Annotated in this window: 93 protein-coding genes, 3 tRNA genes, 1 other RNA gene and 4 pseudogenes (2 of these 101 cut by a window edge); 48 read left to right on the top strand and 53 right to left on the bottom strand. The window is 48.3% G+C overall.

Going from position 1 to position 115,343, the window contains the following annotated elements:
• Nucleotides 1-502: the 3' end of an anaerobic ribonucleoside-triphosphate reductase gene (nrdD, locus tag KCG54_RS06360; RefSeq protein ID WP_254323705.1), read on the top strand. Its footprint begins 1,280 nt before the window's first position; only the last 502 of its 1,782 coding nucleotides appear in the window; its start codon lies beyond the left edge, outside the window; the stop codon is at nt 500-502.
• A gap of 186 nt (nt 503-688) precedes the next feature.
• Nucleotides 689-1,075, top strand: a complete 387-nt coding sequence (locus KCG54_RS06355) for a DUF5339 family protein (RefSeq protein ID WP_049359726.1) — start codon at nt 689-691, stop codon at nt 1,073-1,075.
• Between the two features lie 311 nt (nt 1,076-1,386).
• Here the strand turns inward: KCG54_RS06355 and KCG54_RS06350 are convergent, their stop codons facing one another.
• The 3 genes and pseudogenes from KCG54_RS06350 to rfbD all read right to left on the bottom strand — a co-directional run bounded on the left by KCG54_RS06350 (nt 1,387) and on the right by rfbD (nt 6,288).
• The gene (locus KCG54_RS06350; RefSeq protein WP_254323704.1) at nt 1,387-2,127 is read right to left on the bottom strand and encodes a hypothetical protein; all 741 of its coding nucleotides are present in this window, start codon (nt 2,125-2,127) and stop codon (nt 1,387-1,389) included.
• Between the two features lie 303 nt (nt 2,128-2,430).
• A pseudogene (gene uvrA, locus KCG54_RS06345) lies at nt 2,431-5,276 on the bottom strand (excinuclease ABC subunit UvrA).
• A gap of 148 nt (nt 5,277-5,424) precedes the next feature.
• Nucleotides 5,425-6,288, bottom strand: coding sequence for a dTDP-4-dehydrorhamnose reductase (gene rfbD, locus KCG54_RS06340; protein WP_254323703.1), 864 nt, complete (start codon nt 6,286-6,288; stop codon nt 5,425-5,427).
• 445 nt (nt 6,289-6,733) lie between these two features.
• On the opposite strand from rfbD, the gene KCG54_RS06335 reads away from it, so the two are divergent.
• From KCG54_RS06335 to dld, 4 genes are all read left to right on the top strand, one after another.
• Complete coding sequence (locus KCG54_RS06335) at nt 6,734-8,155, top strand: calcium-binding protein (RefSeq protein WP_254323702.1); 1,422 nt, start codon at nt 6,734-6,736, stop codon at nt 8,153-8,155.
• Nucleotides 8,156-8,318: 163 nt separating this feature from the next.
• Complete coding sequence (locus KCG54_RS06330) at nt 8,319-9,182, top strand: phosphoribosylaminoimidazolesuccinocarboxamide synthase (protein ID WP_150540454.1); 864 nt, start codon at nt 8,319-8,321, stop codon at nt 9,180-9,182.
• Nucleotides 9,183-9,415: 233 nt separating this feature from the next.
• A complete protein-coding gene (pnp, locus tag KCG54_RS06325; protein ID WP_107697060.1) occupies nt 9,416-11,539 on the top strand; it encodes a polyribonucleotide nucleotidyltransferase in 2,124 nt (707 codons plus the stop codon).
• A 165-nt stretch (nt 11,540-11,704) separates the two neighbouring features.
• A complete protein-coding gene (dld, locus tag KCG54_RS06320; RefSeq protein ID WP_070748781.1) occupies nt 11,705-13,396 on the top strand; it encodes a D-lactate dehydrogenase in 1,692 nt (563 codons plus the stop codon).
• Nucleotides 13,397-13,456: 60 nt separating this feature from the next.
• Here dld and KCG54_RS06315 read toward each other — a convergent pair whose 3' ends face one another.
• The 3 genes from KCG54_RS06315 to KCG54_RS06305 form a co-directional block, all read right to left on the bottom strand.
• Nucleotides 13,457-14,821 (bottom strand): sodium-dependent transporter, encoded by a 1,365-nt coding sequence (locus KCG54_RS06315; protein ID WP_150537416.1) that lies wholly within the window; start codon nt 14,819-14,821, stop codon nt 13,457-13,459.
• 777 nt (nt 14,822-15,598) lie between these two features.
• A complete protein-coding gene (locus KCG54_RS06310; RefSeq protein ID WP_254323701.1) occupies nt 15,599-16,282 on the bottom strand; it encodes a 16S rRNA pseudouridine(516) synthase in 684 nt (227 codons plus the stop codon).
• A 142-nt stretch (nt 16,283-16,424) separates the two neighbouring features.
• A complete protein-coding gene (locus KCG54_RS06305; RefSeq protein ID WP_003683363.1) occupies nt 16,425-16,901 on the bottom strand; it encodes a hypothetical protein in 477 nt (158 codons plus the stop codon).
• A 341-nt stretch (nt 16,902-17,242) separates the two neighbouring features.
• Between KCG54_RS06305 and dnaQ the strand changes: the two genes are divergently transcribed.
• The 5 genes from dnaQ (at nt 17,243) to KCG54_RS06280 (ending at nt 20,707) form a co-directional block, all read left to right on the top strand.
• Nucleotides 17,243-17,980, top strand: a complete 738-nt coding sequence (gene dnaQ, locus KCG54_RS06300) for a DNA polymerase III subunit epsilon (protein ID WP_254323700.1) — start codon at nt 17,243-17,245, stop codon at nt 17,978-17,980.
• Entirely contained in the window at nt 17,977-18,663 is a 687-nt protein-coding gene (gene ispD / locus KCG54_RS06295; protein ID WP_254323699.1) for a 2-C-methyl-D-erythritol 4-phosphate cytidylyltransferase, read from the top strand. The genes dnaQ and ispD overlap by 4 nt, the downstream gene beginning before the upstream one ends.
• 32 nt (nt 18,664-18,695) lie before the next feature.
• Nucleotides 18,696-19,175, top strand: a complete 480-nt coding sequence (ispF, locus tag KCG54_RS06290) for a 2-C-methyl-D-erythritol 2,4-cyclodiphosphate synthase (RefSeq protein WP_254323698.1) — start codon at nt 18,696-18,698, stop codon at nt 19,173-19,175.
• A 43-nt stretch (nt 19,176-19,218) separates the two neighbouring features.
• Nucleotides 19,219-19,890, top strand: a complete 672-nt coding sequence (gene rpiA / locus KCG54_RS06285; RefSeq protein WP_003679072.1) for a ribose-5-phosphate isomerase RpiA — start codon at nt 19,219-19,221, stop codon at nt 19,888-19,890.
• Between the two features lie 73 nt (nt 19,891-19,963).
• Nucleotides 19,964-20,707, top strand: coding sequence for a thermonuclease family protein (locus KCG54_RS06280; protein ID WP_254323697.1), 744 nt, complete (start codon nt 19,964-19,966; stop codon nt 20,705-20,707).
• Between the two features lie 177 nt (nt 20,708-20,884).
• Here the strand turns inward: KCG54_RS06280 and KCG54_RS06275 are convergent.
• The 3 genes from KCG54_RS06275 to KCG54_RS06265 form a co-directional block, all read right to left on the bottom strand.
• Nucleotides 20,885-20,975: transfer RNA gene (locus KCG54_RS06275), tRNA-Ser, on the bottom strand.
• 59 nt (nt 20,976-21,034) lie between these two features.
• Nucleotides 21,035-21,121, bottom strand: a tRNA-Leu gene (locus KCG54_RS06270).
• Nucleotides 21,122-21,159: 38 nt separating this feature from the next.
• Nucleotides 21,160-21,246: transfer RNA gene (locus KCG54_RS06265), tRNA-Leu, on the bottom strand.
• 94 nt (nt 21,247-21,340) lie between these two features.
• Here KCG54_RS06265 and rnr point away from each other — a divergent pair.
• The 4 genes from rnr (at nt 21,341) to recR (ending at nt 26,938) form a co-directional block, all read left to right on the top strand.
• Nucleotides 21,341-23,821 carry a ribonuclease R gene (rnr, locus tag KCG54_RS06260; RefSeq protein WP_254323696.1) on the top strand — a complete coding sequence of 827 codons (2,481 nt, stop codon included), beginning with the start codon at nt 21,341-21,343 and terminating at the stop codon, nt 23,819-23,821.
• Nucleotides 23,822-23,903: 82 nt separating this feature from the next.
• Nucleotides 23,904-24,251 (top strand): ArsC family reductase, encoded by a 348-nt coding sequence (locus tag KCG54_RS06255; RefSeq protein ID WP_250579753.1) that lies wholly within the window; start codon nt 23,904-23,906, stop codon nt 24,249-24,251.
• A 145-nt stretch (nt 24,252-24,396) separates the two neighbouring features.
• The gene (locus KCG54_RS06250; RefSeq protein WP_254323695.1) at nt 24,397-26,250 is read left to right on the top strand and encodes a SurA N-terminal domain-containing protein; all 1,854 of its coding nucleotides are present in this window, start codon (nt 24,397-24,399) and stop codon (nt 26,248-26,250) included.
• Between the two features lie 82 nt (nt 26,251-26,332).
• Nucleotides 26,333-26,938 carry a recombination mediator RecR gene (gene recR, locus KCG54_RS06245; RefSeq protein ID WP_254323694.1) on the top strand — a complete coding sequence of 202 codons (606 nt, stop codon included), beginning with the start codon at nt 26,333-26,335 and terminating at the stop codon, nt 26,936-26,938.
• Nucleotides 26,939-27,000: 62 nt separating this feature from the next.
• On the opposite strand, the gene KCG54_RS06240 is transcribed toward recR, so the two are convergent.
• The gene (locus tag KCG54_RS06240) at nt 27,001-27,288 is read right to left on the bottom strand and encodes a hypothetical protein (protein WP_003683377.1); all 288 of its coding nucleotides are present in this window, start codon (nt 27,286-27,288) and stop codon (nt 27,001-27,003) included.
• A gap of 214 nt (nt 27,289-27,502) precedes the next feature.
• Here KCG54_RS06240 and KCG54_RS06235 point away from each other — a divergent pair, with 214 nt between their 5' ends.
• From KCG54_RS06235 to KCG54_RS06220, 4 genes are all read left to right on the top strand, one after another.
• Nucleotides 27,503-28,753 (top strand): lipoprotein-releasing ABC transporter permease subunit, encoded by a 1,251-nt coding sequence (locus KCG54_RS06235; protein ID WP_254323693.1) that lies wholly within the window; start codon nt 27,503-27,505, stop codon nt 28,751-28,753.
• Entirely contained in the window at nt 28,746-29,429 is a 684-nt protein-coding gene (gene lolD / locus KCG54_RS06230) for a lipoprotein-releasing ABC transporter ATP-binding protein LolD (RefSeq protein WP_003679081.1), read from the top strand. The genes KCG54_RS06235 and lolD overlap by 8 nt, the downstream gene beginning before the upstream one ends.
• A gap of 132 nt (nt 29,430-29,561) precedes the next feature.
• Nucleotides 29,562-31,325 (top strand): exodeoxyribonuclease V subunit alpha, encoded by a 1,764-nt coding sequence (gene recD, locus KCG54_RS06225; RefSeq protein WP_254323692.1) that lies wholly within the window; start codon nt 29,562-29,564, stop codon nt 31,323-31,325.
• A 96-nt stretch (nt 31,326-31,421) separates the two neighbouring features.
• A complete protein-coding gene (locus KCG54_RS06220) occupies nt 31,422-32,621 on the top strand; it encodes a hypothetical protein (protein ID WP_349306428.1) in 1,200 nt (399 codons plus the stop codon).
• Nucleotides 32,622-32,715: 94 nt separating this feature from the next.
• Here KCG54_RS06220 and KCG54_RS06215 read toward each other — a convergent pair whose 3' ends face one another.
• Complete coding sequence (locus KCG54_RS06215) at nt 32,716-33,117, bottom strand: RNA-binding S4 domain-containing protein (RefSeq protein WP_049322760.1); 402 nt, start codon at nt 33,115-33,117, stop codon at nt 32,716-32,718.
• Between the two features lie 203 nt (nt 33,118-33,320).
• Here KCG54_RS06215 and KCG54_RS06210 point away from each other — a divergent pair, with 203 nt between their 5' ends.
• The 6 genes from KCG54_RS06210 to KCG54_RS06185 all read left to right on the top strand — a co-directional run bounded on the left by KCG54_RS06210 (nt 33,321) and on the right by KCG54_RS06185 (nt 38,669).
• Nucleotides 33,321-34,280: an acetyl-CoA carboxylase carboxyltransferase subunit alpha gene (locus KCG54_RS06210; protein WP_254323690.1), complete on the top strand. Its 960-nt coding sequence runs from the start codon at nt 33,321-33,323 to the stop codon at nt 34,278-34,280.
• An 88-nt stretch (nt 34,281-34,368) separates the two neighbouring features.
• Nucleotides 34,369-35,697 (top strand): tRNA lysidine(34) synthetase TilS, encoded by a 1,329-nt coding sequence (gene tilS, locus KCG54_RS06205; RefSeq protein ID WP_049322762.1) that lies wholly within the window; start codon nt 34,369-34,371, stop codon nt 35,695-35,697.
• A gap of 214 nt (nt 35,698-35,911) precedes the next feature.
• Nucleotides 35,912-36,511 (top strand): RNA polymerase sigma factor RpoE, encoded by a 600-nt coding sequence (gene rpoE / locus KCG54_RS06200; protein WP_004519728.1) that lies wholly within the window; start codon nt 35,912-35,914, stop codon nt 36,509-36,511.
• A gap of 5 nt (nt 36,512-36,516) precedes the next feature.
• On the top strand, nt 36,517-37,065 hold the full coding sequence (locus tag KCG54_RS06195) for a sigma-E factor negative regulatory protein (protein ID WP_254323689.1): 549 nt from the start codon (nt 36,517-36,519) through the stop codon (nt 37,063-37,065).
• 118 nt (nt 37,066-37,183) lie between these two features.
• Complete coding sequence (locus KCG54_RS06190) at nt 37,184-37,975, top strand: TrmH family RNA methyltransferase (protein WP_254323688.1); 792 nt, start codon at nt 37,184-37,186, stop codon at nt 37,973-37,975.
• 34 nt (nt 37,976-38,009) lie between these two features.
• Nucleotides 38,010-38,669: a YecA family protein gene (locus tag KCG54_RS06185; protein WP_049333780.1), complete on the top strand. Its 660-nt coding sequence runs from the start codon at nt 38,010-38,012 to the stop codon at nt 38,667-38,669.
• A 60-nt stretch (nt 38,670-38,729) separates the two neighbouring features.
• Here the strand turns inward: KCG54_RS06185 and KCG54_RS06180 are convergent, their stop codons facing one another.
• The 4 genes from KCG54_RS06180 to KCG54_RS06165 all read right to left on the bottom strand — a co-directional run bounded on the left by KCG54_RS06180 (nt 38,730) and on the right by KCG54_RS06165 (nt 43,246).
• On the bottom strand, nt 38,730-39,218 hold the full coding sequence (locus KCG54_RS06180; RefSeq protein WP_049333782.1) for a DUF456 domain-containing protein: 489 nt from the start codon (nt 39,216-39,218) through the stop codon (nt 38,730-38,732).
• A gap of 143 nt (nt 39,219-39,361) precedes the next feature.
• Complete coding sequence (locus KCG54_RS06175) at nt 39,362-40,597, bottom strand: MFS transporter (RefSeq protein WP_254323687.1); 1,236 nt, start codon at nt 40,595-40,597, stop codon at nt 39,362-39,364.
• A gap of 112 nt (nt 40,598-40,709) precedes the next feature.
• The gene (locus KCG54_RS06170) at nt 40,710-41,108 is read right to left on the bottom strand and encodes an extensin (protein WP_254323686.1); all 399 of its coding nucleotides are present in this window, start codon (nt 41,106-41,108) and stop codon (nt 40,710-40,712) included.
• A gap of 95 nt (nt 41,109-41,203) precedes the next feature.
• Nucleotides 41,204-43,246 (bottom strand): TonB-dependent receptor, encoded by a 2,043-nt coding sequence (locus KCG54_RS06165; protein WP_254323685.1) that lies wholly within the window; start codon nt 43,244-43,246, stop codon nt 41,204-41,206.
• 437 nt (nt 43,247-43,683) lie between these two features.
• On the opposite strand from KCG54_RS06165, the gene KCG54_RS06160 reads away from it, so the two are divergent.
• Nucleotides 43,684-44,262, top strand: a complete 579-nt coding sequence (locus KCG54_RS06160; RefSeq protein WP_254324993.1) for a TetR/AcrR family transcriptional regulator — start codon at nt 43,684-43,686, stop codon at nt 44,260-44,262.
• A gap of 90 nt (nt 44,263-44,352) precedes the next feature.
• On the opposite strand, the gene ttcA is transcribed toward KCG54_RS06160, so the two are convergent.
• Both ttcA and KCG54_RS06150 read right to left on the bottom strand, forming a co-directional pair.
• Nucleotides 44,353-45,312, bottom strand: coding sequence for a tRNA 2-thiocytidine(32) synthetase TtcA (ttcA, locus tag KCG54_RS06155; RefSeq protein WP_003746908.1), 960 nt, complete (start codon nt 45,310-45,312; stop codon nt 44,353-44,355).
• A gap of 128 nt (nt 45,313-45,440) precedes the next feature.
• Entirely contained in the window at nt 45,441-45,794 is a 354-nt protein-coding gene (locus tag KCG54_RS06150; RefSeq protein ID WP_254323684.1) for a RidA family protein, read from the bottom strand.
• 100 nt (nt 45,795-45,894) lie between these two features.
• Here KCG54_RS06150 and ybaK point away from each other — a divergent pair, with 100 nt between their 5' ends.
• The 5 genes from ybaK (at nt 45,895) to hemB (ending at nt 49,809) form a co-directional block, all read left to right on the top strand.
• Nucleotides 45,895-46,380 (top strand): Cys-tRNA(Pro) deacylase, encoded by a 486-nt coding sequence (ybaK, locus tag KCG54_RS06145; protein ID WP_004519716.1) that lies wholly within the window; start codon nt 45,895-45,897, stop codon nt 46,378-46,380.
• A 15-nt stretch (nt 46,381-46,395) separates the two neighbouring features.
• Entirely contained in the window at nt 46,396-47,028 is a 633-nt protein-coding gene (locus tag KCG54_RS06140; RefSeq protein ID WP_254323683.1) for a DnaJ domain-containing protein, read from the top strand.
• Between the two features lie 3 nt (nt 47,029-47,031).
• On the top strand, nt 47,032-47,904 hold the full coding sequence (locus KCG54_RS06135; RefSeq protein ID WP_254323682.1) for a DMT family transporter: 873 nt from the start codon (nt 47,032-47,034) through the stop codon (nt 47,902-47,904).
• Nucleotides 47,905-48,064: 160 nt separating this feature from the next.
• On the top strand, nt 48,065-48,775 hold the full coding sequence (locus tag KCG54_RS06130) for a DUF6973 domain-containing protein (protein ID WP_070608363.1): 711 nt from the start codon (nt 48,065-48,067) through the stop codon (nt 48,773-48,775).
• Nucleotides 48,776-48,807: 32 nt separating this feature from the next.
• Nucleotides 48,808-49,809: a porphobilinogen synthase gene (gene hemB, locus KCG54_RS06125; protein WP_049333805.1), complete on the top strand. Its 1,002-nt coding sequence runs from the start codon at nt 48,808-48,810 to the stop codon at nt 49,807-49,809.
• Between the two features lie 190 nt (nt 49,810-49,999).
• On the opposite strand, the gene lipA is transcribed toward hemB, so the two are convergent.
• The 3 genes from lipA to KCG54_RS06110 form a co-directional block, all read right to left on the bottom strand.
• On the bottom strand, nt 50,000-50,983 hold the full coding sequence (gene lipA / locus KCG54_RS06120) for a lipoyl synthase (protein WP_003683323.1): 984 nt from the start codon (nt 50,981-50,983) through the stop codon (nt 50,000-50,002).
• A 126-nt stretch (nt 50,984-51,109) separates the two neighbouring features.
• Entirely contained in the window at nt 51,110-51,712 is a 603-nt protein-coding gene (lipB, locus tag KCG54_RS06115; protein ID WP_254323681.1) for a lipoyl(octanoyl) transferase LipB, read from the bottom strand.
• Nucleotides 51,712-51,987 carry an HP0495 family protein gene (locus KCG54_RS06110; protein WP_254323680.1) on the bottom strand — a complete coding sequence of 92 codons (276 nt, stop codon included), beginning with the start codon at nt 51,985-51,987 and terminating at the stop codon, nt 51,712-51,714. Before KCG54_RS06110 ends, lipB begins: the two co-directional genes overlap by 1 nt.
• Before the next feature lie 212 nt (nt 51,988-52,199).
• Between KCG54_RS06110 and lon the strand changes: the two genes are divergently transcribed.
• From lon to KCG54_RS06080, 6 genes are all read left to right on the top strand, one after another.
• Complete coding sequence (lon, locus tag KCG54_RS06105; RefSeq protein ID WP_254323679.1) at nt 52,200-54,659, top strand: endopeptidase La; 2,460 nt, start codon at nt 52,200-52,202, stop codon at nt 54,657-54,659.
• Nucleotides 54,660-54,845: 186 nt separating this feature from the next.
• Nucleotides 54,846-55,115, top strand: a complete 270-nt coding sequence (locus KCG54_RS06100) for an HU family DNA-binding protein (protein WP_070625332.1) — start codon at nt 54,846-54,848, stop codon at nt 55,113-55,115.
• Nucleotides 55,116-55,466: 351 nt separating this feature from the next.
• Nucleotides 55,467-55,736, top strand: a complete 270-nt coding sequence (locus tag KCG54_RS06095; protein WP_049344802.1) for a FeoA family protein — start codon at nt 55,467-55,469, stop codon at nt 55,734-55,736.
• Between the two features lie 27 nt (nt 55,737-55,763).
• Entirely contained in the window at nt 55,764-57,632 is a 1,869-nt protein-coding gene (gene feoB, locus KCG54_RS06090) for a ferrous iron transporter B (protein ID WP_254324992.1), read from the top strand.
• Nucleotides 57,629-57,757: a FeoB-associated Cys-rich membrane protein gene (locus tag KCG54_RS06085; RefSeq protein WP_003683546.1), complete on the top strand. Its 129-nt coding sequence runs from the start codon at nt 57,629-57,631 to the stop codon at nt 57,755-57,757. Before feoB ends, KCG54_RS06085 begins: the two co-directional genes overlap by 4 nt.
• Nucleotides 57,758-57,875: 118 nt before the next feature.
• Nucleotides 57,876-60,806, top strand: a complete 2,931-nt coding sequence (locus tag KCG54_RS06080) for a class I SAM-dependent DNA methyltransferase (protein ID WP_254323678.1) — start codon at nt 57,876-57,878, stop codon at nt 60,804-60,806.
• Between the two features lie 178 nt (nt 60,807-60,984).
• On the opposite strand, the gene KCG54_RS06075 is transcribed toward KCG54_RS06080, so the two are convergent.
• The 8 genes from KCG54_RS06075 to yhbY all read right to left on the bottom strand — a co-directional run bounded on the left by KCG54_RS06075 (nt 60,985) and on the right by yhbY (nt 72,904).
• The gene (locus KCG54_RS06075) at nt 60,985-61,638 is read right to left on the bottom strand and encodes a DUF1287 domain-containing protein (RefSeq protein WP_254323677.1); all 654 of its coding nucleotides are present in this window, start codon (nt 61,636-61,638) and stop codon (nt 60,985-60,987) included.
• Nucleotides 61,639-61,861: 223 nt separating this feature from the next.
• Entirely contained in the window at nt 61,862-63,238 is a 1,377-nt protein-coding gene (gene mpl, locus KCG54_RS06070; protein ID WP_254323676.1) for a UDP-N-acetylmuramate:L-alanyl-gamma-D-glutamyl-meso-diaminopimelate ligase, read from the bottom strand.
• Nucleotides 63,239-63,644: 406 nt separating this feature from the next.
• Nucleotides 63,645-63,983, bottom strand: a complete 339-nt coding sequence (locus KCG54_RS06065) for a P-II family nitrogen regulator (protein WP_003683576.1) — start codon at nt 63,981-63,983, stop codon at nt 63,645-63,647.
• Nucleotides 63,984-64,072: 89 nt separating this feature from the next.
• Nucleotides 64,073-65,845 carry a dihydrolipoyl dehydrogenase gene (lpdA, locus tag KCG54_RS06060; RefSeq protein ID WP_254323675.1) on the bottom strand — a complete coding sequence of 591 codons (1,773 nt, stop codon included), beginning with the start codon at nt 65,843-65,845 and terminating at the stop codon, nt 64,073-64,075.
• A gap of 77 nt (nt 65,846-65,922) precedes the next feature.
• The gene (aceF, locus tag KCG54_RS06055; RefSeq protein ID WP_254323674.1) at nt 65,923-67,536 is read right to left on the bottom strand and encodes a dihydrolipoyllysine-residue acetyltransferase; all 1,614 of its coding nucleotides are present in this window, start codon (nt 67,534-67,536) and stop codon (nt 65,923-65,925) included.
• 144 nt (nt 67,537-67,680) lie between these two features.
• Complete coding sequence (gene aceE / locus KCG54_RS06050; RefSeq protein ID WP_254323673.1) at nt 67,681-70,344, bottom strand: pyruvate dehydrogenase (acetyl-transferring), homodimeric type; 2,664 nt, start codon at nt 70,342-70,344, stop codon at nt 67,681-67,683.
• Nucleotides 70,345-70,964: 620 nt separating this feature from the next.
• Complete coding sequence (locus KCG54_RS06045; RefSeq protein WP_254323672.1) at nt 70,965-72,392, bottom strand: tetratricopeptide repeat protein; 1,428 nt, start codon at nt 72,390-72,392, stop codon at nt 70,965-70,967.
• A gap of 224 nt (nt 72,393-72,616) precedes the next feature.
• Nucleotides 72,617-72,904: a ribosome assembly RNA-binding protein YhbY gene (gene yhbY, locus KCG54_RS06040; RefSeq protein WP_254323671.1), complete on the bottom strand. Its 288-nt coding sequence runs from the start codon at nt 72,902-72,904 to the stop codon at nt 72,617-72,619.
• Nucleotides 72,905-73,015: 111 nt separating this feature from the next.
• On the opposite strand from yhbY, the gene KCG54_RS06035 reads away from it, so the two are divergent.
• Nucleotides 73,016-73,636: an RlmE family RNA methyltransferase gene (locus KCG54_RS06035; protein ID WP_254323670.1), complete on the top strand. Its 621-nt coding sequence runs from the start codon at nt 73,016-73,018 to the stop codon at nt 73,634-73,636.
• Nucleotides 73,637-73,706: 70 nt separating this feature from the next.
• Complete coding sequence (ftsH, locus tag KCG54_RS06030; protein ID WP_254323669.1) at nt 73,707-75,668, top strand: ATP-dependent zinc metalloprotease FtsH; 1,962 nt, start codon at nt 73,707-73,709, stop codon at nt 75,666-75,668.
• 102 nt (nt 75,669-75,770) lie between these two features.
• Here ftsH and tpx read toward each other — a convergent pair whose 3' ends face one another.
• From tpx to trpS, 3 genes are all read right to left on the bottom strand, one after another.
• Nucleotides 75,771-76,265, bottom strand: coding sequence for a thiol peroxidase (tpx, locus tag KCG54_RS06025; protein ID WP_204788337.1), 495 nt, complete (start codon nt 76,263-76,265; stop codon nt 75,771-75,773).
• A gap of 43 nt (nt 76,266-76,308) precedes the next feature.
• On the bottom strand, nt 76,309-76,848 hold the full coding sequence (locus KCG54_RS06020; RefSeq protein ID WP_049349806.1) for a hypothetical protein: 540 nt from the start codon (nt 76,846-76,848) through the stop codon (nt 76,309-76,311).
• A gap of 81 nt (nt 76,849-76,929) precedes the next feature.
• On the bottom strand, nt 76,930-77,940 hold the full coding sequence (gene trpS, locus KCG54_RS06015; RefSeq protein WP_070608318.1) for a tryptophan--tRNA ligase: 1,011 nt from the start codon (nt 77,938-77,940) through the stop codon (nt 76,930-76,932).
• A 258-nt stretch (nt 77,941-78,198) separates the two neighbouring features.
• Between trpS and clpB the strand changes: the two genes are divergently transcribed.
• Both clpB and KCG54_RS06005 read left to right on the top strand, forming a co-directional pair.
• A complete protein-coding gene (gene clpB, locus KCG54_RS06010; protein WP_254323668.1) occupies nt 78,199-80,772 on the top strand; it encodes an ATP-dependent chaperone ClpB in 2,574 nt (857 codons plus the stop codon).
• A gap of 227 nt (nt 80,773-80,999) precedes the next feature.
• Nucleotides 81,000-82,988, top strand: coding sequence for a site-specific recombinase (locus tag KCG54_RS06005; RefSeq protein WP_254324965.1), 1,989 nt, complete (start codon nt 81,000-81,002; stop codon nt 82,986-82,988).
• A gap of 65 nt (nt 82,989-83,053) precedes the next feature.
• On the opposite strand, the gene clpP is transcribed toward KCG54_RS06005, so the two are convergent.
• From clpP to KCG54_RS05955, 11 genes and pseudogenes are all read right to left on the bottom strand, one after another.
• On the bottom strand, nt 83,054-83,674 hold the full coding sequence (gene clpP / locus KCG54_RS06000) for an ATP-dependent Clp endopeptidase proteolytic subunit ClpP (protein WP_003683589.1): 621 nt from the start codon (nt 83,672-83,674) through the stop codon (nt 83,054-83,056).
• Between the two features lie 89 nt (nt 83,675-83,763).
• Nucleotides 83,764-85,074: a trigger factor gene (gene tig / locus KCG54_RS05995; protein ID WP_254324964.1), complete on the bottom strand. Its 1,311-nt coding sequence runs from the start codon at nt 85,072-85,074 to the stop codon at nt 83,764-83,766.
• A gap of 192 nt (nt 85,075-85,266) precedes the next feature.
• A pseudogene (locus tag KCG54_RS05990) lies at nt 85,267-86,907 on the bottom strand (DNA translocase FtsK); the annotation flags it as partial.
• A gap of 101 nt (nt 86,908-87,008) precedes the next feature.
• Nucleotides 87,009-87,711: pseudogene (locus KCG54_RS12060) on the bottom strand (DNA translocase FtsK 4TM domain-containing protein); the annotation flags it as partial.
• 188 nt (nt 87,712-87,899) lie between these two features.
• Nucleotides 87,900-88,451, bottom strand: a complete 552-nt coding sequence (locus tag KCG54_RS05985) for a hypothetical protein (protein WP_254324962.1) — start codon at nt 88,449-88,451, stop codon at nt 87,900-87,902.
• Nucleotides 88,452-88,487: 36 nt separating this feature from the next.
• On the bottom strand, nt 88,488-88,841 hold the full coding sequence (locus KCG54_RS05980; protein WP_254324961.1) for a nucleolar protein: 354 nt from the start codon (nt 88,839-88,841) through the stop codon (nt 88,488-88,490).
• Nucleotides 88,842-88,888: 47 nt separating this feature from the next.
• Nucleotides 88,889-90,806 (bottom strand): annotated as a pseudogene (locus KCG54_RS05975) (ATP-binding cassette domain-containing protein).
• A gap of 169 nt (nt 90,807-90,975) precedes the next feature.
• On the bottom strand, nt 90,976-91,743 hold the full coding sequence (locus KCG54_RS05970; RefSeq protein WP_254324960.1) for an amino acid ABC transporter ATP-binding protein: 768 nt from the start codon (nt 91,741-91,743) through the stop codon (nt 90,976-90,978).
• Nucleotides 91,744-91,752: 9 nt separating this feature from the next.
• Entirely contained in the window at nt 91,753-92,469 is a 717-nt protein-coding gene (locus KCG54_RS05965; protein WP_254324959.1) for an amino acid ABC transporter permease, read from the bottom strand.
• Entirely contained in the window at nt 92,459-93,283 is an 825-nt protein-coding gene (locus tag KCG54_RS05960; RefSeq protein WP_254324958.1) for an amino acid ABC transporter substrate-binding protein, read from the bottom strand. Before KCG54_RS05960 ends, KCG54_RS05965 begins: the two co-directional genes overlap by 11 nt.
• Before the next feature lie 154 nt (nt 93,284-93,437).
• A complete protein-coding gene (locus KCG54_RS05955; protein WP_070625303.1) occupies nt 93,438-95,348 on the bottom strand; it encodes an alpha-amylase family protein in 1,911 nt (636 codons plus the stop codon).
• Between the two features lie 666 nt (nt 95,349-96,014).
• Between KCG54_RS05955 and KCG54_RS05950 the strand changes: the two genes are divergently transcribed.
• The 3 genes from KCG54_RS05950 to KCG54_RS05940 are packed head-to-tail and all read left to right on the top strand — an operon-like array spanning nt 96,015 to nt 98,943.
• On the top strand, nt 96,015-96,794 hold the full coding sequence (locus tag KCG54_RS05950) for a (Fe-S)-binding protein (protein WP_049323225.1): 780 nt from the start codon (nt 96,015-96,017) through the stop codon (nt 96,792-96,794).
• Complete coding sequence (locus KCG54_RS05945; protein ID WP_254324957.1) at nt 96,791-97,492, top strand: LutC/YkgG family protein; 702 nt, start codon at nt 96,791-96,793, stop codon at nt 97,490-97,492. Before KCG54_RS05950 ends, KCG54_RS05945 begins: the two co-directional genes overlap by 4 nt.
• A complete protein-coding gene (locus tag KCG54_RS05940) occupies nt 97,489-98,943 on the top strand; it encodes a LutB/LldF family L-lactate oxidation iron-sulfur protein (protein ID WP_254324956.1) in 1,455 nt (484 codons plus the stop codon). The genes KCG54_RS05945 and KCG54_RS05940 overlap by 4 nt, the downstream gene beginning before the upstream one ends.
• A gap of 169 nt (nt 98,944-99,112) precedes the next feature.
• Here KCG54_RS05940 and KCG54_RS05935 read toward each other — a convergent pair whose 3' ends face one another.
• Nucleotides 99,113-102,946, bottom strand: coding sequence for a DUF3683 domain-containing protein (locus tag KCG54_RS05935; RefSeq protein ID WP_254324955.1), 3,834 nt, complete (start codon nt 102,944-102,946; stop codon nt 99,113-99,115).
• A gap of 260 nt (nt 102,947-103,206) precedes the next feature.
• On the opposite strand from KCG54_RS05935, the gene ffs reads away from it, so the two are divergent.
• Nucleotides 103,207-103,303, top strand: an RNA gene (gene ffs / locus KCG54_RS05930) — signal recognition particle sRNA small type.
• 120 nt (nt 103,304-103,423) lie between these two features.
• On the opposite strand, the gene KCG54_RS05925 is transcribed toward ffs, so the two are convergent.
• The 4 genes from KCG54_RS05925 to KCG54_RS05910 form a co-directional block, all read right to left on the bottom strand.
• Nucleotides 103,424-104,641, bottom strand: a complete 1,218-nt coding sequence (locus KCG54_RS05925) for a uracil-xanthine permease family protein (protein WP_049323229.1) — start codon at nt 104,639-104,641, stop codon at nt 103,424-103,426.
• A 167-nt stretch (nt 104,642-104,808) separates the two neighbouring features.
• Nucleotides 104,809-105,120 (bottom strand): hypothetical protein, encoded by a 312-nt coding sequence (locus KCG54_RS05920; RefSeq protein WP_049323230.1) that lies wholly within the window; start codon nt 105,118-105,120, stop codon nt 104,809-104,811.
• Nucleotides 105,121-105,183: 63 nt separating this feature from the next.
• On the bottom strand, nt 105,184-105,822 hold the full coding sequence (locus KCG54_RS05915) for a hypothetical protein (RefSeq protein ID WP_254324954.1): 639 nt from the start codon (nt 105,820-105,822) through the stop codon (nt 105,184-105,186).
• Nucleotides 105,822-107,084 (bottom strand): multifunctional CCA addition/repair protein, encoded by a 1,263-nt coding sequence (locus KCG54_RS05910; protein WP_254324953.1) that lies wholly within the window; start codon nt 107,082-107,084, stop codon nt 105,822-105,824. Before KCG54_RS05910 ends, KCG54_RS05915 begins: the two co-directional genes overlap by 1 nt.
• Before the next feature lie 192 nt (nt 107,085-107,276).
• Here KCG54_RS05910 and ung point away from each other — a divergent pair, with 192 nt between their 5' ends.
• The gene (gene ung / locus KCG54_RS05905) at nt 107,277-107,936 is read left to right on the top strand and encodes a uracil-DNA glycosylase (protein WP_254324952.1); all 660 of its coding nucleotides are present in this window, start codon (nt 107,277-107,279) and stop codon (nt 107,934-107,936) included.
• Between the two features lie 54 nt (nt 107,937-107,990).
• Here ung and KCG54_RS05900 read toward each other — a convergent pair whose 3' ends face one another.
• From KCG54_RS05900 to KCG54_RS05880, 5 genes are all read right to left on the bottom strand, one after another.
• Nucleotides 107,991-109,064, bottom strand: a complete 1,074-nt coding sequence (locus tag KCG54_RS05900) for a sulfate/molybdate ABC transporter ATP-binding protein (protein ID WP_254324951.1) — start codon at nt 109,062-109,064, stop codon at nt 107,991-107,993.
• Complete coding sequence (gene cysW / locus KCG54_RS05895; protein ID WP_049328527.1) at nt 109,061-109,921, bottom strand: sulfate ABC transporter permease subunit CysW; 861 nt, start codon at nt 109,919-109,921, stop codon at nt 109,061-109,063. Before cysW ends, KCG54_RS05900 begins: the two co-directional genes overlap by 4 nt.
• Before the next feature lie 84 nt (nt 109,922-110,005).
• A complete protein-coding gene (gene cysT / locus KCG54_RS05890; RefSeq protein ID WP_063069002.1) occupies nt 110,006-110,842 on the bottom strand; it encodes a sulfate ABC transporter permease subunit CysT in 837 nt (278 codons plus the stop codon).
• A 160-nt stretch (nt 110,843-111,002) separates the two neighbouring features.
• Entirely contained in the window at nt 111,003-111,452 is a 450-nt protein-coding gene (locus KCG54_RS05885) for a DUF4124 domain-containing protein (protein WP_254324950.1), read from the bottom strand.
• 12 nt (nt 111,453-111,464) lie between these two features.
• Nucleotides 111,465-111,659 (bottom strand): hypothetical protein, encoded by a 195-nt coding sequence (locus KCG54_RS05880; protein WP_254324949.1) that lies wholly within the window; start codon nt 111,657-111,659, stop codon nt 111,465-111,467.
• Nucleotides 111,660-111,844: 185 nt separating this feature from the next.
• On the opposite strand from KCG54_RS05880, the gene KCG54_RS05875 reads away from it, so the two are divergent.
• A complete protein-coding gene (locus KCG54_RS05875; protein ID WP_254324948.1) occupies nt 111,845-113,473 on the top strand; it encodes an ABC-F family ATPase in 1,629 nt (542 codons plus the stop codon).
• A gap of 223 nt (nt 113,474-113,696) precedes the next feature.
• Here KCG54_RS05875 and KCG54_RS05870 read toward each other — a convergent pair whose 3' ends face one another.
• Entirely contained in the window at nt 113,697-114,914 is a 1,218-nt protein-coding gene (locus KCG54_RS05870) for a D-alanyl-D-alanine carboxypeptidase family protein (RefSeq protein WP_254324947.1), read from the bottom strand.
• A 205-nt stretch (nt 114,915-115,119) separates the two neighbouring features.
• On the opposite strand from KCG54_RS05870, the gene ilvA reads away from it, so the two are divergent.
• A protein-coding gene (ilvA, locus tag KCG54_RS05865) for a threonine ammonia-lyase, biosynthetic (protein WP_254324946.1) crosses the window boundary here: on the top strand, nt 115,120-115,343 show its beginning. The gene runs 1,300 nt beyond the window's last position; 224 of the gene's 1,524 nt are visible here — the first part of the coding sequence; the start codon lies at nt 115,120-115,122; the stop codon falls past the right edge of the window.

Raw genomic sequence — 115,343 nt, 5'->3', positions numbered from 1 at the left:
CAGCAAACACTTCGGCGTGAAGTTCAACACCGAGTTCGTTCCTGCCGAAAACCTCGGCGTGAAAAACGCCAAATGGGACAAAGCCGACGGCTATAAAGTCAGTCGCGAATGCTACAACTCCTATTTCTACGTCGTTGAAGACGAAGAAATTAATGCGCTCGACAAATTCCTGCTGCACGGCAAAGAACTGGTGGACTGGCTCGACGGCGGCTCCGCGCTGCACTTGAACCTTGACGAAGCCCTGCCCGAAACCGGCTACCGCTCGCTCTTGGACATCGCCGCGCAAACCGGCTGCAACTACTTCTGCGTAAACGTGCGCATCACCATCTGCAACGAATGCGGCCATATCGACAAACGCACCCTGCACGCCTGTTCTGCCTGCGGCAGCCACGACATCGACTACGGCACCCGAGTGATCGGTTATCTGAAGCGCGTATCCGCCTTCTCAAGCGGACGACGCAAAGAGCATGCGCTCAGACATTATCACCGTAAAGCGGCGTAATCGTTGAAAAAGATTGCTTCAAACCTAAGGCCGTCTGAAATTTCAGACGGCCTTGATCATGTTGAGATAGACTGGCTCTTTTAATGATATAGTTTTGATTAAATTAAACAAAAACTCTTGACGCCTTCATATAATGAATTAACATATAACTTCCTTTAACCTACATTCAAAAAAAGTGAGAGACACATGAAAACATCAGCTTTATTGGCGGCTTTGTTGGCAGCCCTGTCCCTGTCAGCATGCGGCGGTTCAGGCTCATCTTCTTCTGCCGTTTGTGACGAGTACGAAAAAGCATTTGCCGAAGCAACTAAAGACGTAGATGCCGCAACCAAAGACATGATGCAAAAATCTTTCGAACAAACCAAAGAAGCGTTGAAAAACCTGCCTGCAGACCAACGCGATGCAACTTGTAAAACTTCTTTGGACGCTTTGAAAGGCGTTCCTGCTGCAGAAACTCCTGAAGAAAAAGCCGAAGAAGCTAAAGATGCCGCTGAAGAGGCTAAAGAAGAAGCAAAAGACGCAGCGGAAGATGCCAAAGAAGCTGCTGAAGACGCTAAAGAAGAAGCTAAATAATACGGCTAAGCTTTACAGAAAAACGGATTTCAATGATTTGGAATCCGTTTTTTGTTTTGTGAATTAGGAGAGTTATTTTAGATAAAATATTTTCAATTTTCAGACGGCCATTTTTCATGCCGTCTGAAAGCGTTAGTTTAAACTAAGTTGAAATTTACAACAGCAAATCGTCAATTAAGTAACCGCGTGCGTACTGCACACCCCCTACGCTTTGGTTTTGAAGTTCCGAGTGATTCATCGATAGGGTGTGTGGCGCAGCCACGCACGCAGTCGGTTGGATATGCAGGCTACGGCTTGCTATAACTTGCTTATCAAAATAATAATTCTTTTAGATCTTTGAATACACTTATCAGGCCAATAATACTAATAACAACACCAATAACAGTTAGCCAATTACTTATTTTTTGATTTTGTTTGGCTTCTATCCTTTCTGCTTCTTGACGGAGTTGCTCCTGTTTAGCCTGTTTCTCATCGTCATCAATTTTTAAAATATAATGAATCATATTAATTTGTTCAGTTAATTCATAATTTATCTCATTTATATTTAAGGCTTTTTCTATTCTTTTCCAAGCCATTGTTAAACTTGTGCTTGATCGTTTTACTGGCTGACTAAACATATAGCGAGCATTAAATTTTGCAATTTGAAGGTAAATGTTACGTAATTCCTGTATGCTTTTTTCATTCTCGGTAGTAAGTGATATAGCTTGTGATAATTTGTTATTGATACTTTCAATCGCTCCAAGATATGCATGAGCAAGAGCCAACAAAATAATGTGTCTTTGAAAATGTACTTCCTGCTTTTCCATATGAGTAAGAAACATTAACCCTCTACCATCAATATGCCCATAATGTGTAGAAGCCTCCCATAAATCATCTATCTGTATAGATTTAGAATCTCTTACTGATGCACAGGTAACTTTTACTTCTTCATTACTTGGCTTTTCTGTTTTAGTAATCATTAAAGCTAATCGACATAAATCATCATACTCTGTCCACGATAACTTTTTATTCTCATTAAATTTATACCAGTCTTGAGAATACCAACTTTGCAATGCTTCTAATGTAGTATTATCATTATTATAAAAATTAACATGAATATGTTGACAAAAATCCTCGCTATCAGTAAAAAAGACAAATACCAGTTATTTTCATCTAACTCTTTAAATTGAGAAGTTTCTAGTAAAATATCTCGTAAAAATTTAATTTCTTTTTTATCAATTGACAACAACTTGCCTTGAGATGATTTTGAATTAATAGTTTTATGCGATTTAACATAATAAATTCGTGCAATTTTCTTTAAAGAAGACATCTTAATTCCTTATTTAATTTAAATAATTTTATATCAAATATTTAATTTACAATATACTCTTCAAATAGTTCCCAGTATAACTCCCCTTAACCTTCGCTACTTCCTTGGGGCTACCACAAGCAATAATCCTCCCACCACCATCTCCCCCTTCCGGCCCTAAATCCACAATCCAATCGGCAGTTTTAATCACGTCCAGATTATGCTCGATAATCACAATCGAGTTGCCTTTGCCTTTCAGACGACCTATCACTTCCAGCAGCAGGGCGATGTCGGCGAAGTGCAGGCCGGTGGTGGGTTCGTCTAGAATGTAGAGTGTCCTGCCGGTGTCGCGTTTGGAGAGTTCCAAGGCAAGTTTGACGCGTTGGGCTTCGCCGCCGGAGAGGGTAGTGGCGGATTGACCGAGACGGATGTAGCCTAGGCCTACGTCCATCAGGGTTTGCAGTTTGCGAGATACAGTGGGGACAGCGTCGAAAAATTCGCGGGCTTCTTCGACGGTCATGTCGAGGACTTGGCTGATATTTTTGCCTTTGTATTGGATTTCGAGGGTTTCGCGGTTGTAGCGTTTGCCGTGGCAGACTTCGCAGGGGACGTACACGTCGGGCAGGAAGTGCATTTCGACTTTAATTACGCCGTCGCCTTGGCAGGCTTCGCAGCGGCCGCCTTTGACGTTGAAGGAGAATCTGCCGACGTTGTAGCCGCGTTCGCGCGAGAGAGGTACGCCGGCGAAGAGTTCGCGGATGGGGGTGAACAGACCGGTGTAGGTGGCGGGGTTGGAGCGCGGGGTGCGGCCGATGGGGATTGGTCGACGTTGATGACTTTATCGAGGTGTTCGAGGCCGCGGATGTCGTCGTATGGGGCGGGTTCTTCTTGGGCGCGGTTGAGTTCGCGGGCGGTGATTTTGGCGAGAGTGTCGTTAATCAGGGTGGATTTGCCGCTGCCGGATACGCCGGTGATGCAGGTAATCAACCCGAGCGGCAGTTCGAGGGTAACGTTTTTAAGGTTGTTACCGTGCGCGCCTTTGAGGACGAGCATTCGGTCGGGATTGACGGGCGTGCGTTCAGACGGCACGGCAATGGATTTTTTACCGCTGAGGTATTGTCCGGTAATGGATTGCTCGCATTTGGCGACGTTTTCGGGCGTGTCGGCAATCAGTACGTTGCCGCCGTGTTCGCCTGCGCCGGGGCCCATATCGACGACGAAATCGGCTTCGCGGATGGCGTCTTCGTCGTGTTCGACCACAATCACGCTGTTGCCCAAATCGCGCAGGCGTTTGAGGGTGGCGAGCAGGCGGTCGTTGTCGCGCTGGTGCAGACCGATAGAGGGTTCGTCCAATACGTACATCACGCCGGTCAGGCCGCTGCCGATTTGGCTGGCGAGGCGGATGCGCTGGGCTTCGCCGCCGGAAAGGGTTTCGGCGGAGCGGCTCAAGTTCAGGTAATCCAGCCCGACGTTAATCAGGAAGCCAAGGCGTTCGGTGATTTCTTTGAGGATTTTTTCGGCGATTTGTTTTTTGTTGCCGTCCAAATCCAGCGTTTCAAAAAATTGGTGGGTTTTGGTCAGCGGCCAGGCGGAGACTTCGTGCAATGGTTCGCCGCTGACGTAAACGTAGCGCGCTTCTTTGCGCAAACGTGCGCCGCCGCAGCTTGGGCAGGCGCGGTGGTTTTGGTATTCGCGTAGTTTTTCGCGCACGGTTTCGCTGTCGGTTTCTCGGTAGCGGCGTTCGAGATTGGGGATGATGCCTTCGAAGGCGTGGCTGCGGTTGAAGGTGGTGCCGCGTTCGGACAGGTAAGTAAAATCAATGACTTCTTTGCCCGAGCCGTGCAAGACAACTTTTCTGACTTTTTCAGGCAGTGTTTCCCAAGCAGCCTGCACATCGAAACCATAATGCCGCGCCAGCGACTGAATCATTTGGAAATAGAACTGGTTGCGCTTGTCCCAGCCGTCAATCGCGCCTGCGGCTAAGGATAATTCGGGATGAGCGACCACTTTTTCAGGATCAAAGAAGTTGGTATTGCCCAAGCCGTCGCAAGTTGGGCAGGAGCCCATCGGGTTGTTGAAGGAAAACAGGCGCGGCTCTAATTCGGGCAGACTGTACGAACATACGGGGCAGGCAAAACGCGCGGAGAACCAATGCTCTTCGCCGCTGTCCATTTCCATCGCCAACGCGCGCTCGTTGCCGTGGCGTAGCGCGGTTTCAAAACTTTCTGCCAGCCGCTGCTTGATGTCCGCCTTCACTTTCACGCGGTCGATGACCACGTCGATGTTGTGTTTAATGTTTTTTTCCAGCTTCGGTACTTCGTCAAGCTGATAGACCTCGCCGTCCACGCGTACACGCGCAAAGCCTTGTGCCTGCAAGTCGGCAAAGAAATCGACAAACTCGCCCTTACGCTCACGCACCGCCGGCGCCAGAATCATCACGCGCGTGTCTTCCGGCAGCTTCAAGACGGCATCGACCATCTGAGATACGGTTTGGCTCGACAGCGGCAGCTTGTGTTCGGGGCAGTAGGGTGTGCCGACGCGTGCGTACAAAAGGCGCAAATAGTCGTGAATTTCCGTTACCGTGCCGACGGTGGAACGCGGGTTGTGGCTGGTGGATTTCTGCTCGATGGAAATTGCAGGCGACAAGCCTTCAATCAAATCGACATCGGGTTTGTCCATCATCTGTAAGAACTGACGGGCATAGGCGGAAAGGCTCTCAACATAACGGCGTTGGCCTTCGGCATATAAAGTATCAAACGCCAGCGACGATTTGCCGCTGCCTGACAATCCTGTTACCACCACGAGTTTGTGGCGCGGAATGTCCAAATCGACATTTTTTAAATTATGTGTACGCGCGCCGCGGATGCGGATGGTGTCATTATCGTGTGAATATTTGGGATGATGGTTGCACATATTGTCAGGCCGTCTGAAAAATAAAATAAACGGCTATTGTAGCACTTTTCAAATGACAGACTGGATAGATAAAGCATTTGATATAAAAGAAACAAAGAGGCCGTCTGAAAATATGTTTTCAGACGGCCTTGATAGATGGATCAGCTTATCAGTTGATTTTGCGGAGAATTTCGCGCAGGGCTTTTTGCCAGTCGGACGGTTTGATACCGAATTCGGTTTCGAGGCGTGAGCAATCCATAATGCTGTATGCCGGACGCGGAGCGGGCAGGGGGTATTGATCGGTGGTGATTGCGTTTAGTTCCGGAATGCGGAAGCTGTCGTCTAATTGGTGGGCCGTCTGAAAGATGGCTTTGGTAAATTCGTACCATGTTGCCGATTTATTGCCGCAGTAATGGAAGATGCCGCGTGGGGAAGTGGGCTGTTGCAATAAACTGATGATGGCGTGAGCCAAGTCGCCTGCATAAGTCGGGCAACCGGTTTGGTCGTGAACAATGGAGAGGGAATCGCGTTCTTTGGCAAGGCGCAACATGGTTTTAACGAAATTGCTGCCGTATTCGCTAAACAACCATGAAGTACGGACGATTGTACTTTCTGGATGGGCGGCTAAAGCCAAAAGCTCGCCCGCTACTTTGGATTGACCGTAAGTGCTGCGCGGATTGGTATAGTCGGTTTCGCGGTAAGGGCGTTTGCCTTCGCCGTCGAATACATAATCAGTGGAAATATGAATAAAGCGGGCGTGTGCGGCGCGGGCAGCTGCAGCCAGGTTGTGAACAGCACTTGCGTTGACGGCAAAAGCAGCCTCTGCGTTTTCTTCTGCTTTATCGACGGCAGTGTAAGCTGCGGCATTAACGATGGCATCTGGTTGGAAATTTTTGATCATGTGATGCACGGCTTCAGTATCGGTAATGTCCAGCGAAGTAGAGTCGGTAGCAATCAGTTCCCAATCTTCGGGCAGGCGGTCGCGCAGACAACGGGCAAGCTGGCCTTTGGCTCCGGTCAATAAAGTACGCATGGTTGAGTATCTCCTCTGATAGCTGTTAAATAGGTATTCGTGTCATTATAGTGTAAATACGACAAATTCACATTATTGGCGTAGAACAAAATGCAGAGGCGGCTGTATTTGGGTAAATTGTCGATATTATCTATCCAGAATAATAACCACTTATTGGTATTATGTTTGTTTACTATAACTAGAGTTAAAATTCAGCTTTTAACAAGATAGATAAAGGATCTATGCTGTTTGAGAGAGTGTGAATCAATGTTAATGTTTTTATTGTTGCTAGGATAATGGGATTTAAAAATAGGTGAAACTCCGTCCTTTTGTCGGCAAATTCTACCGTTTGATATTTTTGAGTAAATATTTTGAAAAATATTACTAAAATAATAATTGAGCAAGGGCGGAATTTGCTCGTTCCGTTAGCTCAATATCTTTATTAACTATTTTGGGAGTAATTATTATGGCATACTGTTACGGGGGGTATTATGCTAGACCCCTGGTTAGTTCTTACTGCGCTCCTGCGCCTAAGGCTTCCTTCTCATCTTACTACTGCGCTCCTGCAGCGAAAACTTCTGTTTCTATCAGCAGTATCGCTAGCATTGCCAGCGTCGGCGTGTCAGTAGTTAATGCGGTAACTGGTTTGGTTTCTGCTATTGCGGCTTTCTGCCCACCAGCAAAAACCACCGTTTACAAATGTGTTCCGGTTTGCCCACCTTACAACTGTGATCCAATCAAACCGATACCACCAAAACCACAACCAAAACCACGACCTCAGCCTAAACCTCAACCAAAACCTGAGCCTAAACCTGAGCCACAACCAGAACCGCAACCAGAACCAAAACCTCAACCAAAACCTGAGCCTAAGCCAGAACCAAAACCTGAGCCTAAACCAGAACCTAAGCCAGAGCCAAAACCTGAGCCAGACTGCAAAGACTGTGTTGACGACCATAACCAAAACAACTCATACGGTCAGGAAGACAAAAACCCAGGTAATGTCATTCGAGCTGAAGACTGCAAAGACGGTAACGTTATCCGCGGTACTGATGCTAAAGATACCATTTATGGTACTGCTTGCGAAGACATCATCTACGGTGGCAACGGCACAGACGTAATCTACGCCGGTGCTGGTAACGACACCATTTACGGTGATGCTGACGGTGACTCTCTGTACGGTGAAGAGGGTAAAGACTACCTGCAAGGTGGTGCTGGCAATGACTACCTGAACGGTGGTTCCGGTGCTGACATCATGCGCGGTGGCGACGGTAACGACGTTTACTTCGTTGACAATGCCAACGACCAAGTTATCGAGTACGGCAATGCACAAGCCGGTATCGATACTGTTCGTACCGTTATTGACTACACCTTGACCGATCACGTTGAAAACCTGTTCTTGCAAGGTATGCAAAACCTGAACGGTACCGGTAACTCTTTGAACAACAACATCGAAGGTAACGGCGGCAACAACCATCTGTACGGTTTGGCCGGTGACGACTGCCTGGTTGGCAAAGATGGTAACGACTACCTCGACGGCGGTGTCGGCAACGACATCCTGATCGGCGGTACCGGTAACGACACTTACTTCTTCGACAAAGGTTACGGTCACGACACTATCCGTGAGGAAAGCGGTAATGACACCCTGTTGTTCGGTAAAGGCGTTGCAGCTTCTGACGTATTGCTAAGCAAATCAGGTGCCAACCTGACTGTTTCTGTCGGTACTAACGACAGCATCACCATCGACGACTGGTTCACCGGTAACAATCACAAAGTTGAAAACTTCAAGTTTGCTGACGGTAGTACTTACCAAGTAACCGGCCACGGCGACTACTACTCTCTGTCTGCTGTGAACCAAATCCAAGATCAGACTCAGGCTCCTGCCATCTGATAGGATGATGGTTTTTAGGGTTTGTCCCTAAAATCAAAGTCTAAGGCCGTCTGAAACCGAGCTATAAGGTTTCAGACGGCCTTTATTTTGTAAACAATCTGACGAAAGATGCTAAATTGGGCTAAAATATCATATTCTTCTGTCTACCAAAGAGATACCCGAAATGTCTGAAATCAGCTTGAAAAAAATCTACTCCGGCAAAGTCCGCGATTTGTACGAAATTGACGATAAACGAATGTTGATGGTTGCTTCCGACCGCCTGTCTGCATTCGATGTGATTTTGGATGACCCGATTCCGGGTAAAGGGGAGATTCTGACGCAGATTTCCAATTTTTGGTTTAAAAAACTGGCTCATATCATGCCTAACCATTTTACCGGTCAGACGGTTTACGATGTTTTGCCTGAAAACGAAGCTAAAGTTTTGGAGAAACGCGCCGTCGTGGCTAAAAAACTCACTCCGGTGAAAGTAGAGGCTATTGTGCGCGGTTATCTGGCAGGCAGCGGTTGGAAAGATTATCAAAAAACAGGCTCTGTTTGCGGTATTCAACTGCCTGAAGGTATGCAGGAAGCGCAACAGTTGCCCGAAGTGATTTTTACGCCATCGACCAAAGCCGCAGTGGGCGATCATGATGAAAACATCAGCTTTGAAGAGTGTGAACGCATTATCGGAAAAGAATTGGCGGCGGAAGTGCGCGCCAAAGCGATTCAGCTTTATACAGAAGCGGCAGAATATGCGAAATCTCGCGGTATTATCATTTGTGATACCAAGTTTGAATTTGGTTTGGATGAAGAAGGTACGCTGACTTTGATGGATGAAGTATTGACGCCAGACTCCAGCCGTTTTTGGCCTGCAGACCAATACAAAGTCGGCACCAATCCACCGTCTTTTGACAAACAATTTGTCCGCGACTGGCTGGAGCAAAGCGGTTGGAATAAAAAAGCGCCTGCGCCTAAAGTGCCTGCCGATGTGATTCAAAAAACAGTCGAAAAATATCAGGAAGCATTGACTTTGCTGACTCAGGATTAATTTTTAAGTTTGAAGGCCGTCTGAAAAGGATATGTTTCAGACGGCCTTTTTATTGTATAAATACTGGATTTTAAGGATAGTTGCCTTTATAATCGAGAGTTGTTTTCAGCGACTGAAAGGCCGTCTGAAAGCTTGTTTATAACCTGCCGCACGGTCTGAAACCCTAACTATGCACATTCGGATTTTAGTGTGCATTATTAGTGTTTTAGCAGTGCGGTATTTTGAAAGGAACAATGATGTTCAATAAACACGTTAAGACTTTCCAATACGGTAATCAAACCGTTACTTTGGAAACCGGCGAAATCGCTCGCCAAGCCGCTGCTGCCGTTAAAGTATCTATGGGCGATACTGTTGTTTTGGTTGCCGTTACTACCAACAAAGAAGTGAAAGAAGGCCAAGACTTCTTCCCTCTGACTGTCGATTACCTCGAGCGTACTTACGCAGCAGGTAAAATCCCCGGCGGTTTCTTCAAACGCGAAGGCAAACAAAGCGAAAAAGAAATCCTGACCAGCCGTCTGATCGACCGTCCGATCCGCCCTCTGTTCCCTGAAGGTTTCTACCACGACATCCAAATCGTAGCGATGGTCGTGTCTGTTGACCCTGAAATTGATTCTGACATTCCTGCAATGCTGGGTGCATCTGCCGCGCTGGTGTTGAGCGGCGTACCGTTTGCCGGTCCGATTGGTGCTGCGCGAGTAGGTTATGTAAACGGCGTGTACGTTTTGAACCCGACTAAAGCCGAATTGGCTAAATCACAATTGGACTTGGTTGTTGCCGGTACTTCTAAAGCCGTGTTGATGGTGGAATCCGAAGCCGACATCTTGTCTGAAGAAGTGATGTTGGGCGCAGTTGTTTACGGTCACGATCAAATGCAAGTGGCCATTAATGCCATCAATGAGTTTGCCGACGAAGTCAACCCAGAAGTTTGGGATTGGAAAGCACCTGAAACCAATGAAGAATTGGTTGCAAAAGTACGCGAAATTGCCGGTGAAACCATTAAAGAAGCATTCAAAATCCGTCAAAAACAAGCGCGTTCTGCCAAATTGGACGAAGCTTGGAATGCTGTAAAAGAAGCGTTGATTACCGAAGAAACCGACACTTTGGCAGCCAACGAAATCAAAGGCATTTTCAAACACTTGGAAGCCGATGTTGTCCGCAGCCAAATTTTGGACGGCCAACCGCGTATTGACGGTCGCGACACCCGCACCGTCCGTCCGTTGAACATTCAAACCGGAGTATTGCCACGCACTCACGGTTCTGCACTGTTTACCCGTGGCGAAACCCAAGCTTTGGCGGTTGCAACTTTGGGTACTTCACGCGACGAGCAAATCATTGATGCACTGTCCGGCGAATACACCGACCGCTTTATGCTGCACTACAACTTCCCTCCATACTCTACCGGTGAAGTGGGTCGCGTAGGTGCGCCAAAACGTCGTGAAATCGGTCACGGCCGCTTGGCTAAACGTGCATTGTTGGCCGTATTGCCAGAACCTGAAGATTTCAGCTACACCATGCGCGTGGTTTCTGAAATTACCGAATCCAACGGCTCTTCCTCTATGGCTTCCGTCTGCGGCGGCTGCTTGAGCCTGCTGTCTGCCGGTGTGCCTTTGAAAGCACACGTTGCCGGTATCGCCATGGGCCTGATTTTGGACAACAACAAATTTGCCGTCCTGACTGACATCTTGGGCGACGAAGACCACTTGGGCGATATGGACTTTAAAGTAGCCGGTACAACAGAAGGTGTGACCGCGCTGCAAATGGACATCAAAATCCAAGGTATTACCAAAGAAATCATGCAAATCGCTTTGGCTCAAGCCAAAGAAGCACGTTTGCACATCTTGGATCAGATGAAAGCCGCCGTTGCAGGCCCGCAAGAACTGTCTGCACACGCGCCACGTTTGTTCACCATGAAAATCAACCAAGACAAAATCCGTGATGTGATTGGTAAAGGCGGTGAAACTATTCGTTCGATTACTGCTGAAACCGGTACTGAAATCAACATCGCTGAAGACGGTACCATCACTATCGCTGCGACTACTCAAGAAGCAGGCGATGCAGCGAAAAAACGTATCGAAGAAATCACTGCCGAAGTGGAAGTGGGCAAAGTGTACGAAGGTACTGTGGTTAAAATCCTCGACAACAACGTTGGTGCGATTGTCAGCGTGATGCCGGGCAAAGACGGTTTGGTACACATAAGCCAAATCGCCCACGAGCGCGTACGCAATGTCAGCGACTATCTGCAAGTAGGTCAGGTTGTAAATGTAAAAGCATTGGAAGTAGACGACCGCGGCCGCGTACGTCTGTCTATCAAAGCTTTGCTGGAAGCTCCTGCTCGCGAAGAGAAAGCAGCCGAATAATCTGATTATTCAAGCTTGAAACAAAAGGCCGTCTGAAAATTTCAGACGGCCTTTTGTTTATTTAAAAGATGAGTATAAAAAACAGGTTTCGCCTTTACTTTGATAAAAGGGATTACTACAATGATTGCAATTTAATAAATATATTTATCTCTCAAGGAGTATGCAATGAATGCTACGCAATTAATCAGCCGGCTGACGCAAACCGTCGGTGAAAAATACATCATCACAGACCCGGCAAAAACTGAACAATACCGTCAAGGCTATCGTTTTGGCGAAGGCAAGGCGTTGGCGGTTGTCCGTCCGGGTACGGTGTTGGAAATGTGGCAAATCTTGCAGGCGTGTGTTGAGGCTGATGTTATCGTGATTACGCAGGCCGCCAATACTGGCCTGACCGGTGGCTCGACTCCTGACGGTAATGATTACGACCGCGATATCGTGATTGTGAATACCATGCGTTTGAACATCATTCAGCCGATTAACAATAACGAACAGGTTGTCTGCCTGCCCGGTTCTACCCTGAATCAATTGGAGCTGTTGCTGAAACCTTTAGGTCGTGAGCCGCACTCTGTAATCGGTTCGTCCTGTATCGGCGCATCTGTATTGGGTGGCGTATGTAATAACTCCGGCGGCGCACTGGTACAGCGTGGCCCGGCGTATACGGAAATGGCGCTGTTTGCGCAAATCAACGAAGAGGGCAAGCTAGAGCTGGTCAACCATCTGGGCATTGATTTGGGTGAAACCCCTGAAGAAATTCTGACCAATCTGCAAGGTTTCCATTATCAGCGAAAAGACATTACGCAAGATGCCGGCAAAGGGCATGACCATGCATACTGCGATCATGTCCGCCAAGTGAATGAACCGACTGCCGCCCGTTTTAATGCCGACCCTGCGCGTCACTACGAAGCTTCAGGCTGCGCGGGAAAGCTGATGGTGTTTGCCGTACGCTTGGATACGTTCCCACAAGAAAAACAGACTGCCGTTTTCTATATCGGTACAAATGATATTAATGAGCTGACCGATATTCGTCGTGCTGCTTTGAGTGAGTTTAAAAACCTGCCTATTTCTGGTGAGTATATCCATCGTCATGCTTTTGATATTGCTGCCGTTTATGGTAAAGATACTTTTTATATCATTAAGACGTTCGGTACCCACCAACTTCCGAAACTGTTTGATCTGAAAGCCCGTGTGGATAGATTCAGCAAAAAGATAAGTTTCTTACCAAAACACTTCTCTGATAAATTCATGCAACTGATCAGTAAAATTTTGCCTGATCACTTGCCGAAATCTATGCGCAACTATCGGGATAAATATGAACATCACCTGATTTTAAAAATGGGTGGCGAGGGCGTAGAAGAAGCGCGTGCTTTCTTGAAGGAATATTTTGCAACTCATGGCGGCGCATTCTTCGAATGTAATGCCGAAGAAACGCAGGCGGCTATGCTGCATCGCTTTGCTGTGGCTTCTGCCGCGATCCGTTACCGTTCTGTACATGATGATGAAGTAGAAGATTTGGTTGCGCTCGATATTGCCTTGCGCCGTGATGATCGTGATTGGTTTGAAACACTGCCGCCGGAAATCGACAATAAAATCATCCATAAATTGTATTACGGACATTTTATGTGTCATGTGTTCCATCAGGACTACATCATTAAAAAAGGCAACGACTGCATGGCTTTGGAACATGAAATGCTCCATCTGCTTGACCAACGCGGTGCGCAATATCCTGCCGAGCATAATGTCGGTCATCTGTATGAAGCCAAGCCCGAGCTGAAACAGTTCTATAAAAAACTCGACCCAACCAACAGCTTCAACCCCGGTATCGGTAAAACCAGTAAGAAGAAAAACTGGGCTGAATAAAGCATAGTCAAAACAAAGGCCGTCTGAATTTTTCAGACGGCCTTTTTATATGCTTGCTTATCAGAACAGGTTGCTGATGAAAATCAGCAGAATCACCAACGGCACGAGGTATTTCACATAAGCAAACCAGATATTGACGGTAGTATGGTTTCCTTTGTAGAGCAATTCGTCCTTCGCTTCATCTTTCATCACGAAGCCGACAAACAAGGCAGAGCCAAGCGCGGTCAGCATAAACAGGATGTTGCCGCTGATATAGTCAAAGGCATCAAAAATGTTTTTACCAAACACGGAAATATCTTTCCATGGGCCGTAGCTCAAGATGGAAGGGATATTGCCGAAGATAAAAATACCTGCCAGTACGATGGTAATCGCGGCTGCTCGGCGGATTTTGGTTTTTTCCTGAATGGTCGTAATCAACACTTCATAAATGGTCAGAGAAGTGGTCAGCGCGGCAATCAGAAGCAGGGAGAAGAAAATCACTGCAAACACTGGGCCTGCCCACATATTGGAAAACACGATCGGCAGGCTTTGGAACACCAGCGTCGGGCCGGAGTTAGGGGCAACGCCAAAACTGAAGAGGGAAGGGAAAATCATAAATCCGGCCAACACGGCAATCAATGTGTTGGTAATCGCGGTAATCACGGCTGTTTGAACCAGATTTTCGTTTTTATCCAGATAGCTGGATAACGTAATCATCACGCCGAAACCCAAGCTCAAGGCGAAGAATACTTGTCCTAAAACGAAGACGAACAGTTCGGCAGTAATTTTGCTGAAGTCAGGTTTCAGATAGAAGGTAATGCCTTCCATTGCGCCCGGCAGGGTAACGTTGCGCACAACCATGGCAATCAGAAATAAAAACAGCAAAGGCATCAGGTATTTTGCCGCTTTTTCAATACCGCCGATCACGCCTTTGACCAAGATCCATTGGTTCACAACCACAAATAGGAAGGTGTAGAAAGCAATTTCCCAAGGGCTGTTCTCAATGTGTTCGGTAAAGAAACTTTTGGTGACTTCGCCGGAAACCGGACTGGAAATGTCCAAATTACCGCCGATGATATTGACGATGTAGCTGATAACCCAGCCGCCAAGCACCATGTAATAGGCCATGATGCCGAATGCGCCGAGCAAGCCCATCCAACCGACCAATTTCCAAACTTTGGCAACGGGTTTGCCATTCATTGTGCCACCAAATGCATCCAGCGCGTTCACACCTTTACGGCGGCCGATAACGTTTTCCACCAAAATCATCGGAATGCCGATGACCAGCATGGCGATACAGAACAGAAACACATACGCGCCGCCGCCGTTTTCACCAACCAAATACGGGAAACGCCATGTTGCGCCAAAGCCGACAGTCGCACCGGCAACGGTAAGGATGTAAGTCAAACGGTTGGACCAGGTTTGACGGGGTTGATTGGAAGACATAAATACTCAGATGCATAAAAATAAAGACAACATTTTACCGCAAAGATTTAACGAATCTTGACTAAAGTCGAAAAAGAAAATTAGTTAAAAAAACCATGTAATGAAGAATTTTTAGTGATTTTCTCTGGTTTACTTGTTATTGAAACCTGAAAACAGAGAATTTGGCTGAAGCGATATGAATGATTGAAAGAGCCGTAACGATAAAGGCCGTCTGAAAAGTGGGATATGGGAAAAGGTTGTTGTGAGGATATTAGATAGCACCAAGGTGTGCTTTCAAGTATATCGGCAACAAAGATGGTATTTATCTAAGGCTGTTTAAATAACATCTTGTAACCCTAGCTTGGATAGTCGCAGATAGATTTTTTTATAAAACGATTTGTCTGAAATGGGAACGGCACAGATTGATACGGAAGAGACGAGAAAGAGAAAAGGGATAATGGCAAGTTAATGAGTAGAGATGGGGTTTAGGAATGATGGCTTCTTTAGATGAGAAAGGCCGTCTGAAAGTACACCCGTTTGGTTGCCAAATTTTAGATAAAAAAACCATCTATACTAAGGGGAAAGTATAGATGGCCAAACACATTACGGGGAAAACGTCTTACTCACTTACTCACTTCTTTCGAAGCAAGTGTTACTCAGACAGGCGAATTATACAATAGTTCAGTCTTTGTAGTGTTAAATTCTGTTAAATAAAAATAGTAAGGTTTAGATGTTTGATTTTAAATAAATAAAAAATCCATATTGTTTAAAAAAATATCGAAAAAATTTGGAATTTTTTTAGATCTGGATAAATTTCCATTCTCCGGCAGCCAAATCATCAACATTCCAGTTGCCGAATTTCTCACGGTGGAGCTGCTCGACACGGTTGCCTGCGGCTGCAACCATGCGTTTGACCTGATGGTATTTACCCTCGGTAATGGTCATCATCAATGTGGTTGGGTCGGCCAATACTGCTTCGGCTGCAGCGACGGTTTCATTATCGTCATGCAGGAGGACGCCGTTTTTGAGTGTGGTGCAAAGGGTATCGTCGGCAGGATGTTTCAAAGTGACGCGGTAGAGCTTCGGAACTTTGTGTTTGGGTGAGGTAACGCGGTGGTTAAATTGCCCGTCGTTGGTAATCAGAATGATACCGGTCGTGTCTGCATCCAAGCGGCCGACTGCCTGCATATCGATATTGCGCATGTGGTCGGGGAACAGGCTGAAGATGCTTGGATATTGCTGAGGTTTGTGCGAAGTCTCGTAATCTGCAGGTTTATGAAGCAGAATGTAGAAATAGGGCATGGGGACGGCGGCAATTTCTTCGCCATCAACAGACAGGGTGTGCACTTGAGACGGGTCGATATCGTCTTTGGCACGATTATGAATTTCGCCGTTGATGGCAATGCAGTCATTGTCTATCAGCCATTGGCATTGCTTGCGGCTGCCGAGGCCTTGCGATTGGATGTATTTGAGCAGTTGCATGGTTGAAAAGTAGGAAATGTTCAGACGGCCTTTATTGTACTGGAAAACCGGTGTTTAGGCCGTCTGAAAAGTAGGGGCAAAAAAATCGCCCCTTTAAAATGTTAAGGGGCGCAAAAGGAACACAAACCACTACCAAAAACTGTTACAGGGCAAATTCTCCTATTTGATGCGTTGCCGGATAAAGTGCTTTCATCAGATCATGTGGTGAAAGCGAGAAATCTTTGCTGTTTGTCGTCAGACGGCCTTGCTGAGGCGTCAGCTCAAGCAATCGGGCGTTTGCCGACTGGATAAACTTGTTTTTCGTGCGCTGCATTTTTCTTTGCAGGGCGGAAACAACGCGGTTGTACAGACTGTCTTTTTGTTTGACTTCGCGTGTACCGGCAACCCAGCTCAAGCGTGTATTGCCGTCTTCATCTTCAATCAGCAGGATGCCGGTTTCTGATTGGGGCGATTTGCCCATACAAGGGAGCCAAACATAATATCGGCCATCTAAAGTAATGAATACTGCGTCATGTACTTCGCATTCGTCGCAACACTTGGTGGCGATTAAAGAGCGGATGGCTTGTTGGTGCAGTCTCAGAATGTCAAGGGAGACTTGCTTAAAAATACTTTCGGGCATTTTTTTCTCCTTTCATTCTGTTGTGCGGTTGTTTTGTCTCGATGGGTTGTATTATACGGCGATTTTTTAAATTTGCAAATGATAATTGTTCTTATTATTTAATTTATAAGTAAGGTGTTAATTATTAAAGGAATTTAATTTAAAAAATTTTTTAGAAATTGGGTTTTATACTCAAAAATGTTGTAATAGATGGCCATTAAATGAGAAAAGAATAAAGGCCGTCCGAAAAAATCCAGCTATAAAAGGGTATTTCAAAAGCAGCTAAAGTTTTGCTGACTATACATTTCAGACGGCCTTCAGTATGATTTAAGGCGTTTTGATAATTGCAGAAACCACCAACCATGAGCCAACGTCAGATCATCCTCGATACGGAGACCACGGGTCTTTATCCTGAAAACGGCGACCGTCTGGTCGAATTTGCCGGCTTGGAAATGATCAACCGCCAAATGACCGACTCCAACCTTCATTTATATGTCCACCCCGAGCGCGATATGCCGGAGGAAGCGGCGAAGGTGCATGGTTTGACGATTGAAGTATTGGAGGCGAAGAATGCGCCGCCGTTTGCTCAAGTGGGTAAACAGATTGCCGACTTTATCCGTGGCGCAGAGCTGATTATCCATAATGCCAAGTTTGACGTCGGCTTCCTGAATATGGAATTCCGCCGCATGGGTTTGCCTTCTATTGAGGAGCTCGGTTGCAAAGTCACCGATACGCTGGCCATGGCGCGTGAAATGTTCCCGGGGCAAAAGGCAAGCTTGGATGCCTTGTGTAACCGCTTTTCCGTTGACCGCAGCAAACGTGTTTTGCACGGCGCGTTAATCGACTGCGAGCTTTTGGGTGAAGTCTATCTTGCCATGACGCGTCAGCAGTTCGACCTGATGGGCGGCGAGGCGGAAGAAGAGGGCGAAGTCAAACAAATCGTTATTGCCGAAACTAAACGTACGTCGCAGTTGAAAGTCATCAAAGCCAATGCGGACGAGCTGGCGGCACATGAAAAATATTTGGACGATTTAGGCGAAGCGTGTGTATGGCGAAAGGCCGAAACTTCTGATGAGGCCAATGCCGGAGCGTCAGCATGAGGCGACGCAATATTGCTTTGATTCCTGCTGCCGGTGTGGGAGCGCGATTTGGTGCAGGAAAACCCAAACAATATGTTGAAATCAATGGTAAAACCGTATTGCAACATACCATAGAAATCTTTGAGCAACACTCCCGTATAGATTTAATTGCCGTTATTCTTTCGCCGGAAGATTCAGTTTTTCAGACGGCCCTGTCTGAGAAAGTACGCGTCTTTCGAGTAGGCGGCGCAAGTCGTGCCGAAACGGTACGCAATGGTGTGTCCGCTTTATTAGAGCAAGGATTGGCCGAGGCGCAAGACAATATCTTGGTGCATGATGCAGCCCGTTGTTGCCTGCCTGCTGAAGCGTTAACGCGTTTGCTTGATGAGGCGGGTGAGAATGATGAGGGCGGTATTTTGGCCATACCGGTGGCCGATACGCTCAAGCGCTCAGACAGCAATCATCATATTGATGAAACCGTTGCGCGCTCAGGATTATGGCAGGCGCAAACGCCGCAGCTTTTTCAGACGGCTTTGTTACACCGTGCTTTATCGGTTGATAATTTAAGTGAGATTACGGATGAAGCATCAGCGGTTGAAAAACTGGGTATCCGGCCACGCTTGGTGCAGGGCGATACGCGCAATTTGAAATTGACACTGCCGCAAGACGAATACATTGTCAGATTGTTGCTCAAGGCCGTCTGAACAATCAAAACCCATTATTTAAGGAAACAAACATGAATATCCGTGTCGGACAGGGCTACGATGTCCATCAGTTGGTCGAAGGCCGAGATTTGATACTCGGCGGTATCAACATTCCGTTTGAAAAAGGATTGCTGGGTCATTCAGATGCCGATGCGCTTTTGCATGCGATTACCGATGCCCTGTTGGGTGCGGCCGGTTTGGGCGATATCGGCAGTCATTTTCCTGATACTGCCGCCGAATTCAAAGATGCTGACAGTCGTGTGCTGTTGCGCGAGGCTTATCAAAGCGTGCAGGAGTTGGGTTGGAAGGTGGTTAATGTCGATACGACCGTGATTGCGCAAAAGCCAAAACTTGCGCCGCATATTCCGGCAATGCGCGCCAATATCGCCGCAGATTTAGGTTTGCCTGAAAACTGCGTGAACATCAAGGGTAAAACCAACGAAAAACTTGGCTATCTGGGACGTATGGAAGCCATTGAAGCGCAAGCGGCAGTATTGCTGATTAAAGCCTAAGAGCTTAAAATTACCTTATTATTCAAACTGAAAGACTGACAACATGGCAACTCAAGACGAACTCAAACGTATTGCCGCCGAAAAAGCGGTGGAATTTGTTCCTGAAAACGAATACATCGGTATCGGTACCGGCTCTACCATCAACTTCTTTATCGAAGCTTTGGGGAAAAGCGGTAAGAAAATCAAGGGTGCCGTGTCTACTTCTAAAAAATCCAGCGAGCTTTTGGCAAAATACGAGATTCCAGAAGTTTCACTGAATGAAGTGATGGGTTTGGCGGTTTATGTTGACGGCGCAGACGAAGTCAACCACGCGCTGCAAATGATCAAAGGCGGCGGCGGTGCGCATTTGAACGAAAAAATCGTGGCCAGCGCATCCGATAAATTTGTCTGTATCGCCGATGAAAGCAAATATGTTTCCCGTTTGGGCAAATTTCCATTGCCGGTAGAAGTGGTTGAAAATGCCCGTTCGCTGGTGTCGCGCAAACTGCTTGCCATGGGCGGACAGCCTGAGTTGCGTGTCGGCTATACGACTTTCTATGGCAACCAAATCGTTGATGTTCACGGCCTCAATATCGACCAAGCCCTGAAAATGGAAGACGAAATCAATAAAATCACCGGCGTACTCGAAAACGGTATTTTTGCCCGCGATGCCGCCGATGTGTTGGTTTTGGGTACGGCAGAAGGCGCAAAAGTCATCCTGCCTTGTCAGGATTAATAAAGATTAATCAATCTTAAAGGCCGTCTGAAAGTGTATCAGGTCTTTCAGACGGCCTTCAATTTGGCAAAATATGCAAATCAGTAAAATTATAAAATGGTTGCCCGTTGTTTTATCCGTTTTGGGCGCACTTGGTTACAGCTCACGCGATACCGAGTTGATTCGTACCGGGGTAAGCGTTGCTGCAACATTGGCACAAGGCGACAATATCGGTTTGGAAAAGGTTAATGAATGGCTGGGTGAAAATGTCGTCAAAGCCACATCTGACACCAAAGCCGAAGCTAAACCCAAACCGGAACAAAAACAAAAACAAAAGTCATCGGGACAATCCTACACATACAACGGAAAAATCATCAAAATCCATGATGGCGATACTATACACATTATCGATAGCGACGGCCGAAAACACAAAATCCGCATGGCCTATATCGATGCGCCGGAAATCAATCAGGCCTATGGTACGCAATCACGAGACAATTTGATTGATGCCGCATTGCATAAAAAAGCCAAAGTCCGCGTGTTTGAAGCCGACCGTTACCAGCGCGAAGTTGCCCAAGTATCAGTCGGCACGATTGACTTGAATTTGATGCAGATACGGGATGGCGCCGCATGGCATTATGAAAGTTATGCCAAAAAACAACAAAGTAAAACTGCTTACACCGACTATTCGGCCGCACAAAAACAAGCCAAGGAAAAGCGTAAAGGCTTGTGGAAAAAAGACAATCCGCAAGCACCTTGGCAATTTCGTCGTCAAAACCACGAGCAGCAGAACGGCAATAAAAAGCAGTCTGATAAACAATGGTTTGGGATTTGGTAGGTTTTAAGAAAGAGGCAGTCTGAAAACTTTCAGGCGGCCTTTAATCATTACAATATAGTATAAGATAAGAATGAGTGGCAGGTTTCTGATTAGAAGGTAAGAGAAATAAAAGTGTAATGTAATATTTGATGTAATCAGATATGAAAAAAGACACCGTTAGCTGGTGTCTTTAGTATCTGGCAGAGAGGAAGGGATTCGAACCCTCGATACGCTATTCACGTATACACGCTTTCCAGGCGTGCGACTTAAACCACTCATCCACCTCTCTGTGGACTATTATCCTGACTTGTTATTCAGAATAATGTGAAAACTTGACTGATCTATCAGTGGTGCCCAGGAGAAGACTCGAACTTCCACACCCGTGAGGATACTAGCACCTGAAGCTAGCGCGTCTACCAATTCCGCCACCTGGGCAATTTAAATTTTCTTAAGCAAAGAAGCACCAAAATACTTGGTGCCCAGGAGAAGACTCGAACTTCCACGCCCGTGAGGACACTAGCACCTGAAGCTAGCGCGTCTACCAATTCCGCCACCTGGGCTTTGCTTTATTCTTCAATTTAAGGTAGAGTTGACTACCTGAACTGCGAAGAAGCAGCTATTATATATTTTAAAAAAAGAATGTCAACTATCAAAATGAACAAAAATACTAAATCTTTAAATTTACGAGAAAAAGACCCGCACTTGGAGCGGGAGAAACAACGTTACGCTCATCCGCTGCCCAGCCGTGAATGGGTTATTGAATTATTGGAACAAAAAGGCGTGCCGACAAAAATCGAAGCGTTGGCACATGAATTATCAATTACAGAAGATGAATATGAATTCTTCGAGCGCCGTCTGAAAGCGATGGCGCGCGATGGTCAGGTGTTGATCAACCGACGTGGAGCGGTGTGTGCAGCAGAAAAATTGGCACTGGTTAAATGCCGTGTCGAAGCGCATAAAGACGGATTTGGTTTTGCCGTGCCGCTAACGCCGACAGGCGAGGGCGATTTTGTTTTGTATGAGCGTCAGATGCGCGGCGTGATGCACGGGGATATTGTTACCGTTCGTCCTGCCGGTATCGACCGCAGAGGCCGTCGTGAAGGTACGGTTTTGGATGTGGTGGAGCGTGCGCAGTCTAAAGTGGTCGGCCGTTTTTATATGGATCGCGGCGTGGCTATTTTGGAAGCCGAAGACAAGCGTTTGAGCCAAAGTATCGTGTTAGAGCCTGAAAGCGTGGCGCACTTTAAACCGCAATCCGGCCAAGTGATTGTGGCTGAAATTGAGACGTATCCTGAAGCGCATCGTCCTGCTGTGGCTAAGCTGATTGAAGTGTTGGGCGATTATGCCGACAGCGGTATGGAAATCGAAATCGCTGTACGCAAGCACCATTTGCCTCATCAATTTAGCGAAGCATGTGTCAAAGCCGCGAAGAAAATTCCCGATCATGTGCGTAAAACCGACTTGAAAGGACGCGTGGACTTACGCGATTTGCCTCTGGTAACCATTGATGGCGAAACTGCACGGGACTTTGATGATGCGGTTTTTGCTGAAAAAGTCGGTCGCAATTACCGTTTGGTGGTGGCGATTGCCGATGTCAGCCATTATGTCCGTCCTGATGACGGAATCGATGTGGATGCTCAAGAACGCAGTACCAGCGTGTATTTCCCACGCCGTGTGATTCCAATGTTGCCGGAGAAGTTGTCCAACGGCATCTGCTCGCTCAATCCTGATGTCGAACGCCTGTGTATGGTGTGCGATATGGTGATTACCTATGCCGGCAATATCAAGGAATACCGTTTTTATCCGGCAGTAATGCGTTCTCATGCGCGACTGACTTACAATCAAGTTTGGGATTGGATTTCAGACGGCCAGGATCATCCGTTTAAGCAGCAAATCGATACTCTGTATCAGTTATTTAAAATCTTGCAGAAAAAACGTTTTGAGCGTGGCGCGGTTGAGTTTGAGAGCGTTGAGACTCAGATGATTTTCGACGACAACGGTAAAATCGACAAGATCGTTCCTGTTGTTCGCAATGATGCGCATAAATTGATTGAAGAATGTATGTTGGCAGCGAATGTTTGCGCGGCAGAATTTTTGCTGAAAAACAAACATACGGCTTTATTCCGCAATCACTTGGGCCCGACTCCCGAAAAACTGGCCACTTTACGCGAGCAGCTTGGTTTGTTGGGGCTGAGTTTGGGTGGCGGCGATAATCCGACGCCGAAAGACTATGCTGCGCTTGCTGAGCAATTTAAAAACCGTCCGGACGCGGAGCTGTTGCAAGTGATGATGTTGCGTTCTATGCAGCAGGCGGTTTATGAGCCGCATTGCGACGGTCACTTTGGTCTGGCTTATAGCGCATATGCACACTTTACTTCGCCTATCCGCCGTTATCCCGATTTGACGGTACATCGTGCCATTAAGGCGGTGTTGAACGGACAAACTTACCAACCCAATAAAACCTGGGAGGCCTTGGGCGTGCATACCTCTTTCTGCGAACGCCGAGCCGATGATGCCAGCCGCGATGTGGAAAACTGGCTGAAAACTTATTATATGCGTGACAAAGTCGGCGAAGTCTTCAGTGGCAAGATTTCGGGCATGACCAGCTTCGGTATTTTTGTAACGTTGGACGACATTCATATCGATGGCTTGGTACATATCAGTGATTTGGGAGAGGATTATTTCAACTTCCGTCCTGAAATTATGGCGATTGAGGGTGAACGCAGCGGTGTCCGTTTCAACATGGGCGATACGGTCACTGTGAAAGTCGCGCGTGCTGATTTGGATACCAGCAAGATTGATTTGACCTTAGTCAGCGGCGGTTCAGTCGGTAAGAAACGTGGCAGTAGAAAAGCAAAACCTGTAAGCAAGCCGATAGCTGCTGACAAGTCTGTCGAAAAGCGTAAGCGTAAACTTTCGGCTAAAGAAATTTATGAAGCGTTGGCTGCTCCCGTGAAGGCAAAGAAGAGTAAGGTGAAAAGTAAACCTGCTTCTAAGCCTGCAAAGCCAAGCAAACCTAAAGCTGCAAGCAAGAAAAAAGCGCAGGCGAAAACAGCTTCCGTCAAAGCCGGAGGTAAAAATAACGCTCAAGGCAAAAGCGTGAAGATTAAAGTGAAGAAAGCTGCTAAGAAATAAGCTGCATTCAATTCAGGCCGTCTGAAAAGTTTCAGACGGCCTGAATTTGTGATTTTTATGAATAAAACTAAGGATGAATAAAATGATAAAACTGTACGGTATTCCCAATTGCGATACGGTTAAAAAAGCGCGTAGTTGGTTAGCGGAAAACGGCATCGAGTTTGAGTTTGTAGATTTTAAGAAAAACGCCCCGACTGCCGAATTGATTGATGGCTGGCTGGAGCAGGCAGCTTTGGAAATTTTGCTCAATAAAAGAGGCACGACTTGGCGCAAGTTGGATAAAGATGCGCAAGAATCTGCCGCCACAAAAGAAGGTGCCATTGCTTTGATGATGGAAAATCCCAGCATCATCAAGCGGCCTGTATTGGTCAAAGAAGGACAGGTTCATGTCGGATTTTCAGTAGAAGCGTATCAGGAAATTTTCGGATAAGGCATTTTTAGGTTTTTAGGCCGTCTGAAAAAGCAAGCCTCGAAAAAATACGTTACAATACGCGCTTTGAGCCTGTTTTCAGGATTTTAAGATTTTTGCGGCAGCATTTTCCGGCTGCCGCGCCAAACTTTTCTTTCGGATAAATATGTTCCATATTGTTGAAAAATATAAAACACCCGCCCAGATTGTTTTAGGTATCATCGGTCTAACCTTTATCGGATTCGGTGCCAATAATTTGTCTTCGCCGGGTTCTGATTACATTGTCAAAGTCGGGGATGAGAAGGTCAGCGAGCATGCTTTACAGATTGCGATACAAAATGAGCAAGCTGCCGGCAATAATGCGCCTTCGCGTGATGCTATATTCCAATCTTTATTGCAACGTGCTTACCTGAAGCAGGGTGCCAAGCTGATGGGCATCGCTGTGTCTCAGGAACAAATCAAGCAAGTTATCGTGGATGATCCGAATTTCCATGATGCTTCCGGCAAATTCAGTCAGGATTTGCTCAAGAAGTATTTGGATCAGCGCAAAATGACAGAGGATCAGTTTGTCGAAGATATCCGCGAACAGTTCCAATTGCAAAATCTGTTGAATTTGGTGCAAAACGGTGCGTTGGTCAGCGATGCGCAAGCGCGTCAGTTGATTAACCTGACTCAAGCCACCCGTACCATCCGTTCATTTACGTTCAGCCCTGAAGCATTTGCGGCACAAGTAAAAGTAGATGATGCGGCTTTGCAAAAGTATTATGAAGCGCATAAGAAAGATTACTTGATTCCTCAAGCCGTTAAGCTGGAATATGTGGCTTTGAATATCAAGGATTTGGCTGACAAGCAAACCGTCAGTGCGGAAGAAGTACAAAAAGCTTATGACAGCAAAAGCGTAGATTTGTCGCCAAGAGCCGAAATTGCGCATATTTTCATTCCGGTTATGCCTAACGGAGATGAAGCAAGCAATGCGGAAATTAAAGCCGAAGTGGACAAAATGGCTGCAGAACTCAAAGCGCACCCAGATGCTTTTGCTGAGCTGGCGGCCAAGTACTCCAAAGATTTGTCCAGCAGCAACAAAGGCGGCAATTTGGGCTACCTGAGCAAAAGCGGCGGCAGCGGCTTTGGACCTGAATTCGATAAAGCGGCATTTGCATTGGGCAAAGGCGAAGTCAGCGATACCGTTAAATCGTCTTTGGGTTATCACATCATCAAAGTTTTGAATGTCGAAGCTGAGCCGACTTTGGAACAAGCCAAAGCGCGGATCGAAGCAGCCTTGAAACTGAAAAAAGCAGCTTCTGCCTTTAACGCGGCCAAAGAAAAATTGGGTGAAGATACCTTCAATGATCCATCTTCTTTGGCAAAAGCAGCCGCCAATTCAGGCTTGAAAGTGGAAAACTTGGATGAATGGGTGACCAAAGCGGGCGCGAAAGAAGCCGGTTTGCCTGAAACGTTGATTAATGCTGCGTTTAGCGACGATGTACTGAAGAAAAAACACAATTCTGAAGTCATTGCCATCAACAACGAAACCGTTTGGGTCATTCGTGCGAAAGAAGTGCGCGAAGAGAAAATTGCACCATTTGCAGAAGTCAAAGACACTGTCCGCGCAGCATATATGCGCTCTGAAGCCGCCAAACTGGCAGAGAAGAAAGCCCAAGAAACTTTGGCAGCGTTGAAAGCTGGTAAAGCTGCCGACGTTCAATGGTCGCCTGTTTCGCAATTGAGCGCGCAAGATGCGCGTAGAACCATGTCTCCGGAGGCTTATGCGGCTTTGCTGAAAGCGCGCCCTGTCGGCGGTAAACCTGCGTACGCATTGTTGGAAGGTATGCCTGCACCGGTGATTATGGAAGTTCAGAGCGTTTCTGCTCCTGAAAATGCCGATTCACAGATTCCGGCTGCCAAACAGGCTTTGGTTCAGCAGCTTTCTGCCAATGTGTTTGATAATTTACTCCAGTATTTGGGTAAGCAAATCGATCGTAAGCAAGGCGCACAGCAAGTTAATAATGCTGCCGAATAAGCAGAGTATTTGAGTAGGGCAGCCGGATAAATTCCGGCTGTTTTCTTATTTTTAGCTATCTTTTAAAAGGCCGTCTGAAATCATGAGTAAAAATCCTGATGCCTTTGTCCGTTTGATTAATGCATTAAAAATCCTGCCCAATGTCGGCCCGAAATCCGCACAACGCATGGCTTACCAGCTTTTACAGTACAAACGCGAAGAAGCGCAGGAGTTGGTGGATGCTTTGCAATTTGCCTTGAAACAGGTGCAGCATTGTCGGATGTGCAACACATTTTGCGAAGGCGATTTGTGTGAAATTTGTGCGGACGAAAAACGTGAGAAAAGCCGCTTGATGATTGTACATATGCCAGCGGACGTTTCCAGTATGGAGGCGGCTAATTGTCATGATGGCCTGTATTTCGTTCTGATGGGGCAAGTCAGTCCGGCGCAGGGCATGGATATTTCGGCAGTAGCGTTAGATAAGCTGGTTGCCCGTTTGCAGGTGAGCGATATTGAGGAAATTATCATTGCAACCAACTTCACAGCCGAAGGCGATGCGACAGCATATGTATTGGCAGAATTGTTTAAAAACCTTCCTTATAAAGTCAGCCGATTGGCAAGGGGAATCCCTTTAGGCGGCGAGATGGAATATGTGGATGCCGGTACTTTGGCTCAAGCTGTTTACGATAGAAGGAATATCCAATCTTAAATGGCAATATAAAAAGGCCGTCTGAAAGTCTTTCAGACGGCCTTTTCATTGATTAAATCAGATTATTTGCAGCTGACGCCTTGAATTTGAGGCGTATCGCCGTTGCCGACTTTGAATGCGCATTTGGTTGCGCTGCTGCCGGATACGGTAACAACACCGTTTCCACTGTTGAGGCTGACAGGTTCTTTTACGCCCATGCCGACAGCAGTGGCTGCCAGTTTTTGAACATCGGCGTCGGAGTAAGCGGTATTGTTTGAACTGATTTTGATTTCTTTGGCAGCATATGCATTGAAGCTGAATGACAAACCTACAGCTACGGATACGAGGGCCAAGAATTTTTTGCTGTTCATTAGTGTATTTCCTTTTTGATGGTGACAAAGTGTGTCACAGCTTCAGAATAAGGGCGATTGGCCGGTTGTGCAAGTTTTTCGGTGGAATTTACGGGAAGATACATGGTTTTACATACACTTTATCCCTGAATGCTACATCAGTCGGGCAATCGGACGACCTGTCGGTTTTACGGTACAATAAGCCTTTTTTGACAAACGAATGAGGCATTTTTGAATGGCTTCTTTAGAAACTTGGATAGGCCTGCGCTATCTGCGTGCGAAAAAACGCAACGGTTTTATGTCATTTATTACCATGATTTCAATCGCCGGTATCGCTTTGGGCGTAACGGCGCTGATTGTGGTTTTATCCGTGATGAACGGATTTCAGAAAGAGATACGCGGTCAATTGTTGAACGTCGCACCTCATGCGGAAATCGGCTATTACGATGTCGGTAGCGCGCCGGGTTGGCAGAATTTGCGCGAATTTGTAAAAGGCAAAAAGGAAGTATTGGCCAGCGCACCTTATGTTTCCGATCAGGCTTTACTTGCCAATGCCGGGGAAGTACGCGGTGTGCAGATACGCGGTATTTTGCCGTCTGAAGAAAAAAATGTCGTGGATTACGGCAAGGATATGCCGGCTGGCAGTTTTGATGATTTGAAGCCGGGCGAATTTGATATTATTTTGGGTCAAGGGCTTGCTGAGGCATTGGGCACGGAGATTGGCGGCAAGGTTACAGTGATTACGCCAGAGGGTAACGTTACCCCTGCCGGCGTGGTACCGCGCTTGAAGCAGTTTAATGTGGTCGGTGTGGTAAAAACAGGTGTTTATGAAGTCGATAACACATTGGCCATGACGCATATCAAGGATGCACAAGTCTTGTATCGGCTGGGAGAAAATGTCGGTGGGCTGCGTTTGCGACTGGCTGATCCTCAGAATGCACCGTCTTTCATTGCCAAGTTGATTCCAGATGCTAAAAAAGATGAAGTATGGGTACGCGACTGGACGTTTAACAACCGCAGCTATTTTGAAGCTGTTGAGTTGGAAAAACGCATGATGTTCATCATTTTGACACTGATTATCGCGGTTGCTGCGTTTAACCTCGTCTCTTCCTTGGTAATGGCAGTAACGGAAAAACAAGCCGATATTGCGATTTTACGCACTTTGGGTTTGTCTCCGGGCGGCGTCATGAAGATTTTCTTGGTGCAGGGCGCATTTGCGGGGTTCTTCGGTACGCTTGTAGGCGTGGTATGCGGTGTATTGCTGGGTTGGAATGTCGGCAAGATTGTCGCGTTTTTTGAAGACCTGTTTGGCGTGCATTTGATTAACTCACAGGTTTATTTCATCGATTACCTGCCTAGTGATGTGAATTTGAAGGATGTTGCCGTTATTGCCTGCATTTCGCTTGGCTTGGCATTTATCGCCACACTGTATCCGAGCTGGCGTGCTGCAAAAACCCAACCTGCGGAGGCTTTGCGTTATGAGTAAGACAATTTTGAAATGTATCGGCGTTGGCAAAAGCTATAATGACGGCGCATTGAATGTGCAAGTGTTGAATCATTTAGATTTTGAAGTTGCCGAAGCGGAAAGCGTGAGTATCATCGGTTCGTCAGGCAGCGGTAAATCCACATTGCTGCACCTTCTTGGTGGTTTGGATATGCCGTCTGAAGGCAAGGTAATACTGATGGATCAGGATTTGGGTGGTTTGAGCCAAAAACAATTGGGCGAATTGCGCAACCGTTATTTGGGCTTTGTGTATCAGTTCCACCATCTATTGCCTGAGTTTTCTGCTTTGGAAAATGTCATGATGCCGCTTTTAATCGGCAAAATGCCCAAAGCGATGGCTGAGGAGAAGGCTGTTAAGATGCTGAAAAAGGTTGGCTTGGATAAGCGTATGCTGCACCGTCCGAGCGAACTTTCCGGCGGTGAGCGTCAGCGTGCGGCCATTGCCCGTGCTTTGGTTAATGAGCCGAAATGCCTGTTGGCAGATGAGCCGACGGGAAACCTTGACCGTAAAAATGCGCAAAATGTACTGGACATGATGCTGGATTTGAAACGCGAATTGAACACCAGCCTGATTGTGGTAACCCATGATGACGAGCTGGCTGAGCGTTTCGACCGGGTAATGACCATGAAAGACGGCAGCCTGCAAGTGCTGCAATAAGGTTATTATTTCAGGCAAATATTTTATGCTTTGAACGGTATAATAGAGGCCGTCTGAAAAATAGGTTTTCATTTATGGAAACGCTGCTTTTCAGACGGCCTTTCTTTTTTCCGTATCAATCAATCCTGAGCTATGAATCCGACCGACTCTATCCTTTCCTCTGCCGCAGATGCGGCCATAGCGTTTTTCCGCCGCCACGAAGTACAGGGTGCATCCGTTATTGAGCCTTATGTGGTTCGACTGTTTGCAGCCTTGCAAAACGGGCATTCGTTTATTTACTTGGATAAAGCGGATGTTGATGCCTTAAGCAACTTGCCGAATTTGGTCGGCAATGCGGATAAACCACTTATCCTGCAAGACCGGAAATTGTTTTTAGGGCGGATGTGGCAGTTGGAGCATGATTTGGCTGTTGAAATCAAACGGCTGGCAAGTGCCGAGGCGGAAGAAGTGAATTTCATGGCGGCTTCAAAAAGCCTGAGCGACTGGTTTGATACTAAAGATAGCAAAGAGCAACGGGATGCTGCGGCTTTGGCCTTGCTGCAAAACTTTATGCTGATTACCGGCGGGCCGGGTACAGGTAAGACGACAACCGTCGCAAAGCTTTTGGGCCTGATTTGTAATAACAGTACGAAGTTGCCCCGTATCGCGTTGGCGGCACCGACGGGCAAAGCGGCTGCGCATATGGCACGGGCTTTGCAACGTGCTTTGGACGGTTTTGATTTGTCTCCGAGCGTCAAAGCGCATCTGGAAAACTTGGAAGGGCAGACTGTCCATCGTTTGTTGAAACTGCGTCCGCCGCAAATGCGCCCTGCGTTCAATCATGAATATCCGCTTGCATTGGATGTTTTGGTGGTGGATGAGGCTTCGATGTTGGATTTGCCGCTGGTATTGGATTTATTGCGCGCCGTGCCGACCGGTTGTCGTTTGGTGTTGCTTGGCGATGAAAACCAGTTGCCGTCGGTTGGGTTAGGAGCCGTATTGGCGGCATTGTCGCGTCCAACGGCTTTGGATAAAGAAACCGCTGAAAAGCTGGAAGTGTACCTGCCCAATCATGGCTTTGAGATAAAAGGGCAGCCACAGGCTTTATCACAAAACAATGCCAAATTGACGTTCAGTCACCGTTTTGGTGCAGACAGCGGTATCGGCTGTTTGGCAAGGGCGGTGGTGTCCGGGGAAAAGCAAACTGCGGTCGAACAGTTTGACAAGTTCCCCAAAGAATTGGAAATGAAACCAGGCCGTCTGAAAGAGCAGGTTGCTTTACTGTATCAAAAGCAACAGGATTATTGGCAGGCCGTGGCAGAGAATAATGTTGCACTTGCCTATGGTCATGCTGCCGATGTAGTGGTATTGGCAGCTTGGCGGCAGGATGCGGATGATTTGAATCAGGCTTATCAAGAATACCTGCAACGACAAGGAAAAGTTTTGGGCGAAATGCCTTGGTTTGCCGGACAAATCATCATGATTACGCACAATGATTACATGCTGGAAGTGTTTAACGGCGACATCGGGCTGATTATGAAAGATGAAGAATCGTTGAATGGCTTGTCTGCCTATTTTCCTGAGAAAGATGGATTCAAAAAAATTGCCATCAGCCGTTTGCCGGATTTTGAATCGGCTTTTGCTATGACTGTGCACAAGAGCCAAGGTTCGGAATATCGGGAAGTATGGCTGTTACCTCCGTCAGTGCCTGCAACGACGGAGAGTGAAGAAGAGGCTCGAGGTTTAGATAAGGCTTTGCTTTACACAGCCATTACCCGCGCGCGTGAACGTTTTGTGTTTTGGGGAAATGCGGAGGAATTGTGTCAGGCTGTGGGATGCCATCAAAAACGCAGGACGGCATTGGCCGATGCCTTGAAATGGCAGTTTGAAGAGCCTGATGAGCAGGCTTCCGTTTGACCTGAATCAAGAGGCCGTCTGAAAGAGGATAAAGCGTTTAAATCTGCTTGACTGATTACACTAATTTACATACGATAAAAATAATTAGTAAATAAAATGAATAATTTATACAAAATTCATAATTTTGTACGCTTTATCGAATACTTCACTTTCAATATCTTCTTTTGGAGAGTCGGCATGAAATTTCAAACCAAACTGATTGCAACCTGTATTTTATTGGCTTCATCATCTTATTCATTGGCAGAGAATGCTGATGGCGGGCGTGATGCGGCGGCTTTGGCCACCACCAACGATTATGTCAATTCCGGCAGCATCATTCGCAAAGATGACGATAAAATCAGCATTTTCAATGATTTGTTAACTGTGAACGGTGGTTTGCGCGTACGTGCGGATACCAAAGACATCAATGCCAACAACAGCAGCGTTAATCCGACGCCTGAAGACACCAATGCCAACTTCAACGCGGAATTTTGGTTACGCGCAAAACTGTACAAAGATTGGAAATTGGTAGCGCAAATCGAGCCGAATATCGATTTGGAAACCGGTAAATTCAACGGCGATCATGATGTGCCGGTCAATAAACTGTATGCCGAAGGGACTGTGTACAACAACATCAAAGCGCGTGTTGGTAAATTTGGCGCGTTCTCTTCATACGGCCGCGTGTGGGATACCGAAGTTACCGGCGGTGAAATCTTCTTTGACAATAAAACCCTGCCGACCAAAATCTATGCGGGCCGCCGTACAGGCAATCTGAACGACAACGCATGGGGCATCGGCGGCCGCCGCAGACATTTTGCCGCGGTTCAAAGCGTGTTGCCTGTGAATGAGAATATCAACGTCGGCGCAACCGTCAGCTACATGAAAGACATCGATGTACGCGGCGCGAAGAAAAACGCGGTCTTCGGAGAAATCGGTACGGACATTAAATTTAATGACGATTGGCGTTGGATGGCCGCGGTCAGCAAGTCCAATATCAAAGCTTATAATGATGCCGGACAAAAAATCAAAAATGACGGCGTGTTCACTGAAGTGCGCTATAAATCGGCCGACTGGAACGTCCGTAATTCTTACGACGTATTCTTGAACTACCGCCGTGTCGGTTCGTTGTCCGGTGTCTCTTCTGTTGAGGATTACAGCAAAAACGTCCAAGGCGTGCAAATCGGTGCAACCTATATTCCTTGGAAAAACTGGAAACTCAAAGGCTTCTATTTGGCCGGCAAACAGGTTACGCCTACCGTTGGCACGGATAAGCAGGACGTGAACGTTATTCGCGGTCAGTTAGAATATAAATTTTAATTACCACAAATAAAAAACAGGCAGGATGTCCTGCCTGTTTTTGGTTTTCAGACGGCATGGATATAGGGCCGTCTGAAACAATGGATGAAACGCTTTACCAGCTATCGCGCTTCATGCGGTCAAGCTGGCGGCGGTCGCGTTTGGTCGGGCGTCCGTCCGGATAAGCGGCACTGATGCGGCTGGCCTGGTCGAGTTGTTTTTGAGCTTCGCGTTCGGCAGCCGTTTTCATGTCTTCTTCGTACAATAAACGCGCTTCCGGTGCCGGGCGGCGTTGATGATTGAGCGCGGCGACTTTGAATTTGTAGGGGAGGGAGTTCAAAGTCATGTCGATGGTGTCGCCGGTGGAAATATTTTTGCTGTTTTTCACCTTCGAGCCGTTTACCAAAACCCTGCCTAGCTCAATGTGTTTTTGTGCCAGCGCACGGGTCTTGAAAAAGCGCGCGGCCCACAGCCATTTGTCCAAGCGCATGGACGAATTGTCATGATCGTTTTTCATAGCCTGTTTGAAATGATTGAACTGAATTGAAGTTTATCATAAGATACGGCACTCCATGAGTTTAGTGCAGATATACTATTTCTTTGTTAAAGGCCGTCTGAAAGTTTTTTATTGCAAAAGATGGCAGTTTCCCTTTGAGAAATGCTGTCAAATACGTCTGATTAGCGTATCATGTCAGCAACCATTACCGAGAGCTTCGTTTTATGAAACCCGTTTTTTTGGACTTTGAACAACCCATCGCCGAATTAACCAATAAAATCGACGAGTTGCGATTCGTACAAGATGAATCGGCCGTCGACATTTCCGACGAGATTGCCAGACTGCAAAAGAAAAGCAACGAGTTGACCAAGTCGATTTTCAGCAAGCTGACTCCGGCTCAAATTTCACAAGTGTCCCGCCATCCGCAACGTCCTTATACTTTGGACTATATCAACGGTATTTTTACCGATTTTGAAGAGTTGCACGGCGATCGTCATTATTCTGACGATCATGCCATTATCGGCGGTTTGGCACGTTTCAACGGTCAAAGCGTGATGGTCATTGGCCATCAGAAAGGCCGCGATACCAAAGAAAAAATCCGCCGCAATTTCGGTATGCCGCGTCCCGAAGGTTACCGTAAAGCGTTGCGCTTGATGCAGACTGCCGAGAAATTCAATATTCCGGTCATGACCTTTGTCGATACTCCGGGCGCGTATCCGGGCATTGGCGCGGAAGAACGCGGCCAGTCTGAAGCCATCGGCCGTAATTTGTACGAACTGACCCGCCTGCATGTACCGGTATTGTGCACCATCATTGGCGAAGGCGGTTCGGGCGGTGCGTTGGCAGTAGCTGTCGGTGACTACATCAATATGCTGCAATACTCGACCTATTCGGTGATTTCTCCCGAAGGTTGCGCCTCTATTCTTTGGAAAACTGCCGAAAAAGCAGCAGACGCCGCGCAAGCATTGGGGATTACCGCCAAACGCCTGCAAGAATTGGATGTCATCGATAAAGTAATTGATGAGCCTTTAGGCGGCGCACACCGTGATTTTGAAACCACGATGAAAAACGTTAAAACCGTTTTGGAACAGCAATTAAGCGAAGCGCAAAGCATGACCATGCCTGATTTGCTTTCCCGCCGTTTCGACCGCATCATGGCTTACGGTAAATTTACCGATAAATAAGTTTGGCTGCTGAAAAAGCAAGCAGATGTCGCTGCTTGCTTTTTTTGTATTCTATTTTTGAGTCATTCATAATTTCAGGCCGTCTGAAATGTCGCAACTATCCCCTGATTCCCTATTTAAAAGTTTTCAAGCAGCTTTTCTTGATTTGCCGAGCCATACTGTTTTTGAAGTTGGTTTGAGCGGCGGATTGGATTCCGTTGTCCTGTTGCATCTTTTGCACCGGATGCGTGAATTTCGCCGTTTTGATTTGCGTGCCGTCCATGTTCATCATGGTTTAAGCACCAATGCCGACAGTTGGGCAAAATTTTGTCAGGATTATTGTCGGCGTTTGGATGTTGCCTTGAGGGTGTGCCGTGTCAATGTGGAAAAACAAGGAAAAGGTTTGGAAGCGGCGGCCAGGGCTGCCCGATATCAGGCATTTTCAGACGGCCTGAAGAAAATTATTGTTTTGGCCCACCATCGCAATGATCAAATTGAAACATTTATGCTGTCGGCCGTACGCGGCGGCGGATTGCGCGGTATGGCGGCCATGCCGGTATGGCGTGATTTAAATGAAGAGATCCAAATCTGGCGGCCGCTTTTGGCATTTTCCCGTCAGGAATTGGCAGGGTATGCGCAACAATGGGGGCTGTCTTTTGTCGAAGACGAAAGTAACGAAGACTCCGGCTATTTACGCAATTGGATGAGAAATCAGACCTTGCCGCAATGGCAGCAGCGGATTCCGAATTTTGAGCGGCAAATTTGTGCCAATATCCGATTATTGCAGGAAGATTTGCAGCTTTTAGATGAATTGGTTGAGTCTGAATATCAGCGCATCAGTCCGGACGGAATATTCAGTATCAGTCTGTGGCGGCAATGTACGCAACTCTTGCGCCGTCGGTTGCTTTGGTATTTTTTGCGAAAGCAAGCGGAATCATTGCCTTCTTATCACAGTATTGTCGATTTTACCCGAGTATTGGAAACCGCAGAACAGGCGCAGTTGAGTTTGCCAAACGGCGAATTGGTCGCCTATCAGGATCAGTTGTTTATTTGGCAAGAAAGTGAATTTCAACAGCTGCCTTGGTGTAATGGTTGGGAAGTTCGAGGCCGTCTGAAAGATATTTTGCTGGAAAACGGTTTTGTTTTATTACCGTTTAAAGGCGGTTTGCCGGAAGAGGAGTTGGAAAAGCCGGCTGTGCTTAGAACTGTATCCGAGGGCGACGTGATTCAGTCCGGTCAGAAGGAAAAATCAGTCGAAAAACTATTGCAGGAGTGTCATATCATGCCACTCGTGCGTAAATATTGGCCGATTATCATAAGTATGGGCAACAAGTGCCTTGCTGTTGCTAACCTTAGGGTTGGAAGCGATGTTCAAATAGAGCAAGGCTATCTGCCAGTTCATAGAAAGTTGGTCGAATATATGGCAAAAGTAAAGTAAATAACTCTAAATTTAGTAAGTATCAGTAATTTAACTACTTGTGCTAAGTGTAGGTATATTAAGCAATACAGCTTATATTAGAGTACCTACACGAATAAACTTTTGCCATTAAATGTAATCTTATGGAACTATTTCAAAGCAGTGTTGTCTTTATTGTGCACAGCACGCTTTACTATTTTTTGGTTTAAAGCAGTAAAACGATTAAAGGGTGAGTATGAACGATCGCCAAATAGATCAAGTTTTGGTGGAGCGCGCGCAGAAAGGTGACCATAAGGCATTCGAGATGCTGATGTCCAAATATCAGCGTCGGCTAAACAGACTGATTTCCCGTTTTATTCAGGATGAGCATGAAGTGCACGATGTAACCCAAGAGGCAATGATTAGGGCTTATCGTGCGCTGGTTAATTTTCGAGGTGAGAGTGCATTTTATACATGGCTGTACCGTATCGGTATCAATACGGCAAAGAATTTTCTAACCACTTCGGGTCGTCAGTTTTTTGTCAGTTCGGAAGCAGCCAATGAGGAGGGAGATGTTCTTGATTTAACTGATCAGATTGCGGATTACCATACGCCGGAAGCTGAGATGATGAATCGGGAAATCTTGCAGACCGTCGAAGCAAGCATTGCGCAACTGCCAGACGATATGCGTCAAGCCATTACGCTTAGGGAAATGGACGGCTTGTCTTACGAAGAAATAGCTCGGGTAGTGGATTGTCCGATAGGTACAGTACGTTCGCGTATTTTCAGAGCGCGTGAACTGATTGCAAAAGATTTGCGGCCGCTGTTGGATACTTCTGAAGATCAAAGGTGGTAATAAAAATGAACGACAAAACAAATAAAGCATTGGAGTATGTGTCTGCATTGATGGACGGTGAAGCATTGACTGATGAGATGCTGGATGCCGTATTGGCAGATGAGGAAGCCTTGCGCGCTTGGCATGAGTACCACATTATCGGCGACTGTATCCGTCAGGGTGCAGCGGCAAGTATTACCGGTGAAACCATGCAAAGCAAAGCATTTACAGTGCCTCAAGCCGAAGCTGAAGGCAAACAGGAAAAATATGCTCAGCGTGAAGCGGCTAATAGCGGCTTCTTCAAATTCTTCGCGGCCGCTGCCAGCGTGTGTGCGATTGCTGTTGCAGTATGGCAATTTACACCGCAATCTTCTCGTGACGCCATGCCGGTTGCAGAGAAGTCTAATACTCAGCCTGCCCAAAATATTATTCCGGTAAGCGGTACGCCTGTTGATAAAGCGGCTTCCGAGCCTGGCGAGACTGTTGTGCCGAATGCGGCAAAAGACGGAAAAATTGAAAATCGTCCGACTGTCCGCACCGAGCAAAAAAATGAGCAGCAGACTGTTGTGCAGTAAAAAATGAAATCATGCAAAACCCTTGCTTCATTGCAAGGGTTTTTTATTTCCGAAGTAAAACCGTCAGGCCGTCTGAAAGCATAGCTTCAACGAAGTCAAAACAGTTATAATGCGTTCCATGAAACTGATTACCTCTGCTCAAAACGAACAGCTCAAATATTTATTCCGTCTGCTGACGCAGGCCAAAGCAAGGCGTGAAAGCGGTGAAACCGTATTGGAAGGCGTACATCTGCTGCAAACTTATTTGCAAAGCGGCGGTACGCCCAAACAGGTTTATCTGCCTGAAAAGAAACAGCAACATCCTGAAATTCAAGACATGACGGCGCAGTTGGATGAGGGATTGATTACTTGGGTTGGTAACGAAGCACTGTCTAAAATCACCAGCCTGACCGATGCCGATGATGTGATGACTTGGATTGATATTCCGCAGCAGGCAGGTTTACCTTCAGACGGCGATTGCGTGGTATTGGAGCGGGTACAAGACCCAGGCAATGCAGGCACGATTTTACGCAGCGCGGCGGCGGCCGGAGTCAAGAAAATCGTGTGCGGCAATGATTCCGTAGATATCTGGTCGCCTAAAGTGTTGCGAGCGGGGATGGGCGCGCATTTTCTGCTGTCTATTTTCAGCCGAGTGGAATTATCCGCTTGGATGGAAACGTATAAGCATCAAATTTGGGCAACTGCCTTGGGCGGTCGCAATATCGGTTTGTATGAGATGGATCTCAGTCAACCTTGTGCTTGGGTGTTTGGCAATGAAGGCAGCGGCGTGAGTGAAACGGTAAAAGAGAAGGCCGATGCCTGTGTCAAAATTCCCATGTTAGGGCAAACCGAATCTTTGAATGTCGCGATGGCAGCAACGGTTTGTCTGTTTGAACAAATGCGGCAGCGTATCCATGCCCAGGCCGTCTGAAAACAATAATACGATTTTATTTTAAGGAACAAAAATGCAAATACTGACTTTTGATGAAGCGGCACGCAGCCGGTTGATGGAATTGCTGGATGCCAAATCCGAAGCCCACAACACCATGCGTTGTGATGAAGTTCAAGGTTTTATGATGGCTTTATTGAGCGGTCCGGATGCTTTGAATCCGACCAACTGGCTACCTGAGATTTTAGGTGAAGAATCTTTGTTTGATGCCAAGGAGCGCACCGAAATTGAGCGTTTGGTGATGGCAATGGCCGCCGATATGCGCATGAAGCTCAACGAGAAAATTTTGCCTGATTTGTGGTTTTATGAAGATGAAGCCGGCAATCCGGATTTCTACACTTGGTGTAACGCCTATCTTTACGCACTGGATATTGTGCCTACCGATTGGTTTGAAGCAGTCGATCAAGAAGAGTTTGAGGATTTGTTCTATCCGATTATGGCTTTGGGTGGCATTTATGACGATGAAGAAAACGGCGAAGTCATCTTGCATCTGAATGAAAAAGAGTTGATCCAGCTGGAATCTGATTTGCCGCATGTCCTGCTTGATATTTACTGGTATTGGCAGGCCATCATCAATAAGCCGCAAACCGTACGCCGCGAAGGCGAAAAAGTGGGGCGCAACGATCCTTGCCAGTGTGGCAGCGGTAAAAAGTACAAAGCCTGCTGCGGCAAATAAACAGTGAAATGAAAAGGCCGTCTGAATGCTTGAAATTCAGACGGCCTTTAATGTTTTGTCTTAGAACAACGAGGCCAACCAAACAAACAGGATGGTCAGTGCGATGGTCAAGGCGCAGCCGATTTTGGCCACGGTGCCGATAATAAAGCCGATAAACGTACCGATACCGACTTTGCCTGCCTGCCAAGTGTCTTTGCGTGCGATAAATTCGCCGATGGCCGCACCGGTCAAAGGGCCGAGCAACAAGCCGGGAATAGAGAAGAATGCACCGACGATACCGCCGATAAACGCGCCCCAAACCGCGGTTTTACTTGCTCCGGTATATTTTGCGCCCAATGCACCCGCCACATAATCCATCGCAGTACCGAATACGGCAACGATGGCCAAAAAGGTCAGCGTACCCGAGCCAAACACTTGATAATCGCCGGCATAACCCAACAGCCATGCGCCACCAAACATTAAACCCAATCCGGGCAAGGCAGGGTAAATCGTGCCTAAAATGCCGACAACAATGGCGATCAAGCCGAGAACGATGAGAACAGCAGTCATGAGGTTCCTTTTGAATTTAAGAGTGTAATAACGGCAGTATTATGGGCACGTTTTGTTATATTTTCATGAGAGATTGTGCAATAAAATGAAAAATTATCCGGAGGAGCGCCCAATTAAAATCAATAGATAAATATCTGAGCGAATTATTGTGAATCACGCTCTGAATGATTGAATAAATTTCTATTCAAATATAAAAGCAGGCCTACCAATACGGCTAAGTACACTGCAACCCAATACGCATCTGTATAACCAATAGCCTTTGCCAGCCGTAGGGCGGCGAAACCGGCCGCGTAACTGCCGAGCAGGACGACGGAAAATTGCAGGCTGCTGTCGAGTGCGGCGGTGGCACGGTCGGATTTGTCCATCACCAACGCCAGTATCACCGGCAGCAGCAGCGTGTAGCTCAGGCTCAGGGCGATGATTTGCGCGGGCGGCAGCCAAGGGTGGACACGTGCGAGCGTATCGATGGCGGTCATGGATGCCAAAAGCGGCAGTTGCAGCGCGTAGAGCAGGAACACGAGTTTGCGGCGCGGATAATTGCGCGAAAACCAGCCCGACAGCGGCGTCACAATCAGGCAGGCAACAGGAATACCCACCGCCAGAATTCCGCCCGTCTGTTTCGGGGTGAAGCCCAAATCCGCCAGCTTGGGCACAAAAGTCGCCGCCGCAAATGCATACGGCGCGGCAACGGCAAACAGTAAAACCAGCCACCGCCAGCCCGTTTCAGGCCGCCGCCAAAAGGAAACCAGCCGCGCTGCCAACGCCGTCCAACTGCCTTGCGCCGTCGGGCTGTCCGGCTCGCGGTAGCACAAGAGTTGCAGCAACATCAGCAGGCTGAACGCCAGCATAAAGCCGGCCGCCGCCGTCTGCCCGTATTCCTGATACAGCCACAATACCAGCGCGCCGCCTATCATCTTGCCGCCGCGCGCCGCCATCGTCTGAATCACGCCGCCGAAACCTCGTTCGCGGTGCGGCAGGACGATGCACGACAAGCCCAGCATCGCGCAGCCGTACACCGCCGACATTGCCGAGAGCAAAACGCAGCAGGCCAGAAGCAGCGGGAAGTTCTGCGTTATGTCGGTGCAGGCCATCAGCCCGAACACTGCCGAAAGCCCCAGTGTCGCCGCCAGCAGCCAGCCGCGAAACCGCCCGAACCGCCCCGCCGGCCGTCGCTCCATCAGCGCGGCAAACAACACCTTCGCCGCTTCGATACCGCCGATTAAATGTATCCAGCTCAGTTGATTCAGGCTGTAACCGTGGTTTTTCAAAATAGCGACCAGCGCGACCAGATAAAAACCGGTCAGCGTGAATTTGTAGGTACTGCCGCCGATAAGCAGCAGCCAGTCGCGTGAGTTTGGGGAAGTCTGATTGTCGAACATCACATGATTCTTCTGAGAATGAGGCGAATAAAGGTACAAGGCCGTCTGAACACATTGGGTAGCAATAGTTGATTTGTATTTAAGACCTGTAAGTAATGGGTCTAGTATTTTTTTAGACGGCCTTCAACGCTTCTTCTGCGCGAAGCAGGGCGGTTGTTTCATCTCCTTCGACGATATAGTTCACGCCCAGCGCAGGGGCGAGTTTGGACGATTGTTCGCGGAAGAATGCCAGTTGCGTCGCGTCGGGTTCGATAAGGAGCATGGCGGCGCAGCGTTCGGACAGTTGCGGCCGGTGTGCCTTTATCCATTCGATGTAAGTTTTGCGGTCGGCAATGCGCTGTTCATCGCTCACCTGCCGCCGCATTGGGGTGCAAACGGTGGCGAAGCGGCGGTTTTGGCTTAACAGGGTTTCGAATTCGGCCAGCCAGTCGGCGAAGTTGGCGACGTGGGTCAGGTCAGTCAGGTAGATGGAGCCTTCGGGCAGGCTTTTGGCGGGGGTGAAGTAGTGCATGGGGTTCCTTTGGGTGTTTTGGGGAATAAACGCTAGGTCGGGCATAAATGTCCGACCTATGTTTTTTCAGACGGCCTCAATCATTTCAGTTTCATTTAAAACTTCCATTCCACGCTAACGCCTACGCTTCTGGGGCGTTGGTAGAGCGCGTCTTGGCGGTCGGCGCTGGAAATGAATATGGGGCGGCGGCGGTTGAACACGTTGTCGGCGTAGAGCGAGATGCGGCCTTGTTTGAAGTTGTAGGCGGTGTAGAGGTTGACTTGGTTGTATGCGTCGATTTTGCCTGATTCAGCATTGTCGGCGGCGGAGTAGTAGCCGCCGTAGAAGCGCACATCGCCGCCGGCTTCCCAGCCTTTGTCGTTCAGGTATTTCACGCCGATGTTGGCGGTGTATTTGGGCGCTCGGCCAAGTTTGTTGCCTTCAATGCCGCTGTCGGGATAGCTTTTGATTTTGGTGTTGAGCAGCCCCAGTCCGGTGGTGAGTTTCAGGCTGTCGGTGGTCTGCCAGTCGGCGGCGAGTTCCGCGCCGTAGGTGTGGACTTTTTTGGCGTTGCGGATGACGACGGAGTTGGTGCCGAGATAGAAGGGAAGCTGCATGTCGCGGTAGTGGTTCAGGAACAGGTTGCCGGAGAGTTGCAGGCGGCGGTCTGCGCTGCGCCAGCGGGTGTACCACTCGTAGTTGTTCACATATTCGGGTTCATAAGTGTAGGTTACGATGGGACGGCCGAAGGTGATGCCCGCGCCGCCTGGATTGTAGCCGCGCGCGGCTTTGATGCCGCTGACCCATTGGTCGGTGGGTTTGAAGGCGATGTCGATTTTGGGCAGGAACACGGTCTGGCCTTTGTCTAAATCGAGGTGCAGTGCGCCGCTGCCGCCGCTTCGTTTGTGCGTTTCTTTTTCGAGGCGTGCGGAAGCCGTGATGTCCCATTTTTCGCTGGGGCTGTATGTGGTTTCGGCAAACAGGGCGCGCACGCTGTTGCGGTCATCAAAGGTGTTGCGGCCGCCGACGCTGCGGATGTCCACCCATTCGTCTTGCTTGCTGCGGAAGTAGTGCAGTCCGGCAAGGCCTTTCAGACGGCCTTTGTTGGAAAAGTGCAATACCGGCTCCCATTGCACTTCGCGGCCTTTGAGTTCGGCGGGCACGCCTTGCGGGCTGACGGTCATCGGCAGGTGCAGCCGCTCGTTGTGGTAGCGGCCGTAAACCAGTTTGTTTTCCAGTTTCAGATAGTCGTTAAGCTGCCACGATACGTCCCAGATACCCGATGTCGAGCCGGTTACGAACACGGGCTTTTCTTTTAAAAAACGGCGGCTGGCGGTGTTGCCCATGATTTCGTTTTGCGGCGCGCGCGAACGGATGTGGTTCAGTGTCAGGCGGCTGTAAAAATCGGGATGGTTTTCGGGCGTGAGCAGGAGTTTGAAGCGTACGTTGGTGTTTTCCACGCGACGCGGGTTGCCGGTCGGCTCGTAGGACACGAACGGCTCGTAACTTTCACGTTGCTGCCGTTCCGCGCTCAGGCGGAAGGCAAGGTTGTTTTTCACAATCGGACCGGACACTACGCCGGCGATGTTGCGCGTTTTCTGGTTGCCCAAACCCAAGCGCAGCGCGCCTTCCCATTCGTCGGTCGGATCTTTGGAACGCATCACCACCGCGCCCGCCACCGCGTTCTGCCCGCGCACATGGCTTTGCGGTCCGCGCAAGACTTCTACTTGCTGCATGTCCCACAGCGACTGCGTGCCGAAGGCGTATTCGTTGTAAGTGGCGGAGCGGCCGTCTATGGACAGGTTCAGGCGCGGTCGCGTGCCCGCGAAAAATGCCACCGCGCCGACGGCAGGACCCGAGCCGTCCACGCCGCGCACGGTCGGCAAATCGTTGCCGCTGCCTAAGTCCACTGTGTTCACGGTCTGTTTGAGCAGGTCGGTGGCGGAAAGATTGTGGCCGCTGCGGTCGATGTTCGGTGTGGTGAAAACGCGGTTGGACGTGGCGGTTTCAAAGCCGCTGCGGTTGGTGCGTTCGCCGGTGACGACGACTTCTTCCAACTGCACTTGTTCCGCGTCTTGCGCCGCATCGGCGGCATAAATCCATTCGGAGGCAAAGGCGGCAATCAATAGGGGAAGGCGGCGGAGGGAGGGTTTCTGCATTTCCTTATCCTTTCAGACGGCATACGTCGTGGCGGATTGAACATCAGGCAATCCAATTGCTCCGTCAGTATGCAAATATTTGTGTTTACACATTTACATAAAACAAACTATTAATGTAAAGTATAAGAAATAAGAAACAGGAATGCAAGTGTTTATCATTCACTTTACTTCCCCTCTTATCTTATGAATCGTCCAAAAAAATCCCTCTCCTATTTTAGGGAGAAGGTTGGAGGAGGCAGATTCTGTAATCTTCATGAATTTGGCCTGCTAAGCATCCGATAGCCCTCATTCGTAGGGCGGAGCGGAGGGATAAGGAAAGAGGCCGTCTGAAAGCCGCCATATTGCCATTGCCGCCGTGGGGAAATATGATAAGCATCCGACTTGCGGATAACTTTAATGAAAAACTTTATGAACAAAATCAAAATCTTCTTACCGTCATGACTGCCAGCAAACAACAAACCATCGCCGACACCGCCCGCCGCTTATTCCGCGAACATGGCTTTTCCGCCGTATCCGTAGGCGGCATCTGCACCGAGGCCGCCGTCAGCCGCGTTACCTTTTACAAATATTACAGCGGCAAAAACGCGCTCTTGCAGGAAATTGTTACCGAGCAGAAAAATCGCGTCCGTGCCGAATTTGAAAATCTGCTTGCACGGCAATGCAGCCTGCGTGAAGCCGCTGAGGCTGTGTTTGCCCTGCAAAAACAATCGTTTGAAGAACTTTATTCCGCCGCTTTCCTGCGCGACATCGAAGAGAACACCGATTTGGAGCTGGAGCGGTTTTTCCACGAATTGAACGAAGAAAAATACGCCTTTATGCGCGGATTCTTCCACACCCTGCAACAACGCCGCCTGATTCAGCCCGATTTGCCGGTGGAACTCATTGACCTGTTCATCCGACAGGCGGATATATTGATGCGCCATCCGCAACTGGCCGCGCTTTATGCCGCCGCGCCGCAAAAGCTGCCACAAGACGTATTGGGATTGCTGCTGCACGGTTTGTCAGGGAAAGAATAGATAAAAAAGAATAGAAAAATTTCAAATATGAATATTCAGACGGCCTTTCGGTAAATAGCTACCGAAAGGCCGTCTGAAAATTAAATGGAATTATAAACCGCAGGTTTTAGGTTTGTTTGCCAGAATATTGATGACTTTGCGTTCGGCTTTTTGCGGCTCGATTTTGATTTCGCTTTCGTCTTCTTCGCTGCCGTCGGAGAAACGTTCCGGCATTTTTTCGCTGTCAAACGCCAAGTCGCCACCATGTTTCAGGTTTTGACCGCGTTCCAAGCCGACAAAGTCGAAGAGTTCGGTATCGGCCAAATGCGATGGAACGACGTTTTGCAGGGCGGAGAACATGGACTCGATACGGCCGGGGAAGCGTTTGTCCCAATCGCGCAGCATATCGCCGATGACTTGGCGTTGCAGGTTGGGCTGAGAGCCGCAGAGGTTGCATGGAATAATTGGGAATTGCTTCAGCTCGGCGTATTTGATCAAGTCCTTCTCTTTGACATACGCCAGAGGACGGATGACAATGTGTTCGCCGTTGTCGCTCACCAATTTAGGCGGCATAGCTTTGAGTTTGCCGCCGTAGAACATATTCAGGAACATAGTGGCAAGAATGTCGTCGCGGTGGTGTCCTAAGGCAATTTTGGTGCAGCCCAATTCTTTTGCCGTGCGGTAGAGGATGCCGCGGCGCAGGCGGCTGCACAGCGAACAAGTCGTTTTGCCTTCGTCCAACACGCGTTTGACGGTGGAGTAGGTGTCTTCTTCAACGATTTTGTAGGGAACGCCGATGCTTTCGAGATAGGTCGGCAATACTTCTTCAGGGAAGCCCGGCTGCTTTTGGTCGAGATTGACGGCAACCAGCTCGAAATCAATCGGCGCGCTGGCTTGAAGCTGGCGCAGGATGTCTAAAAGGGCGTAGCTGTCTTTGCCGCCTGAGAGGCAGACCATGATTTTGTCACCCGGTTCGATCATGTTGAAATCATTAATAGCATCGCCGACGGCGTGGCGTAGGCGTTTGCTGAGTTTGTTGTTTTCTAATTCTTGCTTGGTTTTTTTGGACATGGCTGTTTGTGCTTTGAAATAATAGAAAAATTTAAGGGCGGTATTGTACCGCAAAAGAATAAAGGCCGTCTGAAAAACTGCGCTTGCTTGATTGAAGCGGTGTTTTCAGACGGCCTGATATTTGCGCTTTATTTGATTTGAAGGGCGGTAATTTTGATTTCAACCTTCCAATCGGGCGAAGCCAGTTTCGCCTCTACGCAGGCGCGGGCTGGAGCGCATTCAGGTGCTGTCCATGCGTCCCAGGCTTCGTTTATGGCGGCGTAGTCGTTCATATCGGGCAGATAGATGGTGGCTTCTAAAATATGGGCTTTGTCGGATTGGCATTGTGCGAGCCATGAATCGATTTGCGCCAAAACATTTTCAGTTTGCGCTTTGGCATCGGCTTCAGGATTTTCGGGAACCATGCCGGAGAGGAAAACCAAGCCGTTGGCTACGACGGCTTCCGAATAGCGTTTGCTTGTGCCAAGATAGCGGATGTCCATGTTGTCTCCTGATTTCAAAAAGAAGGTATGGTAACATTGCGACTGTTTACGTTCCATATTTTAAGAGGGGCCGTCTGAAAAGAATGGCGGAAAACAACCCATGAGTAAAGCAGAATATCCGGTTACGCAGGCAGTACGCTTTTTACGCAGTAAGAAAATCGATTTTGTCCCTTATGTTTACGCGTATGAAGAACACGGCGGTACAGCGCGTTTTGCCGAATGTACGGGCAAGCCTGAGCATCAAGTCATCAAAACAATCGTCTTGCAGGATGAGCACAAGAAGGGCTTGGTTGTTTTAATGCACGGTGACAAACATATTTCTACCCGCAATTTGGCACGCGAACTGGGCTTGAAACACATCGAGCCGGCAACGGCAGATCAAGCGGCGAAATGGACAGGATATTTGGTTGGCGGGACATCGCCATTCGGTATGAAAACCGCGTTGCCGGTTTATGTGGAAGAAAGCATTTGGGCTTTGGACGAGATTTTTATCAATGGCGGAAAACGTGGGTTTATCGTAGGCATGAAGCCTGAAAACCTGCGGACGCTTAATCCGCAAGATGTTCATGTTGCAGTGGACGCGTAAAGGAGGGGAATACAGATGGAACAAGTGAATTTATACGAAATCTTGGGTGTGTCTCAGGATGCGGATATCAACGTTATCCGCGAGGCTTACGGCAAATTGGTGGCCAATCCGGATATTCAGAAAGATGCGGAGCGGTTTAAAGCCATCGGACAGGCGTTTGAAGTATTGTCTCATCCGGAAAAACGTCTGGCTTATGATGCGGCTATGCAGTACGAGCGCCAGGAAGTCCAAGACAACGGCTTCAATAATACGGTGGTCAATCATACGGAAAATTATAATACAGGGAACAATAATATGGGGGCAAATATGGTCAATAAGTCTAATTCTGAAGTGAAAAACTATGTTTTTATTGCCTATATTACATATGCGTTGGGCCTGTTTATCTGGTTTGCACCCGTTGTCGGTGTGATTTTGGCATATGTCAAACACGATGAGGCACAAGGCAGCATTTACGCCAGCCATATTGATTGGTTGATTAAGACATTTTGGGTGTCTTTGGTGGGTATGCTTTTCGGGATGTTAACCATACTGATCTTAATCGGTTGGCTGATTTTGGCGGCAACCGGTGTTTGGCTCATTTATCGCGTAGTTGTCGGACTGATTAAACTGAATGACGATAAGCCTGTTTCCAATCAAGGATGGTTTTAAAGCATGGCATATTTATTGGTAAGTATCGTTTGCAGTGTGTTGGTTTCCGTATTGCTGAAAGTGGCGCGCAAGCAAAAAATCAATATCGAGCAGGCGGTGGCGGTGAACTACATTGTTGCCGTCACTTTGACCATGCTGGTGTTAAAACCTGATTTGAGCAATCCGCAGGTATTTTTGCCGACGTGGTGGCTTTTTGCGGCCTTGGGCATTTTGCTGCCAACTGTGTTTGTCATTATGGGCAAATCCGTAGATGCGGCAGGTATCGTCAAATCGGACGCGGCACAACGCTTATCGCTGTTTCTGCCGATTGTCGCTTCATTCACGCTTTTCCATGAGCAGTTGACCGAAGGCCGTCTGATTGGTTTGGTATTGGCATTTACGGCACTGTTTTTTTTGCTTTGGAAAAGCGATGGCGGCAAGAAATCCGGCGGCCTCAGCACGCAAGTGATGCTGCTTTTGGGCGTTTGGTGCGGCTACGGCGTCATCGATATTTTGTTCAAACAAGTGGCGAAAAGCGGTACCGCGTTTGCCGGTAATTTGCTGGTGGCGTTTTGTTTGGCCGGTATCTTGATGTTTGGCTACCTGTTTGCCAAAGGAAGCAAATGGACCAAAGAGGGCATAGTGGGCGGTATGATTTTGGGCTGCTTGAACTTTTTGAATATTGTTACCTACATTTCTGCACACCAAATCATGAAGGATAATCCGACCTTGGTATTTGCCGGCATGAATATTGGCGTGATTGTTTTGGGTACGCTGATTGGTGCGGCAATATTTAAAGAAAAAATCAGCAGCATTAACGCAGCCGGTATCAGCATTGCTATTTGCTCGATAGCCTGCCTGTTTTATTGGCCGCAGATTCGCAGCTTGCTAGGTTAAAAATACTTAGGCCGTCTGAAAATTTTCAGACGGCCTTATTTTTATTATAAAATAGCCATTCATGCGCCGATTTGGCCGTATGGAAATTATTTTACGCTTACGGGCGTTTCTATGTTAAACAAAGAAGTTGAACTCACACAATAATATCGATAGTTACATCATGAAACATATTAAAAAACACATTCAATGCGCCGTTCTCGGTATGCTGGTATTGTCCGGTTGCCAATCGTATCAGGAAGATCAAAGCCGCCGCAGCAAAATGGCTCAATTTGCGCTTAACCATCCCGTGGCCGCCCAAGTTATCGGCATGGAAGATGAAGGCTTAATCAATATGACCAGTAATGCCACACGCTTTGCCGAGCGTACAGGTTTGGACGACAAAGCAAACGGCGACAGCAGGGGAACACAGGTCAATGCCGTACGCCAAGCATTATGGCAGGCAGCGATTGCTTCTAAATTCGACAGCATTATTGCCGAAAAAGCAGGTAATGCGCGCCTGACGGATATGGAGTTGCGAGAAGGTAAAGACGACTACTTCAGCCGTTATCTTGCCGACCAGGCAGTCGATCAACGTAACAACCGTATCGGCCGCAGTATCGGCAGTGCCAAACCCGATAGCGATATGAAGACTCTGGCGGCAAGCATTTTGTTCTACTACAACAAAGTAGGCTTATGGACGGCTTCCGAAGTGAACAACCGTTGGCGCATCAAACAGGAAAAACTTTCAGACGGCCAGTATGCCGAGGCATTGAAAAATATCGCCAAATTGGATCAAAACGGTATGACCGAACAGGAACGTAATAGTTATAAAACCGGTACGCTCAGCGAAATCAAACGTTCGGTCAAAGCCATACGTCAAGTCGAAGACTGATTTTAAGACTTCATTATTGAAAGGCAATTGTTATGAATTTCCCTCCGCGTTATGTATCAAACACCCGTATGCGCCGTATGCGTAAAGACGATTTTTCACGTCGTCTGATGCGCGAGCATACTTTGACGGCAGATGATTTGATCTATCCGGTTTTTGTATTGGAAGGCCAGAATCAGGAAGAGGCAGTCCCATCCATGCCGGGTGTCAAACGCCAAAGTTTGGACAAATTGTTGTTTACCGCTGAAGAAGCACTGAAGCTTGACATTCCTATGCTGGCTTTGTTTCCCGTGGTAACGCAAAACAAAACCGAGTTTGCGGAGGAAGCTTATAACCCTGAAGGCTTGGTGCCGACAGTAGTACGAACCCTGCGTGAGAAATTCCCAGAGCTGGGTATCATGACTGACGTTGCCTTGGACCCCTATACCATTCACGGCCAAGACGGTTTAACCGATGAAAATGGCTATGTCCTCAACGATGAAACCATTGAAGTTTTGGTAAAACAGGCTTTGTGTCATGCTGATGCAGGTGCACAAGTCATTGCCCCATCCGACATGATGGACGGACGCATACTTGCCATCCGCGAAGCCTTAGAAGATGCCGGACATATCCATACGCGCATCATGGCGTATTCGGCAAAATATGCTTCAGCGTTCTACGGCCCGTTCCGCGACGCTGTCGGCAGTTCCGGCAATTTGGGTAAGGCAGACAAGAAAACCTACCAAATGGATCCTGCAAACACTAACGAAGCCTTGCACGAAGTAGCATTAGATATTCAAGAGGGCGCAGATATGGTCATGGTAAAACCTGGTTTGCCGTATCTGGATGTCGTCCGCCGAGTCAAAGACGAGTTTGGCGTACCGACTTATGCTTACCAAGTTTCCGGCGAATATGCCATGCTTCAGGCAGCCATTCAAAATGGTTGGCTGGATGGTGAAAAAACCATTTTGGAAAGCCTGTTAGCATTCAAACGCGCCGGTGCCGATGGCATTTTGACTTACTATGCGATTGAAGCGGCAAAATTGTTGAAGAAGTAAAATAAAGAAATAAATCAAAAAGCGGCAAACAGTGTTTATCCTGTTTAGCCGCTTTTTTGTATTACTTAAGATTGGCTCAATAGGGCCCAACTAAGGTTTATTTTTTGAAAATCTAAAGAGTTTTGCATAAATAAAGGCCGTCTGAAAAACAGTTACCTGATTTTTTAGGCGGCCTTATATGATTTAAACCTTAGTGGTGGCTGCAACCGCCGTGGGTTTCACGCAAAGCTTCTGCTGCTTGTTCGTCTGCGTGGTAGCTGGAGCGAACCATTGCGCCGATGGCGGCATTAGTAAAGCCCAATTCGTATGCTTCTTTTTCAAAAACTTTGAATTGGTCAGGAGTTACATAGCGCAAGACGGGCAGGTGGCCGTCTGAAGGTTGCAGATATTGGCCGATGGTAATCATCTCGATATTGTTGGCGCGCATATCGCGCATTATTTCGCGTACGTCCTCGTCTGTTTCACCCAAGCCGACCATGATGCCGGATTTGGTCGGGATATGGGGCATCATTTCTTTGTAGCGGCGCAGAAGCTCGAGGGAGTGTTGGTAGTTGGCACCCGGACGGGCTTTTTTATACAGGCTTGGATGGGTTTCCAGATTGTGGTTCATTACGTCGGGCGGTGTTTCTGCCAAGATTTCCAGTGCGATGTCCAGACGTCCGCGGAAATCGGGAACGAGGATTTCAATTTTGGTATTCGGGCTGGTTTCGCGGATGGCTTTGATGCAGTCGGCGAAGTGTTGGGCGCCGCCATCACGCAGGTCGTCACGGTCGACGGAAGTAATCACGACATAGCGCAGGTTCATGGACTTGACGGATTCGGCCAAGTGTTTAGGCTCGTCAGGATCCAACATATTGGGGCGGCCATGGCCAACGTCGCAGAACGGGCAGCGGCGGGTACAAATATCGCCCATGATCATGAATGTGGCCGTACCCTTGGTAAAGCATTCGCTGATATTCGGACAAGATGCTTCTTCGCACACGGTATGCATTTTTTGTTCGCGAAGAATATTTTTGATTTCAAAAAATTTCTTGCCCGGTAATTTGGCGCGGATCCATTCGGGCTTTTTCAATTTTTGTTCCAATGGAACCACTTTAATCGGAATGCGTGCAGTTTTATCTGCGCCTTTCAGTTTGATGCCGCGTTTTGGGTCGTTTTTTACTTCTTCACTCATGGTGATGTGTTCTTTCTGTCGTTATAAAGGCCGTCTGAAAGCTGATTGCGGCCTTTATGGCCTAAGGGCTTGTGGGTTCAGAGGGCAGTTAAAAGATGGTGTTGGGGTCAATATTTTCAGACGGCCTTATGCCAGTTCTTTTTGTAAATGCTTGGTCAGTTTGTCTGAAACTTCTGCCAAACTAGGTGCCGGAGAGACATAGTCGGCAATTTGGGTCATTTCCATACCGGCATAACCGCAGGGGTTGATATGGGTAAACGGATTTAAATCCATATTCACGTTAAGTGCCAAGCCGTGGTAAACGGAGCCGTCTTTAATACGCAGGCCTAGGGAAGCGATTTTACGCTCGCCGACGTAAACGCCGGGACGTTTTGGGTCGGCGGCTGCATCGATGCCGTATTCTGCCAAGGTGGCGATAATGCTGTTTTCAAGTGCGGAAACGATATGGCGGACGCTGGTTTTACGGCGTTTGAAATTGATCATCGTATAGACGACCAGTTGGCCGGGGCCGTGATAAGTAATTTGACCGCCTCTGTCAATTTGGACAACGGGTATATCGTCGCGAATGAGGAGGTGTTCAGGTTTTCCGGCCAAGCCCTGGGTGAATACGGGCGGATGTTCGACCACCCATAATTCGTCTTCGGTGTTTTCGTCACGCGAGGCATTGAATGCCTTCATGGATTCGAAAGTCGGCAGGTAATCGACCAAGCCTTTGTGCACGATTTTCATTACAACACCACTTTAACCAATTCGTGGGAAGTCAGGTCGCGGTAGATATTGTCGAGCTGCTCTTGGTTGTCGACATTTACTTTGACGGTTGCGCCGGTGTAGTTGCCTTTGCTGCTTGGGCGCGTAGTGATGTGGTGCGGCTCGGTATCGGGAGCGTGTTTGCGCACGGTTTCCAAGATGGCGGATTCAAATTCCGGATGAACTACGCCCATGACTTTTACAGGAAAGGTGCAAGGGAATTCAATTAATGATTTTTTTTCGGTTGAGTCTGTCATGGTTTACTACCTTGTTTGGTTAGCCAGGGCCGTCTGAAAAGTTTTCAGACGGCCCAAAATCCGATATATTTTATCGTAAACGTCCATATCGGGCTATAAAAATGATGTTTTCGAAAATAGGTGCGGATAAGCTGTTTTCAAGTCTTGAAATGGAGCGCTTCAGCCCAATTTTGAGCTACATTCTGATTTAACAATGATTGAGATTATTAACTATGCCGACAAAAGACAAATATTTCGAGGAATACAGCGCGCTGGCTACTTTGCCTTTACGCGATGTCGTGGTATATCCGCATATGGTATTGCCGCTGTTCGTCGGTCGTCCTAAATCGATTGCGGCCCTTGAGGCGGCAATGGCCAATGATGATCCGGTTTTCCTGTTGGCCCAGCTTGACCCTAATACAGAAGACCCTAAAGCCGAAGATTTGCACCAGACCGGTACAGTCGCCCAAGTTTTGCAGGTTTTGAAGCTGCCTGACGGCACCGTTAAAGTGTTGGTAGAAGGTATCCGTCGTGCGCGCGCATTGACGGTTGACGAATCAGGCGGACTGTTTTTATCCCATGTTGAGGCGATTGATGAGAATAGCGACAAGGACAATCCCGAAATTGAAGCCTTGCGCCGTACCTTGCTGACTCAATTTGAGCAATATGCGAAATTGAACAAAAAAATCCCTGCCGAAGTCATCAGCACCATCAGCAGTATCGATGACAACAGCCGTCTTGCCGATACTATTGCCGCGCATTTGCAGCTGAAATTGGAGCAGCGTCAATATGTATTGGAGACTGCCGGCATTGTTGACCGTTTGGAATTTCTACTGGCGCAGTTGGAAGCCGAACTCGACATCATGCAGGTTGAGAAACGCATCCGTGGCCGCGTGAAACGTCAAATGGAAAAATCCCAACGCGAGTATTACTTGAATGAGCAAGTGAAAGCGATTCAGAAAGAATTGGGCGAAGAAGACGAGCGCGGCGAGCTGGACGCGTTGGAAGCAAAAATCAAAGAAGCAGGCATGAGCAAAGAGGCTGAAGAAAAATGTCTGTCTGAATTGAAAAAACTGAAAATGATGCCGCCGATGTCTGCGGAATCTACCGTCGTGCGCAACTACATCGATACTTTGCTTGAGTTGCCATGGAAGAAAAAATCCCGTGTCAGCAAAGATATTGCCAAGGCTGATTTGATTTTGAATGCCGACCACTATGGTTTGGAAAAAGTCAAAGAACGTATTTTGGAATATTTGGCTGTTCAAAAACGTATGGACAAGCTCAAAGGCCCGATTTTGTGTTTGGTCGGTCCTCCGGGAGTGGGTAAAACTTCCTTGGGCGAATCGATTGCCAAAGCTACAGGCCGTCAATATGTGCGTATGGCATTAGGCGGCGTGCGTGATGAAAGCGAAATCCGCGGCCACCGCCGTACCTATATCGGCTCTATGCCGGGCAAAATCCTGCAAAACATGGCAAAAGCGGGTGTAAAAAACCCATTGTTCCTGCTTGATGAAATCGACAAAATGGGCAGTGATTTCCGTGGCGATCCAGCCAGTGCATTGCTTGAGGTGCTTGATCCTGAGCAAAATAACAAGTTTGCCGACCATTATGCCGAAGTCGATTACGATTTGAGCGATGTGATGTTTATTGCCACTTCAAACAGCTTGAATATCCCGACTCCGCTGCTTGACCGTATGGAAATCATCCGTCTGTCCGGTTACACGGAAGATGAAAAAATCAATATCGCCATGCAATACCTTGTGCCGAAACAAATGAAGCGCAATGGTGTGAAAGAGGGTGAGTTGGTGGTTGATGAAAGTGCGGTGCGCGATATTATCCGTTACTACACCCGCGAGGCCGGCGTCCGCTCGTTGGATCGCGAAATTGCCAAAATCTGCCGCAAAGTAGTAATGCAGGTTACCTTGAATGAGGATAAGAAAAAAGCGTCCAAATCCAAAACAGCAAGCAAGGCCAAGCCTAAAGCAATTAAAGTTACTGAGAAAAATCTGCATGACTATCTAGGCGTGCGCCGTTTCGACTATGGCGTGGCCGAAAGCGAAAACCGCATCGGCCAGGTAACCGGTCTGGCTTGGACTGAAGTCGGTGGCGAGTTGTTGACTGTTGAGGCGGTTGCCTTGCCGGGCAAGGGTACGATTCAATGTACCGGCCAACTGGGCGATGTGATGAAAGAATCAGTATCGGCCGCATGGTCGGTTGTCCGTTCCCGTGCCGAATCAGTGGGTCTGGCTCCTGATTTTTACGAGAAGAAAGACATTCACGTCCATGTGCCGGAAGGTGCGACGCCGAAAGACGGTCCAAGCGCAGGTATTGCCATGACTTTGGCGATGGTTTCTGCCTTTACCAAAATTCCGGTGCGTGCGGATGTGGCGATGACCGGTGAAATCACTTTGCGTGGCGAAGTGTTGCCGATCGGCGGTTTGAAAGAAAAACTGCTGGCTGCTTTGCGCGGCGGCATCAAGCATGTATTGATTCCGAAAGACAACGTCAAAGATTTGGAAGAAATCCCTGAAAATGTCAAAACCGGTCTGACCATCCATCCGGTCAAATGGATTGATGAAGTGTTGGCTTTGAGTCTGGAAACTCAGCCTGAGCAATGGGTTGCCGAATTGGCAGTTGCCGAGACCGTGCAAACTCCTAAGACAAAGTCAAGAACAAAAGCAACCAAGCATTAAGTTGGCCGTCTGATGTTGCAAAAAATGTGGTTTTGCCCTGAATGCCCCAAAAATAGGGCAATTCCACATTTTTTACTTGACATGATAATTTCAGAATTGCTATAAAGTGCGTATGTGCTTTGAAAGCGCTCAAGCCCCGAGTATTCGGGCATTTCATCATCTTTATACGATAGGAAGGGACTAATTGTGAACAAGTCTGAATTGATCGAAGCAATTGCTCAAGAAGCCGGCATTTCCAAATCTGCTGCGCAAAAAGCTTTGGATGCTACTACTAATGCCGTAACCAACGCATTGAAAAGCGGCGACACTGTTACTCTGGTCGGTTTCGGTACTTTCTACGTCGGCGAACGCGCCGAACGTCAAGGCCGCAACCCAAAAACTGGCGAGCCTTTGACTATTGCTGCTGCTAAAACTCCTAAATTCCGTGCCGGTAAAGCATTGAAAGACGCTCTGTAATTTAGAGTCTTTCCCTGAATGGGAATAAAAAACCGATTTGATTCGGTTTTTTATTTTGAAGGCCGTCTGAAACCTTTCAGACGGCCTTTAGTTTGTTGAGTGCATAAAAAGGCTGAAATCCTAATGATAAAAGGATTTTAGCCTTTTTAGTTTATCTTGTTACATTTGATTTTTATATTTATATACCTTATCATTAAGGGAAACAATAACAGTATTCAAAACAAACCGCACTTATTGAAAGAAGTAGCGAATAGCCACTCATAACCAACCTTTCAAATGTGCCACACATTCGTCAGCACTTCTCACATTTCTAATAATCTGATTTTTAAAAACAAATGAAAAGAGAGGCTTATGTCTACCATTCCTTTGTCGCGCCTTAAAAAAGGCGCAGTCGTACATATTGATTCCATCGTTTCCAATCCTGTTTTTGGTGATTTGGATACCTTGGTAACCCGTCGCCTTGCAGATTTGGGTTTTTCCAGCGGAATGCCGTTGCAAGTGATTGCCGTGGGTGGTTTTGGGAGAGGCCCGTTTGCGGTACGTTTGGGTAACCAATCTCAATTTTCCCTGCGTTTGGAAGAGGCCGGGAAGATTATGTGTCGTATCGTTGAGGCCGTTTAAGGCCGTCTGAAAGAATAAGGAAAAATGATGGAACTAAGCTATTTTGCCTTGATTGGCGCGCCAAACTGCGGCAAAACCGTTTTGTTCAACGGTTTGACCGGCTCACATGCCAAGGTTGCCAATTATCCGGGCGTAACTGTCGATAAGCGCGAGGGCGCCTTCCTCGACGACGAGGCCGTCCGCATTATCGACCTGCCGGGCACATACAGCCTACGCACGACCAGCCCAGACGAAGCGGTGGCGAAAGATGTAATGGTAGGCAAGATGGGCATTCCGCCCGATGCCATTATTGCCGTTGCCGACGCGACCAACCTGCGTATGACCCTGCGCATGATTTTGGAACTGAAAACGCTGGGACTGCCTATGGTGGTGTCGCTGAATTTGAGCGACGTGGCCCGCAAAAGGGGCTTGAATATCGACGCGGCCAAACTGAGCGAGTTGTTGGATGCACCTGTTTTGGAAACAGTTGCAGTGAGCGCGTCGGGCGTACAGGCTGTACGCGAAGCCGTGGCGAAGCTGCCGCGCAAACGCTCTTTCCCCGCAAACCCCACCTCTGCCGAACGCACGCTCGATGCGCTGGATAGCGACAAACTTTATCAAGAAGTCGAATCGATTTTGGCACAAGTGGTACGCACCCAGATGACGCTGCCCGCATGGCACAAAAAACTCGACGACATCGTGCTGCACCCCGTCTGGGGCATGATTATGCTGCTGGTCATCCTGTTTATGGTGTTCCAAGCGGTTTACACATGGGCGGCGCCGATTATGGACGCCATCGAAGGCGGCTTTACCGCGCTGGGCGAATGGATAGGCGCCAACATGGAGCCGGGCATCCTCAGCGACTTGCTCGTCAACGGCGTCATTGCCGGTTTGGGTAGCGTGTTGGTGTTCCTGCCGCAGATTACGATTTTGTTTGCCTTTATCCTGCTTTTGGAAGACTCGGGCTATCTGCCGCGTGCAGCCTTCCTGTTGGATAACATCATGGCAAAAAGCGGTTTGTCCGGCCGTTCGTTTATTCCCCTTTTGTCCAGCTTTGCCTGTGCCGTTCCTGCCGTGATGTCGGCGCGAACCATTAACGACCCGCGCGAACGCCTTGTTACCATCGCGGTTGCGCCGTTGCTGACTTGTTCCGCACGTTTGCCGGTGTATGCGCTGATTATCGCCGCTGTTATTCCTGACCGTACAGTGGGTGGGATTTTCAACCTGCAAGGCCTGACATTGTTTATTCTTTATATCGTAGGCATTCTGTCGGCCGCATTGGCAGCGTATATCATGAAACGCTTGGCGCGGATGAAAGGCAATGTGCAACAATTCCCGCTTTTGATGGAATTGCCGACTTTCCGTACGCCTAACTTCAAACACATCATGACCAGCTTGTGGGATAGGGTAAAAGCCTTCCTGAAACGCGCGGGTACCATCATTTTTGCGTTGGCCGTGGTTCTGTGGGGCTTGGTAAGCTGGCCGCAACCGCCTGAAGGCGCAACCGGTGCCGCCATCGATTACAGCTTGGCAGGTACGCTTGGTCATGCTATTCAGCCGTTTTTTGCACCTTTAGGCTTTACTTGGGAAATGTGTATCGCCATGATTCCGGGTATTGCCGCGCGCGAAGTAGTCGTTGCCGCATTGGGTACCGTTTATGCCGTCAGCGCGTCGTCTGAAGATGCAGTACAAAACGCTTTGATTCCTATTATACACAACAACTGGGGCCTGCCGACTGCCTTTGCCTTCTTGGCTTGGTATGTGTATGCTCCGATGTGTGCCGCGACTTTGGCCGTAATTAAACGCGAAACCAAATCCACGAAAAATATGCTTATGATTACAGGCTATTTGTTCCTGATGGCTTATTTTGCCGCATTCGTGGTTTACCAAATTTCTTCAAGGATATTATCGTCATGACTCAATATATTATCGTCGGCTTGATTATGCTCGCCTGCGTATTCTTCCTCTTGCGAAAATTCGTGTTCAAACCGAAAAAACGCGACTGCAGCAGCGGCTGTGGCAAATGTGGTGGTTGCGGTTAAATATTGATAACCAGAAAGAATAAAGGTCGTCTGAAAAGAGGTTTCAGACGACCTTTTTAACGCAAACCGTTATAATAACGCCCCATCCATTTACACAATACATTCATTCCATAAAGTCATGAAAACCTTGCTCCAACTCCAAAGCGCTGCACAAAATTTCGCCGACCACTATAAAAACCAAACCGATGAACGCCGTGAAAAAGACACTTTTTGGAATGAATTTTTTGCGATTTTCGGCATTGACCGCAAAAACGTCGTCCACTTCGAATATGCCGTTAAAGACCCGAGCAACAACACCCAATTTGTCGATGTCTTTTGGGAAGGCATCTTCTTGGCAGAACACAAATCCGCCAACAAAAACCTAGCCAAAGCCAAAGAACAGGCGGAGCGTTATTTGCAGGAAATCGAGCGCACCAAGCCGTCTGCCTTACCTGAATATTACGCCGTCAGCGATTTTGCCCATTTCCACCTTTATCGTCGCGAGCCTCAAGAAAGCGCGGAAAACCAATGGCAATTCCCGTTGGAAGCATTGCCCGAATACATTACGCGCGGCGTTTTTGACTTTATGTTCGGCATCGAAGCCAAAGTCCGCCAAATTCAAGAAGAGGCCAACATTCAAGCGGCGACGGCCATTGGCAGACTGCACGATGCCTTGCAGGAAGAGGGCATTTACGAAGAACACGAACTCAGGCTCTTCATCACGCGCCTGCTTTTCCTCTTTTTTGCCGACGACAGCGCCGTTTTCCAGCGCAACTACCTCTTTCAAGACTTTTTAGAAAGCTGCAAAGAGGCCGATACGCTCGGCGACAAGCTCAATCAACTCTTTGAATTCCTCAACACACCCGACCAAAAGCGCAGCAAGACCCAAAGCGAAAAATTTAAAGGTTTTGAATACGTCAACGGCGGCCTTTTCAAAGAACGCCTGCGCACTTTCGACTTCACTGCCAAGCAGCACCGCGCCTTAATCGACTGCGGCAATTTCGATTGGCGCAACATCAGTCCAGAAATCTTCGGCACACTCTTCCAATCCGTCATGGACGCGCAAGAGCGGCGCGAAGCAGGCGCACACTACACCGAAGCCGCCAACATCGACAAAGTCATCAACGGCCTTTTTTTAGAAAACCTGCGCGCCGAATTTGAAGCCGTCAAAGCCCTCAAACGCGACAAAGCCAAAAAACTCGCCGCCTTCTACCAAAAAATCCAAAACCTGCAATTCCTCGACCCGGCCTGCGGCTGCGGCAATTTCCTTATCGTTGCCTACGATCGCATCCGCGCCCTTGAAGACGACATCATCGCCGAAGCCCTCAAAGACAAAGCAGGCGGCTTATTCGACAGCCCGTCCGTCCAATGCCGTCTGAAACAATTCCACGGCATCGAAATAGACGAATTCGCCGTCCTTATCGCCCGTACCGCCATGTGGCTCAAAAACCACCAATGCAACATCCGCACGCAAATCCGCTTCGACGGCGAAGTCGCCTGCCATACGCTGCCGCTCGAAGATGCCGCCGAAGTCATCCACGCCAACAGCCTTCGCACACCTTGGCAGGCGGCGGACTACATCTTCGGCAATCCGCCCTTTATCGGCTCGACTTACCAAACCAAAGAGCAGAAAAACGACCTCGAAAGCATCTGCGGCAATATCAAAGGCTACGGCCTGTTGGATTACGTCTGCAACTGGTATGTCAAAGCTGCCGGCATCATGGCGCAGAATCCCCAAGTTCAGACGGCATTCGTTTCCACCAATTCCATCTGCCAAGGCCAGCAGGTCGAAATCCTTTGGGGCAGCCTTTTGAACCAAGGCATCGAAATCAACTTTGCCCACCGTACCTTCCAATGGACGAGCCAAGCCGCAGGCAAAGCCGCCGTCCATTGCATCATCGTCGGCTTCCGCCAAAAGCCGCAAATGCCGTCTGAAAACTGTGGCGCAAACGCTTCAGAAAATTCCGCTCTGCCCAAATACCTCTACGACTATCCCGACATCAAAGGCGAACCCCAAAAACACGCCGTAGCCAACATCAATCCTTATCTGATTGATGCGCCCGATTTGATTATTACCAAGCGCAAAACCCAAATCAGCAGGGAAAATGAAATGTGCAAAGGCAATCAACCGACCGACGGTGGCAACCTTATCCTTTCCACTGATGAAAAAGAAGCTTTGATTGCCGCCGAACCATTAGCGGAACAATACATCCGCCCCTTTATCGGCGCCGAGGAATTTATCAACGGCAAAACCCGTTGGTGCCTGTGGTTTCACGGCGTATCCGACGTCAAACGCAATCACGACCTGAAACAGATGCCCAAAGTCCAAGCCCGTATTCTGGCGGTCAAAGCCATGCGCGAAGCCAGCAGAAAAGCCGCCACGCAGAAAAAAGCGGCTACCTCGTGGCTCTTCGACGAAATCCGCCAGCCTTCAGACGGCAATTTTCTGATTATTCCACGCGTATCTTCTGAAAGCCGCCGTTTCGTCCCCATCGGTTATCTGTCGCATCAAATCATCATCAGCGATTCATCGTTTATGCTTCCAAACGCCACCCTCTACCACTTCGGCATCCTCTGCTCAACCATGCACAATGCCTTTATGCGTACCGTTGCAGGCCGCCTGGAAAGTCGTTACCGCTACTCTAATACCGTCGTGTACAACAACTTTCCCTTCCCAGAAAGCTGCTGTAAACCCGACGATGACGAAACTGCCTGTCAGGAAGCTTCGGGCAAAAAAGGCGAAACGCCAAGGCCGTCTGAAAACAATCCCCTCCGTTCTGCCATCGAAGCTGCCGCCCAAGCCATCTTCGACATTCGCGAGAAATATCGCGCCGATGCGCTTGCTGACGATCTGCCTCCCCCTACGCTCGCCGAACTTTATGCGCCCGACGCAGGCTATCCCGACCTCGTCAAAGCACACGCCGCCCTCGACAAAGCCGTCGATAAAGCTTACGGCTACAAAAAAGGCAAAAACACCGACGACGAGGCAGAACGCGTTGCCTTCCTGTTTGATCTATACCGAAAGGCAATAGAAAGCGAAAACACCAAGCCGCCCAAAAAATCCAAATAAAGGCAAACGGCAAATCCGGCTTGGTTTATAGCCAAACTTGATTCGCCGAAAATATCGGTTTTCCCCATCCCATTATTTCATAACAAAAAGGCCGTCTGAAAACTTTTCAGACGGCCTTTTTTATTGCTCTATGGCTTTTCAGATTCAAAACTAGGTATCTAGGACTTAGCACTAAGATTTATTGAACGGGAAGTCTGAAATGTCCGGTGATGGTGTAGCGATAGAGGACATCGTCTTCACGGGTTCCCGAACCGATATTATGGATAATCAGGGGTCTGTCGCCGATTTTGCGGTCAGAGACAATGCCGATATGGGGACGGTTGCCTTTTAGTTCCCAAGTTACGATATCTCCGGCTTGATAGTCTGCATCTTGAACGGCCCAGCCTTGACGCGTGAAATAAGTCATTAGGTTAGGGACGCGGCGGTGGTCGATATTGGTATCAGGTTGTTTCAAACCCCAGCGTTTCGGATAGACGGAAAAATTCCGACTCATATCTTGATGAACAAGCTCTTGTAAATCGATATTTTGCTCACGCAATGCACGGATGACCACATCTGTGCAAACGCCTTTTTCCATCGGTACATCGCCCATTGGATATTTGAGCTTGGTGTAAGCAGGGTCGTAACGAAGGGTTTTGCCAATTTGGTTGCGCGCAGATTGTACGATTTGCGGTGATGGTTCTTCGGGTTCGGTAATTTCTTGTTGTAGGAAATCGGTATTAATACTTAGGATAGAATTGTGATTGCGGGCAAAAAATACAACTGTTGTAATCAGAAGGATAGAAAGCGCAATACTAAGAACTATGGGCTTAAAGGCTATTTTGTGTTTCATGATATATGCACGGCTTAGATGTTGTCTGCATTATTATCAGATTTTTGGGTGGGTTGGCAATGCATAATGGGAAAATGGTCTTGAGCAAGTATGTACGGGCAAATAATAGATGAGTGTTATTTGGGTATTACCAAAACATTTTTCGTAAATATAGATTTAAAATTGGCACATGATAAAAGGCCGTCTGAAAACTTTTCAGACGGCCTTGGCTATTGAAGAAGGCTTATTTCAAGGCTTCTAACAGCTTTCCGTGTATTCCGCCGAAACCGCCGTTGCTCATGACCAAAATATGATCGCCTGCTTCGGCATTTTTCACGATTTCGGCAACAAAGGCATCGAAGTCTTTGCCTACGTGCAGTTTGTCACCTAAAGGCGCGAGGGCTTCGGCGACGTCCCAGTCCACGCCGCCGGCGTAGCAGAATACTTGGTTTGCATCGTTTAAGCTTGCGGGCAGGGCGGCTTTCATGGTGCCGAGTTTCATAGTGTTAGAACGTGGCTCGAGGACGGCGAGGATGCGGGCATTACCGACACGTTGGCGCAGGCCTTCGATGGTGGTTTCGATGGCGGTCGGGTGGTGGGCAAAGTCGTCGTAAACAGTGATGCCGTTTACCGTACCTTTGATTTCCATACGGCGTTTGACGTTTTTAAACGCGCTCAAAGCTTCGCAGACCGTCTGAATATCGACGCCGGCATGACGTGCGGCAGAGATAACGGCGAGTGCGTTCATGCGGTTGTGTTCGCCCATCAGTTCCCACGCGACGTGTCCGACTGTTTCGCCGTGATGGCGTACGTCGAACGAGCCGTCGGCATGGACGGTACCAACCTGCCAGCCTTGTTCGGTACCAAATTTTTCTACGGGCGTCCAGCAGCCTTTGTCTAGAGTATCTTGCAGGCTTTGCTGCTGGCCGTTGCAGACAATGAGGCCTTCAGACGGCACGGTGCGTACGAGGTGGTGGAACTGGGTCTGTATCGCGCCCAAATCGGCGAAGATGTCGGCATGGTCGAATTCCAAATTGTTCAACACGGCGGTACGCGGACGGTAATGCACGAATTTGGAGCGTTTGTCAAAAAAGGCGGTATCGTATTCGTCGGCTTCGATAACGAAGAATGGGGATTTTGAGTTAGGGTCTTGGCGCGGCGTTTGCGGCAGACGGGCGGAAACGCTGAAGTTTTCCGGTACGCCGCCGATGAGGAAGCCCGGCGCGAGTCCGGCATATTCCAAGACCCATGCGAGCATGGAGGCTGTGGTCGTTTTGCCGTGTGTCCCTGCCACGCCGAGTACCCAGTGCCGGTGCAATACGTTTTCAGCCAGCCATTGTGGGCCGGAAGTATAAGGCAGGCCTTTGTTCAAAATGGCTTCAATCACATCCATGCCGCGTTTGGCAACATTACCGATAACGTAAATATCGGCTTTAAATTCGTCTAATTGAGCAGCATCAAAGCCTTCGTGTACGTCAATGCCCAAGGCTTCAAGCTGGGTACTCATCGGCGGATACATCTTGGCGTCGCAACCGCTGACTTTAAAACCTGCTTCTTTGGCAATAGCCGCTACGCCGCCCATAAATGTGCCGCCGATACCGATAATGTGGATGTGTTTCATGATAAGACTGTCTTTGGATAAATTAATTTTAAAGCCGTCATTATAACGGAGTTTGGATAAAGGGGTCGTCTGAAAAGTAAAGCGGCAATTAAGAATAGGGAAAAATATGGGGGATTTGATTTTAGAAGTAGGGCGTTGAGGTTTTTAAGTATGGGATTGGGTAATTTATTTTTTGGAAAGAGTTATTTGATACGGTAAAGTCGTTCATGAAGGTCAAGGGAAGCATTGCCTTGAATTCCTCCATACTTGATGGCGTGAGGTTTTCGGTAACCAGTTTATTTGGATAGACTTTAGAAAATGGATGGTTGTTGTTATTAAAATAATGCCGTCTGAGAAATAAGTCTTGATTAAAACAAGTCATGACTTTTTTCAGACGGCATTTGTATTCTGTATTTTGCGATTTCTATTAAAGCGCTGCTTCCGAGCGTTCACCGGTACGGATACGGATGGCTTCTTCAACCGGATAAATAAAGATTTTACCGTCACCGATTTTGCCGGAATGTGCGGTTTCTAAAATGGCATCAACAGCTTGATCGACTTTATCGTCAGCCAATACCAATTCGATTTTTACTTTAGGCAGGAAATCAACCGCGTATTCTGCGCCGCGATAAATTTCCGTATGGCCTTTTTGGCGGCCAAAGCCTTTCACTTCGCTAACAGTCATGCCGGTAATGCCGATTTCAGTCAGGATTTCGCGTACATCGTCGAGTTTGAAAGGTTTGATAATAGCTTCGATTTTTTTCATATTGAGTCTCCTTATTTGCGAAAAGGCCGTCTGAAACATTCAGACGGCCTTTGTTCCATCAAGTTCGTTCAAATTTTATTTGAGTGAACTTATTTCTTTTTCTGAGCCGGCAGGTCGGTACATACGCCCAATGCCACTTCCGCAGCCATACCGATGGATTCGCCCAGGGTTGGGTGTGGGTGGATGGTTTTACCGATATCGGCTGCATCACAGCCCATTTCAATCGCCAAGCAGACTTCGCCAATCATATCGCCACCGTTAGGACCAACGATACCGCCACCGATGATGCGGCCGGTTTCAGCATCAAAAATGAGCTTAGTGAAACCATTGTCGCAACCGTTGGCAATTGCACGGCCAGAAGCAGCCCATGGGAAGTTGGCTTTGGTGATTTTGCGGCCGGAGGCTTTGGCAGACAACTCGGTTTCACCAACCCATGCCACTTCAGGAGAAGTGTAGGCAACGCCCGGAATAACGCGCGCGTCGAAGTAGGCTTTGTGGCCGGCACAGTTTTCAGCGGCAACGTGGCCTTCGTGAACGGCTTTGTGTGCCAACATCGGTTGACCGACGATATCGCCGATAGCGTAGATGTGCGGCACGTTGGTGCGCATTTGTTTGTCCACTTCGATAAAGCCGCGGTCAGTTACGGCAACACCGGCTTTCTCAGCGCTGATCAGTTTGCCGTTAGGCGCACGACCGGCAGCTACCAGTACGGCATCGTAACGTTGTGGCTCTTTAGGCGCATTTGTACCTTCGAAGGTAACGTAAACACCGTCTTCTTTAGGCTCAACAGCAACAGTTTTGGTGTTGATCATGATGTTGTCAAAACGGTATTCGTTTTGTTTTTGCCATACTTTAACCAAGTCGCGGTCTGCGCCTTGCATCAGGCCGTCCATCATTTCAACAACATCCAGGCGAGAACCCAGAGTGCTGTAAACCGTACCCATTTCGAGACCGATAATACCGCCGCCGATGATCAACAGTTTGCCCGGTACTTCTTTCAGAGCCAGTGCACCGCTGGAATCGATGATGCGTGGATCTTCAGGAATGAAAGGCAGTTTGGTTACGCGGCTACCTGCTGCAATGATACAGTTTTTGAAGGCAACGATTTTTTTCTCGCCGGTAGGAGTCGCTTGCTCGTATACGTCGCCGGTAGTCAGCGACACTTCCAAGTGGTGCGGATCTAAGAATTGGCCGTCGCCTTGGATAACGTCTACTTTACGGCCTTTGGCCATACCTGCTAAACCGGTGGTCAGACGGGAAACCACGCCGTCTTTGTAGCCGCGCAGCATGTCGATATCGAGTTCAGGCTCAGGGTATTTGATACCGTTGGCAGCCAAGTGACGTACTTCATCGATAACGGCAGCGTTGTGCAACAGGGCTTTGGAAGGGATACAGCCGACGTTCAAGCAAACGCCGCCCAAAGTTTTGTAACGCTCGACGATGGCAACTTTCAAGCCTTCGTCAGCAGCGGCAAATGCAGCAGAATAACCGCCAGGGCCGCCACCCAATACAACTACGTCGTATTCGGCATCGGCAGAACCGCCAAATTGAGCAGCTTGAGGAGCAGGAGGGGCTTCTTGTGCAGGAGCAGCTGGTGCTTCGGCTTTAGGAGCGGCAGCCGCACCTTCGGCTTCAACGACTGCAATCAAGCCGCCTTCGGAGATTTTGTCACCCACTTTAACTTTAACTTCTTTAACGACACCTGCAACTTCGGCAGGTACGTCCATAGTCGCTTTATCGGTTTCCAAAGTAATCAGGGTATCGTCCACGGCAATGGTGTCACCTACATTTACTTCAACCGCAATAATATCTACGTTTTCGTGACCGCCAATGTCGGGCACTTTTAATTCAACTAAGCTCATGTCTAATCTTTCTGAATGATGTTCGGACTTCTTTTTTCAGACGGCCTGAGTAAAAAGGCCGTCTGAAAATGCTCGGATTACAGGGTAATGCGGCGGAAGTCTTTCAACAGGTTAGCCAGGAATACGGTAAAGCGCATACCGGCGGCACCGTCGATGACGCGGTGGTCGAAGGACAGGCTCAATGGGCACATCAGGCGAGGAGCGAATTCTTTGCCGTTCCAAACCGGTTTGATTTGGGATTTGCACACGCCCAAGATAGCAACTTCAGGAGCATTCACGATTGGCGTGAAGCCTGTACCGCCGATACCGCCCAAGCTGGAAATGGTAAAGCATGCGCCTTGCATTTCTTGTGGCTTGAGCTTGCCTTCGCGAGCTTTTTTAGACAATTCGGTCAGCTCTTGGCTGATTTGTTTCAAGCCTTTTTGATCCACGTCTTTGATGACTGGAACAACCAAGCCGTTTGGCGTGTCGGCTGCGAAACCGATGTTGAAGTAGTTTTTCAGCACCAAGTTGTCGCCATCCAGAGAGGCGTTGAATTCAGGGAAGGCTTTCAGCGCAGCAACAGAGGCTTTGATGATGAACGCCAATGGAGACAGTTTCACGCCTTCGCGTTCCCATTCTTTGTTCAGCTGTTTGCGGAATTCTTCCAATTCGGTCATGTCCGCTTCTTCGTGTACGGTAACGTGAGGAATCACAACCCAGTTGCGAGACAGGTTTTGACCGGAGATTTTCTTAATACGAGACAGTTCTTTAACTTCGACGCTGCCGAATTTAGAGAAGTCAACTTTAGGCCATGGCAACAAGTCCAGACCACCGCCCAAAGAGGCAGCGGCAGGTTTGCCTGCACCGCTTTGCATAACGGATTTAACGAAGGCTTTAACGTCTTCGCCCATGATACGGCCTTTCAGACCGGTACCTTTGACTTGGCCCAAATCTACGCCCAATTCGCGAGCCAGTTTACGGGCAGAAGGACCTGCATGCGCTTTTGCAAATGCCACTTCGTCGATTTTGGCAGCAACAGGCGCAGGAGTAGCAGGTGCAGGTGCAGCGGCTGGTGCAGCAGGAGCCGGAGCGGCAGCTGGTGCAGGTGTGGCAGCTTGAGCGGCAGGAGCAGGGGCTGCTGCGGCAGAGCCGGCAGTTTCTACTTCGATAATGGCAGAGCCTTCGGATACTTTGTCGCCAACTTTCAGGAATACGGCTTTAACTACACCGGCTTCGGTACATGGTACGTCCATGGTGGCTTTGTCGGTTTCCAAAGTAATCAGGGTGTCGTCAACGGCAACAGTGTCGCCGACTTTAACTTCAACGGCAATAATGTCTACGTCAGAGTGGCCGCCGATATCAGGTACAACAACTTGTACGGTAGCGCCACCGGCAGGAGCGGCTGCAGGCGCAGCAGCTGGAGCAGCAGGAGCTTCTGCTGCAGGAGCCGGAGCGGCATCAGCAGCGGCAGCACCGGTTTCAACGGTCAGAATCACGCCGCCTTCAGAGATTTTATCGCCCACTTTAACTTTAACTTCTTTCACGACGCCGGCTGCATCAGCAGGTACATCCATAGTGGCTTTATCGGTTTCCAACGTAATCAGGGTGTCGTCAACGGCGATGGTGTCGCCCGCTTTGACTTCTACGGCGATGATGTCGACGTTTTCATGACCGCCGATATCAGGGACTTTGATTTCTACGATACTCATTTGAGTTCCTTTAACATTTTCAGTTTGATGTCGTCTGAAAACTGTTTCTTACGACATCGGTACAGTTTGTTCAAACCATTCAAGTATTCGGTTTTCAGACGGCCTGATGTCTGAATGAAGCAAACAGGCCGTCTGAAACATCAATTAGCGTTTCCAGCTAGGAGCTGAATCGGCTTTGATACCATATTTTTCAATGGCTTGTTGAACGGTTTCTTTGCTGACTTTGCCTTGCTCGGCCAATGCGCTCAATGCAGCAACGGCAACGTTGTAGCGGTCAACTTCGAAGAAGCTGCGCAGGTTGGCGCGGCTGTCGGAGCGACCGAAGCCGTCAGTACCCAAGACGTGGTAGTCGTTAGGGATGTAGGCGCGGATACGGTCGGCATAGCTGCGGATGTAGTCGGTAGCGGCAATAACCGGACCGTCATGACCTTGCAGTTGAGAAGTAACAAACGGTACTTTTGCAGTTTCCAATGGGTTCAGACGATTGAAGCGTTCCACTTCGATGGCATCGCGGTGCAGCTGGTTGAATGATGGGCAAGACCAGATGTCTGCTTCTACGCCAAAGTCGGCTTTCAACAATTCGGCACCGGCAATTACTTCTTGCAGGATGGTACCGGAACCCATCAATTGGACTTTTTTATCGCCTTTGCCGCCGGCTTTCAGCAAGTACATACCTTTCAGGATGTCTTGTTCTACGCCTTCAGGCATGTCCGGATGAGTGTAGTTTTCATTCATCAGGGTGATGTAGTAGAACACGTCTTCGTGGTTAACATACATGCGGCGCAAGCCATCGTGTACGATAACGGCTACTTCATATTGGAATGTCGGATCGTAAGTTACACAGTTTGGAATCAAGTCTGCTTGAATGTGGCTGTGGCCGTCTTCGTGTTGCAAACCTTCGCCATTCAGTGTTGTACGGCCGGCTGTACCACCCAGCAGGAAACCTCGTGCATGCATATCGCCTGCTGCCCATGCCAAGTCGCCAACTCGTTGGAAACCGAACATAGAGTAGTAGATGTAGAAAGGAATCATGGCAAAGTCGTTGTTTGCGTAGCTGGTCGCAGCAGCAATCCAGTCAGCCATAGCACCTGGTTCGTTAATACCTTCTTGCAAGATTTGACCGTCAACAGATTCTTTATAGAACATCAGTTGGTCTTTATCTTGAGGAGTGTATTGTTGGCCTTTAGGGTTCCAAATACCGTATTGACGGAACATACCTTCCATACCGAACGTACGGCTTTCATCTGGAACAATAGGCACCACGCGTTTGCCGATTTTTTTGTCTTTCAGCAAAGTAGACAGGATGCGGACGAAAGCCATGGTGGTTGAGAATTCACGGTCACCGCTGGATTTCAGTTGGGCATCAAATGCTGACAACTCAGGCACTTCCAGAACTTCTTGGGTAGGTTTGCGTTGAGGCAGGTAGCCACCCAAAGATTCGCGACGTGCGTGCAGGTATTTGTACTCTTCGCTGTCAGGAGCAAAAGTCAGGTAAGGCAGGTCGCCACTGTCGATTTGCTCGTCAGTTACAGGAATGTCAAAGCGGTCACGGAATTGTTTCAGAGACGCTTTGTCCATTTTTTTGGCTTGGTGTGCAACGTTTTGACCTTCGCCGGATGCGCCCATGCCGTAACCTTTAATGGTTTTAGCCAAAATGACAGTAGGTTTGCCGTCAGCGTGGTTCACTGCGCGGTCGTAAGCGTTGTACACTTTTTGAGGATCATGGCCGCCGCGGTTCAATGCCCAAATTTGCTCATCAGTCATATCGGCGACCAATGCTTTCAGTTCAGGCGTATTGAAGAAGTGTTCGCGAACGTATGCACCGTCTTTGGATTTGTAAGTTTGGTAGTCACCGTCCAAGCACTCTTCCATACGTTTACGCAGGATGCCATCTTTGTCTTTTGCCAAGAGGCGGTCCCAACGACGACCCCAGATGACTTTCACAACATTCCAGCCTGCGCCGGCAAAGTTGCCTTCCAGCTCTTGAATGATTTTGCCGTTACCGCGTACTGGGCCGTCCAAACGTTGCAGGTTACAGTTGATGACGAATACTAAGTTGTCCAAGCCTTCGCGTGAAGCCAGAGCAATAGCACCTTGGCTTTCAGGTTCGTCCATTTCGCCGTCGCCACAGAATACCCATACTTTACGGCCTTTGGTTTTAGCCAGGCCGCGAGATTCCAAGTATTTTAGGAAACGGGCTTGGTAAATCGCCATCAATGGGCCAAGACCCATAGATACGGTTGGGAATTGCCAGAAGTCAGGCAACAGGTGAGGGTGAGGGTAAGAAGGCAGACCTTTACCGTCAACTTCTTGACGGAAGTTGTTCAATTGGTCTTCAGTCAGACGGCCTTCAACGAAAGCGCGTGCATAGATACCAGGGGCAACGTGGCCTTGGAAGAATACCAAATCGCCTTCTTCGCCTTCGCCTTTAGCTTTCCAGAAGTGGTTGAAGCCGACTTCATACATAGTGGCGGCTGATTGGAAAGATGCAATGTGTCCACCCAATTCCAAATCTTTTTTACCCGCGCGCAAAACGATAGCGGCAGCGTTCCAACGAACGAATGCACGGATGCGGTGTTCGATGTTTTGGTCGCCAGGGATGCCTTTTTCGTCTTCAACGGAAACGGTGTTCAAGTATGGAGTAGTGGTACCGTGAGGCATACGGATGCCTTTGTCACGGCTGTATTTGACCAAACTTTCCAGCAGATACTGGGCGCGCTCGCTGCCTTCATATTCTAAAACAGAGCTTAACGCGTCTAACCATTCTTTGGTTTCAATTGGGTCAACATCGTGTAATTGGGTGGACATAATATCTATCCTTGTGTTGAGTGTTTTCAATGACGGAGTATTACTCCGATATTTTCGTTTGCGAACATATGTGAGTTAAAAACGAAAATTCCTAGAGTCAAATTCGAAAAAAGTTTTAATTACTGAAATATTTTCAATACGTTATAGCCATTGATGGAAAATCAGAAAGAATTGAACTTTTTACGAACCGGCTAACCTGCAAATGCTATCAGTAATTGGGCAAACTGGCAAATCATGCTGTAGATATTGATAGGATGTAAAGGTTGAAATAAGATTTTTTAAAAGAGTTATGGAGCTTGTTTTTAAATCGGGATATTGAGTGGGTACAGTAAAAAGTATCAGATATTTGAGTAAATGGATTCGAATACGAAAAATATTTTTCAAATTTTGTTGTGAATTGAAAGTTTATATTGGATTTAGGGTTTGAAAGGGAAAATTTAGATTATCTGATTCTTTGCAAAGAGGATAGGTCGTCTGAAAACTTTAAAGAGATTAAGAGGGAATGGGATTTGAAGATGACGATTATTGGGGAAGGGTAAATAAAAAAAATGACATGTACAGGCTGTTTAGTTTAGCTCTGACATGTCATTTATGTAGGAAGTTAGAATTTCAGACGGCCTTTAAGCGGCAGAAGCTTTTTGAGCGAACTGCTTCCATTGAGCCAAAAGCTCTTTGAGAACGTCTTGCTGTTCATGTCCATGTTGGATAGCTTCTTGCAGCCAAAAACATGCATTATTGATGTCTTTTTCTACGCCCATACCGTGATAATACAGACAGGCAAGATTATATTGAGCCATTGTGTCTCTTTGCTTGGCTGCTGCTTCAAACCATTTTGCAGCTTGGGCGTAGTCGACAGGTACACCTTGTCCGCTGTAATACATCATGCCAAGATTGGTTTGGGATTTGCTGTGCCCACGTTCTGCGGACTGATGGTATAGATCCAGTGCTTCAGCGTAATTTTGTTGGCGTTTTAAGCCATAGTGCGCTGCAAATGCCAGCTTGTATAGACGTTCAGCCTCTTGACGTTGGAGGGCGATTTCTTTCGTCAGTTCATAGTTTTGCTGGTTATTCAATGCGCTGTCAGACAGAAGTTTTTGGTAGGCGACAAGATTACCTAAATCAGCCGAGCGTTGATAATATTGACGCGCGGTGTCTGCATCAACTGCTCGTCCCAATCCATAACGATGGATATCACCTAAAAGACGCAAACCTTCCGGATCATTTTGATCCGCTGCAAATTTAGCGTGCTGATAGGCCTTTTGAGGGTCCCGCTCGGTGTTTTTACCCAATAGATAGATTTCGGCAAGTGCTACATGCGCATTGCTGTCACCTTGTTCGGCAGCTTTTTCAAACCATTCCAATGCTTCAGCAGGATTTGATGCGGCCAGGAGTTCTGCAAGAGAAGTTTGCGCCGGAACAATGTCGTAATCGGCGGCAATACGCAAATGTTCGATTGCTTTTTCAGGGTTTTGTGCAACACCTTGCCCCAATTTGTATTGAAGGCCGAGTTGCCAGTGTGCAGCAATAAATCCCTGTGCAGCGGATTGCTGATAAAGTTTATGGGAATATTCTAAATCAGGAGAGCTGGAATATTGGTAATGTTGGGCTAAGAAGTATTGTGCCTGAGGATTTTGCTGTTCGGCAGCTTTCAATGCCCATTTGACTGCTTCTTGGTCATTGCCGTTATCTGCATATAAACGCATCAGGCGCAGCTGGGCAGGAGCCAATCCTTCTTCGGCAAGCTCTTGATAGGCACCAACTAAGTCTTCTATTGCAATCCCTCTGCTTTCTTCTATTTGCAGAAGGTTGTAACGGGCATATGGGTGACCGGCTTGGGCAGCTTGTTTGAGATATGAGACAGCAATTGCTAAATCTTGCGCATTTTCGTGGTGTTCGATCAGGCATCCTGCCAGCTGAAATGCGGCCTCAACATGCCCGGCTTCTGCTGCTTCGCAGAGCAAAGGGATAGCTCGTGCAAAGTCAGGTGGGTCTTGAGTGATTAATTTTTCTGCAAGCAGAAAAGATTCTTCATATTGTTGAGCATTCATCGGTTTGCTTTTATATTTTGTGAAGGATTAAGAATAAAATAATCGGCCGACAGGGTGCGGCCGTTATGATTTTGTAATTTTGAGGTTATTTACAAAAACAGGCAACCGTATTTGTACTTTTATACTTAGAATAATGGAATAATTTGTTTTATGCTGCATAAATACAACAGAAGGATATGATAAAGTGGGTTAAAAAAATACTTCTGCTGTTTATTCAGTTTAAATTATTCGTTGTCCGGTTTTTTACGCCACAAAACAAGTAATTTACCAATATGTTGCACCAGTTGCGCACCCAGTGTTTCACACAGGGCATCACAAATTTCAATACGTTCAGCACGATCATCGCCAAAAACACGGACTTTAATCAATTCGTGCGCTGTCAATGCGGCATCGGTTTCTTTGATGACCGAGTCGGTCAAGCCTTGTTGGCCAACCATTACGACAGGATGGAGGTGATGTGCTTGGGCTTTCAAGGCTAAAATTTCTTTGGTGCTTAATTTGTTGTCGTTCATATTAATAAGTATCCAATTAAAAAGAATAATGGCTATATTGTACGCGATTTAGAACATTTACGGGGGAAATAACGTACAATGCTGATTTTAACTTAAGCATTTCAAATCAAGATGGCTGTACGCTCAAAATCTTCAAAAGCATGGCTGCATGAGCACGTCAACGATCATTATGTCCATATGGCACAAAAGGACGGATATCGTGCCAGAGCGGCTTATAAATTATTGGAAATTAATCAAAAAGATAAATTAATCAAACCAGGTACGGTTTTGGCAGATTTGGGCAGCGCGCCGGGAAGTTGGTCACAGGTAGCGGCCAAGCTGGTCGGTAAAACAGGAGCAGTGTTTGCTTTGGATATTTTGCCGATGGAAGCTATTGAAGGTGTGTCGTTTATTCAGGGCGACTTTAGGGAAGATGCTGTTTTGGAGCAGTTTGAAGCCTTATTGGATAATCGCCCATTAGACCTTGTAATCTGTGATATGGCACCCAATATGTCAGGCAATGCCGTAACAGACCAGGCACGCAGTTTTTACCTGTGTGAACTGGCTTTGGATTTTGCCTCGCAGCATTTGAAACCCGGAGGCAGTTTTTTGGTGAAGGTGTTTCAAGGCGCGGGCTATCAGGAATATACGGCGGCAATGCGCGAAATTTTTGCCAGTGTGCAAACTCGAAAGCCGGATGCTTCCCGCAATCGTTCCAGTGAGATTTACCTATTAGGCAAAAATAAACGCTGACAATGTAGGGTGGGTGCTTTAAAATTCTTTCCCTTGATTTTATTTATTTTGTAACCATGGAGCCTGTTCAGTGGGGAATACCATTAAAAACATATTAGTCTGGGTAGTGGGTGGGGCTATGCTTTTAGCAGCATTCAATGCACTCAGCGATAAGCAGGAAGATAAACAGCAAATCGAATATTCTCAATTTATTCAGCAAGTTAATAGTGGCGAAGTATCCAATGTAAATATCGAAGGATCTGTTGTCAGCGGCTATCTGATTAAAGGTGAGCGCACCGATAAAACTGCCTTCTATACCAATGCGCCTTTGGATGACAACTTGGTTAAAACACTGTTGGACAACAAAGTACGCGTCAAAGTAACTCCGGAAGAAAAACCAAGCATGTTGGCCAGTCTGTTTTACAGCCTGCTGCCTGTTTTGTTGTTGATTGGTGCATGGTTCTACTTCATGCGTATGCAAAGCGGCGGTGGCGGTAAAGGCGGTGCCTTCTCTTTTGGTAAAAGCCGTGCGCGTTTGTTGGATAAAGATTCCAATAAAGTGACTTTTGCCGATGTTGCAGGTTGTGATGAGGCAAAAGAAGAAGTACAAGAAATCGTAGATTATTTGAAAGCACCCAATCGTTATCAAAGCTTAGGCGGTCGTGTGCCGCGCGGTATTTTGTTGGCAGGCAGCCCCGGTACGGGTAAAACTTTGCTGGCCAAAGCGATTGCCGGTGAAGCCGGTGTGCCATTCTTCAGTATTTCAGGTTCTGACTTTGTGGAAATGTTTGTCGGTGTCGGTGCGAGCCGTGTCCGCGATATGTTCGAGCAGGCCAAGAAAAACGCACCATGCATCATCTTTATTGATGAAATTGATGCGGTCGGCCGTCAGCGCGGTGCCGGTTTGGGCGGTGGCAATGATGAGCGTGAGCAAACATTAAACCAATTGTTGGTTGAAATGGATGGTTTTGAAAGTAATCAAACCGTTATTGTGATTGCAGCAACCAACCGTCCTGATGTACTTGACCCTGCGTTGCAGCGTCCGGGTCGTTTTGACCGTCAAGTTGTAGTTCCATTGCCTGATATTCGTGGCCGTGAGCAAATCTTGAAAGTCCACGCTAAAAAAGTGCCTTTGGATGCATCTGTAGATTTGACTTCTTTAGCTCGTGGTACACCTGGTTTTTCAGGTGCGGATTTGGCAAACTTGGTCAATGAAGCTGCTTTGTTTGCCGGTCGTCGCAATAAAGTTAAAGTCGATCAAAGCGACTTTGAAGATGCGAAAGACAAAATCTATATGGGTCCTGAACGCCGCAGCATGGTGATGCATGAAGATGAAAAACGTGCGACAGCCTATCATGAGGCAGGCCATGCAATCGTAGCGGAAAGCCTGCCGTTTACCGATCCGGTTCACAAGGTAACCATTATGCCGCGCGGCCGTGCCTTAGGTTTGACTTGGCAACTGCCTGAGCGTGACCGCATCAGCATGTACAAAGACCAAATGTTGAGCCAGATCTCAATTTTGTTCGGCGGACGAATTGCTGAAGATATTTTTGTCGGCCGTATTTCTACCGGCGCATCTAACGACTTTGAGCGTGCAACTCAAATGGCACGCGAGATGGTAACGCGTTATGGTATGAGCGACAAAATGGGTGTGATGGTTTATGCTGAGAACGAAGGTGAAGTATTCTTGGGTCGCAGCGTGACCCGTTCTCAAAATATTTCCGAGAAAACCCAACAAGATATCGATGCGGAAATCCGCCGTATTTTGGATGAGCAATATCAAGTGGCTTACAAAATCTTGGATGAAAATCGCGATAAAATGGAAACCATGTGCAAAGCGCTGATGGATTGGGAAACCATCGATCGAGATCAAGTTTTGGAAATTATGGCCGGTAAACAACCTAGCCCGCCTAAAGATTACAGCCACAATGTCCGTGATGACAAAGTAGAAGAGCCTGAAGCGCCTGTTGCTGAAGCTGCCAAACCTGTTGAGCAAAATGAGGTTCAGAATACTGAGTCAGTAGAAGCAGACAAAACAGATAAATCTGTATGAGGCTTGAAACAGAAAACGGTAGCTTTTAAGCTACCGTTTTTATTTCAGGATAAGTTAAAGGCCGTCTGAAAAGTTTCAGACGGCCTGATTTTATTTGGTTAATTATAAAACAGCCAAAGCTGCTTCGTAGTCAGGTTCATTTGCAATTTCAGAAACCAACTCAGCGTGTAGAACTTGGTTTTGCTCGTTCAAAACCACCACTGCGCGGGCAGTCAGGCCGCGTAATGGGCTTTCTGTCAGTGTAACACCGTAATCGTTAGAAAAGCTGCTGCGGAATGTAGAAAGTGTCACTACGTTTTCCAAACCTTCTGCACCGCAGAAGCGGGCTTGTGCAAACGGTAAATCAGCAGAAATGCACAAGACGACGGTATTGTTCAAAGACGAGGCACGTTTGTTGAAAGTACGGACGGACTGGGCGCATACGCCGGTGTCAATACTAGGAAAAATATTCAGCACTTTGCGTTTGCCTGCAAAATCAGCCAATGATTTCTCAGATAGATCTGCCGCTACCAATGTGAAATCAGGTGCAACTTGGCCGATAGCAGGCAAATTGCCGTTTGTAGAAATAGGTGAGCCTTGGAAAGTAACTTGGGCCATGATTCAGTCCTTGTGTCAGGGGGAAAATAGGATGGGCAGGATTTTAGTAATGACGGCGCCGGAAATAGAACATGCCTTCGCTGTCAATTTCTAAAATATAGCGGCCGTTTTGTACGGCGGCATAGCCGCTTTTGCCTTCGGTATAAGGCTGTAAAGCAGCGTGAGAAATCAGATAGTCGGTCAGCTTGCTGCCGTCTTGGGCAATATTGTCCACCATTTTTGCAAAGGCAGTGTGGCAGATGCCGTTGGCTGACCAGCCGGCTGAAACACCTTTTTCATTTTTTTCCATGCATTGGCCGCTGATGACTTCTAAGTCGTTAGGGTGCTTGCCAATCAGATTGATGACGCCGCCCTCTATGCCGTTAATCGGATAGGTGCGTTGTTTTTTACCTTCTTTAGTTTCGCCTTCTTGAGCTGTACCTAAATCCAAACCGGCTATGGCTTGTTCATCGATGTATTTGACTTTGAAGGTAGGTTTAGGCGCTTTGCCTGAAGCAGCATCATTGGCGGCAGTATCTTCAGACTTGCCGCCGCAGGCAGCCAATGAAAGGCTGAGCAAGATAAGAGGAAAGGTTTTTTTCATATGAGAAACCCTAGAAAAATGATTATATTTCAAATAATAAACGATATTATGGCCGTCTGAAATTTTCAGACGGCCTTGCTATTATTTCAACGGACGAATACCTACTGCATCGCGGACTTTATCCAACAATTCGCGTGCTTCTTTACGCGCTTTTTGTGCGCCGGCCTGCAAAATATCTTCAATTTGAGAGGGTTTGGCTGTCAACTCATTGTAACGCTCGCGCGGTTCAGCGAGCTCGGCATTGATTTTTGCGCCCAAGAGTTTCTTGGCTTCGCCCCAAGCAAGGCCTTCGGCCAGCATTTGTGTGAACTCGGCAGTTTCAGAAGGCGTGGAGAAGGCTTTGTAGATTTCAAACAGAGGACTTTCATCAGGCTGTTTTGGTTCACCGGGCTCTTTCATGTTGGTGATGATTTTGTTAACCGATTTTTGGGTTTTCTTGTCGTTTTCCCAAAGCGGAATGGTGTTGCCGTAGGACTTGGACATTTTGCGTCCGTCCAAGCCGACCAAGAGTTCGACGTTTTCGTCGATTTTCACTTCTGGCAGGATGAAGAGCTCTTGGAAGCGGTGGTTGAAGCGGCCGGCAATATCGCGTGCCATTTCAACGTGTTGGATTTGGTCGCGACCGACTGGTACTTCATGGGCATTGAACATAAGAATGTCGGCAGTCATGAGGATAGGGTAGCTGTACAGGCCCATTTCCACGCCATGATCCAGATCTTCCTGACCGTTTTCGGTATTTGCCTGTACTGCGGCTTTATAAGCGTGAGCGCGGTTCATCAGGCCTTTTGCGGTGATACAGGTCAGAATCCAGTTCAACTCCATCACCTCGGGAATATCGCTTTGACGGTAGAAAGTGGTCTGTTCCGGATTAAGTCCACAGGCGAGCCATGTGGCGGCAACAGCTTGAGTAGATTGATGAATCATTTCCGGCTCATGACATTTGATGATGCCGTGATAGTCGGCCAAAAAGAGGAATGATTCGGTATTGGAATCTTGCGCCGCGCGGATGGCCGGGCGGATGGCACCGACGTAGTTGCCCAAGTGTGGAATACCTGTTGTGGTAACGCCTGTTAAAACTCGTTTTTTGCTCATGAAAGTATCCTTCGGTACAAAGGCCGTCTGAAAATAAATATGGTGCCGATTATACCTGATTCTTCTTGATTTTTCAGACGGCCTTTTACGTATAGGGTAAATGGAAAAGAAAAGTTATACACATAAAACTATAAAAATAATCATTATAAAACAATAATATAAATTAAATTTACTATTTAATAAAAAAATAACTCTTGAGTTATCCACATTTGCGCCTATATAGGCTTTAACAGAAATATATTTGTAGAGGAAAGTAAAATGAGATTTGATAAATTGACTGCTAAATTTCAGCAAGCTCTGCAAGAAGGTCAAAGTTTGGCTTTGGCTGCGGACAGCAGCTACCTTGAGGCCGGCTTTATCTTAAAAGCGTTGCTTGACGATCAAAACAGTGGTGCTGCTGCGTTACTGGCTCATGCAGGTGTGAATGTGCCTCAAGTAAAACAACGTTTGCAGCAACATTTGAGCAGCTTGCCAAAAGTATCCGGTCAAGGTGGCGATATTATGCCTAGCCGTGAGCTGCAAGCTGTATTGAACTTGATGGACAAGGCTGCGACCAAACGTGGCGATGCCTATATCGCCAGCGAACTTTTCCTGCTGGCTTTGGTTCAGCAGAATGATGCGACCGGCAAAATTTTGAAAGAAGCCGGTGCGAACGAACAAAATATTAATGCCGCGATCGATGCGGTACGAGGAGGACAAAACGTGAACGATGCGAATGCCGAAGACCAACGCGATGCTTTGAAAAAATACACACTTGACCTGACTCAACGCGCCCGAGACGGTAAGCTCGACCCTGTTATCGGTCGTGATGATGAAATCCGTCGTGCAATTCAGGTATTGCAACGCCGTACCAAAAACAACCCTGTGCTGATTGGTGAGCCGGGTGTGGGTAAAACCGCTATTGTTGAAGGTTTGGCGCAACGTATTGTTAACGGCGAAGTGCCTGAATCCCTGCGTAACAAACGCCTTTTGGTTCTGGACTTGGCAGCTTTGATTGCCGGTGCGAAATATCGCGGCGAATTTGAAGAACGCTTGAAAGGCGTGTTGAACGACTTGGCTAAAGATGACGGCAACACTCTGATTTTCATTGACGAAATCCATACTTTGGTTGGCGCAGGCAAAACCGACGGCGCAATGGATGCGGGCAATATGTTGAAACCGGCTTTGGCGCGCGGCGAATTGCACTGTATCGGTGCGACTACTTTGGACGAATACCGTCAGTACATCGAAAAAGATGCGGCACTCGAACGCCGTTTCCAAAAAGTATTGGTTGGCGAGCCAAGCGTGGAAGATACTATCGCTATTTTGCGCGGTTTGCAAGAGCGTTATGAAATCCACCACGGTATCGATATTACCGACCCTGCTATCGTTGCTGCAGCAGAGTTGAGCGACCGTTATATTACCGACCGCTTCCTGCCTGATAAAGCGATTGATTTGATCGACGAAGCGGCCAGCCGCATCAAAATGGAGCTGGACAGCAAACCTGAGCAAATGGATAAACTTGACCGTCGCATTATCCAGCTCAAAATGGAAAAAATGCACGTTGCCAAAGAAACTGATGATGCCAGCAAAAAACGTCTGGAATTGATAGACGAAGAAATCGACGGGCTGCAAAAAGAATACGCCGATTTGGATGAAATCTGGAAAGCCGAAAAAGCGGCATCATCCAGCACTGCCGACATCAAGAAACAGATGGACGACATCAAAGTTAAAATCGAGCAGGCCAAACGCCAAGGCGACTTTGCCCGCGCGTCCGAACTCGAATACGGCGAGTTACCGAAATTGGGTGCACAGTTGCAGGCAGCGGAAAGCAACTCCGACGGCAAAAAACAAAACAAACTTTTCCGTACTGAAGTCGGCGCGGATGAAGTAGCCGAAATCGTTTCCCGCATGACCGGTATCCCCGTGTCAAAAATGATGGAAGGCGAACGCGACAAGCTGTTGAAAATGGAAGAAGTATTGCACCGCCGCGTGGTTGGTCAAGACGAAGCCGTGCGCGCCGTGTCTGACGCTATCCGCCGTAGCCGTTCCGGTTTGGCCGATCCAAATAAACCTTATGGTAGCTTCTTGTTCTTAGGCCCGACCGGTGTGGGTAAGACCGAATTGTGTAAAGCATTAGCAGGCTTCTTGTTTGACAGCGAAGATCATCTGATTCGTATCGATATGTCCGAATACATGGAAAAACATGCTGTTGCCCGCTTAATCGGTGCGCCTCCCGGCTATGTCGGCTACGAAGAAGGCGGCTACCTGACTGAGCAAGTCCGCCGCAAACCATACAGCGTGATTCTTTTGGATGAAGTGGAAAAAGCCCATCCAGACGTGTTCAATATCTTGCTGCAAGTATTGGATGACGGCCGCTTGACCGATGGACAAGGTCGAACTGTTGACTTCAAAAATACTGTTATCGTGATGACTTCCAATATCGGTAGCCAACATATCCAACAAATGGGTACTCAGGACTACGAAGCGGTGAAAGAAGTTGTGATGGAGGATGTGAAAGAACATTTCCGTCCTGAAATGATCAACCGTATTGATGAAGTAGTCGTGTTCCATGGTTTGGATCAGGCCAATATTCGCAGCATTGCGAAAATCCAGCTTAAAGGTTTGGAAAAACGTTTGGAAGCACAACATCTGCATCTGAAAGTCGATGATGCTGCCTTGGATCTGATTGCCGAAGCCGGTTTTGATCCTGTGTATGGTGCCCGTCCGCTCAAACGCGCCATCCAGTCAGAAATCGAAAATGCGCTGGCAAAAGCATTGCTTAAAGGAAAATATGCACCTGATAGCACAATCCATGTTAAAGAAGAGGGTGGTAAGCTCTTGTTTGCATAGGATTTAAACAATGTAGTATGTTGTTGTAAAAGGCCGTCTGAAAGAATTCAGACGGCCTTTCTTGATTATTGATTCATATCATATAATTGTTATGTGATTTGATTATTCTTTGAATTTTAGGGAAATTGATCAAAATCTTATTCCTTAGTTTGATAAAGAATGCGATATAATTTGACTTGTTTACCAAGGTTCTTGCTAAATATCTGATTTAATGTAATAATACTACAATGCAAAAACTGACTAATCAAAATCTTCACATTATTTTGTCGGAACGCTTAAATGATACCGACTTTGTTCTTATTCTCAATGCATTAATCAAATTTCTGCGCCGAGGAGGCAAAAAACAGGCTTCCGAACGTTTCGATTTGATTTTATCTACTTTAAAACAAGACGATGCTCTATGTCGTCAATTCAGCCTGCGCTTCTATGCCTGGCTGTCCAAAGTTCACATCTATCCTGCGCTGATTAAGCTGGGTATTTTCTCGCGTCATAGTTTTACTCGGGAGATGGGTATACGGATTTACGAACGTTTCAGCCCGTCTTATAAAGACTTTTCCAATCTGCGCGAAGTATTTTTATATCTTTTTCATTCGAAAAACGATGATAAATGGTTGCAAACTTTAAGTTTGCGCCAATGGTTGAGCATGTATGAATTGTTGCAGGGTAAAGCCGATCCTGCTTTGCTTCAGACGGCCAGCAGACAGTTGGCAGATGCTCGTTTGCGCGCAGTGGAAATGCTGTCTATTTGGATTGCTTCCGAAGCGATTGAGCCGGATTTAATACGGATTGCCCCCCGTTTGTTGGAAGCGGATTCTGCATTTGTCGCTTTACAGCGCGAAATTGCGAAGATGGTGGAACACTATCGCCATAGCGAAGAAACTTATGACACGGCACATTTGGAGGTCATGTTTGACCAGTGTGAAAAGCAAATTGACTATTTGCGCCGTCGTGGTACCGGAGCCGGGTCTGGTTCGTCAGTAAAAGTTGCCCACTTGCTCGAACGCCTGCAACAAACCATAGGCCGTCTGAAACTGTTGACCAATATTCAAATTGAAACTGGCAGCCGTACCCGCTTAACCATCAATCTGATGAATGCGATGATTTATGCGGCGGTGGAGCAATACAGCACCAGCCACTTGCGTAAAAGCAGTATCCGAATGCTGGCACGCAGTATTACGGAAAACAAAAGTCATCATGGCGAGCATTACATTACGCGCAACTGTAGCGAATATTTCAAAATGTTTTATTCTGCTGCAGGCGGTGGCGTAATTATTGCTTTGATGGCATTGAATAAAATCCATATTGCGTCTTTGGGGTTCGGCGAATTTACTACTTCATTCTTGGCCGGGCTCAATTATGGTTTGGGCTTTATGCTGATTCATATGCTGCATTGCACTGTTGCAACCAAACAGCCTGCTATGACGGCGGCGAGCTTTGCCGAACAGGTGGACTCAAATGAAGGCAGTAAAGCGGTGGATAATAAATTGGCTAAACTGCTGATTGATGTGTGCCGTTCGCAAAGTATTGCTGTGTTTGGCAATGTATCGATTGCCGTATTGTTGGCGGCAGGGATTGCTTTTGGCTATGCCCATACGCATGGTCAGCCCTTGCTAAATGAGGCAGTTACGGCCTATCAGTTCAAATCCATTGAGATTTTTACCCAACCGACCTTATGGTATGCCGCTATTGCCGGTGTATGGCTGTTTTGCTCGGGGATTATTGCCGGCTTCTTTGACAACCGTTCCGATTATCTGAACCTGCGTCAGCGTCTGCCGTTTAATCCGTTGTTACGAAAAATCATGCGCCCGCAGCCACGCCGCCTTCTGGCCGCTTATATTCATAAGCATTACGGCTCGCTTATGGGCAATTTTATTTTCGGTATGCTTTTAGGTATGACCGGCTATTTTGGCCATCTTTTCGGCTTGCCGCTGGATATTCGCCATGTGGCGTTTTCTTCGGCAAATTTGGGTTATGCCGCGATTAGCGGTCATGCAGATATATTCACTTTTATGCTTGGCTTGGCAAGTGTATTGGCAATCGGCATGGTGAATCTGGTGGTCAGCTTTTCTTTAGCTTTGGCCGTTGCGCTCCGCTCTCGAGGCACGCGTTTGGGCAGTATGCGTAATCTGCTGAAGAGTTTCTGGAGTCAAGTGAAAGCCAATCCTTTGATTTTGCTGTATCCGGTTCAAGTGAATAACAAAGACAACACGAAGTAAGATTGAAGAAAGGCCGTCTGAATATATATTTTTCAGACGGCCTTTTGATTTAAAAACTATAAAGATTAGGCTTGCAGAGAGGCGCGGTTTTCCAAAACTTGGTCAATCAAACCATATTCTTTAGCTTCATCGGCAGACATATAATTGTCGCGGTCGGTATCGCGTTCCAAGTCGGCCAAATCGCGATCACAATGTTTGGCGAGTAAGCGGTTCAGTTTCTCTTTGATTTTCAGCAGCTCTTTAGCGTGAATTTCAATATCGGAAGCCTGACCAGCCAAGCCGCCGCTGATGAGCGGTTGGTGAATCATGATGCGGCTGTTTGGCAGGGCAAAGCGTTTGCCTTTTTCGCCTGCGGACAACAGGAATGCGCCCATACTTGCCGCTTGACCCAAGCATAAGGTAGAAACATGAGGCTTGATGAAGTTCATAGTGTCGTAAATCGACATACCGGCAGTAACCGAACCGCCCGGAGAGTTGATATAGAAGAAGATATCTTTATCAGGGTTTTCACTTTCCAAGAACAGTAATTGCGCAACAACCAGATTGGCAGATTCGTCTGTCACCGGGCCGATCAAGAAAACGATGCGCTCTTTCAAAAGGCGTGAGTAGATGTCGAATGCGCGCTCGCCGCGACCGCTTTGTTCGATAACGGTAGGGACAAGGTAATTATTGAAATCGAAGGACATTTTTGTCTCCTGTTAATGATGGAAAAGCACCAAAGCATTTAAAGCGCTTCGGTGCTTTTGATTGTCTGTTTCAGACGGCCTTGGAGCAATTAAGCTTGTGCGCCCATTACTTCGTCAAAAGACAGCGCTTTTTCAGTTACTTTAGCTTTGCTCAGAACGAAATCAACAACGTTGCTTTCTACTGCCAAAGAAGTCGGACCTTGCAGGCGGGAAGGCTCTGCGTAGTACCAGTCGATAACTTCTTGAGGATCTTCGTAGCTTTCAGCGAAGTTGGCAACAACGGCTTTGATTTGGTCTTCAGTTGGCTCAAGTTTGTTTTCTTCAACCAATTTAGCCAAAATCAGACCCAAAGAAACGCGGCGCTCTGCTTGTTCTTTGAACATATCCAAAGGCAGATCCAAGTTGGCAGCGTCAGCCATGCCTTGGTTAACGAAGTTTTGTTTCATTTCGTTTGCCAAGCGAGCGGCTTCTTCGTTGACCAAAGCAACAGGAACTTGCAAATCTGCTGCTTTGAGCAGGGCGTTCATTACAGATTCTTTGGTTTGTTCACCGATGCGGCGCTCAACTTCGCGGCCAACGTTTTTCTTCACTTCTTCGCGCATTTTGGCAACATCGCCGTCTTCAATACCCAGAGCTTTGGCAAAGTCTGCATTAACTTCAGGCAAGGTGGCTTCAGAAACGTTGTTCAGAGTGATGGTGAATACGGCAGATTTACCGGCAACATCTTTACCGTGGTAGTCTTCAGGGAAGTTTACGGTAACGTCTTTGCTTTCACCGGCTTTCATACCGACAACACCGGCTTCGAATTCAGGCAACATTTGACCTGCACCCAATACGAAAGCGTAGTTTTTAGACGCGCCGCCGGCGAAAGGTTCACCGTCGATTTTGCCTTCGAAGTCGATGATGACGCGGTCGCCGTTTTGGGCTTCGCGGTCAACATGGTTGAAGCGGGTGCGTTGTTTGCGCAGGATTTCTACAGTTTGGTCAACTTCGGCATCGCCAACAGTCGCAGTAACTTTTTCTACTTCTTGGGCAGACAGGTCGCCAATAGTTACTTCAGGGAAAACTTCAAAAATAGCGGCAACTTTGAAAGATTCTTGATCGTCTTGTTCTTCAACGCCTTCAAAGCGTGGGTAACCGGCAACTTTCAATTCTTGAGCAACGGCAACTTCGTAGAATTCGCGTTGTACCAATTCGTTGATAACGTCGTTTTGTGCGCTTGCGCCGTACATTTGGGCAATCATTTTGAACGGTGCTTTACCCGGACGGAAGCCGTCAACTTTTGCACGGCGTTGGGTTTGTTTCAGTTTTTTCTCAGTTTCTGCGTTGATTTTGGACCAAGGCAGAGACAATACTACTTTGCGTTCCAGATTTTCTAAAGTTTCAACAGTTACGCTCATCGTAAGCCCTTAAATTTGTTGTGTTTAAACGGTCATCCTTCTGCTCAGTATTCCGAAGAATTTCGGAAGCGTGCATAAGGTCAAAATTTAGCTGCTTAGTATAACACAATGTTTCACGAATAACATAAAAAGGCCGTCTGAAAAGTAGGAAATTCTTTTCAGACGGCCTTTGTGTTTCGATATTGTTGTTTTTTACAGCTGGTCTTTTTGCGCCAGAATCCGTCGGCTGCCGTTGATGTCTGCCGGAGAAAGAACACCGGCATTTTCAAGCGCATCTACTAAATTGGCGGCGCGGTTGTAGCCGATGCGTAATTGGCGTTGGAGTGCGGAAATGGAAGTTTTCCGGCTTTCCAATACGAAGGCGACGGCTTGATCAAATAACTCATCGCTGTTTGCGTTCGGATTGACAATATTGGTGGTTTCGATGGCTGCTTCGCCACTGAGCAGACCTTCCACATAATTGGTCGGAGCCTGTTCTTTGACGAAATTGACGACCTGATGCACTTCATCATCGGAAACAAAGGCACCTTGCAGGCGTGTCGGTTCCGCGCTGCCCGGTTGCAGAAATAATGAGTCGCCGTATTTGAGCAATTCGTCTGCACCCATTTGGTCAAGAATGGTGCGGCTGTCGATTTTGCTTTGTACGGTAAAGGCCATTCGTGTTGGAATGTTGGCTTTAATCAGGCCGGTAACCACATCGACACTCGGACGCTGGGTGGCGACAATCATGTGAATACCTGCAGCACGTGCTTTTTGGGCAAGGCGTGCGATTTGCTGCTCAACGGATTTGCGTTCGGTCATCATCAAGTCTGCCAACTCGTCGATAACAACCACAATCAATGGCAGTTTTTCCAGAGGCTCAGGATCGTCAGGATTTAAGCTGAACGGATTGAGTAATGGTTTGCCTGCTGCTTTGGCTTGTTCGACTTTTTGGTTGAAACCGTCCAAATTACGCACGCCGGCATGGGAAAGTAGGCGATAGCGTTTTTCCATTTCGGCAACACACCAGTTCAACGCTTGTCCGGCTTCGCGCATATCGGTCACAACCGGACAGAGCAGGTGCGGAATGCCGTCATAAATGCTCAATTCCAGCATTTTCGGGTCAATCATAATGAAGCGGACTTCGTCGGGCGTGGCTTTGAAGAGCATGGACATAATCATGCCGTTCACGCCGACGGATTTACCCGAGCCTGTCATGCCTGCGACCAAAAGATGCGGCATTTTTGCCAAGTCGCCGACAACAGGCGTACCCGCAATATCTTTACCCAAGGCAACGGTCAGTTTGGACTTGGCGTCGGTAAACACGGATGAAGAGAGGATTTCGCTCAACATGACGTCTTGGCGCTTCTCATTGGGCAATTCAATGCCCATGGTGTTTTTACCGGCAATGGTTTCTACGATGCGTACCGCTTGCAGAGACATCGAGCGCGCCAAATCTTTGGACAGGGCGACAATTTGGCTGCCTTTGACACCTTGTGCCGGTTCGATTTCGTAGCGGGTAATCACAGGGCCTGAAGTAGCGGAAACAACCTGTACGCCGATGCCAAATTCAGCCAGCTTGGCTTCGATTAATTCTGCGGTTTGTTGCAATTCATCCGGATTGACGGCAACCGGTTCTTCAGACGGCATACGCAACAGGTTCATATTGGGTTTGTGGTATTCGCCGTTGTTTTTAGGTTCAGTATCGTCAAACAGGGAAGTTTGGATTTTAGGAGGTGGTGCAACGGATACGGCAACAGTTTTACGGTTGCTGCTGCTGCCTGCCAACGGAGCAACCGGAGTGGCGGTAATGGTTTTGGCTTCTTTAACCATGCGGCGCGTATTTTGGGTTTCCAAAGCTTCGGAGCAGACATCTTCTTTTTTATTTCGGAACTGAGACAGTTTTTTCATCAGGCTGCCAAACAGGCCGACCATATGGCTGCCGGATTTGGCCATGACTTCCAACCATGACACCTGAGCCAACAGGGAAATGGACAACAGCAACATCACCAGCATAATCAACAGGCTGCCCGACTTACCCAACAGCCAAGCCAAGCCTGAACCGGCCAACAAGCCGACCAAGCCGCCGGCACCAACGGGAAGGGATTCGCTCAATGCATTGTCAAACAGGAAGTGCTCAATAATCGGGCTGCACACCAGCAGGAGAAATAATGCCAAAGCGGCTACGCCGTGATTGTAAGGCTTATGGTTTTCCTGCTTTTTCATGGGGCGGAAATTTTTGTAGAGAAAAACGCAAGATGCAGCTATCCACCACCAAAACGACAGGCCGAACAGATAATATCCGACATCGGAAAGATAGGAGCCAAAGAGGCCGCCGAGGTTGGCAACATCATTGCTTTTGGGAATGCTGCGCGACCATGCAGGGTCGTCCATGCTGAAGCTGGCCAGGGAAATGGCCAGATAAATGGTGATAACCAAGCCAAACAGCCATAAAGCATCATTAATCAAGTTAACGACATGTTCGGGACGCGCTTTTTTTTCTTCGTTTCTTTGCAGCTCTTTGGCCGCCTTGAGGCGTTGGGAGACTTTATTGTCGGCTTGAGTTTGTGCTTTAGTGGATTTGCGTGTTGTCGGTTTGGCTGCCGGTTTGGTAGAGACGCGTTTTTTTGTTTGGGTTTTAGAAGATTTTGCAGTCATGAGATAAAGGCCGTCTGAAAAGACCGGAGGTAATGTGCGTAAAGGGCAAATTATACCGTATTTACTAGGCACAAGAAATTGAAACGGGCGTAATCATTATAGGATTCAGGCCGTCTGTTTGGCGTGACGAAAATTTTGGATTTCGTTTCCACCTGTTCAGACGGCCTGATGTTTTGATTGATTTGGACTTACATTCTGCCCAGTTCGCGTTGGAGGGCTTGAATATTTTTCTCCCTATCCAAAACCACGCCTTGCAACGTACTGATGGCCTGTTGATTGACGCTGCCGCCTTTGGCCGTCCGCGCTTGGCTCAGTTGCTTTTTAGCATCGGCTAAAGCCGCACGTTCATTGGACAACTCAGTTTCCAAAATAGAGCGGCGGCTGTTGACGCCAGAGGACTTGGGAACCGGAGGAGGAGCTGTTTCAGAAGCAGTACGGACAGGAGCAGGTTTGGGCGTTGCCTTATGGTTGGATTTTGCCGCTGTATTTTTACTTTTTGCCGGAGCCGTTTGTGATGTCGGCGCGTTGAGTGTAGGCGCATCACTCACCGGGGCATCGTATCGGCTGCTGCTGTATTTGCCGACAATTGGCAAATCGTTGACGGCTTGGCAGTTGCCGCTTGGGCGCGAGGTATAGACAATCGAGCCGTTGACTTCGCAGGTGTAGATTTTTGCGGCGTGGGCTTGGCCGTTGAAAACAGCAAGCGGCAGCAGGGATAGGGTAAGCAGATATTTTTTCATGATTCAGGTAGGGCTGATTCGTTGCAGTTGAGCATTTTATTCTTGTTCAGACGGCATGGGCTGCTGTTTTTGAGCTTTTGCACTGTTTTTGTTTTTGCTCGGTTTGTCGGCTTTTTTCTCTTGTTTATCGGATTTTTCCGCGCGTGCCTTTTTCTTAGGCTTTGCACTTGCGCGTTCATCAGAGGTATTGAGGCTTCGGATGTTGAGGTGGTAACCGCTGCCTTGATGACCGCTGATTTTAGGCAATTGAGCCTGTGCGCAGGAGGATTTGGGTTCGGAGGTATAGCTGCCGTTGCCGCAGGAATAAACTGCGGCGGCTGCGTGAAGAGAAATACCCAAGACGAAAGAGGATACGAGGAAGTATCCGGCTTGTTTGATGGTTGAAGTCATGTTTTTCCGTATTGTGTTTTATTTCAGACGGCCTGATGGCTCTATTTTTATTGGGAAAACTCGGCTTCGACATCAACTTGGATTTGCTCAAGCTCTTCCTGCCATTGCAGCCAGTTTTCTTCCAGTTGCGTTAATTTTACTTTAGTTTCTGTTAATTGTGCGAGTGTCTCTTGCAATTTGGGTTTATTTTCTTCTGAATAAGCAGATTCTTGTGCCAAAAATGCTTCACAGGCCGTCTGAATATCAGTCAATCGTGCAATTTCTTTTTCAGCTTTGTCGATTTTCTGCTGAATCGGTTTGCTGCGTTTGGCTTTTTCCTGACGGATTTGTGCTTCTATGCGCTTGGTGTCCTTACGGCTTTGGCTTTGTGCAGAAGCGGCGGGGCTGCTGCGGCGTTTTCTTGTGCCAATCGCCATTGACGGTAGTCGTTCAAATCGCCGTCGAAGTTGTTCAGACGGCCTTTGTCAATCAATAGGAAGCTGTCGGTAGTTGCTTCAAGCAGGCTGCGGTCGTGTGAAACGACAATCAATGCGCCTTGGAAACTTTGCAAGGCAAGTGTCAGGGCGTGGCGCATATCCAAGTCTAGGTGGTTGGTCGGTTCGTCAAGCAGCAGCAGATTAGGTTTTTGCCAGATAATCATGGCAAGGGCGAGCCGCGCTTTTTCCCCACCGGAGAACGGCTCGGTCTTGTGAACCGCCATATCGCCGACAAAGTTGAAACCGCCTAAAAAGTTGCGGATTTCCTGTTCGCGGACTTCGGGTGAAAGCTGCTGGATATGCCAAACCGGACTTTGGTCGGCGCGTAGAGTATCCAGTTGGTGCTGGGCAAAATAGCCGATATTGAGTTTTTCAGAGCGGACGATGCTGCCGGAAAGTAAATCGATTTTTCCTGCCAATGCTTTGATAAATGTGGATTTACCGCTGCCGTTAACACCCAACAGGCCGTAACGTGCACCGCTTTCCAGAGACAGGGTGATATCGTGCAAAACGGTATTATCGCCATAACCCAAGTCGGCATGGTCGAGTTTCAATAATGGGTTGGGCAGGTGGGTCGGATTGGCAAACTCAAAGGAAAATTCACTATCCAAATGCGCAGGAGCGATACGCTCGAGCTTAGCTAATGCCTTCATGCGGCTTTGGGCTTGTACGGCTTTTGTGGCTTTGGCTTTGAAACGGTCGATAAAGGATTGCAGATGTTTGATTTGCGCCTGCTGTTTGACGTAGGCGGCTTGTTGTTGCGCCAGACGTTGGGCGCGTTCGGCTTGATAGAAATCGTAATTGCCGCCGTATTGGGTCAGTTTTTGTTGCGACAGTTCGATGGTCTGCGTTGTAGTGGCATTCAAGAAGTCGCGGTCATGGGAGATGATGATTTGCGTACAGGGCAGGGAGGCGAGATGGTTTTCCAGCCACAACACGGTTTCTAAATCCAAGTGGTTGGTCGGTTCGTCCAAAAGCAGCAAATCGGCACGACAAATCAGCGCTTGGGCAAGGTTGAGGCGCATACGCCAGCCGCCGGAGAAGGATTTGACGGGGCGGGTATGTTCTTCTTGTGAGAAACCCAAGCCGTTAAGCAGTTTGGCGGCGCGTGCCGGAGCGGTATAGGCATCGATTTCTTCAAGTTTGGCGTGATATTCGGCTTGCTTCATGCCGTCGTTTTGCGCTTCTGCTTGGGCCAAGGCCGTCTGAAAAGCCTGCAATTTGGCATCGCCTTGCAAAACGTAGTCTAAAGCGGAAATATCTAAATCAGGTGTTTCTTGAGAGACGGAAGCCAGCCGCCATGTTTTGGGAATCAGGATTTCGCCGCTATCTTGAGTGATTTCACCTTTTATCAGCGCAAACAGGCTGGATTTTCCCGTACCGTTTTACCGATTAAACCAACGCGTTGGCCGGGGTTGATTACGGCATCGGCTTTATCGAGCAGGACTTTCAAACCGCGTTGCAGGGTGAGTTTTTTGATTTCTATCATGATGGCAGGCAAGGGGGTGTAAAACGAAAGGCGTTATTTTACCTGAAAAGATATATAAAAGGCCGTCTGAACAAGTATGAAAACGAAATCAACGATTTCTATTTCACTTATTCAGACGGCCTTTATGAAATGACAGTCGGAAATGCTTTCAAATTGTCTGTTGTTTCAATTAAATTTGAAGATCGGTATTATCCGCACGGATTTGGCGCAGGAATTTTTGTGTCCGCTCATGTTTGGGATGATTGAACAAATCTTGCGGGCTGCCTTGTTCGACAATAACGCCGCCGTCCATCACGACGACGGTGGTTGCCACTTCCAAGGCAAATTTGATTTCATGCGTAACGACAACCATGGTCCAGCCTTCTTGTGCCAATTCCTTCATGGTATCCAAAACATCTTGCACCAATTCAGGGTCAAGCGCGGAAGTTGGTTCGTCAAACAGCATCAATTCAGGCTGAATCGCCAATGCTCGGGCAATGCCGACACGCTGCTGTTGACCGCCGGAAAGCTGGTAGGGGTAGAGGTCAATCTTATCGCTCAAACCGACTTTTTCAAGCAATTTGACAGCCTCTTCACGCGCTTTGGCGACAGGCTTGCCTTGTACGGCAACCGGCCCTTCCATGACGTTTTCCAACGCAGTTTTGTGCGGAAAGAGGTTGTATTGTTGGAATACCATGCCGGATTTGCGGCGCAGTGCCAAAATATCGTGTTTGCTTGGTTTTTTGGAAAAATCGATGCTTAACGGCTGCGCATTGTCAAACTCGATCTGACCTTGTTCAGGCATTTCCAAAGCATTTAAACAGCGTAAAAACGTCGTTTTGCCTGAGCCGGACGGGCCTAAGATAACAACCACCTGTCCTTTGCCGACATCCAAATCGATGCCGCGCAAAATGGTATTTTCGCCAAAGGTCTTATGGATATTGCGGATTTTAATCATGACAACTCCTTATTTGGCGACATAGCGGTCGAAACGTTTTTCCAAACGCGCCTGAATCAGAAACAGCACTTTACAGAAACACCAATAAACCAATGCGGCTTCGATATAAACGGGCAAAAAGTCATAAGTACGGTTTGCTGTCTCTTGGGCAACACGGAAAAGCTCGGTTACCGTTACCACGGCGGCAAGCGAGGTGTTTTTGAACAAACCGATAAACTCGTTGCTCAGAGGCGGTACGGCAACGCGGAATGCCTGTGGCGCAATAATGCGGCGGAAAGTCTGCATATAGGTCATGCCGATGGAGAAACCGGCTTCCCATTGGCCTTTAGGTACGGACAAAATTGCTGCGCGTATGGTTTCGGAAGCGTATGCGCCGACATTGAGCGAAAAGCCGATGATGGCGGCAGGAATCGGATCGATATAGATGCCGACGGAAGGTAAACCATAGAATACGATGACCAACTGCACCAAAAGCGGCGTACCGCGAATGACGGAAATATAAAATTCAACCAGCTTCAGCAAGCATTTTTGGAAAACGCTGCCGGAGGGCATGATTCGCACCAAAGCAACGGCTACGGCAATAATCATGCCGATAACGAAAGAAGCGATCGCCAAAGGCAAAGATACTGCGAAGCCGGCTTTGACCATAGGCCAAAACGCGCTGATGAGCATATCAGCGCGTGTTTCCGTCATAAACGGCAGAGAAGCAAGGAAATTATTTAACACTGATGTCTTTTCCGAAGAATTGTTCGCCCAGTTTTTTCAGCGTGCCGTCGGCTTTCAGCTCAGTCATGGCAGTACTGAATTTAGCCAATGCTTCATCATTGCCTTTATTGACAATCAGGCCTGAGCCGACTTTTTCGTCAGCAGGGGCAGACCAAACGATTTGTACGCCGGCATTTGGGTTTTTCTTCAGGTAGTCCAATACCGCCAATTCGTCGTTCAGGGTTGCGTCGGCACGTTTTTGTTCAATCAGGGTCAGAGATTGCGCCAAGCCATCTACCGGTACGAGTTCAGCTCCTGCTGCTTTGGCTTTTTCGCCATAGTTGCTGGTCAGGGATTGTGCGGTTTTTACGCCTTTGATGTCGTCAATGGATTTGATGTTGCTGTCTTTACGGGCAACCAATACGGCACCGCTCCAGCTATAAGGCTCGGATTTGTCAAAAGTCGCTTGACGCTCAGGGCTGGTCAGGCCGACTTGGTTGGCAACCACGTCAAAACGGCCGGCTTTCAAACCTGCCATCATAGAGTCCCATTGTGTTTCTTTAAATTCAACTTTGATGCCCAGTTTGTCGGCGACTGCGCGGGTTACTTCGACATCGTAGCCGGTCAATTTGCCGTCTTTGTCGTGGTAGGTGAAGGGTGCGTAAGTGCCTTCCGTACCGACTGTGATGGTACCTTTGTTGTTGATACGCTCAATCAGAGAACCGGAGGCCGCGCCGGATTGGGCTGGTGCAGAAGAAGCTGAGTTGCTGCCTTCACCGCCGCAAGCAACCAAAACTACTGCAGCGATGGTGCCGAGTACGAATTTTTTCAACATAGATTTTTACTCCTGATTTTTAGTGTGTCATCTGGTATTAAAGCATGCATTCTAAGCGAAACTACCCAAAATACAAAATACATCTTATGCCTTAAAAGGCCGTCTGAACGCTGATTTGTTTAGACGGCCTTGAGTGGTGTATCAAAATTTCGGCTTATGCAATTTCAAGCCACATGACTTGATAGGGTTGCAGTACTAAATCCTGATTCAGAGAAATGGTTTGACCGCTGATTAAATCGTGTGCTTTAAACGGCATGGCCTGCAGGGTGTGCGCACTGATGGTTTGCGCATGCTCGCTGAAGTTGCCGAATGCTAAAAGCGCGTTGTTGCGCATATAGCCGATGATGTGTTTGTTGTTGGTGTTGAAGGTGACCAATCTGCCGCCATTAAAGCGCGGATTGCTTTGGCGGATGGAAATCATATGGCGCAAACCTTGGAAGATTTGACCGGCAGTGGTCGAGCCGTCATGGCGTTGTTTATACAACTCTTCATCATAACGAGGACGGTGTGCCCAGCGGCTGTCGTCACTCTTGTTGCTGTCGTTCGACCAGTCGTCGTCGTTGAGCGTACCGACTTCGTCGCCTAGATAAATCAGCGGTAAGCCGCCGGTACTCAAAGCGATACTGTACAAAAGTTTGATGCGCTCAACGGCATATGGATCGTTTTGCGCCAAGCCGACCAATGCTGCGGCTGTACCACTGACACGGCAGTCGCCTGTGCTTGGGTTGTATTGGAACGGTACACCGCGCGCGAAGCTGCCGTCGAAATGGTTGACGAAGAAGCGGTTGAGGAATTGTCGGTGGTCGTAGCCGTGAATACCGAACTGCCATGCGTCCTCATCGGCAAATGTCCAGCCGATGTCGTCATGACTGCGGACATAGTTGACCCATGCAGTATGGTCGGGCAGGTTGTGGCGGTAGGTTAGTGCTTGATGGAGCAGGTTGACTTCGCGTGTGGCGAGGGTGTTCCACAACAATGCCATTTGCAGAGGGTTGTAGCCGATTTGGCATTCGTCTTGGCTGATGTATTGGACAACTTGGTCAGGATGGACGATGGCTTCGGATTTGAAGAACACGGCTGGCGCTGCGATACGCATTACGGAGTTAAACGCGCGAATCAGGGCGTGTGCCTGAGGCAGGTTTTCGCAGCTTGTGCCCATTTGCTTCCAAATAAAGGCAACGGCATCCATGCGCAGAATATCAACGCCCAAGTTGGCAAGGAATATCATTTCGCCTGCCATAGCGCGGAATACCCATGGGTTGCTGTAATTCAAGTCCCACTGGAAGGAGTTGAATGTTGTCCATACCCAGCGTCCGTCTTCCAGTTGGGAGAAGCCGCCCGGGTGTTGGTCGGGGAAGATTTCACGCAGAGTGCGGTCGTATTGGTCGGGCATCCAGCGGTCGGGGAAGATGTAGTAGAAGTTGTCGTAGAGCGGATCACCGGCGGCGCAGCCTTTTGCCCATTCGTGTTCGTTAGAAGTGTGATTGAAGATGAAATCTACAACGGCGGAAATACCTGCTTCGTGCAAGGCGGCAATGACATCACGCAAGTCGTCTATTGTGCCTAGTGCCGGATTGACATCGCGGTAGCTGCTGACAGCATAGCCGCCGTCGCTTTTGCCTTCAGGGCATTTAAACGGGGGCATTAGGTGCAGATAGGTCAGACCCAATTCTTGGAAATAAGGGATTTTGGCTTTCAAGCCTTGCAGATCACCTGCGAACAAATCGACGTAGCACACGCCGCCAACCTGTTTGTTGGATAAAATCCAGTCAGGATCATTTTCGCGCGCGATATCGATATCTTTTAAGGATGAGTTGCGTTGGGAATAGCTTTGCCATGCTTGGGAAATCAGTTGCTCCAGCATGGGGAGGACGGCTTCGTTGTTGTTGTAAACATTGTCCAGCTCGTGCATCAGTTTTGGAAAGTGTTCCTCAAGTCGTCTGTCAAACTGTTTCCAGTCTTCAGATGCCTCGATGCTTGCACGCTGTTCGGGAGTGTATATCGATAGGGTGCGTTCTTTAAGGTGATGCAAGGTCAAATCAACCTGTTGAGTCTGGGTCAACATAATGCCTACTCCGAAATTAAGGTGAAATTGTTTTGAAGCTTGGTTTCACTTCTTTTGCAAATCCATGCCGATTGTGGGCGGCTAAGACTGTAATTTTGCGTCAAGAAACTGTCTCAATGATACTGGAAGTGCTTGAGTGTGCAAAGGGTTTTCAAGGTTAGGAACGATGATTTTTAAGTGTTTGATTTTGATTAAAAGTAGGATTAAGCAGATGGAAAGAGGCCTTTTGACGAACTTATCTTTCAGACGGCCTGAGTCTTGTGAGAAAAACTTTTATTTTTATTGTCTTAGATATCTTTTTATTCCAATATGGCCGTCTGAAACATATTTACAGCATAGCGGATTGCTTGTTTCGTCTAAAAACGTGTCATAGAGATTAAGTTCATGACTTCTGATGTAAATCAAAATTCTATAAAGAGGCAGTTATTCTGTTTTAAATAGAGAGAGAATGTACGAGTTTCATTCATTAAAAAATGAATCCATCAATTTCTTTATTGATAGTGGTTATTATGTAGATTATCAAATCAATAAGAGAGAGGTGTCTGTCTGGTTTGTCATGCTTTTTTAATATTATTTTTTAAAATTAGACTTGACCCATTACAAGCAATTACTTAAAGTACCCATCTTATTTTTACACAAGAAAACGGGTTGTCCCGTTCCAAAAAAATGAGCGCAATCAAACCACCACAAATCACCGTATTCGACAGCAAGCCAACCGATGCTTATTTCTTCGGTACTTGCGTTCTCGACCTTTTCATGCCGGAAGCAGGCATGGATGCCATCACTTTAATCGAACAACAGGGCATCCGTATCCATTATCCGATGGAGCAAAGCTGCTGCGGTCAACCGGCCTATTCGTCAGGTCATCCTAAAGAAGCCTTTGATGTTGCCAAAGCGCAACTGGATTTATTCCCTGAAAATTGGCCTATTGTCGTGCCTTCTGGTTCTTGCGGCGGTATGATGAAACACCACTGGCCGACTTTGTTCAAAGGCACCGAGTACGAACAAAAAGCCATTGATTGTGCCAATCGTATCATTGAATTTACCCACTTCCTGCTGGCGATTGGTTACAAACCTGAAGATAAAGGCGAGCCGGTTAAAGTGGCCGTTCATACTTCCTGTGCGGCACGTCGCGAGATGAATGTCCATTTGTCAGGCTGGCAGCTGATTGACGGCATGGAAAATGTTGAACGTATCGTTCACGACCATGAAAGTGAATGCTGCGGTTTTGGCGGTACATTCTCTGTGAAACAAGCCGATATTTCCGGTGCGATGGTAACCGACAAAGTTGCAGCCCTGAAAGAAACAGGCGCAACTGAAATCATCAGCGCGGACTGCGGCTGTATGATGAATATCGGCGGCAAAATTGCCAAAGACGAACCTAATATGCCACGTCCGAAACATATTGCATCTTTCCTGTTGGAACGTACCGGAGGTAAAGCATGAGCGCGCGCGAAAATATTTTAGCGAAATTGAAAAAAGCCGATGCCTTGCCGATGGAAGAGCCGCCGGTTTTCGATTATTACCGTGAAATGGGTGTTTCTTGGGCAAACGATGTCGAGCGTTTGAAACATTGGGCGGCTGCCATGCGTGCCGTCAAAACTGAAATCTATTGGGTTACCAAATCCAACTGGCCGCAAGTATTCCGTCAAGCAGCCGAAGGCAAAGGCTTGAAAAACATTCTGCTCCCATTGGAAACAGAACATGGTCAGCTGGCTCGTGCAGCTTTGGCTGATACCGATATTGAACCGCGCGGTTTTGAGCGAAAAATTGACGACTGGAAAAACGAATTCTTTGCCGATATTGAGGCCGGATTTAGCGGCTCTAAATGCGGTATTGCCCGTACCGGCACGATTATGCTGGAGTCCAGTCCTCTGGAGCCGCGCAGTTTAAGTTTGGTTCCTCCTGTGCATTTCTGCCTGTTTGACACCAGCAAAATGTACAACGAATTCCACAATGCTGTTGAAGGCGAAAAACTGGTAGAAAAAGGTATGCCTACCAACGTTATTTTGATTTCCGGCCCGTCTAAGACTGCCGATATTCAATTGACTTTGGCCTATGGTGCACACGGCCCGCGTGATTTGGTGGTTTTGGCCGTTCTGCCTGATCATATTTCCCCTGCCGATTTGGAGGAAAAAGCATGAGTTCCCAAACCATTAAATTCCATATGAAGCCGGAAACGTTCAAGCAAAACGCCGCGATTTCTTTGAAAGACAAGCCTTTGCGTAAAAGCTTGCGTACGGCGATGGATATGCTGATGACCAAGCGCAAAGCCGTTTTGACAGATGAAGAAGAGCTGCAAAGCCTGCGTGACCTGTGTGAGCATGTCCGTCAACGTTCTTTGTCCAAATTGCCTGCATTATTGGAACAATTAGAAGCAAACCTGACCAAGTTGGGCGTTAAAGTCCACTGGGCGGAAACACCGGCCGAAGCCTGCCAAATCATTCACAACATCATTACCGATAAAAACGGCAAGCTGATGGTGAAAGGCAAATCTATGGTCAGCGAAGAGATTGAGCTGAACCATTATCTGCAAGACCGGGGCATCAAAGCGATTGAAAGCGACTTGGGCGAGTTTATCGTACAAATGGCCGGCGAGAAACCAACCCATATCGTGATGCCTGCCATTCACAAGACCAAAGAGCAGGTGAGCGAACTTTTCCATCAAAACCTCGGCACGCCGTTAACTGACGACGTGGACCAACTGACCGGCTTCGCCCGTAAAGCACTGCGCGATATTTACAGCACTGCCGATGTCGGTTTGAGCGGTGTGAACTTTGCCGTTGCAGAAACAGGCACTTTGTGCCTGGTGGAAAACGAAGGTAACGGCCGCTTGAGCACCACCGTGCCGCCCGTGCACATCGCCATTACCGGTATTGAAAAAGTGGTTGCGAAGCTGTCGGATGTACCGCCTTTGTACAGCCTGTTGCCACGTTCAGCTATCGGTCAGAACATTACCACTTATTTCAATATGATTACCGGACCTCGCCGTAGCGAAGAACTGGACGGTCCTCAAGAAATGCACTTGGTTCTGCTCGACAACGGCCGTAGCCAAGCCTATGCCGAAGACCAAATGCGCCGTACCTTGCAATGTATCCGTTGCGGTGCGTGCATGAACCATTGTCCGGTTTACACCCGTATCGGTGGTGCGGCTTACGGCACAACCTATCCCGGCCCGATTGGCGAGATTATCTCTCCGCATTTGTTGGGCTTGGATGCGACACGCGATCTGCCGACTGCGTGTACCATGTGCGGCGCGTGTGTCGAAGTTTGCCCGGTACGCATTCCGATTACCGAACAAATGCAACGTCTGCGTGTTGAAGCACAACGTTCGCCAACAGAAGCCGTTCCTCATCCTATCCGTGGTCAAGGTGCATCACATACCTTCGGCGAGCAAATGGCATGGCGAACCTTTAACGGCATTTTCAGCGGTAGTAAGGCTTATCGAGCATTCGGTTGGGCGGCTACCAAATTCCGTGCATTGACGCCAAGCAAGCAGTTAAGCTGGACTAATAACCATGTTCCGATGAAACCTGCCAAGCAAACATTGCATGAGATGATGGCAGAAAGAAAACGTCAGCAAGAAAAAGCATAAGGCTTGAAAATAAAACCTGGGGGATAAACGCTTCAGGTTTTATTTTTTATTGAATATTGCTGGTGTTGAATGACTGATAGTAATTGATTTCATTAGCTTATTTTTATTTCTATTAAATAAGAGGCCGTCTGAAAATGAATTTCAGACGGCCTTTATTGCAGCACAAAGTTTAAAGCAACACTTTTTCTACGCCGCCGTTGTTGGCTTTTTTTACGAACTCGTCCAGCCAGTTTTCGCCGAGAATATGTTTCGCCATTTCGATGACGATGTAGTCTGCAGGCATATTGTTGTCGTCGGCGTAGCGGCTCAGTCCTTGCAGGCAGGCTGGGCAGGTGGTGAGCATTTTGACGGGTTCGCCCTGTGGCAGCTCTTTGAGGTTTTTCTCGATTTCTTCCTGTTTGCGGAATTTGACTTGTGTGGCGATGTCGGGGCGTTTGACGGCGAACATGCCGGATTCGCCGCAGCAGCGGTCGCTTAAGACGACTTTTTGCCCCATGAGGCTGCTTGCCATTTGGGTGGCGTTCATGGTTTTGATGGGCGTGTGGCAGGGGTCGTGGTAGAGGTATTGCTGATCTTTCACGCCGTTCAGTTTCACGCCTTTTTCGAGCAGGTATTCGTGGATGTCGATGATGCGGCAGCCGGGGAAGATTTCTTCAAAGCGGTATTTTTCGAGCTGGTCGTAGCAGGTACCGCAACTGACGACGACGGTTTTGATGTCGAGGTAGTTGAGGGTGTTTGCCATGCGGTGGAAGGCGACGCGGTTGTTGGTGCTCATTTGCTCGGCTTTTGCCTTGTTGCCGCCTGCGTCTTGCGGATAGCCGCAACACATATAGCCGGGCGGCAGGACGGTTTGTACGCCGACGTGCCAGAGCATGGCTTGGACGGCGAGTCCGATTTGGCTGAACAGGCGTTCGGAACCGCAGCCCGGGAAGTAGAACACGGCTTCGGCATCTTCGGGCGCGGCAGGATTGCGGATGATGGGGATACTTTTGTCGTCTTCGATGCCGAGCATGGAGCGCGGTGTTTTGGCGGGCACGCTTTTGGGCAAAGGACGGTTGATGAAGTGGATGATTTGTTCTTTGACTGGGGCGGTGCCGACGGTGGCTTTGGGTTCGGCTTTTTGTTTTTTGGTGCCGATTGGAAGAAGTTTGCCGATTTTGTAGGCGAAGTTCTGCGCAGGGAAGCCGGTCTGTATCATGGCGGCGCGCAGGGCTTTGATGGTTTTAGGGCCGGTGGCATTCAAAAACGCCATACCCATCGATGCGGCGGGTGCGAAGCGTTTGTGACCGGAATCGGCAAGATAGTTGCGGATGGCTACGGTAACGTCGCCAAAGTCGATGTTGACCGGACAGGGTTTGACGCAACGGTGGCACACGGTGCAGTGGTCGCCGATGTCCATGAGTTCTTCGAAGTGTTTGATGGAAACGCCGCGGCGGGTTTGCTCTTCGTATAAGAAGGCTTCGGTCAAGAGCCCCACGCCGAGGATTTTGTTGCGCGGGCTGTACAGCAGGTTGGCACGCGGAACGTGGGTGGAGCAGACGGGTTTGCATTTGCCGCAGCGCAGGCAGTCTTTGACGGAATCGGCGATGGTGCCGAGGTCTGATTTTTCCATAATCAGCGATTCCGCGGCCAACAGCTCGAACGACGGCGTGTAGGCGTTGCGTAGATCCGAACCTTTCATCAGTTTGTGACGGTTGAAGGTGTGTTTGGGATCGACTTGGTTTTTGTAGTTCCAAAACGGCTGCAAATCCTCATCGGTCAGAAATTCGAGCTTGGTGATGCCGATGCCGTGTTCGCCGGAAATCACGCCGCCGAGCGAGCGGGCGAGCTTCATAATGCGTTCGACCGAACGGTAGGCCGTCTGAAGCATTTGGGCGTCGTCTGAATTGACGGGGATGTTGGTGTGGACGTTGCCGTCGCCGGCGTGCATGTGCAGGGCGACGAAGACACGCCCGCGCACGGTTTTGGCGTGGATCTTGCCCAAGCCTTCGATGATTTTGGTGTCGGTTTTGCCGCTGAAGATTTCGGCGAGCGGTTTCATTACGTCTTCTTTGACGGACACGCGCAGGCGGAAGTCGCGGAATGCGGTGAAACAGCTCTCGTCGTCTTTGGCTTCGGGCGCGGCATGGACGGTTGCGCCGTAGCGGGCTTTGTAGTCGGCAAGCGGCGTGTCCAGATGGGCGAGCAACCAGTCCCAACGTTCTTTGACAGCGGAAACGTGGGCAAGGGCGTGTTTGCCGCGTTCGCCCAAAAGTTCGGCGGTCGGCAGGTCCGTACCCATCTTGTCGATGGGGAGTTTGCCGGAAAGATATTGCTCCAATGCGGCGCACAGGGTGAGTTTGTTTTGGATGGAAAGCTCGATGTTGATGCGTTCGATACCGTCCGAATACTCGCCCAGCAGCTCCAGCGGAATCACCACGTCTTCGTTGATTTTAAAGGCGTTGGTGTGTTTGGCGATGGCGGCGGTGCGGCTGCGGTCGAGCCAGAAGGTTTTGCGCGCTTCGGGCGACACGGCGATAAAGCCTTCGCCGTCGCGGGCGCGGGCAAGTTCGCAGATGTGTTCGGCGGCTGCCTCTACGGCGGCTTCGTCGTCTGAAACCACGTCCGCCAGCAAGACCATTTTCGGCCGCCCTTTGCCCGCCGCTTTGGTGGCGTAACCGACGGCGCGGACATAACGCCAGTCCAGATGCTCCAAACCCGCCAGCCGCACGCTGTCGTGGGCGAGCAGGAAATCGCGGATTTCAACGATAGAAGGTGTAGCGGTGGCGACCGTGCCGAAAAACTCCATACACACGGTGCGCGTGTATTTCGGCATTTTATGCAACACGAAGGCGACGCTGGTGATGATGCCGTCCGTGCCTTCTTTCTGCACGCCGGGCAGGCCGCTCAAGAATTTGTCGGTAACGTCTTTGCCCAAACCGACTTTACGGAATTTGTGGCCGGGGATTTCCAAGCGTTCGGTTTTAACGATATTGAGGCCGTCTGAATCTAACGTGTGCACGTCGAATACGGCAGTTTCTTCGTCGTGGATTTTGCCAAAATTGTGGCGCACGCGCTCGATGCGCAGCCATTCGCCCTGCGGGTTGACCATCTGCCAGTAGGCAAGGTTGTCCAGCGCCGTCCCCCACAGCACGGCTTTTTTGCCGCCCGCGTTCATCGCCACATTGCCGCCCACACAGGACGCATCGGCCGAAGTCGGATCGACGGCGAACACCAAACCCGCCTGATGCGCGGTTTCTTCCACCCGCCGCGTTACCACGCCCGCGCCGCAATGGATAATCGGATGTTTGCCGTTTAAACCCGCTAGTTCGACAAATTCCACGCCGCGATGCTTGTCCAGTTTTTCCGTATTGATGACCGCGCTGTTTGCATCCAAAGGCACGGCGCCGCCGGTATAACCCGTACCGCCGCCGCGCGGAATAATGACCAAATCCAGCTCGATTAAGGCGCGCACCAAAGGCGCGACTTCCGCCTCCGTATCGGGATTGACGACGACAAACGGATATTCGACGCGCCAGTCGGTCGCATCGGTAACGTGCGTTACCCGCGCCAGCCCGTCGAACATAATATTGTGCGGCTTGGTGATTTTGCTCAAACGCTCCAAAATCTGCCGCCGCTTTTGGCGCGTTTCGTCAAAACTGCCGTCAAAACGCTCAACCGCCTTTTCTGCCGCCGCCACCAACACATCGACTTGCGGATTGTCGTCGCGGCGTTTGCGGATTTCGTTCAAACGGTGGCGCATTTCCCGCACCAGTGCGGCGCGGCGTTTCGGATGCTCCAGCAAATCATCGACCAGATACGGATTGCGCACGACCACCCAAATATCGCCCAACACTTCAAACAACATCCGCGCCGAACGCCCCGTCCTGCGCTGTCCGCGCAAGTCCTGCAGGATTTGCCACGCCTCATCGCCCAACAGGCGGATGACGATTTCGCGGTCGGTGTAGGAAGTATAGTTGTAGGGAATTTCCCGAATACGCTGCGGGGCGGTAGTCGTGGTCATGGTTGAGTTCCGTTGATAGGTATAATGTTTTTATATTAAAGGCCGTCTGAAAAATACGATTTCTTCTTGATGGCATGAAGTGTTAATGTAGTGTAATTTTCGATATTTTTCAATGCAAAAGACAATAAACATTTCAATGGGAATGATTTCTAATTGAAACATATTGTTTACAATCTTGACGTGTAACTGGTTTTCAGACGGCCTGACAGATTTTATCGCTTGAGTTTTTCTGTAAAACCGCTATAATGCGTTTCTTCTATGGCGGGTCTCCCCGCATGGTAATTCGGAACACCGGGTCAGGGGCGGAAGCCAGCAGCCCACTCTGATGAGCCAGTGCCGGGGGTTCGGCTCGCCACCTTATTCAAAAATGCCGGAGATGATTGAGTCTCCGGCATTTTTCATTGTATAAAGCGTAATGATCAAAAGGCCGTCTGAAATCTCATTTTCAGACGGCCTTTGAGTTTATGAGCAAACTATTTATGCTTCTTCTGATTTTGTATTGGGCAAAACACAGTTCAGGATAATGGCCAATACGGCGCATAAACCTACACCGGCGAAGCTCAAAGTACCTACTTTGATAATCATGCCGCCGATGCCAGTCGTCAATACGGAGCTGACGATAACCAGGTTTTTCGGCTGCATCAAATCGACTTTCGCATCAATCAATGTTTTGATGCCCAAAGAAGCGATAGTACCGAACAGCAGCAACATAATACCGCCCATAACCGGCATGGGGATCGAAGCCAAAAACGCGTTGAATTTACCGAAAAACGCCATGCAAATCGCAAAAATTGCCGCCCAAGTCATGATGACGGGGTTGCTGTTTTTGGTAATCATCACCGCGCCGGTTACTTCGCCGTAAGTGGTTACAGGAGGGCCGCCGATCAAACCGGCCACGCATACGCCCAAGCCGTCGCCGGCGAGGGTTTTATCTAAGCCCGGGTCTTTGGTGTAGTTTTTGCCAGTTACATTGCCGATGGCCATGATGCCGCCGATGTGTTCGATGGCTGGGGCGATAGCAACGGGCAGCATAAACAAGGCAGCCTGCCAGTTGACTTGAGGCGTTTCAAAATGAGGGACGGCAAACCAAGGAGCGTTGATGATGGCGCCGGTATCGACCAAGCCCATGATTAAAGCCAACACATAGCCGGAAGCCACGCCGATCAGAATCGGAATCAGCTTCATCATTTTGCTGCCGAAGACAGAAACGATGACGGTTACCGCAAAGGTAAAGCCGGACAGAATCAGCGAATCGATATAGTCGATGATCTGCTTGCCGCCTGATTGACCCATTGCCATGCTGCTGGCTGCGGCGGCCACGGACAAGCCGATTACCATAATCACCGGGCCGATAACCACGGGTGGCAACAGCTTGTGTACCGCATCCAGACCGCGCCATCTAATCAGCGCGGCAAAGACGAAGTACATGAAGCCGGCCGCAAACAGGCCGAACATGGTAGAAGGCAGGCCCCATTCGCCGATGGAGTAGATAATCGGTGCAATAAAGGCAAAAGAAGAGCCGAGGAAAATCGGCACTTTACGTTTGGTAACCAATTGGAACAACAAAGTGCCCAAGCCTGCACCCAATAACGCCAAAGCCGGGTTCAGTCCCGTCAGAAGCGGCACAAGCACCATAGCACCGAATGCGACAAACAAAATCTGCGCACCGGCTACCGCCGTTTTAAGCTGATTCATAAAAGCTCCGAAGAAAATTCAAACGGCGCAGATTATACTGATTTATCCTAATTGTGAACATTTATTTACAAAAGGCCGTCTGAACAGATGTAACGATGACACCTGTTCAGACGGCCTTATTCGATAGCGAATGGTTAGTAACTTATCAAAATCGATTAGGAAAATTTTTAGCCGCGTGTTTCGCGCCAAACCAGATAATCGCGCAGGGGCGGCATGGGCGGATTGATGCAGTGGGGGCAGATGCCTGTGGTGTCTTCGTCGTCGCTGTCGATATGGTAGGCGTTGGGGTCAAAGCGCACCTGCTGCATCACCGCTTGCGCCAATGCTTGTTCCTGTACGACATCGAATTCAAATTTCTCCAAAATCTCATTCAATAGGCGGATTTCGCCGTCGCTGAAAGATTCGCTGTGTTTGACAATGAGGCGTTGATAATCTTCATTGCTGATTTTTTTGTGAAGTAAATCGGTCTGGATGGTCATGATTTTTATTGTTGAAATAAGATGGTCAAGGTGCAGATTATAGCGGATATTGTGGCGGCTGTTTCAAATGTCGTCTGAAAGTTGACGGGCTTTGGCGGATGCGGGGATAAATCTGTTCAATTCAGTATTGACCGCCTGAAAATCGCGGCTATCAAAAAAATCGCCGATACGTATGGTTTTTCCTTGATAATCGAAAGACCATGCGCCTTGTACACATTTTTGGATACGTAAAATATTGGGGATATTGTGAATTTTTCGTTTCATACCATTTTGGTATAGGTTTTCGTTTGGTAACTTCTGTTTCCTTCCTTGTGCAACAGGAGCTTTGGGAATATGGTCACGAGAATGCCATTCGGAGATTTCTGACAACGGGAAACTACGCCAACGCCCAATGGAGAACAAGTTATAACCATGAGACAGCGTATGGTTACGGATCTTGATGTTTTCACGTCCGAAAAGTTGCCAAAGAAGGCTGTACACCAGTGAGCCGACTAGGTAGAAAGTAAAAAGTACATGGATAAGAATTATTATTGGATCAGTGAAATAATGCTCTTCAAGGTAAAACGGCGCGATGCATGTAAGAGCAAAGGAAAATATAAGAAATACCGCGGTAAAACCGATTTCCTGCAAGTCATGTACAACACGTGCAGATACGGCAATGCCGTCGGGCATGCGCTCGATTTTATAACGCGAAGATGCCATCAATAGCCTCCTATTTTTTCAGCCTGATACGCTTTTTGCAGCGGCCGAATTTGTGCCAAGCGGGCATGATCAATTTGTTCGGCAATTAAATGGGATTTTCCTTGTGCGCGGCACTCGGCGGCAATTTTGCCTGCATCTACTTGGTTGGCGGCCTCAAGTAAGGCCAGCCAGTGTTCGCGTTGCGGATAGGGGGTATCTTCAAGATTCAGACGTCCTTGTTTGTCGGCCACGCAGACGTTTAAGGCCATCTGAAAACGTTCGGGGCGGCGGAATGCATCGGTTTTTTTCAAAACCTTCAAAATGGTTTTGCTTTTGAACTGCCCGACTTGGTGGAACATGATGTGCCAGCGGCAGACGAGTTCGGCAAGCTCGGCGCAGTGTTTGGGCGCACGCAGGCGTTGATTGACTTCGCGGACGGGTTCGACACCATTGATGTCGTGTTCGTAGTGTTTCGGCAGGATATCGGCCGGTGTTTTTGCCTTGCCCAAGTCGTGCAATAAGGCGGCATAGCGTTCGGCGAGGGAGAGGTTCATCTCGGCGGCTCGTCGTACAACCATCAGCGTATGAATACCGCTGTCGATTTCGGGATGATAGTCGGCGCGTTGCGGTACGCCGAAAAGGGCATCAAGCTCGGGCAGCAAAACTTTGAGTGCGCCACATTCGCGCAAAACTTCAATCATTCGGCGCGGATTTTTCTCCATCAAGCCTTTGGCCAATTCCTGCCAGACGCGTTCGGCAACCAAGGCATCTGCTTCGCCGTTTTCTACCATTTGCCGCATCAGCGACATGGTTTCATCGGCAATTTGAAAACCATAACGCGCGGCAAAACGGGCGATACGCAAAATCCGCACGGGGTCTTCGGTAAAGGCAGGCGAAACGTGGCGCAGGATGCCGTCCGCCAAATCTTGTTGTCCGCCAAAAGGATCGATGATCGCGCCGTCTGAATCCTGAGCCATGGCATTGATGGTCAGGTCGCGGCGCATCAGGTCTTGTTCCAGCGTAACGTCTTTATCGGCATGAAAACTGAATCCGGCATAGCCTTTGGCGGTTTTGCGCTCGGTACGGGCGAGGGCGTATTCTTCGTGGCTGTCCGGATGGAGAAAGACAGGGAAATCCTTGCCGACAGGTTGATAGCCTTTAGCCAACATGGTTTGCGCATCTGCACCGACGACTACCCAATCGCGATCTTTGACGGGCAGGCCTAACAGATGGTCGCGGACGGCGCCGCCGACAAGATAGGTTTTGATGGTTTGTGTATTCATATAAAAATTGAACGATATAAAAAGGCCGTCTGAAAAGCCGTATTGGGTTTTCAGACGGCCTGAGTCAGAACGCTATTATGAGGCTTTAGGCTTGTTGCCGTCGATAATCTTCAGTCCGGCGGCGGCAACAAACCATATCGTCATGCGGCATATCCTTTATAATAAGCCCATTCAAAAACGGAGCGGCAAATAATGCGAACTTGGCACGAGGCGATTGGTGCGGAAAAAGAAAAGGCGTATTTTCAAACGATTTTGGAGAAGGTTCGCCACGAAAGGCAGGCGGGGATAACCGTTTATCCGCCTGAGCGCGATGTATTCAATGCCTTTCGGACGACAGAGTTTGGAAGTGTAAAGGTTGTGATTTTAGGACAAGACCCGTATCACGGTGCGGGTCAGGCGCATGGTTTGGCATTTTCCGTGCAACCCGAAATTGCGGTGCCGCCGTCGTTGGTCAATATTTATAAAGAGCTGGCGACGGATATTGAGGGATTTCAGATTCCGCAACACGGCTATTTGCAGCATTGGGCGGAACAGGGCGTGTTGCTGTTGAACACAGTGTTGACTGTCCGCGCCGGTGTCGCGCATTCCCATGCGACCTTCGGTTGGGAGGCGTTTACCGATGAAGTTATCCGACAATTGGATAAGGAACGCGAGCATTTGGTCTTTATGCTGTGGGGCAGCCATGCGCAGAAGAAAGGCGCGTTTATCGACCGCAACCGTCATTTGGTGCTGACCGCGCCGCATCCTTCGCCTTTATCGGCCTATCGCGGCTTTTTCGGCTGCAAACATTTTTCGCAGGCAAACGCTTATTTGCAGGCACATGGTTTAGAGCTGATTGATTGGCAGGTTTAAATAAGATAAAAGGCCGTCTGAAAGCAGATTTTCAGACGGCCTTATGATTTCGTCTCAAATCGAATATTCAATCAGTTCGTTTTGAGAAAAGACATAAACCTGTTTCGGAATCAGCCTCAATTCTTTGCCTTCGGCGATTTGGTAACGCGCGGCATCGCTGCCTGCAAGCGTGATATGCACGTCTTGTTTGTCGTGTTTTGCCAGAATATGCGTCAATGCGCCGACGGCGTGGATTTTTTCGATTTTGGCATGAATCATCGGGGTTTCGTTTTCGGCGGCAAGCTGCCATTCGTGTGGGCGGATGTAGCCCGTGGCGGTTTGCTCCTGCCATTTGTAGTGCGTGTCCAATTTCCATTCAAAACCGTGGTAATGCCAGAAGCCTTTTTCGATACGTCCTTCAAAGGCGTCGGTTTCGCCGAGGAATTCGGTAACGAAGGCGTTTTCAGGTTTGCGGTAAATGGCTTCGGCGCTGCCGGTTTGTTCGATTTTGCCGTGGTTCATGACGACGATTTCGTCGGAAACTTCGAGAGCTTCTTCTTGGTCGTGCGTGACCAGAATGCTGGTTACGCCTAGGTTGTGATGGATGTCGCGCAGCCAGGTACGCAATTCTTTGCGCACTTTGGCATCCAGCGCGCCGAAGGGTTCGTCCAAAAGCAGGAGTTTGGGTTCGACCGCAAGCGCACGGGCAAGGGCGATGCGTTGGCGTTGGCCGCCGGAGAGTTGGTGCGGATAGGATTTTGCCAAATGCGAGAGCTGCACGAGTTTGAGCAATTCTTCGACTTTGGCGCGGATTTGTTCTTTGGACGGACGTTCGGACTTGGGCAATACGGTCAAACCGAAAGCAACGTTGTCAAATACGTTCATGTGGCGGAAGAGGGCGTAGTGTTGGAACACAAAACCGACTTTACGTTCGCGCACATGCTTGGCGGTGACGTCTTGCCCGTCAAAGAGAATATTGCCGCCGTCGGCGTTTTCCAGTCCGGCGATGATGCGCAGGAGCGTGGTTTTGCCGCAGCCGGAAGGGCCGAGCAGGGAAACGAGTTTGCCGGTGGGGACGTTGAGGTTGATGTTTTTCAGCGCGTGGAACGCTCCGAAGTGTTTGTTTAAGTTTTGAATAGTGATGCTCATGCTGCGTTCCTTTCGGCGGCGGCGAGTTTTTTATCTTGTAATTTGGTAATGATGTTTTGCACCAGCAGGGTGGCCAAGGCTAAAAGTGCCAATACGCCGGAGAGGGCGAATGCGCCGGTGAAGTTGTATTCGTTGTAGAAGATTTCGACCAAAAGCGGGATGGTGTTGGTTTCGCCGCGAATGTGCCCCGATACCACGCTGACCGCGCCGAACTCGCCCATCGCGCGGGCGTTGGTAAGAATGATGCCGTAGAGCAGCGCCCATTTGATGTTGGGCAGGGTAACGCGCCAAAACATCTGCCAGCCGCTTGCGCCGAGAATCAGTGCTGCTTGTTCTTCGCTGTCGCCCTGCGCCTGCATTAACGGAATGATTTCGCGCGCGACAAAGGGGAAGGTAACGAACAGCGTCGCCAAAATAATGCCGGGGATGGCGAAGATAATCTGTATGCCTTGCGCTTCGAGCCAGCCGCCCAATGCTGTGTGCGCGCCGAACAATAAGACGAACATCAAACCGGCCACCACGGGCGACACGGAAAACGGCAAATCGAGCAGGGTGGTCAGCAACTGCTTGCCGCGAAAGTCAAAACGGGTCAGCAGCCACGCCATTGCCACGCCCAATACGGCATTGACAGGAACGACAATCAGCGCGGTAATCAGCGTTAATTTGATGGCAGACCATGCCTCGGGATCGGTCAGAGATTGCAGGTACAAATCCCAACCGCCTTTTAAGGCCTCGTAGAATACGGCAACCAAAGGCACGACCAGCATCAGCAGCAGAAAGCCCAAGGCGGTAGCAGTCAGCAACACGCGCAGCCAACGCGGTTCGCTCAGGTTTGGATTGGTGGAATGGGTTTTCATGGTAGGGTAGTCTCTATTTATTCTTGTATCCGTTTAGGCCATCTGAAAAATGTTTGCTTAATGTTTCAGACGGCCTGTTGTTTGTTAAACCCTCGCTCCGGCGCGGCGGCTCAAAGTCCATTGCATGATGTTCAAAATCAGCAAGATGACAAACGAAATCATCAGCATAAACAGAGCAACGGCAGACGCGCCCTGAGCATCGTATTGCTCCAGTTTGCCGGTAATAATCAAGGGTAGGATTTCAGACACCATCGGAATATTGCCCGCGATAAAAATGACCGAGCCGTATTCGCCGGTAGAGCGGGCAAACATCATGCCTGCGCCGGTCAACAGAGCCGGTGTGATTTCAGGCAAAAGGACGCGGCGGAACGTAGTCCAACGGCTTGCGCCTAAAGTCGCCGCCGCTTCTTCATACTCACCAGACAATTCTTCCAATACCGGCTGCACGGCGCGGACGATAAAGGGCAGGCTGACAACAATCAGCGCAATCCAAATACCGATGGGTGTAAAGGCGATTTTGATGCCCAAAGGCTCGAAAAAACGGCCTATCCAGCCATTGGGTGCGTACAGGGTTGCCAACGCAATGCCTGTTACCGCCGTCGGCAGCGCAAACGGCAAATCGACCAAAGCGTTTACTAATCCTTTGCCTGGAAATTCATAGCGCACCAATACCCAAGCGACCAATGTGCCGAACACGATATTGGTCAACATCGCATAAAACGACATCCGCAAGCTCAGCCAGACGGCCGCCAAGACATTGGGTTCGGTAATCGTGTTCCAAAATCCGCTCCAGCCGATTTCCGCCGCTTTGGCCGCCATCATCGCAAACGGCAAAACCACCAAAAGCGACAGGCATAAAACCGTCAAACCCAGGCTGAGCTTGAAACCCGGCAATACAGAAGGCGTTTTGAGTAACAACATAATGGCAACCGTCAGAATTTAATACACGCTTACTTTAACAAGGCCGTCTGAAAACTGGAAAGAATGCTTTGTTTGGTATAAAGACGATTTTGTTATATTGAAAAGCTGAAAAGGCCGTCTGAAAACCAAATTTCAGACGGCCTTGCTGGTGTGGTAAATATCAATAGGCAACAGGATCTTGATATGCAGGCTGGCGTTGCGCCGCGTCATAGTTTTCCTGAGCCGAGCGGACGGCTTTTTCCAAACCGTTGATCCGTTCGAGATAACGGGCATAGTTGCGTTCATTGCCATAACGCACTTTTTTGCCTTCTTCCAAATTTTTCTTGGCGGTATCTAAAGCACGCTTGGCTGCGCCGACGTCAGCCGGATTGACCGGGGCGACAGCTTCTTCTGCTTGCTCGGTTTTGCTTGGGGAAGTCGGTGTTGCCGGTGTTGAAACAGGCGCAGAAGTATATACGGACGGTTTGCCGATATTGCTGGCTTTGCAGTTTTTGCCTCCGGCTTGGGTATAGACTTTGCGGCCGGCAGAATCGGTACATTCAAAAATAGGTGCGGCGGAAACCGCAGTTGTCAAAGCGAGCAGTAATGTGCTGATCCAAATTTTGTTCATTTTTATTTTTCCTTAAAACCATTTCCACCAAACAAACAAAGCCGCAATCATGATGACGTTGGCGAAGAGGATGGGTTTCCACTGTCTGGGTGCGCGCCGCAATTCGGCTCCAGAGCGCGTGCGGCGGATATAGAAAAATGGGCTGAGCAGCATGGAGGCGGCACATACCAAAATAATCACGGCGTAATAGATTTTGTGCGTCTCCATATCGTTTCTCCGTTTCAGACAGCCTGAAATGCTACCTACAACGTATTTTTGTGTGAAGCGCTGCCTATTTTCATCTTGTATCGAAATTAGGCACATTTGCCATGGCCTCAATCCTGAGGTCTTTGCAAAAATATGCTACAATCGCGTCCGATTATAACATTCTATTTATAAAGGTTTTACGAATAATGATTTCTACCAACGGCATCACCATGCAGTTCGGCGCAAAGCCGCTGTTTGAAAACGTATCCGTCAAATTCGGCGAAGGCAACCGTTACGGCTTGATCGGCGCCAACGGCTCAGGCAAATCCACCTTCATGAAAATCCTCGGCGGCGATTTGGAACAGACTGCCGGCGAAGTAGCAATTGAAAACGGCGTGCGTTTGGGTAAATTGCGCCAAGACCAGTTTGCCTACGAAGATATGCGCGTGCTGGACGTGGTGATGATGGGGCACACCGAAATGTGGGCGGCGATGACCGAGCGTGATGCGATTTACGCCAATCCCGAAGCCACCGAAGACGACTATATGAAAGCCGCCGAATTGGAAGCCAAGTTCGCCGAATACGACGGCTACACCGCCGAAGCGCGCGCTGCCGAACTGTTGAGCGGCGTGGGCATTTCCGAAGATTTGCACAATGCGACCATGGCAGAAGTTGCCCCGGGCTTTAAACTGCGCGTATTGCTGGCGCAAGCCCTGTTCTCCAAACCAGATGTATTGCTCTTGGACGAACCGACCAATAACTTGGACATTAATACCATCCGCTGGTTGGAAGGCGTGTTGAATCAATACGACTCCACCATGATCATCATCTCGCACGACCGTCACTTTTTGAACGAAGTCTGCACCCACATGGCAGATTTGGACTACAACACCATCACCATCTATCCGGGCAACTACGATGACTACATGCTTGCTTCTGCCCAATCGCGTGAGCGCGCCCTGAAAGACAACGCCAAAGCCAAAGAGAAACTGCAAGAGCTGCAAGAATTTGTTGCCCGCTTCTCTGCCAACAAATCCAAAGCCCGTCAGGCAACCAGCCGTCTGAAACAGGCAGACAAAATCAAATCGGAGATGGTCGAAGTCAAACCTTCTACCCGTCAAAACCCATATATCCGTTTTGAAGCCGATGAAAAAGCCAAGTTGCACCGTCAGGCAGTGGAAGTTGAAAAACTGGCCAAACGTTTTGAAACCCAGTTGTTTAAAAACCTAAACTTCATCCTTGAAGCAGGCCAACGCCTTGCCATCATCGGCCCGAACGGCGCAGGTAAATCTACCTTGCTGAAACTCTTGGCCGGCGCATACAACCCCGAATATTCAGACGGCCTGCTGCCGGACGAAGGCACCATCAAATGGGCGGAAAAAGCCAGTGTCGGCTACTATCCGCAAGACCATGAAAACGACTTCGACGTCGATATGGACCTGAGCGAATGGATGCGCCAATGGGGTCAGGAAGGCGATGAAGAACAAGTCATCCGCGGCACTTTGGGCCGCTTGCTCTTCGGCAGCAACGATGTTGTGAAAAAAGTGAAGGTTCTCTCCGGTGGTGAAAAAGGCCGTATGCTTTACGGCAAACTGTTGCTGTTGAAACCCAATGTCTTAGTCATGGATGAACCGACCAACCACATGGACATGGAAAGCATCGAATCCTTGAACATGGCGCTGGAAAAATACAACGGCACGCTGATTTTCGTCTCGCACGACCGTCAGTTTGTATCTTCATTGGCTACCCAAATCATCGAATTGGACGGTAAAGGCGGATATGAACACTACTTGGGCGATTACGAAAGCTATCTGGAGAAAAAAGGCTTAGTTTAAACTCATACTGATAAGCTATTAAGGTATTGAAATGCCGTCTGAAAATCTTTATGTTTTCAGACGGCATTTTTTGAAGCGTTTCATATTGGCAATCACTGAAACTGCTAAAATTAAAATGGATAAATTTCTTGTTAGGAATTTTTATTAAAGCCACAAAACAGATATACAAAAGGCCGTTTGAAAATTTCAGACGGCCTTTATTTATGTTTTGATAGAAAGAGGATTAACTGAATAAACCTTTAAACCACAACATAATCGCGTCCCACATACGGCGCAACCAGCTGCCTTCTTCCACGCCGGTCAGGGCGACGACGTCTTTTTCGGCAATGATTTTGCCGTCTTTCATGACTTTCAGTTTGCCCAATACTTGGCCTTTTTCAATCGGAGCGAGGACGGGCTGAAGCGTTTCTAAGATTGGTTTGACGTTTTTGCCGGTATCGTGGGGAATGGTAATGTAAACATCGTCCAAGAAGCCGATATCTACGGCTTTGGTGCTGCCTTTGTAAACTTTGACTTGGGAAATCACTTCTCCGCCGTTGTAAAGTTTAGGCGTATCAAATGCCTGCAATGACCAGTTGAGCAGTTTGCTGCTTTCACTGGCGCGCGCTTCGGTAGATTCGGCACCGGCAAGGATGGAAACAATACGGCGGTTGTTGCGTTTGCTGGAAGCGGCGAGATGGTAACCTGCGCCTTCAGAATAGCCGGTTTTCAAACCGTCGATACTGCTGTCGCGATAGAGCAGAAGATTGCGGTTGGGCTGCTCGATATTATTGTATTTGAAAGATTTATTTGCAAATAAAGGATAATATTTCGGATAGTCATTAATGAGCGCGGCTGCCAAGATGGCAAGGTCGCCAACGGTTGAAACATGGCCGTTAGAAGAAATACCAGTCGGGTTGTTGAAGTGGGTGTGCTTCATGCCCAAGCGTTTGGCTTCTTCATTCATTTGTTTAACGAATTCGTCGATAGAGCCGTTGCCAATGGCTTCGGCAAGGGTAATGGCGGCATCGTTGGCCGATTGGATGGTTGTACCCTTAATCAAGGAGCTGACGCTGACAGGAACTTTCGGATCAAGGAACATGCGCGAACCTTCGACTTTCCATGCGGCATTGGAAACGGTCAGCATTTGGCTTGCTTCAAGTGTACCGTTTTCCAGTGCTTTAAAGGCAAGGTAGGCGGTCATCATTTGCGTCAACGCGGCTGGCTCGATAGGTGTATCGGCATTGTTGGATGCCAAGGTTTGCTTGCTGTGCAGGTCGGTAACGATATAGGCCGTCGCCGCAATTTCCGGCGGCGTTGTCGGGCTGTTGATGCTGTGTAGCAGCGGCTGCGTTTGAGCCTCGATTTGTACGGCAGGTGCGGATGCAACCGGGTCGGCAGCGAGGGCAGGAGTATTCAGGAGTGCAGCAAAAATTAAGCTAAGTAGCGCTTTTTTCATCATTATCTGTGGATTTGAATGTGAGTGGATACTGTTATGAAGCAAACAGTTTGACATATTAAATAGATATTAAGCGGACATTATACCGTCTCATTTAAGCTTTGCTAAGATTTTTCTTGCCTTCAGACGGCCTCAGGGGTATGGTTTTAACTTTTTCCTCTGGTCGATTTGACCGAATTGCAATTTATTTCCGAACACTAAAAATACCATGAACCATTCCCTTCCTCTTTCTGATTATCTAACCCGTATTTTGACCGCTTCCGTTTATGATGTAGCCGTAGAAACGCCTTTGGATCTGGCACGTAGTCTGTCAGACCGTCTGAACAATCAGGTTTTGCTCAAGCGCGAAGATTTGCAGCCGGTGTTTTCGTTCAAAATCCGCGGCGCGTACAATAAAATGGCGAAGCTGCCGAAAGAAGCCTTGGATTGCGG

It is taken from the genome of Neisseria subflava (assembly GCF_024205705.1).
In the GTDB taxonomy this organism is placed as follows: Bacteria; Pseudomonadota; Gammaproteobacteria; order Burkholderiales; family Neisseriaceae; genus Neisseria; species Neisseria subflava_D.
This window is presented reverse-complemented; position numbering and strand designations above follow the sequence as displayed.

Bases quoted from the DNA above. Each gene is read 5' to 3' on its own strand.
- KCG54_RS06355 (WP_049359726.1), top strand. From the start codon at position 689: ATGAAAACATCAGCTTTATTGGCGGCTTTGTTGGCAGCCCTGTCCCTG.
- rfbD (WP_254323703.1), bottom strand. From the start codon at position 6,288: ATGCGTACTTTATTGACCGGAGCCAAAGGCCAGCTTGCCCGTTGTCTG.
- KCG54_RS06335 (WP_254323702.1), top strand. From the start codon at position 6,734: ATGGCATACTGTTACGGGGGGTATTATGCTAGACCCCTGGTTAGTTCT.
- KCG54_RS06330 (WP_150540454.1), top strand. From the start codon at position 8,319: ATGTCTGAAATCAGCTTGAAAAAAATCTACTCCGGCAAAGTCCGCGAT.
- pnp (WP_107697060.1), top strand. From the start codon at position 9,416: ATGATGTTCAATAAACACGTTAAGACTTTCCAATACGGTAATCAAACC.
- dld (WP_070748781.1), top strand. From the start codon at position 11,705: ATGAATGCTACGCAATTAATCAGCCGGCTGACGCAAACCGTCGGTGAA.
- KCG54_RS06315 (WP_150537416.1), bottom strand. From the start codon at position 14,821: ATGTCTTCCAATCAACCCCGTCAAACCTGGTCCAACCGTTTGACTTAC.
- KCG54_RS06310 (WP_254323701.1), bottom strand. From the start codon at position 16,282: ATGCAACTGCTCAAATACATCCAATCGCAAGGCCTCGGCAGCCGCAAG.
- KCG54_RS06305 (WP_003683363.1), bottom strand. From the start codon at position 16,901: ATGCCCGAAAGTATTTTTAAGCAAGTCTCCCTTGACATTCTGAGACTG.
- dnaQ (WP_254323700.1), top strand. From the start codon at position 17,243: ATGAGCCAACGTCAGATCATCCTCGATACGGAGACCACGGGTCTTTAT.
- ispD (WP_254323699.1), top strand. From the start codon at position 17,977: ATGAGGCGACGCAATATTGCTTTGATTCCTGCTGCCGGTGTGGGAGCG.
- ispF (WP_254323698.1), top strand. From the start codon at position 18,696: ATGAATATCCGTGTCGGACAGGGCTACGATGTCCATCAGTTGGTCGAA.
- rpiA (WP_003679072.1), top strand. From the start codon at position 19,219: ATGGCAACTCAAGACGAACTCAAACGTATTGCCGCCGAAAAAGCGGTG.
- KCG54_RS06280 (WP_254323697.1), top strand. From the start codon at position 19,964: ATGCAAATCAGTAAAATTATAAAATGGTTGCCCGTTGTTTTATCCGTT.
- rnr (WP_254323696.1), top strand. From the start codon at position 21,341: ATGAACAAAAATACTAAATCTTTAAATTTACGAGAAAAAGACCCGCAC.
- KCG54_RS06255 (WP_250579753.1), top strand. From the start codon at position 23,904: ATGATAAAACTGTACGGTATTCCCAATTGCGATACGGTTAAAAAAGCG.
- KCG54_RS06250 (WP_254323695.1), top strand. From the start codon at position 24,397: ATGTTCCATATTGTTGAAAAATATAAAACACCCGCCCAGATTGTTTTA.
- recR (WP_254323694.1), top strand. From the start codon at position 26,333: ATGAGTAAAAATCCTGATGCCTTTGTCCGTTTGATTAATGCATTAAAA.
- KCG54_RS06240 (WP_003683377.1), bottom strand. From the start codon at position 27,288: ATGAACAGCAAAAAATTCTTGGCCCTCGTATCCGTAGCTGTAGGTTTG.
- KCG54_RS06235 (WP_254323693.1), top strand. From the start codon at position 27,503: ATGGCTTCTTTAGAAACTTGGATAGGCCTGCGCTATCTGCGTGCGAAA.
- lolD (WP_003679081.1), top strand. From the start codon at position 28,746: ATGAGTAAGACAATTTTGAAATGTATCGGCGTTGGCAAAAGCTATAAT.
- recD (WP_254323692.1), top strand. From the start codon at position 29,562: ATGAATCCGACCGACTCTATCCTTTCCTCTGCCGCAGATGCGGCCATA.
- KCG54_RS06220 (WP_349306428.1), top strand. From the start codon at position 31,422: ATGAATAATTTATACAAAATTCATAATTTTGTACGCTTTATCGAATAC.
- KCG54_RS06215 (WP_049322760.1), bottom strand. From the start codon at position 33,117: ATGAAAAACGATCATGACAATTCGTCCATGCGCTTGGACAAATGGCTG.
- KCG54_RS06210 (WP_254323690.1), top strand. From the start codon at position 33,321: ATGAAACCCGTTTTTTTGGACTTTGAACAACCCATCGCCGAATTAACC.
- tilS (WP_049322762.1), top strand. From the start codon at position 34,369: ATGTCGCAACTATCCCCTGATTCCCTATTTAAAAGTTTTCAAGCAGCT.
- rpoE (WP_004519728.1), top strand. From the start codon at position 35,912: ATGAACGATCGCCAAATAGATCAAGTTTTGGTGGAGCGCGCGCAGAAA.
- KCG54_RS06195 (WP_254323689.1), top strand. From the start codon at position 36,517: ATGAACGACAAAACAAATAAAGCATTGGAGTATGTGTCTGCATTGATG.
- KCG54_RS06190 (WP_254323688.1), top strand. From the start codon at position 37,184: ATGAAACTGATTACCTCTGCTCAAAACGAACAGCTCAAATATTTATTC.
- KCG54_RS06185 (WP_049333780.1), top strand. From the start codon at position 38,010: ATGCAAATACTGACTTTTGATGAAGCGGCACGCAGCCGGTTGATGGAA.
- KCG54_RS06180 (WP_049333782.1), bottom strand. From the start codon at position 39,218: ATGACTGCTGTTCTCATCGTTCTCGGCTTGATCGCCATTGTTGTCGGC.
- KCG54_RS06175 (WP_254323687.1), bottom strand. From the start codon at position 40,597: ATGTTCGACAATCAGACTTCCCCAAACTCACGCGACTGGCTGCTGCTT.
- KCG54_RS06170 (WP_254323686.1), bottom strand. From the start codon at position 41,108: ATGCACTACTTCACCCCCGCCAAAAGCCTGCCCGAAGGCTCCATCTAC.
- KCG54_RS06165 (WP_254323685.1), bottom strand. From the start codon at position 43,246: ATGCAGAAACCCTCCCTCCGCCGCCTTCCCCTATTGATTGCCGCCTTT.
- KCG54_RS06160 (WP_254324993.1), top strand. From the start codon at position 43,684: ATGACTGCCAGCAAACAACAAACCATCGCCGACACCGCCCGCCGCTTA.
- ttcA (WP_003746908.1), bottom strand. From the start codon at position 45,312: ATGTCCAAAAAAACCAAGCAAGAATTAGAAAACAACAAACTCAGCAAA.
- KCG54_RS06150 (WP_254323684.1), bottom strand. From the start codon at position 45,794: ATGGACATCCGCTATCTTGGCACAAGCAAACGCTATTCGGAAGCCGTC.
- ybaK (WP_004519716.1), top strand. From the start codon at position 45,895: ATGAGTAAAGCAGAATATCCGGTTACGCAGGCAGTACGCTTTTTACGC.
- KCG54_RS06140 (WP_254323683.1), top strand. From the start codon at position 46,396: ATGGAACAAGTGAATTTATACGAAATCTTGGGTGTGTCTCAGGATGCG.
- KCG54_RS06135 (WP_254323682.1), top strand. From the start codon at position 47,032: ATGGCATATTTATTGGTAAGTATCGTTTGCAGTGTGTTGGTTTCCGTA.
- KCG54_RS06130 (WP_070608363.1), top strand. From the start codon at position 48,065: ATGAAACATATTAAAAAACACATTCAATGCGCCGTTCTCGGTATGCTG.
- hemB (WP_049333805.1), top strand. From the start codon at position 48,808: ATGAATTTCCCTCCGCGTTATGTATCAAACACCCGTATGCGCCGTATG.
- lipA (WP_003683323.1), bottom strand. From the start codon at position 50,983: ATGAGTGAAGAAGTAAAAAACGACCCAAAACGCGGCATCAAACTGAAA.
- lipB (WP_254323681.1), bottom strand. From the start codon at position 51,712: ATGAAAATCGTGCACAAAGGCTTGGTCGATTACCTGCCGACTTTCGAA.
- KCG54_RS06110 (WP_254323680.1), bottom strand. From the start codon at position 51,987: ATGACAGACTCAACCGAAAAAAAATCATTAATTGAATTCCCTTGCACC.
- lon (WP_254323679.1), top strand. From the start codon at position 52,200: ATGCCGACAAAAGACAAATATTTCGAGGAATACAGCGCGCTGGCTACT.
- KCG54_RS06095 (WP_049344802.1), top strand. From the start codon at position 55,467: ATGTCTACCATTCCTTTGTCGCGCCTTAAAAAAGGCGCAGTCGTACAT.
- feoB (WP_254324992.1), top strand. From the start codon at position 55,764: ATGGAACTAAGCTATTTTGCCTTGATTGGCGCGCCAAACTGCGGCAAA.
- KCG54_RS06085 (WP_003683546.1), top strand. From the start codon at position 57,629: ATGACTCAATATATTATCGTCGGCTTGATTATGCTCGCCTGCGTATTC.
- KCG54_RS06080 (WP_254323678.1), top strand. From the start codon at position 57,876: ATGAAAACCTTGCTCCAACTCCAAAGCGCTGCACAAAATTTCGCCGAC.
- KCG54_RS06075 (WP_254323677.1), bottom strand. From the start codon at position 61,638: ATGAAACACAAAATAGCCTTTAAGCCCATAGTTCTTAGTATTGCGCTT.
- mpl (WP_254323676.1), bottom strand. From the start codon at position 63,238: ATGAAACACATCCACATTATCGGTATCGGCGGCACATTTATGGGCGGC.
- KCG54_RS06065 (WP_003683576.1), bottom strand. From the start codon at position 63,983: ATGAAAAAAATCGAAGCTATTATCAAACCTTTCAAACTCGACGATGTA.
- lpdA (WP_254323675.1), bottom strand. From the start codon at position 65,845: ATGAGCTTAGTTGAATTAAAAGTGCCCGACATTGGCGGTCACGAAAAC.
- aceF (WP_254323674.1), bottom strand. From the start codon at position 67,536: ATGAGTATCGTAGAAATCAAAGTCCCTGATATCGGCGGTCATGAAAAC.
- aceE (WP_254323673.1), bottom strand. From the start codon at position 70,344: ATGTCCACCCAATTACACGATGTTGACCCAATTGAAACCAAAGAATGG.
- KCG54_RS06045 (WP_254323672.1), bottom strand. From the start codon at position 72,392: ATGAATGCTCAACAATATGAAGAATCTTTTCTGCTTGCAGAAAAATTA.
- yhbY (WP_254323671.1), bottom strand. From the start codon at position 72,904: ATGAACGACAACAAATTAAGCACCAAAGAAATTTTAGCCTTGAAAGCC.
- KCG54_RS06035 (WP_254323670.1), top strand. From the start codon at position 73,016: ATGGCTGTACGCTCAAAATCTTCAAAAGCATGGCTGCATGAGCACGTC.
- tpx (WP_204788337.1), bottom strand. From the start codon at position 76,265: ATGGCCCAAGTTACTTTCCAAGGCTCACCTATTTCTACAAACGGCAAT.
- KCG54_RS06020 (WP_049349806.1), bottom strand. From the start codon at position 76,848: ATGAAAAAAACCTTTCCTCTTATCTTGCTCAGCCTTTCATTGGCTGCC.
- trpS (WP_070608318.1), bottom strand. From the start codon at position 77,940: ATGAGCAAAAAACGAGTTTTAACAGGCGTTACCACAACAGGTATTCCA.
- clpB (WP_254323668.1), top strand. From the start codon at position 78,199: ATGAGATTTGATAAATTGACTGCTAAATTTCAGCAAGCTCTGCAAGAA.
- KCG54_RS06005 (WP_254324965.1), top strand. From the start codon at position 81,000: ATGCAAAAACTGACTAATCAAAATCTTCACATTATTTTGTCGGAACGC.
- clpP (WP_003683589.1), bottom strand. From the start codon at position 83,674: ATGTCCTTCGATTTCAATAATTACCTTGTCCCTACCGTTATCGAACAA.
- tig (WP_254324964.1), bottom strand. From the start codon at position 85,074: ATGAGCGTAACTGTTGAAACTTTAGAAAATCTGGAACGCAAAGTAGTA.
- KCG54_RS05985 (WP_254324962.1), bottom strand. From the start codon at position 88,451: ATGAAAAAATATCTGCTTACCCTATCCCTGCTGCCGCTTGCTGTTTTC.
- KCG54_RS05980 (WP_254324961.1), bottom strand. From the start codon at position 88,841: ATGACTTCAACCATCAAACAAGCCGGATACTTCCTCGTATCCTCTTTC.
- KCG54_RS05970 (WP_254324960.1), bottom strand. From the start codon at position 91,743: ATGATTAAAATCCGCAATATCCATAAGACCTTTGGCGAAAATACCATT.
- KCG54_RS05960 (WP_254324958.1), bottom strand. From the start codon at position 93,283: ATGTTGAAAAAATTCGTACTCGGCACCATCGCTGCAGTAGTTTTGGTT.
- KCG54_RS05955 (WP_070625303.1), bottom strand. From the start codon at position 95,348: ATGTTGACCCAGACTCAACAGGTTGATTTGACCTTGCATCACCTTAAA.
- KCG54_RS05950 (WP_049323225.1), top strand. From the start codon at position 96,015: ATGAGCGCAATCAAACCACCACAAATCACCGTATTCGACAGCAAGCCA.
- KCG54_RS05945 (WP_254324957.1), top strand. From the start codon at position 96,791: ATGAGCGCGCGCGAAAATATTTTAGCGAAATTGAAAAAAGCCGATGCC.
- KCG54_RS05940 (WP_254324956.1), top strand. From the start codon at position 97,489: ATGAGTTCCCAAACCATTAAATTCCATATGAAGCCGGAAACGTTCAAG.
- KCG54_RS05935 (WP_254324955.1), bottom strand. From the start codon at position 102,946: ATGACCACGACTACCGCCCCGCAGCGTATTCGGGAAATTCCCTACAAC.
- KCG54_RS05925 (WP_049323229.1), bottom strand. From the start codon at position 104,641: ATGAATCAGCTTAAAACGGCGGTAGCCGGTGCGCAGATTTTGTTTGTC.
- KCG54_RS05920 (WP_049323230.1), bottom strand. From the start codon at position 105,120: ATGACCATCCAGACCGATTTACTTCACAAAAAAATCAGCAATGAAGAT.
- KCG54_RS05915 (WP_254324954.1), bottom strand. From the start codon at position 105,822: ATGGCATCTTCGCGTTATAAAATCGAGCGCATGCCCGACGGCATTGCC.
- KCG54_RS05910 (WP_254324953.1), bottom strand. From the start codon at position 107,084: ATGAATACACAAACCATCAAAACCTATCTTGTCGGCGGCGCCGTCCGC.
- ung (WP_254324952.1), top strand. From the start codon at position 107,277: ATGCGAACTTGGCACGAGGCGATTGGTGCGGAAAAAGAAAAGGCGTAT.
- KCG54_RS05900 (WP_254324951.1), bottom strand. From the start codon at position 109,064: ATGAGCATCACTATTCAAAACTTAAACAAACACTTCGGAGCGTTCCAC.
- cysW (WP_049328527.1), bottom strand. From the start codon at position 109,921: ATGAAAACCCATTCCACCAATCCAAACCTGAGCGAACCGCGTTGGCTG.
- cysT (WP_063069002.1), bottom strand. From the start codon at position 110,842: ATGTTGTTACTCAAAACGCCTTCTGTATTGCCGGGTTTCAAGCTCAGC.
- KCG54_RS05885 (WP_254324950.1), bottom strand. From the start codon at position 111,452: ATGAACAAAATTTGGATCAGCACATTACTGCTCGCTTTGACAACTGCG.
- KCG54_RS05880 (WP_254324949.1), bottom strand. From the start codon at position 111,659: ATGGAGACGCACAAAATCTATTACGCCGTGATTATTTTGGTATGTGCC.
- KCG54_RS05875 (WP_254324948.1), top strand. From the start codon at position 111,845: ATGATTTCTACCAACGGCATCACCATGCAGTTCGGCGCAAAGCCGCTG.
- KCG54_RS05870 (WP_254324947.1), bottom strand. From the start codon at position 114,914: ATGATGAAAAAAGCGCTACTTAGCTTAATTTTTGCTGCACTCCTGAAT.